This window comes from Xanthomonas sp. NCPPB 2250 (genome assembly GCF_056725265.1).
Map to the genome: position 1 here is coordinate 3,092,101 of NZ_CM161520.1, position 113,491 is coordinate 3,205,591.

103 protein-coding genes, 3 tRNA genes and 4 pseudogenes (2 of these 110 running past the window's edge) are annotated in these 113,491 nt (G+C 65.7%); 44 read left to right on the forward strand and 66 right to left on the reverse strand.

All coding sequences use genetic code 11. From position 1 onward, the window contains the following. The 5 genes from AC1PMG_RS12120 to AC1PMG_RS12140 form a co-directional block, all read left to right on the forward strand. A protein-coding gene (locus AC1PMG_RS12120) for a YoaK family protein (protein ID WP_481109050.1) crosses the window boundary here: on the forward strand, positions 1-577 show its 3' portion. Its footprint begins 92 nt before the window's first position; 577 of the gene's 669 nt are visible here — the last part of the coding sequence; its start codon lies off the left edge, out of view; its stop codon occupies positions 575-577. 47 nt (positions 578-624) lie between these two features. After that, complete coding sequence (gene thiD, locus AC1PMG_RS12125; protein WP_481109051.1) at positions 625-1,434, forward strand: bifunctional hydroxymethylpyrimidine kinase/phosphomethylpyrimidine kinase; 810 nt, start codon at positions 625-627, stop codon at positions 1,432-1,434. Next, positions 1,431-2,300 (forward strand): alpha/beta hydrolase family protein, encoded by an 870-nt coding sequence (locus tag AC1PMG_RS12130; RefSeq protein WP_481109052.1) that lies wholly within the window; start codon positions 1,431-1,433, stop codon positions 2,298-2,300. Before thiD ends, AC1PMG_RS12130 begins: the two co-directional genes overlap by 4 nt. Positions 2,301-2,362: 62 nt before the next feature. After that, positions 2,363-2,439, forward strand: a tRNA-Arg gene (locus AC1PMG_RS12135). Positions 2,440-2,610: 171 nt separating this feature from the next. Continuing rightward, a tRNA-Arg gene (locus tag AC1PMG_RS12140) sits at positions 2,611-2,687 on the forward strand. Positions 2,688-2,924: 237 nt separating this feature from the next. Here the strand turns inward: AC1PMG_RS12140 and AC1PMG_RS12145 are convergent. After that, positions 2,925-3,719, reverse strand: a complete 795-nt coding sequence (locus AC1PMG_RS12145) for an SDR family NAD(P)-dependent oxidoreductase (RefSeq protein WP_481111661.1) — start codon at positions 3,717-3,719, stop codon at positions 2,925-2,927. Between AC1PMG_RS12145 and AC1PMG_RS12150 the strand changes: the two genes are divergently transcribed. After that, positions 3,718-3,966, forward strand: a complete 249-nt coding sequence (locus tag AC1PMG_RS12150; protein WP_481109053.1) for a hypothetical protein — start codon at positions 3,718-3,720, stop codon at positions 3,964-3,966. The genes AC1PMG_RS12145 and AC1PMG_RS12150 overlap by 2 nt on opposite strands. 135 nt (positions 3,967-4,101) lie before the next feature. Here the strand turns inward: AC1PMG_RS12150 and AC1PMG_RS12155 are convergent, their stop codons facing one another. Together AC1PMG_RS12155 and AC1PMG_RS12160 are read right to left on the reverse strand one after the other, a co-directional pair. Then, the gene (locus tag AC1PMG_RS12155; protein WP_481109054.1) at positions 4,102-5,091 is read right to left on the reverse strand and encodes a DedA family protein/thiosulfate sulfurtransferase GlpE; all 990 of its coding nucleotides are present in this window, start codon (positions 5,089-5,091) and stop codon (positions 4,102-4,104) included. Between the two features lie 142 nt (positions 5,092-5,233). Beyond that, complete coding sequence (locus AC1PMG_RS12160) at positions 5,234-6,169, reverse strand: LysR substrate-binding domain-containing protein (protein ID WP_481109055.1); 936 nt, start codon at positions 6,167-6,169, stop codon at positions 5,234-5,236. 149 nt (positions 6,170-6,318) lie between these two features. Between AC1PMG_RS12160 and AC1PMG_RS12165 the strand changes: the two genes are divergently transcribed. The 5 genes from AC1PMG_RS12165 to AC1PMG_RS12185 all read left to right on the forward strand — a co-directional run bounded on the left by AC1PMG_RS12165 (position 6,319) and on the right by AC1PMG_RS12185 (position 11,879). Further along, positions 6,319-7,020, forward strand: a complete 702-nt coding sequence (locus AC1PMG_RS12165) for a pirin family protein (protein WP_342073279.1) — start codon at positions 6,319-6,321, stop codon at positions 7,018-7,020. Positions 7,021-7,248: 228 nt separating this feature from the next. Further along, the gene (gene glgX, locus AC1PMG_RS12170) at positions 7,249-9,384 is read left to right on the forward strand and encodes a glycogen debranching protein GlgX (RefSeq protein ID WP_481109056.1); all 2,136 of its coding nucleotides are present in this window, start codon (positions 7,249-7,251) and stop codon (positions 9,382-9,384) included. A gap of 342 nt (positions 9,385-9,726) precedes the next feature. Then, entirely contained in the window at positions 9,727-10,278 is a 552-nt protein-coding gene (locus tag AC1PMG_RS12175) for a CPBP family intramembrane glutamic endopeptidase (RefSeq protein ID WP_481111662.1), read from the forward strand. 295 nt (positions 10,279-10,573) lie between these two features. Further along, positions 10,574-10,744, forward strand: coding sequence for a CsbD family protein (locus AC1PMG_RS12180; RefSeq protein ID WP_082028942.1), 171 nt, complete (start codon positions 10,574-10,576; stop codon positions 10,742-10,744). A gap of 418 nt (positions 10,745-11,162) precedes the next feature. Next, positions 11,163-11,879 (forward strand): hypothetical protein, encoded by a 717-nt coding sequence (locus AC1PMG_RS12185; protein ID WP_481109057.1) that lies wholly within the window; start codon positions 11,163-11,165, stop codon positions 11,877-11,879. A 191-nt stretch (positions 11,880-12,070) separates the two neighbouring features. Here the strand turns inward: AC1PMG_RS12185 and AC1PMG_RS12190 are convergent, their stop codons facing one another. Continuing rightward, complete coding sequence (locus AC1PMG_RS12190; protein ID WP_481109058.1) at positions 12,071-12,781, reverse strand: hypothetical protein; 711 nt, start codon at positions 12,779-12,781, stop codon at positions 12,071-12,073. A 1,143-nt stretch (positions 12,782-13,924) separates the two neighbouring features. Here AC1PMG_RS12190 and AC1PMG_RS12195 point away from each other — a divergent pair. Continuing rightward, on the forward strand, positions 13,925-14,299 hold the full coding sequence (locus AC1PMG_RS12195; RefSeq protein WP_481109059.1) for a hypothetical protein: 375 nt from the start codon (positions 13,925-13,927) through the stop codon (positions 14,297-14,299). A gap of 52 nt (positions 14,300-14,351) precedes the next feature. On the opposite strand, the gene AC1PMG_RS12200 is transcribed toward AC1PMG_RS12195, so the two are convergent. After that, positions 14,352-15,962, reverse strand: coding sequence for a MobA/MobL family protein (locus AC1PMG_RS12200; protein WP_481109060.1), 1,611 nt, complete (start codon positions 15,960-15,962; stop codon positions 14,352-14,354). Positions 15,963-16,227: 265 nt separating this feature from the next. On the opposite strand from AC1PMG_RS12200, the gene traD reads away from it, so the two are divergent. Together traD and AC1PMG_RS12210 are read left to right on the forward strand one after the other, a co-directional pair. Further along, on the forward strand, positions 16,228-16,554 hold the full coding sequence (traD, locus tag AC1PMG_RS12205) for a conjugal transfer protein TraD (protein WP_481109061.1): 327 nt from the start codon (positions 16,228-16,230) through the stop codon (positions 16,552-16,554). 196 nt (positions 16,555-16,750) lie between these two features. Next, positions 16,751-19,375 (forward strand): AAA family ATPase, encoded by a 2,625-nt coding sequence (locus tag AC1PMG_RS12210; RefSeq protein WP_481109062.1) that lies wholly within the window; start codon positions 16,751-16,753, stop codon positions 19,373-19,375. A 26-nt stretch (positions 19,376-19,401) separates the two neighbouring features. Here AC1PMG_RS12210 and AC1PMG_RS12215 read toward each other — a convergent pair whose 3' ends face one another. The 9 genes and pseudogenes from AC1PMG_RS12215 to AC1PMG_RS12255 all read right to left on the reverse strand — a co-directional run bounded on the left by AC1PMG_RS12215 (position 19,402) and on the right by AC1PMG_RS12255 (position 28,077). Next, positions 19,402-19,995, reverse strand: coding sequence for a hypothetical protein (locus AC1PMG_RS12215; protein WP_481109063.1), 594 nt, complete (start codon positions 19,993-19,995; stop codon positions 19,402-19,404). Positions 19,996-20,313: 318 nt separating this feature from the next. Next, complete coding sequence (locus tag AC1PMG_RS12220) at positions 20,314-20,976, reverse strand: hypothetical protein (protein WP_481109064.1); 663 nt, start codon at positions 20,974-20,976, stop codon at positions 20,314-20,316. Positions 20,977-21,106: 130 nt separating this feature from the next. After that, a pseudogene (locus AC1PMG_RS12225) lies at positions 21,107-23,686 on the reverse strand (XVIPCD domain-containing protein). Positions 23,687-23,721: 35 nt separating this feature from the next. After that, entirely contained in the window at positions 23,722-24,363 is a 642-nt protein-coding gene (locus AC1PMG_RS12230) for a DUF1629 domain-containing protein (protein ID WP_481109065.1), read from the reverse strand. Between the two features lie 134 nt (positions 24,364-24,497). Further along, positions 24,498-25,181 (reverse strand): thermonuclease family protein, encoded by a 684-nt coding sequence (locus AC1PMG_RS12235; RefSeq protein ID WP_481109066.1) that lies wholly within the window; start codon positions 25,179-25,181, stop codon positions 24,498-24,500. 109 nt (positions 25,182-25,290) lie between these two features. Beyond that, a complete protein-coding gene (locus AC1PMG_RS12240) occupies positions 25,291-26,460 on the reverse strand; it encodes a restriction endonuclease (protein ID WP_481109067.1) in 1,170 nt (389 codons plus the stop codon). Then, complete coding sequence (locus AC1PMG_RS12245) at positions 26,450-27,169, reverse strand: DUF6988 family protein (RefSeq protein WP_481109068.1); 720 nt, start codon at positions 27,167-27,169, stop codon at positions 26,450-26,452. Before AC1PMG_RS12245 ends, AC1PMG_RS12240 begins: the two co-directional genes overlap by 11 nt. Positions 27,170-27,325: 156 nt before the next feature. Then, positions 27,326-27,525 (reverse strand): annotated as a pseudogene (locus tag AC1PMG_RS12250) (hypothetical protein). A 69-nt stretch (positions 27,526-27,594) separates the two neighbouring features. Then, positions 27,595-28,077 carry a JAB domain-containing protein gene (locus AC1PMG_RS12255; RefSeq protein WP_481109069.1) on the reverse strand — a complete coding sequence of 161 codons (483 nt, stop codon included), beginning with the start codon at positions 28,075-28,077 and terminating at the stop codon, positions 27,595-27,597. 916 nt (positions 28,078-28,993) lie between these two features. On the opposite strand from AC1PMG_RS12255, the gene AC1PMG_RS12260 reads away from it, so the two are divergent. Further along, entirely contained in the window at positions 28,994-30,121 is a 1,128-nt protein-coding gene (locus tag AC1PMG_RS12260; protein ID WP_481109070.1) for a hypothetical protein, read from the forward strand. Between the two features lie 139 nt (positions 30,122-30,260). Beyond that, positions 30,261-30,659 (forward strand): hypothetical protein, encoded by a 399-nt coding sequence (locus tag AC1PMG_RS12265; RefSeq protein WP_481111663.1) that lies wholly within the window; start codon positions 30,261-30,263, stop codon positions 30,657-30,659. Positions 30,660-31,365: 706 nt separating this feature from the next. Here the strand turns inward: AC1PMG_RS12265 and AC1PMG_RS12270 are convergent. After that, positions 31,366-31,761: a hypothetical protein gene (locus AC1PMG_RS12270; protein WP_481109071.1), complete on the reverse strand. Its 396-nt coding sequence runs from the start codon at positions 31,759-31,761 to the stop codon at positions 31,366-31,368. A 442-nt stretch (positions 31,762-32,203) separates the two neighbouring features. Here AC1PMG_RS12270 and AC1PMG_RS12275 point away from each other — a divergent pair, with 442 nt between their 5' ends. Beyond that, a complete protein-coding gene (locus AC1PMG_RS12275) occupies positions 32,204-33,604 on the forward strand; it encodes a site-specific integrase (protein ID WP_481109072.1) in 1,401 nt (466 codons plus the stop codon). Between the two features lie 377 nt (positions 33,605-33,981). Here the strand turns inward: AC1PMG_RS12275 and AC1PMG_RS12280 are convergent, their stop codons facing one another. Beyond that, positions 33,982-34,320, reverse strand: coding sequence for a helix-turn-helix domain-containing protein (locus AC1PMG_RS12280; RefSeq protein ID WP_481109073.1), 339 nt, complete (start codon positions 34,318-34,320; stop codon positions 33,982-33,984). Positions 34,321-34,431: 111 nt separating this feature from the next. Between AC1PMG_RS12280 and AC1PMG_RS12285 the strand changes: the two genes are divergently transcribed. The 4 genes from AC1PMG_RS12285 to AC1PMG_RS12300 all read left to right on the forward strand — a co-directional run bounded on the left by AC1PMG_RS12285 (position 34,432) and on the right by AC1PMG_RS12300 (position 37,038). Next, positions 34,432-35,196 (forward strand): hypothetical protein, encoded by a 765-nt coding sequence (locus AC1PMG_RS12285; RefSeq protein ID WP_481109074.1) that lies wholly within the window; start codon positions 34,432-34,434, stop codon positions 35,194-35,196. A gap of 53 nt (positions 35,197-35,249) precedes the next feature. After that, positions 35,250-35,564, forward strand: a complete 315-nt coding sequence (locus tag AC1PMG_RS12290; RefSeq protein ID WP_481109075.1) for a hypothetical protein — start codon at positions 35,250-35,252, stop codon at positions 35,562-35,564. 32 nt (positions 35,565-35,596) lie between these two features. Further along, positions 35,597-35,941 (forward strand): hypothetical protein, encoded by a 345-nt coding sequence (locus tag AC1PMG_RS12295; protein WP_481111664.1) that lies wholly within the window; start codon positions 35,597-35,599, stop codon positions 35,939-35,941. Between the two features lie 356 nt (positions 35,942-36,297). Further along, positions 36,298-37,038: a DNA/RNA non-specific endonuclease gene (locus AC1PMG_RS12300; RefSeq protein WP_152180818.1), complete on the forward strand. Its 741-nt coding sequence runs from the start codon at positions 36,298-36,300 to the stop codon at positions 37,036-37,038. Positions 37,039-37,141: 103 nt separating this feature from the next. Here AC1PMG_RS12300 and AC1PMG_RS12305 read toward each other — a convergent pair whose 3' ends face one another. The 4 genes from AC1PMG_RS12305 to AC1PMG_RS12320 all read right to left on the reverse strand — a co-directional run bounded on the left by AC1PMG_RS12305 (position 37,142) and on the right by AC1PMG_RS12320 (position 44,223). Beyond that, on the reverse strand, positions 37,142-37,474 hold the full coding sequence (locus tag AC1PMG_RS12305) for a hypothetical protein (RefSeq protein ID WP_481109076.1): 333 nt from the start codon (positions 37,472-37,474) through the stop codon (positions 37,142-37,144). A 325-nt stretch (positions 37,475-37,799) separates the two neighbouring features. Then, positions 37,800-38,198 carry a hypothetical protein gene (locus AC1PMG_RS12310; RefSeq protein WP_481109077.1) on the reverse strand — a complete coding sequence of 133 codons (399 nt, stop codon included), beginning with the start codon at positions 38,196-38,198 and terminating at the stop codon, positions 37,800-37,802. 786 nt (positions 38,199-38,984) lie between these two features. Beyond that, positions 38,985-43,583, reverse strand: coding sequence for an RHS repeat-associated core domain-containing protein (locus tag AC1PMG_RS12315; protein ID WP_481109078.1), 4,599 nt, complete (start codon positions 43,581-43,583; stop codon positions 38,985-38,987). A gap of 235 nt (positions 43,584-43,818) precedes the next feature. Then, positions 43,819-44,223 (reverse strand): H-NS histone family protein, encoded by a 405-nt coding sequence (locus AC1PMG_RS12320; RefSeq protein ID WP_481109079.1) that lies wholly within the window; start codon positions 44,221-44,223, stop codon positions 43,819-43,821. 170 nt (positions 44,224-44,393) lie between these two features. On the opposite strand from AC1PMG_RS12320, the pseudogene AC1PMG_RS12325 reads away from it, so the two are divergent. The 4 genes and pseudogenes from AC1PMG_RS12325 to AC1PMG_RS12340 form a co-directional block, all read left to right on the forward strand. After that, positions 44,394-44,492: pseudogene (locus AC1PMG_RS12325) on the forward strand (DUF4236 domain-containing protein); the annotation flags it as partial. A gap of 192 nt (positions 44,493-44,684) precedes the next feature. Continuing rightward, positions 44,685-45,545, forward strand: a complete 861-nt coding sequence (locus tag AC1PMG_RS12330) for a hypothetical protein (RefSeq protein WP_481111665.1) — start codon at positions 44,685-44,687, stop codon at positions 45,543-45,545. Between the two features lie 186 nt (positions 45,546-45,731). Beyond that, positions 45,732-46,730 carry a toll/interleukin-1 receptor domain-containing protein gene (locus AC1PMG_RS12335; RefSeq protein ID WP_481109080.1) on the forward strand — a complete coding sequence of 333 codons (999 nt, stop codon included), beginning with the start codon at positions 45,732-45,734 and terminating at the stop codon, positions 46,728-46,730. Between the two features lies 1 nt (position 46,731). After that, positions 46,732-47,220: a hypothetical protein gene (locus tag AC1PMG_RS12340; protein WP_481109081.1), complete on the forward strand. Its 489-nt coding sequence runs from the start codon at positions 46,732-46,734 to the stop codon at positions 47,218-47,220. A gap of 73 nt (positions 47,221-47,293) precedes the next feature. Here the strand turns inward: AC1PMG_RS12340 and AC1PMG_RS12345 are convergent, their stop codons facing one another. Genes AC1PMG_RS12345 through AC1PMG_RS12355 form a run of 3 tightly spaced genes read right to left on the reverse strand, consistent with a single transcriptional unit; the run spans position 47,294 to position 50,712 of the window. Continuing rightward, positions 47,294-49,228: a helix-hairpin-helix domain-containing protein gene (locus AC1PMG_RS12345; RefSeq protein ID WP_481109082.1), complete on the reverse strand. Its 1,935-nt coding sequence runs from the start codon at positions 49,226-49,228 to the stop codon at positions 47,294-47,296. Next, positions 49,229-50,038 (reverse strand): PP2C family serine/threonine-protein phosphatase, encoded by an 810-nt coding sequence (locus AC1PMG_RS12350; RefSeq protein WP_481109083.1) that lies wholly within the window; start codon positions 50,036-50,038, stop codon positions 49,229-49,231. After that, positions 50,038-50,712 carry a vWA domain-containing protein gene (locus tag AC1PMG_RS12355; protein ID WP_184422336.1) on the reverse strand — a complete coding sequence of 225 codons (675 nt, stop codon included), beginning with the start codon at positions 50,710-50,712 and terminating at the stop codon, positions 50,038-50,040. Before AC1PMG_RS12355 ends, AC1PMG_RS12350 begins: the two co-directional genes overlap by 1 nt. 512 nt (positions 50,713-51,224) lie before the next feature. Between AC1PMG_RS12355 and AC1PMG_RS12360 the strand changes: the two genes are divergently transcribed. Continuing rightward, complete coding sequence (locus tag AC1PMG_RS12360) at positions 51,225-51,470, forward strand: hypothetical protein (RefSeq protein WP_481109084.1); 246 nt, start codon at positions 51,225-51,227, stop codon at positions 51,468-51,470. Between the two features lie 598 nt (positions 51,471-52,068). On the opposite strand, the gene AC1PMG_RS12365 is transcribed toward AC1PMG_RS12360, so the two are convergent. The 17 genes and pseudogenes from AC1PMG_RS12365 to rlmE form a co-directional block, all read right to left on the reverse strand. Continuing rightward, positions 52,069-52,809 (reverse strand): hypothetical protein, encoded by a 741-nt coding sequence (locus AC1PMG_RS12365; RefSeq protein WP_481109085.1) that lies wholly within the window; start codon positions 52,807-52,809, stop codon positions 52,069-52,071. Positions 52,810-52,819: 10 nt separating this feature from the next. Beyond that, a pseudogene (locus tag AC1PMG_RS12370) lies at positions 52,820-53,131 on the reverse strand (hypothetical protein); the annotation flags it as partial. Positions 53,132-53,163: 32 nt separating this feature from the next. Beyond that, positions 53,164-54,630, reverse strand: coding sequence for a DUF6538 domain-containing protein (locus tag AC1PMG_RS12375; RefSeq protein ID WP_481109086.1), 1,467 nt, complete (start codon positions 54,628-54,630; stop codon positions 53,164-53,166). 69 nt (positions 54,631-54,699) lie between these two features. Next, positions 54,700-54,792 (reverse strand) — tRNA-Ser (locus AC1PMG_RS12380). An 81-nt stretch (positions 54,793-54,873) separates the two neighbouring features. Continuing rightward, positions 54,874-55,086, reverse strand: coding sequence for a carbon storage regulator CsrA (gene csrA / locus AC1PMG_RS12385; protein ID WP_010341308.1), 213 nt, complete (start codon positions 55,084-55,086; stop codon positions 54,874-54,876). 136 nt (positions 55,087-55,222) lie between these two features. Next, positions 55,223-57,874, reverse strand: a complete 2,652-nt coding sequence (gene alaS, locus AC1PMG_RS12390) for an alanine--tRNA ligase (RefSeq protein ID WP_481109087.1) — start codon at positions 57,872-57,874, stop codon at positions 55,223-55,225. 105 nt (positions 57,875-57,979) lie between these two features. After that, positions 57,980-58,477, reverse strand: a complete 498-nt coding sequence (recX, locus tag AC1PMG_RS12395) for a recombination regulator RecX (RefSeq protein ID WP_481109088.1) — start codon at positions 58,475-58,477, stop codon at positions 57,980-57,982. A gap of 116 nt (positions 58,478-58,593) precedes the next feature. Next, positions 58,594-59,631, reverse strand: a complete 1,038-nt coding sequence (recA, locus tag AC1PMG_RS12400; protein ID WP_481109089.1) for a recombinase RecA — start codon at positions 59,629-59,631, stop codon at positions 58,594-58,596. Positions 59,632-59,827: 196 nt separating this feature from the next. After that, complete coding sequence (lexA, locus tag AC1PMG_RS12405) at positions 59,828-60,463, reverse strand: transcriptional repressor LexA (protein WP_017910626.1); 636 nt, start codon at positions 60,461-60,463, stop codon at positions 59,828-59,830. A gap of 331 nt (positions 60,464-60,794) precedes the next feature. Further along, positions 60,795-62,471, reverse strand: a complete 1,677-nt coding sequence (gene ubiB / locus AC1PMG_RS12410) for a 2-polyprenylphenol 6-hydroxylase (RefSeq protein WP_481109090.1) — start codon at positions 62,469-62,471, stop codon at positions 60,795-60,797. Positions 62,472-62,505: 34 nt separating this feature from the next. Further along, complete coding sequence (locus tag AC1PMG_RS12415; protein WP_150409704.1) at positions 62,506-63,000, reverse strand: CinA family protein; 495 nt, start codon at positions 62,998-63,000, stop codon at positions 62,506-62,508. 166 nt (positions 63,001-63,166) lie between these two features. After that, on the reverse strand, positions 63,167-64,492 hold the full coding sequence (gene hflX, locus AC1PMG_RS12420) for a ribosome rescue GTPase HflX (protein ID WP_026143930.1): 1,326 nt from the start codon (positions 64,490-64,492) through the stop codon (positions 63,167-63,169). 26 nt (positions 64,493-64,518) lie between these two features. After that, positions 64,519-64,794: an RNA chaperone Hfq gene (gene hfq / locus AC1PMG_RS12425; RefSeq protein WP_010341316.1), complete on the reverse strand. Its 276-nt coding sequence runs from the start codon at positions 64,792-64,794 to the stop codon at positions 64,519-64,521. Positions 64,795-64,913: 119 nt separating this feature from the next. Next, complete coding sequence (miaA, locus tag AC1PMG_RS12430; protein ID WP_481109091.1) at positions 64,914-65,864, reverse strand: tRNA (adenosine(37)-N6)-dimethylallyltransferase MiaA; 951 nt, start codon at positions 65,862-65,864, stop codon at positions 64,914-64,916. Then, positions 65,864-66,769 carry a dihydropteroate synthase gene (gene folP / locus AC1PMG_RS12435; protein WP_342073470.1) on the reverse strand — a complete coding sequence of 302 codons (906 nt, stop codon included), beginning with the start codon at positions 66,767-66,769 and terminating at the stop codon, positions 65,864-65,866. The genes miaA and folP overlap by 1 nt, the downstream gene beginning before the upstream one ends. 278 nt (positions 66,770-67,047) lie before the next feature. After that, positions 67,048-68,985 (reverse strand): ATP-dependent zinc metalloprotease FtsH, encoded by a 1,938-nt coding sequence (ftsH, locus tag AC1PMG_RS12440; RefSeq protein ID WP_017910619.1) that lies wholly within the window; start codon positions 68,983-68,985, stop codon positions 67,048-67,050. A 71-nt stretch (positions 68,986-69,056) separates the two neighbouring features. Then, positions 69,057-69,689: a 23S rRNA (uridine(2552)-2'-O)-methyltransferase RlmE gene (rlmE, locus tag AC1PMG_RS12445; RefSeq protein WP_481109092.1), complete on the reverse strand. Its 633-nt coding sequence runs from the start codon at positions 69,687-69,689 to the stop codon at positions 69,057-69,059. Positions 69,690-69,755: 66 nt separating this feature from the next. Between rlmE and yhbY the strand changes: the two genes are divergently transcribed. Both yhbY and AC1PMG_RS12455 read left to right on the forward strand, forming a co-directional pair. Continuing rightward, positions 69,756-70,061, forward strand: a complete 306-nt coding sequence (yhbY, locus tag AC1PMG_RS12450; RefSeq protein WP_010341321.1) for a ribosome assembly RNA-binding protein YhbY — start codon at positions 69,756-69,758, stop codon at positions 70,059-70,061. A 19-nt stretch (positions 70,062-70,080) separates the two neighbouring features. Beyond that, positions 70,081-70,455 carry an Mth938-like domain-containing protein gene (locus AC1PMG_RS12455; protein ID WP_481109093.1) on the forward strand — a complete coding sequence of 125 codons (375 nt, stop codon included), beginning with the start codon at positions 70,081-70,083 and terminating at the stop codon, positions 70,453-70,455. A gap of 341 nt (positions 70,456-70,796) precedes the next feature. On the opposite strand, the gene AC1PMG_RS12460 is transcribed toward AC1PMG_RS12455, so the two are convergent. From AC1PMG_RS12460 to surE, 4 genes are read right to left on the reverse strand one after another with little or no spacing between them, the layout of a single operon-like run. Then, positions 70,797-71,597 (reverse strand): peptidoglycan DD-metalloendopeptidase family protein, encoded by an 801-nt coding sequence (locus AC1PMG_RS12460; protein ID WP_481109094.1) that lies wholly within the window; start codon positions 71,595-71,597, stop codon positions 70,797-70,799. Next, positions 71,594-72,208 (reverse strand): YqaA family protein, encoded by a 615-nt coding sequence (locus AC1PMG_RS12465; RefSeq protein ID WP_342073476.1) that lies wholly within the window; start codon positions 72,206-72,208, stop codon positions 71,594-71,596. The genes AC1PMG_RS12460 and AC1PMG_RS12465 overlap by 4 nt, the downstream gene beginning before the upstream one ends. A gap of 19 nt (positions 72,209-72,227) precedes the next feature. Beyond that, positions 72,228-72,905, reverse strand: a complete 678-nt coding sequence (locus AC1PMG_RS12470) for a protein-L-isoaspartate(D-aspartate) O-methyltransferase (RefSeq protein ID WP_481109095.1) — start codon at positions 72,903-72,905, stop codon at positions 72,228-72,230. After that, complete coding sequence (surE, locus tag AC1PMG_RS12475; protein ID WP_043091456.1) at positions 72,902-73,681, reverse strand: 5'/3'-nucleotidase SurE; 780 nt, start codon at positions 73,679-73,681, stop codon at positions 72,902-72,904. The genes AC1PMG_RS12470 and surE overlap by 4 nt, the downstream gene beginning before the upstream one ends. Positions 73,682-73,898: 217 nt before the next feature. On the opposite strand from surE, the gene AC1PMG_RS12480 reads away from it, so the two are divergent. From AC1PMG_RS12480 to AC1PMG_RS12500, 5 genes are all read left to right on the forward strand, one after another. Continuing rightward, positions 73,899-74,432 (forward strand): Smr/MutS family protein, encoded by a 534-nt coding sequence (locus AC1PMG_RS12480; protein WP_017911056.1) that lies wholly within the window; start codon positions 73,899-73,901, stop codon positions 74,430-74,432. Positions 74,433-74,766: 334 nt separating this feature from the next. After that, entirely contained in the window at positions 74,767-75,834 is a 1,068-nt protein-coding gene (locus AC1PMG_RS12485) for a VirK/YbjX family protein (protein WP_481109096.1), read from the forward strand. A gap of 48 nt (positions 75,835-75,882) precedes the next feature. After that, entirely contained in the window at positions 75,883-76,431 is a 549-nt protein-coding gene (locus tag AC1PMG_RS12490; RefSeq protein WP_017911058.1) for an RNA polymerase sigma factor, read from the forward strand. After that, positions 76,431-77,399: a FecR family protein gene (locus tag AC1PMG_RS12495; RefSeq protein ID WP_481109097.1), complete on the forward strand. Its 969-nt coding sequence runs from the start codon at positions 76,431-76,433 to the stop codon at positions 77,397-77,399. Before AC1PMG_RS12490 ends, AC1PMG_RS12495 begins: the two co-directional genes overlap by 1 nt. A 99-nt stretch (positions 77,400-77,498) precedes the next feature. Further along, entirely contained in the window at positions 77,499-79,886 is a 2,388-nt protein-coding gene (locus tag AC1PMG_RS12500; protein ID WP_481109098.1) for a TonB-dependent siderophore receptor, read from the forward strand. A 40-nt stretch (positions 79,887-79,926) separates the two neighbouring features. Here AC1PMG_RS12500 and truD read toward each other — a convergent pair whose 3' ends face one another. The 10 genes from truD to AC1PMG_RS12550 all read right to left on the reverse strand — a co-directional run bounded on the left by truD (position 79,927) and on the right by AC1PMG_RS12550 (position 88,149). Further along, positions 79,927-80,934 carry a tRNA pseudouridine(13) synthase TruD gene (gene truD / locus AC1PMG_RS12505; protein WP_481111666.1) on the reverse strand — a complete coding sequence of 336 codons (1,008 nt, stop codon included), beginning with the start codon at positions 80,932-80,934 and terminating at the stop codon, positions 79,927-79,929. Between the two features lie 44 nt (positions 80,935-80,978). After that, positions 80,979-81,482 (reverse strand): 2-C-methyl-D-erythritol 2,4-cyclodiphosphate synthase, encoded by a 504-nt coding sequence (ispF, locus tag AC1PMG_RS12510; protein WP_481109099.1) that lies wholly within the window; start codon positions 81,480-81,482, stop codon positions 80,979-80,981. 39 nt (positions 81,483-81,521) lie between these two features. Continuing rightward, a complete protein-coding gene (locus AC1PMG_RS12515; RefSeq protein WP_481109100.1) occupies positions 81,522-81,989 on the reverse strand; it encodes a hypothetical protein in 468 nt (155 codons plus the stop codon). Further along, positions 81,989-82,687, reverse strand: coding sequence for a 2-C-methyl-D-erythritol 4-phosphate cytidylyltransferase (gene ispD / locus AC1PMG_RS12520; RefSeq protein WP_481109101.1), 699 nt, complete (start codon positions 82,685-82,687; stop codon positions 81,989-81,991). The genes AC1PMG_RS12515 and ispD overlap by 1 nt, the downstream gene beginning before the upstream one ends. Continuing rightward, positions 82,687-83,049: a cell division protein FtsB gene (gene ftsB / locus AC1PMG_RS12525; RefSeq protein WP_043095785.1), complete on the reverse strand. Its 363-nt coding sequence runs from the start codon at positions 83,047-83,049 to the stop codon at positions 82,687-82,689. The genes ispD and ftsB overlap by 1 nt, the downstream gene beginning before the upstream one ends. Positions 83,050-83,052: 3 nt before the next feature. Then, the gene (gene eno, locus AC1PMG_RS12530) at positions 83,053-84,345 is read right to left on the reverse strand and encodes a phosphopyruvate hydratase (RefSeq protein ID WP_043095786.1); all 1,293 of its coding nucleotides are present in this window, start codon (positions 84,343-84,345) and stop codon (positions 83,053-83,055) included. 177 nt (positions 84,346-84,522) lie between these two features. Further along, complete coding sequence (locus AC1PMG_RS12535; protein ID WP_481109102.1) at positions 84,523-84,846, reverse strand: hypothetical protein; 324 nt, start codon at positions 84,844-84,846, stop codon at positions 84,523-84,525. 85 nt (positions 84,847-84,931) lie between these two features. After that, positions 84,932-85,762 (reverse strand): 3-deoxy-8-phosphooctulonate synthase, encoded by an 831-nt coding sequence (gene kdsA / locus AC1PMG_RS12540; protein WP_481109103.1) that lies wholly within the window; start codon positions 85,760-85,762, stop codon positions 84,932-84,934. Between the two features lie 330 nt (positions 85,763-86,092). After that, a complete protein-coding gene (locus AC1PMG_RS12545) occupies positions 86,093-87,757 on the reverse strand; it encodes a CTP synthase (protein WP_017912623.1) in 1,665 nt (554 codons plus the stop codon). A gap of 137 nt (positions 87,758-87,894) precedes the next feature. Continuing rightward, on the reverse strand, positions 87,895-88,149 hold the full coding sequence (locus AC1PMG_RS12550; protein WP_010343426.1) for a hypothetical protein: 255 nt from the start codon (positions 88,147-88,149) through the stop codon (positions 87,895-87,897). Between the two features lie 165 nt (positions 88,150-88,314). Between AC1PMG_RS12550 and parE the strand changes: the two genes are divergently transcribed. Further along, positions 88,315-90,204, forward strand: coding sequence for a DNA topoisomerase IV subunit B (gene parE / locus AC1PMG_RS12555; protein WP_481109104.1), 1,890 nt, complete (start codon positions 88,315-88,317; stop codon positions 90,202-90,204). A gap of 186 nt (positions 90,205-90,390) precedes the next feature. Here parE and AC1PMG_RS12560 read toward each other — a convergent pair whose 3' ends face one another. Continuing rightward, the gene (locus AC1PMG_RS12560) at positions 90,391-91,209 is read right to left on the reverse strand and encodes a CDP-diacylglycerol diphosphatase (RefSeq protein ID WP_481109105.1); all 819 of its coding nucleotides are present in this window, start codon (positions 91,207-91,209) and stop codon (positions 90,391-90,393) included. Between the two features lie 202 nt (positions 91,210-91,411). On the opposite strand from AC1PMG_RS12560, the gene AC1PMG_RS12565 reads away from it, so the two are divergent. After that, a complete protein-coding gene (locus AC1PMG_RS12565; protein ID WP_407136985.1) occupies positions 91,412-92,869 on the forward strand; it encodes a S10 family peptidase in 1,458 nt (485 codons plus the stop codon). Positions 92,870-93,102: 233 nt separating this feature from the next. On the opposite strand, the gene AC1PMG_RS12570 is transcribed toward AC1PMG_RS12565, so the two are convergent. Continuing rightward, positions 93,103-94,224, reverse strand: a complete 1,122-nt coding sequence (locus tag AC1PMG_RS12570; RefSeq protein WP_481109106.1) for an inorganic phosphate transporter — start codon at positions 94,222-94,224, stop codon at positions 93,103-93,105. An 85-nt stretch (positions 94,225-94,309) separates the two neighbouring features. Then, entirely contained in the window at positions 94,310-94,936 is a 627-nt protein-coding gene (locus tag AC1PMG_RS12575) for a DUF47 domain-containing protein (protein WP_017911076.1), read from the reverse strand. Positions 94,937-95,195: 259 nt separating this feature from the next. Here AC1PMG_RS12575 and AC1PMG_RS12580 point away from each other — a divergent pair, with 259 nt between their 5' ends. Further along, entirely contained in the window at positions 95,196-96,539 is a 1,344-nt protein-coding gene (locus AC1PMG_RS12580; protein ID WP_267084274.1) for a hemolysin family protein, read from the forward strand. After that, positions 96,523-97,185, forward strand: a complete 663-nt coding sequence (locus AC1PMG_RS12585; RefSeq protein ID WP_342073490.1) for an exopolysaccharide biosynthesis protein — start codon at positions 96,523-96,525, stop codon at positions 97,183-97,185. The genes AC1PMG_RS12580 and AC1PMG_RS12585 overlap by 17 nt, the downstream gene beginning before the upstream one ends. A 32-nt stretch (positions 97,186-97,217) precedes the next feature. Here the strand turns inward: AC1PMG_RS12585 and AC1PMG_RS12590 are convergent, their stop codons facing one another. After that, positions 97,218-97,406, reverse strand: coding sequence for a hypothetical protein (locus AC1PMG_RS12590; protein ID WP_481109107.1), 189 nt, complete (start codon positions 97,404-97,406; stop codon positions 97,218-97,220). Positions 97,407-97,608: 202 nt separating this feature from the next. Further along, positions 97,609-98,607: an LLM class flavin-dependent oxidoreductase gene (locus AC1PMG_RS12595; RefSeq protein ID WP_295862161.1), complete on the reverse strand. Its 999-nt coding sequence runs from the start codon at positions 98,605-98,607 to the stop codon at positions 97,609-97,611. A 390-nt stretch (positions 98,608-98,997) separates the two neighbouring features. Between AC1PMG_RS12595 and AC1PMG_RS12600 the strand changes: the two genes are divergently transcribed. Then, positions 98,998-99,804 (forward strand): glucose 1-dehydrogenase, encoded by an 807-nt coding sequence (locus AC1PMG_RS12600; protein ID WP_481109108.1) that lies wholly within the window; start codon positions 98,998-99,000, stop codon positions 99,802-99,804. Between the two features lie 134 nt (positions 99,805-99,938). On the opposite strand, the gene AC1PMG_RS12605 is transcribed toward AC1PMG_RS12600, so the two are convergent. Both AC1PMG_RS12605 and AC1PMG_RS12610 read right to left on the reverse strand, forming a co-directional pair. Further along, a complete protein-coding gene (locus AC1PMG_RS12605; RefSeq protein WP_481109109.1) occupies positions 99,939-100,676 on the reverse strand; it encodes a sulfurtransferase in 738 nt (245 codons plus the stop codon). A 115-nt stretch (positions 100,677-100,791) separates the two neighbouring features. Continuing rightward, the gene (locus AC1PMG_RS12610; RefSeq protein ID WP_481109110.1) at positions 100,792-101,157 is read right to left on the reverse strand and encodes a DUF6164 family protein; all 366 of its coding nucleotides are present in this window, start codon (positions 101,155-101,157) and stop codon (positions 100,792-100,794) included. A 67-nt stretch (positions 101,158-101,224) separates the two neighbouring features. Between AC1PMG_RS12610 and AC1PMG_RS12615 the strand changes: the two genes are divergently transcribed. Then, a complete protein-coding gene (locus AC1PMG_RS12615) occupies positions 101,225-101,668 on the forward strand; it encodes an FKBP-type peptidyl-prolyl cis-trans isomerase (protein WP_017911084.1) in 444 nt (147 codons plus the stop codon). 13 nt (positions 101,669-101,681) lie between these two features. Continuing rightward, positions 101,682-102,944 (forward strand): TIGR03862 family flavoprotein, encoded by a 1,263-nt coding sequence (locus AC1PMG_RS12620; protein ID WP_481111667.1) that lies wholly within the window; start codon positions 101,682-101,684, stop codon positions 102,942-102,944. Positions 102,945-102,970: 26 nt separating this feature from the next. On the opposite strand, the gene AC1PMG_RS12625 is transcribed toward AC1PMG_RS12620, so the two are convergent. The 4 genes from AC1PMG_RS12625 to AC1PMG_RS12640 all read right to left on the reverse strand — a co-directional run bounded on the left by AC1PMG_RS12625 (position 102,971) and on the right by AC1PMG_RS12640 (position 108,851). Continuing rightward, entirely contained in the window at positions 102,971-105,157 is a 2,187-nt protein-coding gene (locus AC1PMG_RS12625; RefSeq protein WP_481109111.1) for a diguanylate cyclase domain-containing protein, read from the reverse strand. Positions 105,158-105,296: 139 nt separating this feature from the next. Further along, entirely contained in the window at positions 105,297-105,773 is a 477-nt protein-coding gene (locus tag AC1PMG_RS12630) for a GNAT family N-acetyltransferase (RefSeq protein ID WP_481111668.1), read from the reverse strand. 17 nt (positions 105,774-105,790) lie between these two features. Continuing rightward, a complete protein-coding gene (locus AC1PMG_RS12635) occupies positions 105,791-107,413 on the reverse strand; it encodes an FMN-binding glutamate synthase family protein (RefSeq protein WP_481109112.1) in 1,623 nt (540 codons plus the stop codon). 148 nt (positions 107,414-107,561) lie between these two features. After that, positions 107,562-108,851 (reverse strand): nucleotide sugar dehydrogenase, encoded by a 1,290-nt coding sequence (locus tag AC1PMG_RS12640; RefSeq protein ID WP_039729525.1) that lies wholly within the window; start codon positions 108,849-108,851, stop codon positions 107,562-107,564. A 364-nt stretch (positions 108,852-109,215) separates the two neighbouring features. On the opposite strand from AC1PMG_RS12640, the gene AC1PMG_RS12645 reads away from it, so the two are divergent. Together AC1PMG_RS12645 and AC1PMG_RS12650 are read left to right on the forward strand one after the other, a co-directional pair. Next, positions 109,216-109,539, forward strand: a complete 324-nt coding sequence (locus tag AC1PMG_RS12645; protein WP_048488963.1) for a hypothetical protein — start codon at positions 109,216-109,218, stop codon at positions 109,537-109,539. A gap of 15 nt (positions 109,540-109,554) precedes the next feature. Continuing rightward, positions 109,555-109,731, forward strand: coding sequence for a hypothetical protein (locus AC1PMG_RS12650; RefSeq protein ID WP_267094703.1), 177 nt, complete (start codon positions 109,555-109,557; stop codon positions 109,729-109,731). A 78-nt stretch (positions 109,732-109,809) separates the two neighbouring features. Here AC1PMG_RS12650 and AC1PMG_RS12655 read toward each other — a convergent pair whose 3' ends face one another. Then, the gene (locus AC1PMG_RS12655; protein ID WP_267094702.1) at positions 109,810-110,790 is read right to left on the reverse strand and encodes a LacI family DNA-binding transcriptional regulator; all 981 of its coding nucleotides are present in this window, start codon (positions 110,788-110,790) and stop codon (positions 109,810-109,812) included. 161 nt (positions 110,791-110,951) lie between these two features. On the opposite strand from AC1PMG_RS12655, the gene ptsP reads away from it, so the two are divergent. Beyond that, positions 110,952-113,465 (forward strand): phosphoenolpyruvate--protein phosphotransferase, encoded by a 2,514-nt coding sequence (gene ptsP, locus AC1PMG_RS12660; protein WP_481109113.1) that lies wholly within the window; start codon positions 110,952-110,954, stop codon positions 113,463-113,465. Next, positions 113,462-113,491: the start of a 1-phosphofructokinase gene (pfkB, locus tag AC1PMG_RS12665; RefSeq protein WP_481109114.1), read on the forward strand. The gene runs 924 nt beyond the window's last position; only the first 30 of its 954 coding nucleotides appear in the window; it begins with the start codon at positions 113,462-113,464; the stop codon falls past the right edge of the window. Before ptsP ends, pfkB begins: the two co-directional genes overlap by 4 nt.

A 113,491-nucleotide genomic window follows, 5' to 3' on the forward strand; every position in this document is an offset into this window, starting at 1 on the left:
CGAACATCAGGCGGTCACCCACCTCACCGGCACCACCACCCTGCTCGGCGCGGCGCTGGCCGATGGCGACGCCCGCGCGATCGCGCAACTGGTCGGCGTGGTCCTGGCCTTCCTCGGCGGATCGATGCTCGGCGGCTTCATCGTGCAGGACAGCCGCCTGCGCCTGAGTCGCCGCTACGGCGTGGCGCTGGCGCTGGAGGCGCTGCTGCTGCTGACCGCGATGCAGGCGTTCAAGCAGCAGCAACTCGCCGGCGCCGTGCTCGCCGCGATCGCCTGCGGCCTGCAGAACGCCACCACCACCATCTACAGCGGCGCGGTGGTGCGCACCACCCACCTCACCGGCATGTTCACCGATCTGGGCATCGGCCTGGGCCAGGCGCTGCGCGGCCTGCCGCTGCCGCGCCGGCGCATCCGCCTGAGCCTGCTGATCATCGGCGGTTTTCTGTGCGGCGGCGTGCTCGGCGCCTGGGCCTATCGGCAGGTCGGCTTCGACGCACTGCTCGGCCCCGCCCTGCTGACCGGCACGGTCGGCACGCTGTACGCGCTGCAGGCGCACTACCGCAGCCGCGAGCGCTGAAGGCGCGGCCGAGTGCATAACCCGCGCCGGCCCTGCACAATCGGCGCATGAGCGAACCCACCGTCGTCTCCGCACTGAGCATCGCCGGCACCGATTCCGGCGGCGGCGCCGGCATCCAGGCCGATCTCAAGACCTTCGCCGCGCACCGCGTGCACGGGCTGGCGGCGGCCGCCGCGCTGACCGCGCAGCACACCCGCGGCGTCACCGCGGTGCACGTGCCGCCGCTGTCGTTCCTGCGCGCACAGATCGACGCCTGCTTCGCCGACTTCGACATCGCCGCGGTCAAGCTCGGCATGCTCGCCAACGCCGAGGTGATCCACCTGGTCGCAGATGCGCTGCAAGAATATCGCCCACCCTGGGTGGTGCTGGACCCGGTGATGGTGGCCACCAGCGGCGCCAAGCTGCTGCAGGATGACGCGCTCGACGCACTGCGCAGCCGCCTGTTGCCGCTGGCGACGCTGGTGACGCCGAACGTACCGGAAGCGCAGTTGCTGCTCGACCGCCCGATCGACACCGCCGACGACGCCGAGCACGCCACCGCCGCGCTGCTCGAGGCCGGCGCGCAGGCGGTACTGCTCAAGGGCGGCCACCTGCAGGAAGGCCAGCGGGTGATCGACCGCTACGACGACGGCGTCAGCCGCAGCGAGTTCAGCCATGCGCGGCTGCCGCTGGACGCGCACGGCACCGGCTGCACCCTGGCCGCGGCGATCGCCGCACAGCTGTGTCAGGGCCTGGCCTTGCCGGCCGCCTGCGAAGCGGCGATCGACTACGTGGCGCGCGCCCTGCGCGGCAGTTACCGGCCCGGCCGCAGCGACGTAGCGGTGCTGGACCACTTCGGCGCGGCGCGCGGCCCATGAGCGCAGCGCCCATCGCCGCGGCGGCGGTCGCCGAGCACGCCCTGCCCGTCGCCGCAGCCGATGGCCATCGCTGGAGCTTGCTGGCGCGCGTTCCCGCCGCGCCGCGGCAGGCCTTGCTGTGGCTGCCGGCGCTGGGCGTGGCCGCGCGCCACTACCTGCCGTTCGCCGAAGCGCTGGCCGCGCACGGCGTCGCGGTGTTCCTGCACGAATGGCGCGGCAACGGCAGCAGCACGCTGCGGCCGTCGCGGCAGTGCGACTGGGGCTATCGCGCCCTGCTGCAACGGGACCTGCCCGCCAGCCAGGCGGCGATCGCCGGGTGCGGGATCGCGGCGCCGCTGGTCGTCGGCGGCCACAGCCTCGGCGGACAGCTCGCCTGTTGCCATGCCAGCCTGCAGCCGCAGGCCTTCGCCGCGCTGTGGCTGGTCGCCAGCGGCACGCCGTACTGGCGCCGGTTTCCCGCGCCGCGCGGCTATCTGCTGCCGTTGGCGTACCGCCTGCTGCCATGGCTGGCGCAGCGGCAAGGCGTGCTGCATGGACGCCGCCTGGGCTTCGGCGGCACCGAAGCGCGCGGCCTGATCGCCGATTGGGCGCGCGTCGGTCGGAGCGGCCGCTACGCCGCGGCCGGCCTGGCGATCGACCTGGAGGCGCAACTGGCGCACCTGACGCTGCCGGCGCGTGGCGTGGTGCTGCAGGACGACTGGCTGGCGCCGGAGAGCTCGCTGCGGGGCCTGCTGGACAAGCTGGCGTCGCCGGCAGCGCACATCCATCGCCTGGACGCCACGCAGTTGGGCGTGGCCGCCGACCATTTCGCCTGGATGAAGCGGCCTGCGGCCGTGGCCGCGGCGTTGCTGGCCGGGGATCGGTGAAATTTTTCGGAAAGAGCATTGACTGGCCCGATCGACTCCCGCATAATTCCGCTCCTGACGACGCGCCCGTAGCTCAGTTGGATAGAGTACCTGGCTACGAACCAGGCGGTCGGGAGTTCGAATCTCTCCGGGCGCACCAGTCAGATGAAAAACGACAAGCCACCGCTTGTCGTTTTTTTTTGCCCTGCCGGGGCAATGCGATCGCATCAAGACAGGCTCCAGGGGCGCACTCGCTTGCGATTCGTCATGGAGACGACACGCAGGTGTAGACGAATCGCCGCAACTCGTGAATAATCCCGCGCCTGACAACGCGCCCGTAGCTCAGTTGGATAGAGTACCTGGCTACGAACCAGGCGGTCGGGAGTTCGAATCTCTCCGGGCGCACCAGTCAGATCAAAAACGACAAGCCGACGCTTGTCGTTTTTTTTGCCTGCGTGATTCCGATTGCACGACGCGCGCAACGACGAGTGACGCATGCGCACACGGAAGATGTGCCGATCACGGCACCGCCTCCCGCATCGGCACTTCAACTCCAGCGCAGGCGATCCGCCAGACATTACGAGGCGGCGGCGGCGCGGCGCCGCCTCGGCCTCGCGTGCGCGAATGCAGAGGCCCCTGCCCGGCTCAGGCGATGGTATCCACCACGCCCCCATCGACGCGCAGCGCCGCACCGGTGGTCGCGGACGCTTGTGGCGAGGCGACGTAGACGCAGAGATTGGCGACCTCTTCCACCGTCGCGGCGCGGCGGATGATCGAGCTGGCGCGATGCGCCTTGACGAAGTCGGCGGCGACCTCGTCCAGCGGCTTGCCGGACTGTTGCACCTGGTCGGACAGCATGGCGGCGACGCCTTCCGTCAGCGTCGGCCCGGGCAGGATGGCATTCACAGTGACGCCGGTGCCGGCCATGCGCTTGGCCAGCCCGCGCGACAGGGCGAGATCGGCGGTCTTGGTCACGCCGTAGTGAATCATCTCGACCGGGATGTTGAGCCCGGACTCCGACGAGACGAAGAGCACGCGCCCCCACCCCTTGTCCGCCATCGCCGGCAGATACGCACGGGAAAGCCGCACGCCGGACAGCACGTTCACCGCCAGGAAGCGCTCCCATTCCGCGTCGGGCGTCTCGAAGAAGTCCTGCATGCCGAAGATGCCGGCGTTGTTGACCAGGATGTCGACGGCGGGAAGCGCCGCGACGATCGCCTCGCAGCCGGCCGCGGTCGCCACATCGCCCACCACGGCACGCACGCGGGCAGTGGCGACGTCGCGCTTGAGGGCAGCCACCGCGGCCTCGGTGCGGGCCTGGTCGCGACCGTTCAGCGCGACCTCGGCGCCCGCCGCGGCCAGGCCCTTGGCGATGCCGAAACCGATGCCGGCGGTGGAGCCGGTGACGAGGGCGGTTTTACCGGATAGATCGATGTGCATGGCTGTCTCCAAGGATGAGGGTGAGGATGAGGAGTCGCTTCGGCGCACGCTCTGCGAGGTCGTCGCCGCAGACACGGGCTGGCCGCGCCGGTCGCTCTGTCGATTCGTTGTGTCGATTCATCATCTGCGCATCCAACCGCAAGGCAAGGAACGGCAAGTGAACGGCGCGATGTGGACCTCGTCCATTGCAGCGGGTCGCCGCATCAGCGAGGCACAGGCGGTACAGGCAACAGGATCAAGCGCATGACCGCACAACTTGCCTCGCCGCGCACAGCCGCCCGCGCGCGCGCGGACAACGCACCCGCCTGCATCAGCCGGGGCGTACGCAGGGCCTGTGCGTCGCAGGCACCATCGGCACGCATGACGCCTTCGCCGCACCGAGTCACGCCGCGATCGTCTTGCCCGTCGGTGCCGGTGCCACTGCAGCCGCAGCGTCCAGCACGACCACCGGATGGCCCGCCGCACGCCATGCATCCAGGCCACCACGCAGCGGCAGCACGTCCTCGAAGTCATGCTGGCGCAGGCGCTTGGCCAGCACCGCGGCCGAGACTTCGTTGGGGCAGGCGCAGTAGATGACGATCCTGCGGTCGCGCGGCAAGCGTGCGACGAGCGCATCGACCTGGCGATCGTCCACTTCCAGCGCACCGGGGATGGCATACGGCTCCAGCGTGCGGTAGCCCGGCGCACGAATGTCCAGCAACAGCGGCGGCGTCTCGCCCTGCAGCAGCGCATGCAGCTCGTCGACCTCGATGCGCAGGGTCTCCATCGCCTTGCGCAGCGACTGCCGGCGCCAGGCGCGGTAGCCGACGTACAGCGCCAGCAGGCCGACCAGCAGCAGCGCCGCGCGCCTGCCGAGCAAACTCAGCCAATCCAGCAAGTCCTGCACCTGGTCGGCGAAGCACAGGCCCAGCAACAACCCGCCGCCGGCCCACAGCGTCGCGCCCAGCGCGTCGTAGCGCAGGAAGGCCACCGGCCGCACGCGCATTGCGCCGGCCATCGGCACCGACACCATCGACAGGCCGGGCACGAACTTGGCCACCGCCAACACGCGCACGCCCCAGCGCGCATAGAAGCGCTCGGTGCGCTTCATGCAGGTGTCGCGCGACAGCGACAGCCGGCACAGCGACTGCAGCGTGCGGTTGCCGTAGCGGCGGCCGGCGCCGAACCACAGCAGATCGCCGAGCAGGCTGGCCACGATCGACACCGCCAATGCGCCCAGCAACGCACCCCACATCGCCGCCCCGTCGAGCAGCGCATAGGTCGCACCGACCAGGATCAGCGTGGGCAGTGCCGGCACCGGCAGGCCCAGCGACAAGGCCAGGACGTTGACGAACACCAGCCCCAGTCCGTAGCGCGTAATCAGGTCCTGCATGGCTTGCCGGGCGGAGAGAGAAGAGGATGCCGCGCATTATCCTCCCGTCACCCGCGGCGCGCGCGGGCGCCACGGCATCACCGGCGGAACAGACCCATCCATCGCCGCCGTGCAGCACGCGTCGCCGGTGTCCCGCACGCCATCACCCGCCCTCGTCCAGCCGCGCTGCCATCTGCGCCAGCCACGCCGCGAACACGCCCGGCTGGCGCATGCGTGCGCGCCACCAGGCCAGCGCCGCGCCCTCCTCGCCGCTACGCCAGGCCAACTGGAACACCTCGTCCGGTTTCGGCTCCTCCACGACCTTGCGCACCAGCGTGCCGCGCGCCAGCGCCGCGCGCGCATAGGGCTCTGGCAGGAAACCGAAGCCGAGCCCGGCCAGTTGCAGCCGGTACTTGCTGCGCATGTCCGGCACGGTCAGCGCGTCCTGGCCGAACAACAGACCGACCGTGCGCGGCAGCAGCCGCCGTGCCGAGTCCGCCACCGCGATCGCGCGATGCGCGCTCAGCTGGCTGCGGCTGAGCGGTTCCGGCGCCTGCGCCAGCGGATGACTGGGCGCGACCGCGAACACGAACGGCAGCGTGCCGAGCGGCTCGGCCACGTAGCCGCCGCCGCTGGGCCCTTCGCCGGCGGCACCGACCAGCAGATCCACCCGCCGGTCCAGCAGCGCCTCCCAGGTGCCGGACAGCGATTCCTGCACCACCCGCAGCCGGGTTTGGTCGGCGACTGCATAGAACGCCGCCATGTCCTGCGCCAGGCATTCCGGCGCGAACACCGCATCCAGGCCCAGCGCGAATTCGGTCTCCCAGCCCGAGGCCACCCGGCGCACGCGCAGCTCCAAGTCGCCAGCGGCACGCAGCAGGTGACGGCCTTCGCGCAACAGTTCGGCCCCCGCGGCGGTCGGCACCGCTTTCGGCCCGATCCGCTCGAACAGTTGCACGCCCAGATCCTCCTCGAGCTTGGCGACCGTGTAGGAGATGGTCGACGGCACCTTGTGCAAGGCCTTGCCGGCGGCCGAGAACGAGCCGCGACGGTCGATGGCGTCGAGGATCTGCAGGGCATCGAGGCTGAGTTTGAGCATTCGAATTTTTCGATGATGGATACCGAATCTATCCGTTTTTCAAACCCGGCGACAGCGCGGATACTTGTTTCCAAGCCGGAGCGCACGCGAAATCATGCCGACCGGCGCTTTCGATCCACTTGCACATCAACGCCACCAAGGAGCCTCCCATGCTGCAGATCCGCCCCGCCAACACCCGTGGCCGCGCCGAACACGGCTGGCTGTCCTCGCGCCACACCTTCTCCTTCGGCCACTACCACGACCCGCGCCACATGGGCTTCGGGCCGCTGCGGGTGATCAACGAAGACCGCGTGCAGCCGGGCCAGGGCTTCGGCACCCACGCCCATCGCGACATGGAGATCCTGTCGTACGTGGTCGAGGGCGCGCTGGAGCACAAGGACAGCATGGGCAACGGGTCGGTGCTGCGCTACGGCGACGTGCAGCGCATGAGCGCCGGCTCCGGCGTCACCCACAGCGAGTTCAACCACTCCGCCAGTGAGCCGGTGCACTTCCTGCAGATCTGGGTGATGCCCGAGCGCGCCGGGATCGATCCGGGCTACGAGGAGAAGCACTTCGCCCCGGACAGCAAGCGCGGCCAGCTGCGCCTGATCGCGGCCCCGCAGGGCGAGGACGGTGCGGTGCGCATCCACCAGGACGCGCGCATCTACGCCTCGATCCTCGACGGCGACGCGCGCCTGGACTACCCGCTGGCGGCCGGGCGCGGCGCCTACGTGCAGGTGGTGCGCGGCACGCTGAGCGTCAACGGCCAGACCCTGCAGGCCGGCGACGCGATCCAGGCGGTCGACGAGGCGAGCCTGCAGTTCGCCGACGCCCAGGACAGCGAGTTCCTGCTGTTCGATCTGCCGCGCTGAGCAGGTCAGGCCAGGTCGCGCCCGCGCCCACTGGACCGGGCCGCGACGGCCTCGCGAAATCCGCCCACGCAGCGGCGCCATGGCGTCGCTGCGTGGGTCGCTGCATCCGCGGCGATGCCCGCATCCTCACGCCATCCTCGGCACCCCGTAACGCGTCCTGCACGGCCTCCGCGTCAATGCTTCCGCTCTCCCTCCCCTACTGCCGGCGTGCCGGCCGAGAGCCTGCCGATGCGCCACCCGACCAGCGCCGCCTATGCCACCCCCTCGCGCATCCGCGAAGGGCGTCCCTTCCCCCGCGGCGCCGTGTTCGACGGCCAGGGCACCAACTTCGCGCTGTTCTCGGCGCATGCCACGCGCGTGGAGCTTTGTCTGTTCGACGAGGCCGGCACCGAGACGCGCCTGGACCTGCCCGAATACACCAACGAAATCTGGCACGGCTATCTGCCCGACGTGAAGCCCGGCCAGCGCTACGGCTATCGCGTGCACGGTCCCTATGAACCCAGCGAAGGCCACCGCTTCAATCCCAATAAGCTGCTGCTCGACCCGTACGCGCGCGAACTCGAAGGCGACCTGATCTGGGCCGACGAACTGTACGGCTACACGGTCGGCCATCCGGACGGCGACCTCAGTTTCGACGAGCGCGACAGCGCGCCGTTCATGCCCAAGTGCGTGGTGGTCGAGGACACCTACGACTGGGAGGACGACCAGCGCCTGATGACGCCGTGGAGCGAGACCCTGGTCTACGAGACCCACGTGCGCGGCTACACCATGCGCCACCCGCAGGTGCCGGACGAGCTGCGCGGTACCTGCGCCGGGCTGGCCCAGGAGCCGGTGCTGCGCTACATCAAGGAACTGGGCGTCAGCGCGGTGGAACTGCTGCCGGTCCACGCCTACCTCGACGATCAGCACCTGCTCGACAAGGATCTGCGCAACTACTGGGGCTACAACACGCTCGGCTTCTTCGCGATCAAGTCGCGCTACCTGGCCAGCGGCCACCGCGACGAGTTCCGCGACATGGTCAAGGCGCTGCACCGCCAGGGCCTGGAGGTGATCCTCGACGTGGTCTACAACCACACCGCCGAAGGCAGCGAGCTGGGCCCCACCCTCTCCTTCCGCGGCATCGACAACGCCAGCTACTACCGGCTGGCCGAGGACAAGCGCTACTACATCAACGATACCGGCACCGGCAACACGCTCAATCTGAGCAACTCGCGGGTGATCCAGTTCGTCAACGACTCGCTGCGCTACTGGGCCGGCGAGATGCACGTGGACGGCTTCCGCTTCGACCTGGCCACCATCCTCGGTCGCGAGCCCACCGGCTTCGACCAGCGCGGCGGTTTCCTCGACGCCTGCAACCAGGATCCGCTGCTGTCGCAGGTCAAGCTCATCGCCGAGCCCTGGGACTGCGGCCCAGGCGGCTATCAGGTCGGCCACTTCCCGCCGGGCTGGTCGGAGTGGAACGACAAGTTCCGCGACAACGCCCGCGCGTTCTGGAAGGGCGACGAGGGCAAGCTCGCCGAATTCGCCACGCGCTTCACCGGCTCGGCCGACCTGTTCGATCGCCGCGGGCGCCGGCCGTGGGCCTCGGTGAATTTCATCACCGCGCACGACGGCTTCACCCTGCACGACCTGGTCAGCTACAACGAAAAGCACAACGCAGCCAACGGCGAGGACAACCGCGACGGCTCCGACCACGACAGTTCCTGCAACTACGGCGCCGAAGGCGAGACCGATGACGCCGGCATCCTGCAGCTGCGCGAGCGGCAGATGAAGAATCTGCTGGCCACGCTGCTGCTCTCGCAGGGCACGCCGATGCTGCTGGCCGGCGACGAGCGCGCGCAGACCCAGGGCGGCAACAACAACACCTACTGCCAGGACAACGAGATCACCTGGATCGACTGGGAGCGCGACCCCACCGAGGGCCGCCTGACCGAGTTCGTCAAGGCAGTCAGTGCGCTGCGCCGGCGCTATCGCATCCTGACCCGCGGCCGCTTCCTCAACGGCCAGTACAACGAAGATGCGGGCGTGCGCGACCTGACCTGGCTCAACCCCGGCGGCACCGAGATGGACGAGGCGCACTGGACCGACGCCGGCGCGCGCTCGGTCGGCCTGCTGCTGGAAGGCAAGGCGCAAACGTCCGGCGTCAAGGAACTAGCCAACGACGACACCTTGCTGATCGTCATCAACGCCTACCACGAGGGCGTCAGCTTCGTGCTGCCGTCTTCGGAAGAGCAACTGCACTGGAAGTTGGTGCTGTCCACCGACGACGCGTTGCAGGTCGACAGCATGCCGGCCGGCGCCAGCGAGTTCCTGGCACCGCCGCGCAGCATCAGCGTGTTCGAGTGTCAGACGACGGGCGCATAGTCGCCACTCGCCACTTCGGATTGCACGCGGACTGAAGCGTCCGCGCCTGCATTGTGTCGCCAGCGCCTGTCGCTGGCGACGCGCGGAATGTTTGCATCCGCAGGTTCTCCAAGACGCGCCGCATTGCATTGGTCTACATGGCCTTTGGCACAGTGCGCGATGGCGAAGGCTCGCTAGGCTGAGTGCCCGCTTCCCTCCAGGCCAGGCATGCAGCACTCCGCGCAAGGCGACATCCACGCCACGTCCAGCACCTCCTTCATGCGCCACCCGCTGCTGCGTATTGCGCTGAGCGCCGCGGTCCTCGCGCTGGCGTCCTATGCGTGGCTCCCGTTTCCGTGGCGCATGCCAGTGGTCGGCCTGCTCGGTCTTTGCCTGGTCTGGATCGAGACACGTTCCTCCAAGGCCTGCGGCGTCGCACGCCCTCGCCTGGTGTCCGTGATCGGCTGGACAGCGTTACTGGTGGTGTTGACTGTCGGCTTCATCACACCGGTGCTGCAACCGCTGATCGACACCATCACCGGACACAAGACCGACTACAGCGCCTACGGCGCACTGAAGGGCAACGTCGACGCCACCCTTCATCTGATCGGCGCAGCATGGCTGAGCGCGGCGCTTGGCGAAGAACTGGTGTTCCGTGCCTTCCTCATGCATCAGCTCGATGCCCTGCTGGGTCGCCTGCGCGGCGGCCGCTGGATCGCCGCGCTGGCCGGTGGCGTGGTGTTCGGTCTGATGCACGCTGCACAGGGCACCTCCGGCATCCTGCTGACCGGCGTGGTCGGCATGCTGTTCGGGTACGTCTATCTGCGTTCCAGGCGCAATCTGTGGGCCATGATCCTCGCGCACGGCCTGATCGACACCTGGGGCGTGACCACCCTGTATCTGGGCTGGTACTGAGCGCGCAGCGCGGTCGAACTTCGCCATTCGGCGCCCCATGCGGACCACGCCGTCGCCGCCAGCAGACAGATGAAAGGACATGTCGCCGTGCTCGTGTCCCCGCGATAGAAGCACCGAGCACGATAGCCCGAACAGGGCACCGTAACGCGCGCGATCGCCGCTGCAGGCTTCGGCATACAACCCGTCCGCTACCTAAATGGTGGAGCGCACGCCCGCTCAATTTCACCTGCGCGCCACCGGCCTGCGCGCAGTTTGGCGATGCCCACTTGAGGGCATCCCTACTGCGGAGTCAACGATGGACAAGAATCGCACCGAAGGCGCCAAGAACCAGATCAAGGGCACCATCAAGGAAGTCGCCGGCAAGGTCACCGGCAACAAGATGAAGGAAGTCGAAGGCAAGATGCAGAAGAACGCCGGCAAGGTACAGAGCGAAGTCGGCAAGGCGCGCGACCACGCGCGCGGTTGAGTTCCAGGTTCTCGTACTCCCCTGCCGCCAATGGCCGGGGAGTTTTTGCGAGCGACCTGCACCTCGCCGACTCGGTGTCGATTCGCCTGATGCGCCCGATCCACGGGATGCACACAGGCCTCTGCGACGACCAATAGGTGGACTGGAGTAGCGAGACGCAGTGCAGCGTTCAAAACGCTGCTACGAAATCAATCCGCGACAGCAAGGCGATCGAATACGGCACGTCCCGGAGCGGTTTGCCGAGACAGCGCTGGTAGGCGCATCCCAAACGCGATCCAAGTCCACATTGCGCAGCGCATCGGGTCGCGACCCGCAAACAGTCCACCACACGCCTGATCAGATCGACGCCGAACTGTCGCGAAGGCACCACCCTGACGTCGCTTGGTGTATGCCAGTCCGGAAGCGATGGCGCCGCTCCATGCATCCCACCATACTGACGCTTACGTTGCGCCTGCATCGCGACAAACTCGCCATGCGCAATGCACTGTGTGATCTGACAACCTGCGGATGTGTACAGCCTCCCGACCACGAACACACCCGTGATATTTCCGCCCGAATCAAAGCATCGATGCACATGATTACTTCCCCCAGAAGAGCAGCGCTCTTGCTTTTCCTACTGCTTCCTGCCGCCCAGGCGGATATGACCGCTGCGGCAGCAACTCGCGCAGCACCTGCCGAAATGACCGAAAGCGACTTTGCCGTAGTCATCAACAACCACTCCTTCGACCTGGGTGAACGCTGGAGCGAACAAGCCAGGACGCAGGCAGGCGCCCAGATCAGCGAGAGTTTTGTGGGAGACGTGCCCGCCGGGGAGACCAGCTACAAGTACTACCAGCATCGCTATGCCGGGTTTGACATCTATACGGCAAACCTCTCCTGGCAAAAAGAGCGACGCGACATCGACAGCTACGTCATTGCGCAGATCACGATCAACGCACCCGCGATCAGAACGGCCAGAGGTGTCGCAATCGGCGACACGCAGAATGTGCTGATCAACACCTATGGCCAAGGCACCGCGGATGACAGCGATGGCCAGCACTGGCGCTCCTATGAGACCAAGAACAAGCGCCTCTCGTTTCAGCTTGAACATGGAAGAATCATCCACATCATGATGACTCTCGACACGGACAGCTGAAATCAGCGCTGCGCCATGCGCCGCCAACGCCACTTCGGGTGGCAGGCGGCCGCTCCCGGTGCTCGCCCGGAACAGAAACGCGGCGAAACACGCTTCTTGCCGAAGACCGCTGGTCCATCCTGTCTTTCTTGTTCGCAGATCAAGACTCGGCGGCGCGCCGCTGCGACGCCGGGACCGTCAGGGCGGCCTTTCTACGCCTTGCGAGCGCGATGCAGAAAGTATCCCGCTCCAAGCAAGGCGATCAGTCCGATCATGGCACCAAGCCGGCCATTCTTGCGCCGGGCCTGGAGCGCCTGCTCAGGCGTGACGACGACGTCATCGCCCAAGCGCAGTCCCCAGATGGATCGCTTGCTGTCCGCATCGTCGAAGACGACATGAACCTGTGATCCCACCTTGAGACGACCCCACAGCGCATCGATGCCAGGCAGCACACTGGAGTACTCGAATGCATCGCCGGCGGGCGCAAGGATGAAGTTGACGCTTTGAAGCCGTCCCTTTCTCTGCGCTGCGTCGACCTTTTCGATCGTCCCATCGGCCTCAGCCAAATGTGTTGGCACTGCCGCGGGCCTGCTGAAAAAAGTGACGGCACTGGCCAACGCAAGGCCAAGGCAAAGCAACGCGATGACGATGAAGCGGATCTTGTGTGACTGCATCTCGATACCAGAGCAAGAAGGAAGCGCCGCGGTCCAGCGACGACGCACATTTTTTCGTGACAAGGCATGGGAATCAATCGATGGATCGCCACCATCCCCGTCACTCAATGGCACCGCGGGCTTGCGACCTCCATACGCAAGGACTTCGATCGCATTGAAGCGTCGAGTCGACCGTTGCTGAGCGCACCTTGCGGCGACACGCGACCAACGGAAGATGAGCAGCGCCACTGCGTCGCAGAGAAACGACATGAAGCAAGCACTGCAGCCCAAAACACGGCCACCGTCGTCACACGTGTCCCAGCGTGTACGCGAAAAACAAGGGCGGTAGCGCGACTCGATTGACGTCCATCGTCAACAAGGACACACCTCGGAGATACGGTCGATCGAGACCGGCAGGACGGCCTGCGCTTCAGGGCACGCTAGCGGCGCCGCCTGGAACAGGACGCGCCTTGCGCGATTGATCACATTGCGTGGCAAAACGAGTTGCAAGCGTGTGGACACCGCAGCGGGCTGAACGCGACAAGCAGACAGTGCGCGATGCAGCGATTGCCCTGCCTTCACCCTCCACGGCCCTCGGCGAACTCCACCGAAAGCTTGAACGCAGCGGCAGGCTCTGAGCTTCATCATGCAACACGTCAAGGACGCTGCGCTCGTCACAGGATCGTTGAGCACAGACATGAGCGATACCGTCTGCCCGAATTCTTGGAAGGCTTGTCGGCACTCACGCGCCACCATGCTGACGCGCAGCGGTGAGCATGACGTCGCTACGGCAGCACGACGCCATTGCACGTCACGTCAGTGCTGCAATCGCGCCGTGCACTCGAACCGTGTCTACAGGCCGACAGGACGCGCAAACGAACGTCCTAGTGGCTGGTCTGGCCGCGCGTGAGGGAGTGCGCGACTCGCATGGAAGTGTCCAAGCGAGTGTCCAAGGTGGCGAAAAAAAACGCCCACAAATCGTTGATTTGCGGGCGTTTCTTTGACACTGGCGGAGTGAGAGGGACACAATTCAGAGTCCTCTAACCCATTGATGCCAATTGTCTTTTCCCACCTGGACACCCGCAAATACTGCCCAAGGGATGGTCCTGCCCCGGGGATCGTAGCCGAGGCAGCATGCAATGTGGATCCCCTCTGCGGCCCATTCCGTTCGCTGTGCGCGACCGATGCAAGGCCGCCCACGGCACGGGATTAGGAGCGCACTCTCAGCAGCAGGACGCCTGACGATTGCTGATCGTTGGCTGTCCATTGACCCCTTCTAGGTGTCTTCAGACATTGGAAAGCCAACTTTTCAGCGCCTATTTATATTTGTGAAATAGCTCTGAAATTTGCACTTGCGGGTTTGCGACTTGGTGCTTGGATGAAAGCTCCTTCCACAGGCTCCAAGGAGCATCCATGCAGTCCGAACTCACGCTTCAAATCGCCAGCCGCCTCATCAGCGGGCTCCTCTGCCAGGAGCGGCATTGCCGCTTGCATGATCGTGTCGACGACATCCGGCACGCCCTGGAGGTGGCCGCGGAAATGATGCGCCAATACCGCGGCGGCTCCTCTGCGCCTCCGGCGCACGACTACGTCACACCCACGCCGGCTCCGACGCTGCCGCCACCAGCGTCCCCCTCCGCGTCGCAAGCACACCGCCTGCAAGAGATCCGCACCCGGGAGGCGGTCGTGGTGCGGGATATCCCGTCCGTCGAAGAGTGGCGGAAGAACCGCCGGCGCAAGGCGGCTCCCGACCCGGTGGCGAACAAGAAGAAGCCAGTGCTCCACTGATCGCCACCGCCGCCCCAACAACAAAGTGCCCCGCAAGCGGGGCACCGTTGTTTCAGTGGAGGCGTGGGCGCGGTGGTCGGGGGCCACTCGGCTCAAGGTCCAGGGTCGGCAGGTCGTCGAGCGCAGTCGGTTGAGCCTCCTGGACTCCAAAGACCAGCGGTCGGTCGAGCTCGATGGGATAGCGCCCGAGCATCTCCTGGCTCCAGGCCTCTAGGAGGTGGCCACTCTCTGCCGCCTCCTTATCGCAGAAGGCCTTTTGTTCCGGGGTGACCCGGGCCCGCGCTTCCGCCAGCTCGGCCGTCCGCTTTTCCAGCGTGCTCAAGCGCCACGCCCGCCGCTGCTTCCAATCCCGCTCCGTCCATGACGTGCCAGGCTGCGGATTGTTGACGGTGAAGTCCTCCCAAGACCGCTCCGCCAGATGGCGGAGCCTGGAGGCGCGTTGCTCGGCCTGCAGGCGTCGTGCGAACCGCGTCAGACTGGCTTTGAATCCGCGCAACCGCCGAGCCAGCTCCAGCAGGTCCGAGCGGAACCGGGCGTGCTCGGCGAACGCCGCGGCGCGCTCGGCCGCCCAGGCCAAGAGCTGGCGGGTGGCATGGAGCGCCCGCGCGACTGCCTCGTGGCGCAGTGCTCCCCACTCCTGGCTCAACTCGGCAACGAGCGCCGGGATGGACACCGGCTCCGGACGTGGCGCCCCGGCAGCGGTCTCCTCCAGCAATCCCAGGCGTTGGGCGATGGCTCCCATGTTGCGAGAGACCTCGATGTGCCCTGCCCCGCGGCCCAGCGATAGGGGCAGCATGGCAGGAGGACGGCGGGCCTCCCGTTGGGCTTGTTCGTGGCTGTGGCCATCGGGCACTTCCACCGCTCGCCCCTCGTTTTCGAAGACGGCGATGAGCTTTTGGAAGGTCTCCTCATTCGCCTCTTCGATTCGGCGGTTCGCTTCCACGCGCTCAGAGGCCTGGCCCCGTCGTGCCATGGCGGTCGCGTTCTTACCCACGTGTTTGGTCGGCTCCCGCGAGAGCACGGCAGCGGCGACCAGATCGCCGCGGGCCATGGCCTCGCCGGCCTGCGCCTCAAGGCTGCGGTGATCCACCTGGATTCCTAGGTCAGCCGCCCTGAGGTAGGCATTGACGGTCGTGGCGATCAGTTCGCGAACCCAATGCACCTCCGCCCGACCAGAAGGCCCACCGTCCAGTTCCTTGGTTTTGTCCGTGAAACCGTCCGGCCCCATGCGCCGCGTCGTTGCCAAAACGTGGACGTGCCAGTTCAAGCCGTCTTTGCTGCCTGGGCTGTGGATGCTGGCCTGGGCCGCGAACCCGTAGCGACTGACCAGCGCACGGGTGACCTCCATGGCCAGCGCCGATCGCTGCGCCTCGTCGAGTTCGTGGGGCAACGCGAACTCGAACTCGCGCGCAATCGTGGCATCCTTGCGCCGCTCGGCCGCCTCCACCGCCGGCCAGAGCTCGGCCGGGACCAGAGCCCAGTCGGGCGCGTCCTCGGGAGCGATGCAGCGGGTTTCGACCACGCCGTCCCGGCGGCGGTAGTCGTGGCGCTGCCCGGTCTTCTCGTCTTCGAGAAGCAGGCCGGCGCGGTAGGCGGCTGCGGCAATAGACGAATGTCCTTTGGCGCGGCTGAAGGTCTTGACGTTGGCGTGGTAGATGGCCATGAGATGTAGCTCCGAAGCAGTGGGGTTGCTTCGTTTATGCCTCGCCTTTGGATTTGCGCAAGCGCCGGCGGCGCTTGGGGTTCAAGGGGCGGAGCCCTTTGCGCACGTGTCACGCAGTGACACCTAGGTGCGCTCTTGCTTATTTCTTTTAAGCCTTGTTTTTCAGATATTTTCGATTTCGAGGGAGTCCCAATTTTCAAGCCGGCAAGAACTTGACTGGAGCCATTTCTTTGGTTGACTCGTAAGGGCACAGAGGAGAAATCAGATGAGCGCGACTAACCACTACCACGACCGAATCCACCGAGCCACCGAACGACTGGCGCAGCTTCAAGCGCGCGAGCTTTTAGCGAGCCAGCGCCAAGCGGTAAAGGCGAAGGAAACACAACGCCGCGAAGAGGCCAAGCGCCGCACGCGGGTCGCAGAGCTTGTGTTTTTGGCCGGTGCCGAAACGCTGGAGGATGCGGAGTTGATCGGCGCACTTCTAAGACACATGGAAAGCCACAATGACCACGACATCCGCAACCAAGCACGTTTGCGCGGCGCCTCTCGGCTGACAATGGCAGATGCAGAAGACAGCCAGATGAGGCACTGAACTGGCTCTTCAGAGTTGTCATGTGCGTGCATCGCGGCAATTGTCTTGGAGTTGAGCCGGAACATACTCGCCGGCCACTGAGCGGCTGTGCTTCGTCTACGACCACCGACTTGCGCCATAACGCGACTAACGTCACCATTTGACAAGAGGACGGGGTCACCTTGGCTCACGGCCATATACACAGGGGATGTGATAGATGGCGAACAAAGACGGAGCCACTGTATCCACGACGCTGGAAGACTGGTTGAACGGACGCGCCAGTTGGTTGCGCATGGCTGCGGCCATGGTCATTGAGCACCGTCGTATGCCGACGGAAGAAGAGATGGGGACGCTGGCCTCGCACTGCTTGGCGGAAGCGGCCAAAACCCTAGATACTCCACACCCACCGTTGGCACCGGGAACCATCTTAGGCACGCCAACGGCCGCTGAGCTTTGCATCGACTCGGTCTCATCCATCCGCGGCGTCAATGCCCTTGGAGAAGACGCGGTCCTAGATCTGAGCCAGGGAAGGATGACAGTCGTCTACGGGCCCAACGGTGCCGGCAAATCGGGCTACGCCCGCCTAATGAAGCACGTCTGCGGAGCACGAGCCAAGGGAAACATTCACCGCAACGTGTTCAAACAGAGCCTCGCTGCTGCTTCCGCCCTCATCAAGGTCACCGAGGCAGGGGTCGATGGCACCACCGCGCATTTCGACCTCGCATGGGAGGAGACCAAAGGCCCTCACCCGACGTTGAAAGCCGTCCCCGTTTTCGACGCGGCCACGGCGCTGGAGTTCGGAGATACCGCCACTACCGCCACCCACCTTCCCCAGGCCATGCGGTTTGTGGGAATGCTCATCAACATATCCGATGGCCTTGCCGCTCGATTGAAGGCACGAGCAGCAAAGCTATCCAGCAACCTGCCCCACATTCCAGAAGATTACGCTCAAAGCAGCGCTGCCACGGTGCTCCGCAAGTTGACAGCAAAACTGACCGAGGACGATGTCAACAAGAGTTGCGCCTTCTCATCTGCCCTGAACGAAGAGCGATTGGGGTTGGAGACAGCGCTGGCCAAGGCTAGCCCCGAAGTGGCTCATGCCAAGGCCGCTGGAGAACTTGAGCGCTTGTCCCATATAGCAGCAAGCTTTTCGGCGTTAAAGGAGAGCTTGATTGACGAGAAGGCTCAAGCGCTCTTAGATGCCCGCAGCAACGCGGAGGTCAAACGCCAAGCCGCTACCGCCTACGCCTCGGCCTTCCTCAATGGGTTGCCGCTCAAGGGCGTTGGAGACCCCGTGTGGCGAACGCTTTGGGACGCTGCAAAGGCATATTCAACTGTCCACGCCTACCCCGGTCACCTATTCCCCCATGTCGGTGACGAGGCCCGCTGTGTTCTTTGCCAGCAACCGCTGGAAGACGAGGGCAAGGCCCGGCTGATCAGCTTCGAGAACTATCTCAACGACACGCTGCAGATGGAAGCAAAATCAGCAGAAGACGCGCTGACGACGTTGAAGAAGGCATTGCCCAGTGCTCCGACCGACCTCGGCTGGCAAGCCCAGTGCGCCGCTATTGGCCTGGAAGCCGAACAAGCCACTCAACTGCTCAAGGCCATTCATACAAGGCTGAAAGCGATGATGGAGGCCACCGCAGCACCTTCTGTGGAATGGGAGCTGTGGACTAATGCCTACGACCAGAAGATCAAGTCGACTACCGCAGAGAGAGATGCGTTGGCGGGGTTGCTGGACCCGAAAGGACGGAGAGATAAGGAAATACGTCTGGCTGAACTTAAGGCCCAGCAGTGGTTGGCAGAACAGCGTGACGCGGTTTGGGCTGATGTGGTTCGCCTCAAGCGTGTGGCCACGGTGGAAACGGCCGTCAAATCGACCTTCACAGGACCGCTCACCACCAAAAGCAATGAAATTGGTCAGTTGGAGCTGGCCAAGGGCTATTGCGATCGCTTCAACGCCGAGCTTCAGGCTTTGGGAGGAAACATGCTTCCCGTCCGCATGGCCTACCGAGCGCAGGGCAAAGGAGCGTTCACCTTCTACATCGAACTAAAAGACGCGCAGGGCAGCGCAAAGAGCCGCGATATCTTGAGCGAAGGGGAGCAACGCATCGTGGCCTTGGCGGCCTTCCTCGCCGACGCGACGGGTCTTAAGCAAGGAATGCCGGTGATCTTCGACGATCCTATCTCTTCGCTGGATCAACGCTACGAAGAGATGGTTGCGAAACGCTTGGTGGACTTAGCCGAGAACCGCCAAGTTATCGTGCTTACACATCGGCTGTCGCTGATGGTCCTCCTTCAAAACGCTGCCGACCAGCGGGCTAAGCTCGATCAATCCGCGGTCAAAGTCGCGGTTGAATCGATCGCCCGCGACGGCAGCAACACTGGTATGCCTGCGCAGATCAACACTTTCTCAATGAAGCCTAAGGATGGATTAAACAACATGGTCAAGGAGATTGCGGAACTCAAGAAGTTCGATGCACCCTTGAAAGAACTCGCGCTGAAGGCGGCTTGCAGCAACTTCCGAATCTTGGTCGAGCGCTCCGTGGAAGACGACCTCTGTTCCGGCATCGTCGTCCGCTATCGCCGCGAAATCAAAACACTAAACAAGCTCAAGCGGCTCCATGCCATCACCCCAGCGGACTGTGCTCTGATCGACGGAATGATGACGAAGTATTCTGCGTTCGAGCACTCGCAGTCGATGGATACCCCCAGTTGGCTGCCAGAAGCAGACGTTTTGCTGGCAGACGTGCAAACCATGCTGGACTGGACAAAGGAGTTCAACAAGCGCGCCGAAGCGGCGGCAAAGCCCAACGCATATCCCAGTCCATCCACTTGAATCCTCCGCTGGGCTCGTATGACAGCCTAGAGGCGACGCTGCGGCAAGAACACGGTTACCTCCTTGCACACGATTTCTTCGTTGGCGTCCACCCCGTCTTGGAAGGGAACACCCGCCGCTCGCAGCTGATTCACTACGTCCAACACATCGGCCGACGATATCGTACGCTCCAGCAACGTAGTCATTCTTCCCGCAACCGCCACCGGGGTGCAAGTCCCGCCCTCTTGTTCCAGTTGTTTGAGGGCGACGAGTAGCGCTGCTTCGTTTCGGTTAATTGTTGCGCTAAATGCTGCTACGAGCGCCAGTAACAGCGACACGTACGAAGTTACTGACGTCGAGTCTGACGCTGCCGCAATCACCGCACCCGCTAAGGCCACCAAATTGATTGCATTTTTCGATACCCGCGTTCCCCCGGCGTTCGCAGGGTTAACAATGATCCACTCCACAACGTCTCGGGGCGGGTAGCCTGCGCGACCACCAACGCTGTCAGACCTAAGATCCACGGCCCCACTGGTCAGGACATGCATCGTTAGGCCTGGAAAGTCACGGTGATCGAGGCCAGCTTCTTCAATCGCGGCTGCAACCGCGCGTGTTAAGTCCTGCTTCGTGAGTTCGTTCATGTAAGCCCCCTTTAGTTGCCCGCGAGATTCGTCAAATTGCGAACGCAGCCTTAAAATGTATCATCTCCTTCATACGCAACCAGCTCCATGATGAGCACAATGAAGATATCCTTTGCAAACCTGATTGCCACCGCAAGATCAAGCGGCAACTCACCACCGTGTACCAGACGCTTCCCGTGATCGATCTGAGAGCGCCCTCTTTTTTGACACGGCGATTACTGGCGGGAAAAGCGTCGGAATTTACCCAGCCGATGAGTTCACCCACGATTCCGGCCTTCATATGACCCAGCCTCGACTTAAGCCCCATCCCGACTTTTATCAGTCGTCCTCCCCACCACTTTCCGCCCGATCATTTTTCCACTGCGCATAAGTTTGCGTAGTTTCCCACGCCGCTTCCGAGGAGCGAGGGATGGGCGGCTGCATACCTTCGATCATCTCATGAAAAGCTAGAAGCATTCGACTGTCGTCAGTCAGGCCCTTCCGAACTTTGTCCGGCGCTTTTTCAAAATCGAGCTTGTCAGGAACGAATACCGTGGTCTCTTCGCCAGAAACCACAAATGAAACGTCCCTAATGGCTTCACCGTCGGTCCAAACCATGTGGCGCTCACCTTCGATGTAATCAGGCTCGGAATACCAGATACGATAGCCACACAGGGCTGATCCGCCGTGAGCCTCAATGTATTTCGCGACATTGAGGTCGCAACAGTCTTTTCGACTCCAAAGCTCCGGCTGCCCATCGACAAAAATAGGTGGCGATTCGCTTAACTCAGACGCAAAAGCAACGACATTTGCGTCAATCTCACGCGGAGTAGTTAGGCGTCGAAATAGCGCAGCGAGCCGTTGATGCCATTCAATCGCCTCGGCAGGAGATTTCGGCAAACGAAGCTTGGTGCTGGTCTGAGAATTTTTCTTATCACCCCCACTCGCAACCGCCTGCGCAATGCGCTCTTCTCTTGATCCGCGATTCTTTGCCTGCCCCATTGCTTCCTCCATAGATAAAATGTTGACCCTACGTCACTCAATTGTGGCGGCATTGTCATTTTTTGAAGATTTTGCATTACTTTCGTCACGCCATAAATTTACATTTTCAATACGTAATACCCCTCCTAGTTCACATGCCCCGAATCGGCCCCACCTGCTCCTGAGCTTGCTTCTGGCTCATCTCCAAATGCTGTTGCTGCACTTGGTCCTGCTTGATAACCTCGGCCTGCTGCAGGCTCTGCTCCGCTGGCTGCTTGGCCGCCTCCCTCCCATCCACCCGAGCGTGGAAGATCGGCAGCTTGTCGCCAAACGGCGCGTAGACCGCCAGCACGTTCTCGGCCCCGTCCTTGCCCAGCGCACCGGTCACCCGATCCACCCGCTTCACCAGCGGGTCCTCGGCCTGCTGCTTGTAGAGCGCCGCGGTGACGTTGCGGCTCTCCTCCTCGTTCCAGTTCCCGGTCCCTTTCACCCAGGAATGGATCGTCTAGTAGGTGGAGTGGTCCGGGTGCGCGGGGTTGTCGGCCAGCATCGGCACCTGCGCCCCCTTCTCCTGGGCCGGTTCGGCCTCCTGCTCCTTGCTGCGCCCAGGCGCAGTCACCGAGACCGTCGCCAGCGTCGGCACCTGCGCCATGGCGGGCTGGCCCAACTCGGCCTTGGCCTGGCGCAGTTCCTCGGAGGTGGTCACCGCGACTTGGTGGGCCACCCCGTCTTGGCCAACCTGGTAGTGAACGATCTGGCTGTCGTAGCCATATTGCCCCTGCTCGTTCGGCTTCAGCTGCTGCATCGTCGGACCGGTGAGGCCTTCGGCCTCCTTTGTCCGCTGGGTGGCCAACTTCACCGCCTGCAGGTTGTTCTCCTGGGCGTTGAGGTCGACGCCGGCAGCCCGGTAGCGGTGCAAGAGCTCGTTGTGCTCCATCTGCGCCGGCGTGGGCGCAGGGCGAGCCTCAATGGCAGCCAAGGTCTCCTGGGCGCGTTCCAGCGAGGGCTGGCGCATCTGTTTTGTGAGCTCAAGCTCCGCCGCCAGGTTGCCGGTCGCCACACCGTCCTTGCCGAGCCACTGCCCGGCCTCGTTGCGCTGGTAGATCTGGCCATCATGGCCTTGCACCCGGTCCTGCTGAGCACGAGCACTTTCCACGGCGGCAGGAACGGCCACCCCGTAGTCCTGCCCACGCTGGGCGGCATGGCTCTCCAGGTAGGCCTGGGCGATGGCCTCGCGGCCGTTGGCGATGTTGCCCTCGATCCGTGCCAAGGCCTCCTGGTTCAATCGCTGGGTCTGCTCTGCGTTCGCGATCTGGGGCTCGTAGACACCTCGGTCGTTGGCGCCGTCCACCCCGGTCTTGACCTGGCGCTCCCACTTCTCCGTGTCTGGATTGCGGTGCCAATTTTGGTTGTCCAGCCCAATCCGATCGCCGGGCTGGGCCGGCAGGTTGAACGGGTCCTGCGGCGGCGGGGCTTTGCCCAGCGCGAACTCGGCGGCCTTGGCATTCGCCATGGCACCCAATTCCTGAGACTTGACGTAGCTGGCGCCGACGGATATTTGGGCAGGGGCTGCGCGCCCCTCAGCCGCGCGATCAAACGCGCCTTGGCGCTCCCAATCTCGTCCGTTGAACTGCCAGTCCACGCCGGCCCGATCGGTCTGGTGGAAAATGTCGCGGTTCTCTTTGAGGTCCACGGCCTTGTCGAAGGCCTTGCTCATCAACACAGCGTCGCCGACCACCAGGGCCGCAGGCACAAAGCCGCCGCTGCTGCCCAGCGCGGCCGCCGTGGATGCGCCGCCGGCCCAGCCACCCACGTTGCGCGCAATGGCGTGCTGAACCTCCGATTGCGCAGCCGTGGTGTTGCCCTGCTCCATCAGCGTCGCCGCCGTGCGAGCGGTCATCACCGCATCCGCCCCCGTCGCCAAGAGTCCGCCGGCACGGGTCAGGCCGCGCGCGGACGCCTCGCCCATCAACAGTTCCATGGCGACTTCGCCACGCTGTCCATGCGGCATGCGAATGTTCTGTGCGGCTTCCGGACCCAGCACCTGCTCGACCTTGAGGATGCCCTGCTCGGACAACACCACGCGCCCGTCGTGATGAGCGTTGGCGATTGCGAGCGACAACCCGCTGCGCTGAAGCTGGATATCCCCGCCTCGAACGATCGCGGCGTTGCTGACCTGGATTTGGTTGAGCGTGGTGACGATGCGCGACTCGGAATGCGCGACGGCACCCCAGCCGTGGTCCACCCCCGTGAAGCCCTTCAAGGCCTCGACCTGCTGAGAGTGGGTTTGATAGTAGGCGGGGATGTCTTTGAAGAACTGACGAACTCTCTGGCTCGTCTGCGCCGGAAGTTCGCCTACTGGCGTGTTGGTGTTCAAGTCGCCATTGATCAGCCCGACCTTGACCGTATCGCGCAGCTGCTCCACACGTTTGGCGACCCGATCCATCGCATCAGGGTCACCCATCAAAGCAGCTTGACCATCCCGCGTCGATTGGATGCGGTTCAACCGTTCAAGCATGCCCCTCTGGTATTCCGCCAAGGGACCGCCACTGTGTGGGGTCACCCCAAGCGCATCAGCCAGTTGAGGACTGGCAGGCAGGAACAAACGGTTCTCAGGGGCATGGATATGAAACTTCCCGACCTCTTGCAACTTCGCCAACAGCTCGCTGTTCTTCAGCGTCTGCTGTTCGATGTTGTGATGGTCCTGGAAAAGCGTCCGATAGTTCGCCATGGATCAGGCTCCTTCCTTGCCGCCCGTGTTCGAAATCAGCAGTTCACGACGTCGTAAAACCAAAGCCCATTGGACTTGCTGGGCGTGACAATGCCCGCCGCTTCAACGGCTTCCTTGAACGCTCTATCGCAGAAGACACCACCATGGAAAGCCAACCTAAAAACATGCGCCGAACCCAACACATCCCGCCTGAAGGCCAGACGGATGTCGCCGGTGAGGTCGTAGTATTTCCCGGCCTCAAATTCGTCGCTGATTTCAATGTTGAGCTGGGAAGCCTCTTCGTCCAAGGCATCCAAGGTGCGGACGACGTCGCAGAGGAATACAGTCGGTCCCTTGGAACCATCGTCCAAACGATAGTCGACCTCAGCAAAAGCGAAGGCCTCCGCGTCCACTGACTCCATCACGCGACGCAGCCGGTCGGAAACCAACCAATAGCCGCTGAAGCCGCCCTCTAGATCTTCAGGCAGCGCGCCCTCGCCGGGGTGGTAAACCAGGCGCGGAGTTTCGCGCAATGGCGGGAACCCACCCTCCGTTGGCTTCACGATGAGGCGCGGCGGCGTTCGCAGAACACTCTCATTTTCAAAGACCACTCCGTGGCCTTTGCCTCCACGCCGAGCATCCGGCTGCAGCTGGAAGAACTCGCCCTTTTTAGGCTGATTTGCCATCTTGGTTTCCATGCGTTGCACCCCGTCCTTAGGCTCACGTCTATCGATTACTGTGACCGGAGTCTAGCGCTATCGCCCGCAACTTGGGCAGACAAATGGGAAGGGCCACGCCCTGCTGCGGCCACCCGGCTGCGTCCAAGGACGCATCAGCGTTGTGCCGGCTGCCACCCTGCCCGAGCGGCCTCTCCGGGGCTGCAGAACATACGCTCGCCGCGTGCTTGGTCGATGCTGGTTCGCTCGTAGTCCCGCTGTCCGGGCACGTGGTAGATCTTCTTGCCCTGACGGGAGATGTTGCCCTTGATCCGGCATCCACTGGACACGGGCGGCGTGGCCACCTGGGCCTGGCGGGCCGTCTGGTCGCGCTTGCTTCGGCGGAAGTCCGCGGGCATCTGGAAGGGCCCTTGCCAGAGGTTCCGCTGGCGCTGCCGTGCGTCGGCTTCGTCCGCGATGAACGCCGTGGCGTATTGGCGATAGGCCACTGCCCAACCGGAGCTCACCATCCAGCGGTTGACCGACTGACCTTGAACGAAGCACTCCGCGACCACCCGGCCGTAGCGGTCCGTGTCCTTGGGCTGGCAGTGAACGCTCTTGTCCAGCACATAGCCGTCCAGCGCGGCGGCGGACCGCCGACCACAGGGCCAGGAGCGTCCGTCCCTGGTGGTGCATTGCTGGGTGCTTTCCGGGGCATCGATGCCCCACAGGCGGATGCGCTGCTTCGCCACCGTGAGGGTGTCCCCGTCTGTAACGGTCGCGCGGCCGACCAACTCTGCTGCCACGCCAGGAACCGAAGCAAAAACCAAAGACAGAACCAACAGACCCTTCAACGCCATCAACAACGACTTCCTCTACGCGCACGCCCGGGTGGCGAGCGCCAGTTCAAACACGGTCCGACACTTTAGCGGAATCCGCTGAGGGAGCTTAAGGGCAAACTACCCGACTTCAATCCCAAGTGTCATACCAAAGCGGCTGACCATCCCACGGGGTGTAATAGCGGCGCTTTCCCCAGTAGTGAACCCTACTATCAGTCACCGTTCGGATCGCCCGAAAAACTGCGCCCCCTGGCATTTCCTCGACCACCTGCCCGTCAAGCACCGGCATCTTGGCACCCTGATGCAAGTCGCCAGCGACCAAGACAGAAGGAACATGCACCAGCAAAGCCCCGGTAGCAGTCTCTTTCAGCACAACGCAAAACGACGCGCTTCTGCTACACGTCACCAGGCGGTCGTATGCCTCCCCTTCCCGTATCCGGTGAAGTAGCGGCAAGAAGGATTCCAATGCCAACGCATGGGCGCGTTCCTTCACTGCAAGATGCGACGCTTCGCGGCACCACTCCCGAAGATCAGACATGTCTGCCAGCTGGAGCACGCTTTCACGGCCTGCCCACTCACGAACGCCCGGCAGATACCGGGACGTGGTGATGAACAAGCCGTTCGCCTGCTCACGCTTGGAATGTGCTTCAAGTGCTGCCACGGCTTCAAGCCGAATGGGTTGGTGCTTGGCATACCGCTTGGCCTGGATCAGCGTGAGATTGTCACCCAATGGTGATTCTTGCCAGATCCGAACGTCCACGCCCTTGTCTCCGCTCCCAGGACCCACGCGTGTTTTCCATCCTCGCGCAGCGAAAATGCTGCTGATGAGCTCTTCGAATGCCCGGTGTGGGAGTCGATGAAAGTCCTCAGGGTTTTTTGCGAAGTAAGAGTAGATGTCACCGGATACGTCCGCAGTATCGGCTTCAATCAAGCGACAAGTCCACCTCCATTGCGCTAGAGCATCGAACTGTCGCTGGAGCTCGGTCTCCTGATTGATCAGGTAGTAGTTGGCTGTGACCGAGTCGTCCCACTCCAGAAAGACACCGAGCTTCTCAAGCTCTTCTAGAAGTTCGTCGGCCTCTTGATATCCCTCGTAGAGCACCCTGCGCGCGTCGCCTTCAGACCAAAAAGTCAGCAAGGGCTCACCTTCACCCGGCTCAGAGTCGTAGCGCTTCAGCGGATCTTTGTGCCCCGAGTCGTGAAGGAGGTCATGCTTGTTTCCCCATGCCTCCGTCACCACCCGAATCTGGGAGACGAAACTCTCTAAGTGAGCATCAGGCTTGTTTGGATTAGCTTTCACTCGACCGCCCCTCGCAATCGGTTGACAACAAAGGAGCAACCGGCAGTTCTGGAGGCTGCTGCGGCACCTCAGGCGCTCCGAACTCTCTATGCAACTCACCTCCCAACTGATCTCGCCGGGTAAACCCATAGCTCGATAAGGGAGGATTTGAGGCGAGAACAGTCTCCAGGCAACCGGCCAACACACTGAAGAGATCAGCGCGGATCAGCATCAGCATCACGTCGCCTTCGGTCCAGCCGGGCCCGATTCTGCGATTGAGCTGAGGTGTCCCGCCATGCGCATACTTGTGGAGCCACTTCGCAGCGCCCCCCTTCTTCAACCCATCTACCAAGCCTTGAATGAGCGGAAACGTGGTGGCCAACTGAGCGGCCATGGCTCCCAGCATCGGGACATCATCAATGGGGTTGTCAGCCCCATCCAGTTGGAGACCCTGAATCTCCTCGCATGACGCCACGTAGACGAACCAAAAGCCAATTGTTGAGGCTTCCAGGATAGGACGCAGCAAGGCAGCGGCGGCGCCGTATTCGCTTGCTTCAACCAAACGAATCAACGCGGAGTGATGCTCAAGCGCTAAATCGATGGCGCATCGGGCGAAGTCCACTCGCAACGAGGTCGAGGCTACTTCGGGAAGTAGGGACCTGAAGCGCTCGTTCTGTTGTCGTGACTCGGCACAGCGGTCGAGGATGATATTGAGAGATTCGGCTTCCATGGGTTCTCGTAGCTTGGTCAAACTCTGTCGGTAGGTTCCAGACCAAACGTTGCCCCCTGCGTAGATTAATTAACTAACTAACTATCCCTTAAAGCACTTTGCATCGCCTGCTGTAGCGCCCCATCTTCACTCCCACATTCGGAACGCTGATTGCCGTCATCTCCGCCCCGATTCATTGGAATCGCCGGTCTCAAGCTCTTCCACGACGACGAAGTCACTGGCCAGCCAGCCGCATGCATCGCTGAGCGCATCGGCGATGCCCTCTTCGCTCTCGCATTCGACCCTGGCTTCATCCGGCAACGCAGGACGCTTGCCATCGGTCTCCCAGACAACCCTCGCACGTGAAACGCTTTCATTCCTGCTCCATGGATGTGCATCTGCCTTGGCAGTCTAGCTTCGGCAGACCGCATAGGTGAAGGGGCGGGCTATGCCCACCCCCTGCTTGCCAGGCTGGTGTGCTGGTGGCCGCCGATGATCAGGTGGTCCAGCACCCGGATGTCGAAGAGGCGAAGCGCTTGCTTCAGGCGCTCGGTGACCTGGCGGTCAGCGTCGCTGGGCTCAGGGTTTCCGCTCGGATGGTTGTGGAAGAGGATGACGGCGGCAGCGTTGAGGTCCAGGGCACGCTTGGCGACCACCCGGTTGTGGACTTCGCATCCGTCGACGGTTCCAGTGAACAGGTGCTCGACGGCCAAGATGTGATGCTTGGTGTCGAGGAAGATGACGCCGAACACTTCGTGCGGCAGGTGGGCGCAACGGGCGACCAGGTAGTTCCCTGCGTGGATGGGGTTGTGGATCCGGCCTTGCCGCTGGAGGCGCTGCTCCAGGATGTTGGCGGCGGCGAGCAAGATGCCTTCTTCGTCCATCGGGAGCTGGTATTGGGCCGTGCGGTCCTGGGTGGTGCGCTTCATCGGTTCTTCTCCACCAGCGCGACATGCGCCTCGTGGGAACCGGCAGGCGAAGCGTTAGGCTCGACCGCACCCGGGAGTGAGCACCGCTTGCGGCGCGCAGCGGAGGGCCGGAACAACGTGGAGGAGGCCTGCCCTTGCGGTCGGGACAGCGAAGCTAAGGTCCCTTTAAGAGGCCCAGCGCTGGTGGAGATGAAATGCATTGAAGCCCTACCCGGGGGGCCAAATACGGACCTGAGTGGTAGGAGGACAGCAGGCATTCTCGGCCAATGGATTGATGGGTCAGCGCCCTGAGGATTTGGCATTTGCGCATTGCCTTTGCAGGGTGCTTGCGTGTCTGAGGCAAACTGGCGGCATGGATACGATTCGAAACTAAAGCGCTAAGGACTTCGGTGCCTGCCTGCGACTGTTCGACGGCAACGTGTCAGCGTTCTTCAGCGCTGAGGAACGCCCTGACTTCGTGCGATGTCTAAAGCACTATGCCGTCGCCTGGCGACTAATGAGTCGTTGAACGTGCAGGTGAAGTGATTGCATGTGTTGGCTACTGCATCAGCGCGGATAGCACCACGGAAAGCCTCTGCTAGGCGCATGGTCGATCAGAAGCTGCATTGACAAGCACTGGGGACCGTGCTGCTCTTGACTCTGCTGAAAATCTTTGCGCCTGAGTCCGGACATCAAGCAAGTCATACTGGACACCAGCCAACACATTGAGGCCATCTACGCTCGGTTTGGCTTTGTGGTAAAGAAAGTTGTGCCAAATGGCTATCGTGTGGGTTTGGGCCGGTGGGATATGGCTGCCGACCTGAAGGTCGCCGACATGATACTGCTCAAACGCACCGCGGATGAGTGGTCCTCACCACACCCGGAATATCCAACTGGTGGCCAGAATGCCTTTACAACCATGCATCGGGAATTATGAATGCCCTACTCATCTGACGATCTAATATTTAAAATAATGTCACCAAGTCTGAAGCCAAAATCACTTAATTATGCCTATACATTAGAAGAAGTAAGGGTTACATTTCATGGACTTATTGCCGAACTGGATGGCATAACAACCAACTTACTTCTCTCATCAGAAACAAATGCAAACATAACTTTTGCCATAGTCGCATCCCAGAGCCCCTTTCAAGTCGTGCATGTGGCCGAGAATGAATTCGTGATACTTATCGAGTTCCGCACTTTTAATACATTGATAAACCTTTGCCTACGAGTCCAATCTTTAGATGGGATCAATGACATGGTTGGGGCACCAAGCATTGAAGAGCCCAGACCATTTTCCGGAAAATACTTAATTGACATCGCAAAGGAAATCGTATTTCACACCAAAGACGCCACATATCTACTGCAATCTACACAACCAAAATATGTTTATAGAGCAGCGTTGTGTTTTATTATAAGCCACGAATTCGCACACGTTTCGCATGGGCACTTGGAATTCATGAAATCCAAAAATTTTCCACGATATGCCCAAACAGAGGATGACCACGCAACAACCTTAAAGACGCTTGAGATGGATGCAGACGCATCTGCAACCTCGTCAGTTTTTTCGATATTTGAAAATATTATTGCGCAGATGAAGCAAGAAGAAGGAATCCCACTCAATGCAGAGAAATCAATCAGAGCCGGATATATTTTAGGAATATATGCAGCCCACATCTATCATGACGCAATAACTCTAAACTACGCCCCTAAAAAATATCCGATCGGGTATTCACGCTTTATGACATCGGTATCCGTCATAAAACAGCTTTACAGCAAAAATTTCCCGGAACAGTTAGACCTACCTGAGGAAGTTCGTAGATCACTAACTCAAGCATTTGTAAATCTAAGCGGCCACCTAAACAACCTCTGGCACCCCATTGCGGCAAATTTAGGAGTATACGCCATAAAAAACAATAGCATTGCTCATGAATATGGTCTTTTAGGTGAATTAATGGCACTAAATTATCTCGAGCCGCTACATGATAGATGGGCGCTCATCCGGCCCGAATTGGAGAAGTTCCGACGTGGAGGCTCCCTTGCACCAGCAATAACCCGAATGTAACGTATTTACATTCGGCGACCGAAGTTTCAAAGTGTTCGTTGGTATGTTCGAGATCCCTCCCCTCTTAAGCAGATCCGAAGCCATTTGGCAGAACCTCTATACCCCTCTATCTCCACAATCCGCGATTTTGAGCATAACCATGGAACGTAACCATCCTATCCGAAGTATGATGCTTGCCTCGCTTTGGTCCGTGGCGCTTGATGGATGCGCAGCAGTTGGTCCCGTAGCGAACCAGCCAATCGAAGGCCCTGTGCGCCTGGGAGAGATTGCGGCGGTCGATGGGCCCAAGGTGCGCCCCGATCGCGTCATCGAAGACAGCCGCTGCCCTGCAGACGTTCAATGCATTCAGGCCGGCCGGCTGGTCGTTAGGGCGACCGTGCTTGGCGGTGGCTGGTCCAAGGAGCTGGACCTCACGCTCGGCGTCCCGGTCCCTGTTGCCGATGGCATGTTGACACTAGTGGACGCTACACCCGTGCCGATTGCCAGCGAGACCGCCGCATCCTCTCGCTTCACCTTCCAGTTTCAGGGCGGCCGTTAGGCGATGCCCTTCACTGCACCTAGAACAAGGTCATCCTACGACGCAGGCACTGGGGCCACTGCGTCAACGGGCTGGCTTCTCGAGCACGTGGCAACAAACCAAGGCGCTCCGTTCTCGGGAATCCACTGAAAGAACAGCCACCACGTTCTAGGTGGAGGTGTTGGCGTTGCTTGCGCTCGCTGGACATCGACCACCTGCTCGCCACAGGCGGCCGGAGAAATCGTTGTCCGCGTCTCGAATTCCTGGCCTGTGACCAATGGGCCACGCATGGACTCCCCAACACGCCAACGGACCACCTCTTGCTCCGAGTAAGGCGCGTCACCGTGCTGAACGATCTTTCTCTGCACGGAGACCATCGTCGCCTGGACAGCCACGGTAGCCCTGGCTTTAGCGTCGTCCAAGCTTTCATACATCACGCAGCTGCAGGCCATGGCTGCTGATGCTGGCAGCAAAAGAACCAAGCCGAGTAGCGTTTGGCGGATTAAAGTTGTCCTCATATCGGCTTCCCTCCCCTGTGCGGGAATCATAGCCGGCGATGGAAATGGCGGGTCAGCTGCCTATGCCACTGGACTTCATAGGCCTGGAGCATCCTCATAGGAACCGTGGTTCCAGGATCGGTAGCGCCAGGGCACCACGTCCTCAAAAAAAAGCGTGATGCGGGACCTTGGTGCGTCGCCACCCAGCTTATCTTCACTCAGAACGGAGCTTAAAAACGAGATCTAACAGTGACTGGCTCAGCCTTTGGTAATGCTTGATCCAGCAAAGCCGCGCGGAGAGTATTCTCAGCCCCGTCGCTCATTGCTTCAATTCCAAATTTTTTGAGCTCACGCTTCAGCCTGAGGACCACTTCATGGTCCGCGTTTTCGTAACGCTCGCAATGAGCCAGGCTACGACAAGCCACGTTGTATGAGTTGGGATAGCTGCGGGTTGGCGGCCGCCCTCCGATCATGACTTCTTCATCACGCCCTTTGGGATACCAACGTTTTGCTTTATCAAAGCTACCGGCTGGGTGCTCTTTGCGAGATTGACGACGCTCATAGCGAATCAGTGCCGCCCAGGCCTTCGATAAATCTTCCGGTTCAACATTAATCTTTTTAGCCATGGCACAATCAGATTAGCCGAGCGAACTGCAGGCTTTCACTGACCGAACCTACGACAGATTATGAATTTCGCAACACCACTCGGTAGCCTATGCGTAACTGACATTGGCAACAGCGCAGCCAGGAAAAAGCAACATAAGCGTACAAAAACTACCTAACATTTAACTTATATTCATCGAGAGACAATGAAAAATATCGAAGTAAGTTAGCTTATTTAATGCAAACAGTACGTAATTGACTGCGATAAATCGACACAAATTCCCTCGAAACCCTTGGTTTACAAGGCTTCTCGCCGGATAACGAATTGACGGATTCGGGAAGCACCCCATCGGGGCGACCCTAACAACTGAGGTATTCGTCTACACCGCAAATTTTTGTATCGCCCCCGTTGACGAATTTTCGTCCTGTCATATCCCTACTTCCATCTTTCGATGGAAGTGACCCATGACCAGCAACCCCTCCGCAGCACTCAACGATTACATCGATTTGCCCTTCGGCCTCCTGCATTTGGAAGGCATCCACATTGGCCGCTACCGTATCGACCTCGCCATCATTCAAGGCCGGGAAGCGGCCATCAATCTTCAAGAATGCATCCTCGCTGCGCTCGACGAAACCGGACGAAAAAGCGGCCTGAGGAACAGCACGCGCTACCCCGCGCAGCTGCCCATGGGCACGCCGGCGCGCCCTCTGGCCAAGGAGATCGAGGATCATCTGGCCGACATGCGTCGCCGGCAACTGGAGCCCAAAACCATCCAGTCCACTGAGCGCACGTTGAAGCTACTGCTTCTCACCTGCGGCAACATCTCGGCGGCTCGAGTGGACTATTACCACATCCAGGCGCTCTGGAAACTGCTGCGCTGGGCCCCAAGGAACCTGGTGTCGGATCCACTGCTGAAGGACCTCTCCTTCGACGAAGCGATAGCGCTGGGGAAAGAGCAAGACGTGCCGCCGCTCTCGCCTGCCACGGAAGAGCGTCACCGCCGATTCCTTGTTGCCTTCTTCAACCACTTGGTCAACGGACAAGCCATCGACTTGTCGCCGATGAAGGCGTTTCGGAAGCCCAAGAAAGATCACACCATCGACCCGGACAAGGCGATCCGCTTGTTCGAGGATGCAGACCTAAAAGCCATTTTTGACCCCGCAACCTTCATCCCTTGGGCCAAGAAGCCGCAGTATTGGTGGGCACCGATGCTAGGCTTGTATACCGGTGCCAGGGTCAACGAAGTCTGCCAGCTGAAGTTGACCGACATCATCGAGGAGCGCGGCGTTTGGTGCATCGCCTTCCAAAAGACACTCGACCCAGACCTGGCCGCAGACCCAAAGCGACGGCGGCGTAGCCGGCAAAGCATGAAAGGCGCGGGCTGCATGCGCATCATCCCCATCGCCAAGCCGCTATTGGAGGCAGGCTTCTTGGAGTTCGTGGAGGACATGAAAGCGATCGGCCATCATCGGCTGTTCCCGCTGCTCTCCGCGGGCGTAAACCGCACGACAGGCGAGACCAATGCGCGTTACAGCCAACAGTTCGTGGTGGACTTTGGGCGCTACCTGAAGAGCTTGGGCTTCGCGAAAGGAATTGGGTTCCATGCTTTCCGCCACACCCTAGCCACCGAGCTCGATGTCAACGACGTGCCGGAGAAGGAGATTGCGTTGGTCACCGGCCACAGCACCGACCCACGGGACCGGGTCCAGGTGCTGCGCAGGCACTACCTCCACAAGAAGCCCCAAGTGACACGAGGAAAGCAGATCAGCGCTTTGGAGCTGTATCAGCCCAACGTGGAGTTGCCGCGCTACCAGCGGGGGCAGTTCGATTCGTGCTTGGCCGATCCGAGCAAGTTCTATCCGTAACGTATTGTTGCTCGCCGAAGCACCACTCGGGCGGCGTAAATTTCGAATGAGCAGTAATACTCTTTTAAAGGGAGGAGGAACACGCCCTCCTCCCCTTTTTCCATTACTTCTCGTGGAAGTGATGGTTGTTCAAGCTGGGTGGAAACCGCTCCCCCTTTTGAACATGGCGGTCGTAGGAAGCACCAGCGTATTTATTGTCTACATCGCTGTATTGCCCGTAGGTTCCGGTCTTGGGGCATTCCTGCCCGGACCAATAGTTTCCACCAGCCATAACAAACTCCTTCTGCTAGATGTTGGCAAAACAATCCGTCGGAGACCCTCTCCGACCAAGATAGGATAAGTGACGCCAGTCTCGTTTTGTGAGACAAAACGTCAGCCTAGCTCGTTGCCTTCCCAACCAGTTCCTGCAGGCGCTCTAGCGCCTCCCTTTGCTTGGCCGGCGGTAGTCGCGATACCAGCAGAATGATCTCCGCAATCAGGTCTGAAGTGGCATGAAAATAGGCCACCGGCAAGTCCAGCGCCTTGGCCAACGCCTCCGCGGTCGCAGGATCAGGGTCATGTTGCCCCGTCTCGTAACGGCTCACCCGCGTGGCTCCTGAGACGCTGTCCACCATCCCAATGCGCTCGGCGAGTTCTGCCTGGGTCCAGCCCATGGCCATCCGCGCACTCCGCAGGCGCGTGCCATAGACCGTGGCCGGTGTCTTGGGTTTGGGCATCGAGAAGATTGCACGAAAGCTGAATTCCCTCAGTGTGCCGCTTGGATGCCGGCTTCTCATCTGCGATTATCGTAAATGCCGCCAGGCCGGCGGTCTACAGGGGCTTTTCCTATGAAGCACGCAGGACAAGGAGCGTTCGCTGCGCTCCTGGCATTGATGCTGGTCGCTCCCGGCTCCGCCCACGCTCAGGACCGCTCAGACCCCAAGCCCGGCTTCTTCCGCCAGCTCGGCGGCAGCCTCAAGGACGCGGGCAAGCAGATCGTGGGCATCAGGCCGAACGCAGACGGTAAGTCGACCGTCCAAGCCAGCAACGGCCCCCTCTACACGCCCCTCAGCGGCGCCAGGACGCTGCCCGGGCTCTTCAAGGGCGACAACCACCAAGCGGCGCAGGCCGGCCGACTGGAGTGGCCTCGGGTCGCACTGACGTTCACCGAGTGGGGCGTCTCTCTGCCCTGCTGGACCGTGGAAGCGCGTATCTGGTCCGACCCCGCGACCTCGAGCACGGAGACCTTCCGCGCCTGCGCCGACGCTCCGCTGACCGACACCGACGACTTGGGCGAGACGGCCGAGCTCAACACGTCCGCTTTGTGGAAAGGCCGCGACACGCTGACCGGTATCCGAGTGCCGGCCAGCAAGCCGAACACGGGCTCTCAGCGCTCCACGGGCCCCACCCCACCGGCGCAGCCCTTTGTGGTCAACGTCAGCCGGCCGGGCGTCGCCGATCGCGCCGTCGACGTCGCCCTGCGCGTCGCCTGGGTCTCGGGCTTCCTCCAGACCGCGGATCTCCATCCGGGAGCCAGCGGCCTGCTGACGCCCTTCAAAGACACCCGGCTTTGGACTGCTGGCTTCAAGCCCGACGGCAACCGAGACAAGTAGCAAGCCCCTGCCTCGCCACCTCCCCCATCACCATCCCTCAGCAAAGGAACGACATGAAAAACGCATGGATCGGCCTGGTCGCGTTGACCATGGCCCTGGGTCTGACCGCCTGCAGCGGCAAGCCCTCGAACGACAACGCCAAGCAGGCCCTGGTGACCCTGCTTGAGCAGAGCGGCGCCGGCCGAGTGAGCGACATTCGGGACTTCGAGCTGAGCGGCTGCACCAAGGCCGAGGACGCCGACGGCTACCGCTGCGACACGCGCGGCCAGGTCGTCCTCGAGATTGCCGGTCGGCAGGTCCCCGTCCCCGTCAACAAGAACCTGAGGTATGCCAAAGCCGACGGCACGTGGAGGGCCTACGCCAAATGACTACCCATCCTGATCCGATCGCCCCCGCGTCGATGGGCGTGGTCCACCCGCTTCCCGGCACCGGAGCGCCGCGTGCTGCGCCCAAGAAAGTGCTGACGCCCCACAACCGCTTCTTCTGGTGGTTCTCGCTGAGCCTGCTCTTCCTGGGCCCGCTGGGCTTCATCGTCGGGCCTTTGATGGCCCGGCGGGGTCTGCGCAAAGCAGAGCGACTCTGCCCGGGCGCCGCCTACGCAGCTCGGCAGCGCGACAAGGGGTTCACTGCTGGGCAGTGGTGGGTCATGACGCCGCTGGCTCTGATGGGAGCCTTCTGGATCTTTTCGCTGCTGAGCGGGCTGCCGATGGTGTTGCTGGTGCTGTGGGTGCAGCTGACCAGTTGATTCCGATAGAGCATCCGCATCAAAAAGCCCGGGCAATCCGGGCTTTCTTTTTGCTCCATACCTCGCCCGTATTGCATGGCCATGGAAGCCGTTTTACAGCGACGAAGTCTTCCGACCAAGTCACACCTTGGCCAATCCGCGGTTGACCCGCTCAGCTCGCTGTTAGATACATGTCGCAACCGCGTGCCACTCCGTGGCAAAGGGGCGCGGTTGTCGTCTCTCCCACCACACCGGCATTGCGCCGGTCTCGGCTGTCTGCTCCACCTCTGTCAACTCGCGCGTCTCTCAACAGGCACGGCCCTTGTCCGTGCGTGCTGGGTTCGTGCGGCCTGCCTAAACACATGGAGAAGTGCACTATGCGATTCCGGATCTTCCTCGCCGTCTTCCTGTTCACCACCGCCAGCGCAGCAGCGCAGGCCCAGGTCGTCACGCTCAACAAGGGCGGCTTTATCCTGACCTACGACTGCACCGAGCACACCGCCACGCGCTACGAATACTCGCTCAACGCGGACACCGGCTCCGCAGCTCGTCCGTCCGATTTCAAGCTCGACACCACCCTGCCGAGCGGCTGTGGCGGTCAGACCTCGACAAAGTCCTACGCCAGCGTTCGCTCGGGCTACGACCGCGGCCATCTGGTCACGTCCAATCACATGGACTACAACTCGACCTACATCGTCCGCGCGAACCTGATGTCGAACATCGTGCCGCAGGTTTCGGGCTTCAATCAGGGCATCTGGGTGAGCGCGGAAAATGTCGCCGAGTGCTACCGCGATATCCGGCCGGTGAAGGTCTACGGCGGCGTGGTCTTCGGCGACACGTCGAACGACTACTTCCTCTCGAGCCACGGCATCCGAACGCCCGAGTATTTCTGGAAGACGATCATCACCACGGACCCGAGCACCGGCGCCGAGAAGGCTATCAGCTGGATCATTCCGAACCAAACCGGCCTGGGCAGCCTGGACGACTACATCGTGTCGATCGCCGACCTGGAAGAGCTCATCGGTGCCAGCAATGTCGGCATCACCGCATCGTCTGCGGTCAAGAACATGCTGCCGGCGACGACGTGGAAGCTGCCGAGCAACTGCGACCTGAGCTGAGCACGCGACGGCCTTGCAACGCGTTTCCTCGAAAGCCCTGGGTCACCACCTGGGGCTTTCTCTTTGTGCTACGAGGAGAGTTCCGCTCTCCGGAAGCATCCGCTCAACTGGTCGCGTCGCCCTTGAGCACGAGCAACGGCTGGCCCGCGGCGGAGCCGATCGGCAGCCGGGACTCGGCGCCAGGCGTGACGACGACGACGGTGATGACCTCGTCCTTCAGCGAGTTGATTTGCACGAATTTCAGACCCGCCTTCTCGAAGACATAGGCCTTGAACAGCGGCGACAGGCTGACGTTTTGTTTGCCGGGGGGAATGCGCTCTCCCATGCCCTCGATGACGTCGGCCGGGTTCAAGGCAGGCTCCGCTGCCTTGGCGAGCGGGCACAACCCGGCGGCCATCATGGCCACGCCGATCACTATTCCGGAGAAGGATTTCATCGGTCGATCCTTGAGGTATGCGGCCACATAGACGCTACTGCTGGGCTGAAGGGGCCGCAAGCGCCGCCCATAGGCTGGGAAAAACCGTCTACGGGATTGGACAAATTTACCCATGAAGTCGAGCCGCGACCCTACCCGCCTGGCCGATATCAGACCCCACCCCAGCCTGGCGAAAAGCAAAGGCCCCGCATACGGGGCCTTTGATCGTCGGCGCTCAGCTGAAGGTTCTGGCCTCCTTCCCACGGCCATGATGGAGGGCAAAGCAAGGCAACCGGCTGGCTGAAGCGTGAGCAGCTACTGGACAGAAGCGCTATTACCCGCCAGGTTAATTAACCGGTCCAATCGGATAATCAACACCAGGCACGATTTCGGGTTCGGTAAAATCGCAGGCATTGGCAGCCAACTGGCATGCCTCCTGTTTGCTGAAGGGCGGATTTCCCGAGAGGGAGACCTGAATACTGTAATCCGGCGGAAGCTCCTGACAGCCGCCTTTTCCGTTGCAAACCACACTGATGTCCCCACAGCCACCCGTGATGCTGAGCTGAATGGCGGAACTAAGATCCCCACCCTGCCAATGCTTATTGTTGCAAAAGTAAGCGTTCTGTCCGATCACCTTTCCTGAGGCGTCGAAATAGATCCGATTAATTGATTTTTGCCGTGCAGCGTCAGCATTAAACGCGAGTGCCAAGCCACCAACGATGATAAAACACGCAATGAATCGCATAACCATCTCCTTGTTCGCGATTGGATTTCACTCCTAATGGATTATCCATTAGTGGACGAATAACCTATCCGCCGTCGCTGGTGTAGCACGCCCGCTCAGGTTCCGGCACAAGTTAAAACAGTCCTTAGAGAATTTTTTTCGCTTTATGGGATAGACATCTAAGTTAGAACAATAGCGCTACCAGCAGATAAGGAAAGCCTGTGGCTCGGAGGGGCGCCGTCCACGGGGTTGGACGAATGCATCCGCAAAGTCGCGAGCCGCGGCCCTACCCGCTTGGCCGATCTTAGGCCCCAGCCCAGCCGGGCGAAAAGCAAAGGCCCCGCGTGCGGGGCCTTTGATCGTCGGCGCTTAGGTGGAGGTTCTGGCCTCCGTCCCCCAGCCATGGTGGGTGAAGTGGCCTGGACGATGGAGAGAGCTTGCCTTGGCAAGCAACGAAGACCAATCAGACACTTCCCCGCCGTAATGTCAGAAAAAACCGCATGCGCCGGACTGGGGGTGTGTTGCACAGGAGCGAGCAACCTCTACCCAAGGCTATCTCTAAGTCTTAATCGCCATCAATCTTCAGCGCTCTTCTTATTGATGGACTATCAATACAAATAGTCTTCCCAAGAGTTTCTCCGAGCTTATCAAAAACGTCCCATTGGTCCACAGACTCCACGGACGGAATTTCTATCTCCGTGTAAAAGTCGACCCGATCGCCTAAAACCCTATCCACGCGAACATACCATCGCCCATCACGAGCGTGGGTAGAAACCAAATGGCGATAATCTTCAAACATGGCGTTCCTCATTGTGGCCAGCCGTGGAAAGGAGGCTCAGGCCTATTATTGAGACAAGCATTCAATCTTTCTTCAGCCGAACCATAGCACCTCGCTGCGCTTCCCTTCTTGACTCGGCCAGCCCTTTCCGCACGCCCCAGTCCTCTGCATGTCGCAAGCTCTGCTTCGTATCGTTGATGACAGAACTCAGATTCATCAGGATCATCTGGGCACATTGCATTGCCGATAGCATGCCCAGTGACACCACCAACGATGGAGCCAAGTGCTCCTCCAGCAGGACTAACGGCCATTGCTCCACCCGCTGCACATGCCGCGGCACCAGGACCTGCTGGGGCACATACAAATCCACCGCCAATCGCCCCAGCAACACCACTGCCGTAGTAACCAACAACCCCTCCGCAGATAGCACCAGTAGTCGTATAGCTAGCCACGCACGCTTGGTCCTTCTCAAGCCCCATATGATCAGAAAAAATCAATGGGCTGGATTCAACGTATGCCCAAGTGCTGGCGCCGCCACTCAGTCCGATCGGATCACTCTGCCCATATCGCCCAGTGCTCGCGTCGTAGTCCCGGAAATAGTTTTGGTTGAGTCCCGTGGAGCTGTCGTAACGCTGCCCGGGGAAGCGCAGGTTGAACACGAACGCGGTGCCGTCGTTGTCCGGATCCTGGTTCGGCGACGTGTTGCCGAAGGCCTCGCCCTTGATGTCCCAGGCCCAGATGGCAACGTCGCGCACCGAGTCGATCACTGCCCGTGGCGCTCCCAGATGGTCTGGCTGCACATAGTTCAGCCCGGTCCCCGCCAGCACGCCCACCGGCAAGTCATCGAGCCAGATCGCCTGCTGGAGGGCCTTGCCGTTGGTGTCGTAGTCGCCCATCCAATGGCCGGCTTCGTCGTAGACGGTGTAGGTGTTGGTGGCGCCGAGGAACCGGCGCACCTGCTCGCCCCGCTCGTTGTAGCGATACTCCATCGCCAACGTGCCGTTGCGCGTGGCTTGGCTCATGCGCCCCGTCGCGTCGTAGGCGAACGAGCGGGCCGTGCCATCGATGGCTGTGGTGTTGCCCACAGCGTCATAGCTGCGCGTGGCGCCCCCCACGCTGGCCAGACGGTGGCTGTCGGTTGGATAGGTGTAGGTCTGGCTGGTGCCGTTGACCTGGGCGCTGAGGCGATTGCCGGTGGCGTCGTAGCTGTAGCCGTCGATCACCGTGCCGGTCGGGCCGTCCTTGAAGGCGGTCAGCCGATTCAGATTGTCGTAGCCCAACTTCACCACGGGTGCGGTATTGCCCGGCGCGGTCAGCGCAGTGAGGTTGCCCGCCGGGTCGAAGCCGAACCCGATGTTGAGGCCATCCTTGCGGCCGTCTTGGATCGCCAGCGGGCGGTAGTTCTTGTCCAGCACGCGCTGTAATGGCCGGCCGTTGCCATAGGCCCAGCCAGCGCTGGGGCCGAACGGGTAATAGGTCGCGCCGCTCAGCAGTTTTTGACGCGCGCCGCCGGCGGGCGTGACCCCCACTTCCGTTGTTTGTCCCAGCGCATTGCGCACGTAGTCCACCACCGCGCCGTCTGGATAGGTGACTTGGCTGAGGCGGCCACCCTTGGTGTAGGCATAACGCAGCGCGAACGCCTTGCCGTTGGTGGTCTGCACCTTGCGCACCACGCGCCCGAACCGGTCATAGCAATACTGGGTCGTGCCACTGCCGTCCTGCAGCCTGCTCAAGCGGCCCAGCGCGAACGTTTCCCCAGCCGCGCACACGTTCTGGCTGGCATCGTAGGTGTAGGTGGCGATCAGCGCCTTGTCGGCATAGGTGGTCTTGGTCAGGCGCCCCAGCGCATCGTAGAGGTAGCTGGTCTTGGTCCCGCGCGCATCGGTCTGCGTGACCATGTCGCCGGCACTGTTGTAGGTATAGCTGGTCACACCCGTGTCGGGACTGGTCAGCTTCAGCAGGTCGCCCAGGCCGTTGTATTGGTAGACCGTGGCCAGGCCCTTGGGATCGGTGACCTTCGCGATGTGGTCCAACGTGTCGTAGTCGAACTGGGTCTTGGCCGCGATGCCGCCGACGTCTTGTGTGGTCTGCTTGACCCGGTTGAGCGGATCGTAGTCCGTCTGGGTCTTGTGCTTGAGCGCGTCGGTGACCAACTGCACGTTGCCGTTGTCGTCGTAGCTGAAGTCGGTCGGATCGGCTTCGGCCGTGGCCTGCGTCGCCAACTGGCCAATTCGGTTGTAGATCCGCGACAGCGTGTGCGTGAGGGTGCCCGACGCGTCCTTGGTGTCTTCCTTGGCCCGGTTGCCCGACGGATCCAGCGTGTAGTGGATGTTGTTGCCGGCGCCATCGGTCACGTCGGTCAAGCGATGCGCGGCGTCGTAACCGTAGGTGACGAACGTGCCGTTGGGATCGGTGACCTTTTTGACATTCCCTACCTCATCGTAGGCCACGACCGTGGTCTGGTCCTGGTCGGACGGTGTGCCATCCGCGTTCGCGCGCAGCGTGCTTGAGTCCGTCCAGCCGCGTGGCGTGTAGGTGAGGTCCCGGATCAGGCCATTGGCGTCCTGGGTGCGCGTCGGGCGCCCATTGCGGTCGTAGGCCACATAGGTGGCGGCCCGGCCCAGCGCATCGATGACCTGATACAGATCCCCAGCGCGATGGCAGGCGCCACCGACAGTGGCGCAGCCGGATTCGTCGGCGGCCAGGTAGTAGCGGTAGCTGATGGTGTCCGCCACGTCCGTGCGCGGGCCGTCCTGACTCAGTACCAGGCCGACCTGCGGGCACTGCGTGCCGTCGACGCTATCGCAGTAGCTGGTCAGCCACTGGCGCACGCCAGTCGGTGCGTTGGCAGTGCTGCCGCAGTTGTAGCTCATGGCGGCGGATACGGCCGGATCAACCTCGCAACGTGCCGTCTGCTGACCGCGTGCGTTGTAGGCCCACATCGTCTTGGCGGTCGTGGCGCCGGCCGCATCGAGCACCGTGCGCGTCAGCGGCACGCGCAGGATGGTGTTCCAGGTGGTGTTCGTCGTGCGCTGCTGCGCAGTCCCCGACGCATCGATCTGCTGGGTCAGCAGGCCACCGGCCGTGTAGGTGGTCTTGGTCACCGTGCCCTTGAAGTCGGTCCTCGACGCCGGATACCCGTTGTCGTCGTAAGTCAGCGCCTTCCAGGGCTGATTGCATTGTTGACCGCACGGCACGCTGGCCCCGGTCGGCTTGAGCGAGCCGTAGCCGGTGTCCGTGTAGGTCAGAAAGGTTCTGAATCCAAGGGGCGAGGTGACTGCGGCCGGGGTGGCCCAGTTGGAGGTGGAGGCCGAATACTCGACCGAGATGGCATCGACGTTGCCGGCGAAGCTCGACGCAATCGCATCGCCACTGCTGGCATAGCGCGTGGTTTCGAAGCGCACGCCCTTCTCGTCGATGACGCCGGTCAGCGCGGTCGGCTGACTCTTGTTGGACGTGAGCGAGGCCTCGTTGTAGACGTATTGGCGCGTCTTGCCGTCCGGATACTGCACCGAGGTCAGGTTGCCGATGCTGTCGTAGCCGTAGGTCAGCGCGCCGCCGTCGGGCAAGGTGACGGTGGCCAAGCGGTTGTTGCTGTCGTAGGCGAAGCCGAGCGAGCGACCGCCCGCATCGGTGACCCGCTGCAGCAGGTTCGGCGGCGGTTTGCTGCCGGCGACCGGCGGCAGGTCGCTGTAGTCCAGGGTCAGCACGGTCTGGCCCATGCGATCGAACACCGAGCGCAGCAGGCCGGCGGTGTCGTAGAGCTCGGTCTGCTGGGTCGCCGCCACCGCCAGGGAGTAGCCCAGCAACACGCCGGCGCTGTCGCGGCGCTCGGTCAAGGTATCAGCGATGTCCGGATCGGGCGCCCACGCGCCGTTGCTGAGACGAAACCGTTCCACCACACCGTCAGGCCGTTGGACATCGATGAAGCTGCCGCCATTGGCGACACCCGACAGCATCAGATCCAGTCGACGCTCGAAGGAGTGGCGCCACTGCTTGCCCAGCGTCACCGCGGTCACGAAGGTCTTGCTGTTGTAGAAGCGGCGCAGCGTCAGCCAGGTTGGCGAATCGTAGTCGGTGTCCTGGCGGAACATGTTGCCCGTGGACGTGTTGATCGGGTCGCCTTCGAAGGCAGTTCCCCGATGCACCCCGCCTTGCTTCAGCGCGGCGTTGCCGCTGCTGCCATGCGGGCCGGTGCTGTCGCCAGCCTGGCCGAGCCCACCAGTGCACCCGGTGTTGCAACTGCCCGTGTTCTTGACCGGCTGGCCTTCGCCCACAATCTTGTCGTTGGCGTAGACATAGCCCCACCAATGGCCGTTTTGATACACGGTCGCAGCCGCAAAGCCGTCGCTGTAGGACACGGTAAAGACGGGCGGTTTTTCGCAGCCATTGGATTGACACACCCGCATGGCGCCATCGATGACGAACTGCACCGCCTCGTTCACGGTCGCAAACGATTGCGAACCATTGCTGGAATCCCCGACATACGGCGGTCCATATTGCCGCTTCGGGGTGACCGCCACACTGGGGAAGGCCGCCAGCGCGCCAGTAAGCAGCAACAGGCAGGCACCGCCGAAACGGCGGGCGGCACGAACGTGGGGGTTCGGCATAGCTTCGTCCTTGAGCATCGATTGAGTTGTGGGCCCGCAGCCGCAACGTGCGGCTCCTTGGCGGCGCCAATCTTACCGAGCTTTGTTGCAAATTCTGAGACAGGCGTTGGATTTTTTCGCCTCAGAGATTCCCGCCTGACGACCAGGCGCCAAGCGGTCGTCCCTTGACCTACTCGGCGCTCTTTGGCCCATCGCTGGGGGGCTCAGGACAAGTCCTAGGCTCCCCACTTCCTCCCCGCATCCCCGTCGCCGCTCAGCCCGGATACTTCGGGAACTTCTCGTCCGGGTGACTAGCCTTCCACTGCTTGTAGGCCGCCGTGCCTTCCCACGCCTTGAACGCCAGCGGAGTGCGTCCGCGACCCGACCAGGTTTCCTGAGTGTGCGGAAGCCAGTATTTGGGAGCGACTTCCTTCTTGGCCTGGGCTGACGCAGCCTTGCGGCCACGGCCCGGGCTGCTGGCCCCAATGGCGACGGACAGCTCGGCCTTCTGTTTCGGGGTGAAGTGCTCGCCGTATTGGCTCAGCAGGCTCGTGATCTCCGCAAAAGCGGCAGCGGCCTGTTCTTGGCGGAGCGCTGCTTCCTGCTCTTCAAGCTTGCGGAGTTCTTCTTCGATCTTGGCCTTGGCAGAAGTAATCGATTCCAACGTTTTCTTACTCATTCAGCATATCGCCTGTTAGGAACATGGGTCTTCCCGGAAGCAAAGAGTCTAATTGAAGTGGCCATCAACTCGCTTGCGCATTGCCCTATCCAGCGACAAGCAACAGCAGCTTACGGCTACGCTGACCATGCTATAAAACTGCTCGGCATGGAGCCTAAGGGGGGCTTAGCATGGGGCTGTATTTACGCAAGAGCATTCGGGTGGGGCCGCTGCGCTTCAACCTATCCAAGGGCGGTGTCGGCGTGTCCGCCGGCTTCAAGGGATTCCGGGTAGGCACCGGCCCTCGGGGCAACTACGTGCATATGGGAGCCGGCGGCATCTATTACCGCACCACCATCCCTTCCGGATCCCCGCGCTTGAGTCCAGCTTCACCACGTGGTCCCGCGCGCCCGTCTTCTGGAGCCTCGCCCTATCAGCCGCCCAGCCGGCAACCACCCGACTTTTCAAATACGCATGGACCGATGGTCGAAATCGACTCAGCCAGCGCGACCACGATTGTGGACTCGTCCTCTAAAGCATTGCTGGAAGAGCTAAACGCAAAGAAGAAGAAATGGCGCATCTGGCCCGGCGTCGCCGTGGCTTCAGTGCTGACGCTTTTGATCGCGGCCGGCAACCAAGCCCCGAACTGGGCACTGGTCGCGCTGGCCATTTTAGCAACGGGAGCCATCATCGCGGCGCACCAGAAGGATCAGCTTCGGAAGACCGTGGTTTTGATGTATGAGCTAGACGAGCAGATGGAGAAGGCCTTAGAGGCACTTCATGCAGGAGCCAATGCTCTAGCGTCAACGAGCGCTACTTGGCACGTGTCCTCCCATGCCGCGGTATTTAACCGCAAATATCACGCTGGGGCTGGAACTGTGGTTCAACGCAAACCCACGCGCTTTGTTCCAGCCCCACCGCCGTTTGTTAAGACCAACGTCCAGACCATCTCCGTCAGCGTCGGGACGCAGACTCTCCACTTCTTCCCAGACCGTGTCTTGATCTACGACACGAATGGCGTGGGTGCGGTGAGCTACAGGAGTTTGCAAGTCTTAGTTTCATCGACTCGTTTTATCGAGGACGGCGGCGTTCCGCGTGACGCGATGGTCGTTGATCGCACGTGGCGTTATGTCAACAAGAAAGGAGGCCCGGACCGTCGTTTCAAGGACAACCGGGAGATCCCAGTCTGCCAATACGAGGAAGTGGCCTTGCGCAGTAACACCGGTCTGAATGAGCTAATACAAGTATCCAGGCTCGGGGCAGCCGCCGGGTTCGCTTCGGCCATCACGCGGCTGTCTAGGGTTATGCCCTCGGAAGTAGGCACAGAAAAGGCCACTAGCTAACTGGACCAAGCCCCGCAGGTTGCGCCCTAGTCCCAAGCGCTCCCAACGCCTGAATCCAGCATCAGCCTCACCTGACGTCAGGTGGACCGCTGACACTTGGCAACATGAGCGCTTTCACCCTCAGCCCCCTTTTGCTGCTTTAGTTACACTCAAGTTCACCGCACCAATACTTCAAGGAACTTCTTCGTGCCCAGCGTCTTTTTTTCTTATTGCCACGTAGATGAGGATCTGCGAGACCAGCTTGAGAAGCAGCTGGCGATGCTCAAGCGCCAAGGAGTCATCGAGACTTGGCACGACCGCCGCATCATAGCCGGCCAAGAGCTCGACAAGACCATCAACGAGCACATCAATAACGACGACATCATCCTCCTCTTGGTCAGCCCTGACTTTATCGCTTCAGCGTATTGCTACGAAAAGGAAATGCTCCGGGCACTTGAACGGCACGATGCAGGCGAAGCCACGGTCATCCCAGTTATTCTGAGGGCTTGCGAATGGCAATACGCGCCCTTCGGCAAGTTGATGGCAACGCCGCGGGACGGCAAGCCCGTAAGACAGTGGCCCGACTCGGACGAAGCATTTCTTCAAGTCGCGCAAGCTGTTCGAGCTGCTGCCAACCAGCGCGCCCTAACGCAAGCCAGCCCGTCGGTCAGAGACCAGTCCAGCTCTTCGGCTCCGACCTCTGCCGACCGCTCTGATGGCAGCTCCCAAGTAGGTTCAGGCCCTCGCTCCAGCAACCTCCGGCTGGCGAAGACATTCACCCAACGAGACAAGGATCTCTTCAAGACCGAGACCTTTGAATACATCGCCAAACATTTTGAAAACTCACTCAGCGAGCTCCAGACGCGCAACCCGGGCTATGAAACGTCGTTTCGGCGAGTGGATTCTCTCCGCTTCTTCGCCACGATTTACCAAGATGGGGACTACGTGGCTCGGGCGACCATCTACATGGGCGGGATGCTCGGAGGTATCAACTACGTCCAAGGCGAGACGCTGGACAGCAACTCGCTGAACGAGTCGCTCTCGGTTAGTTATGACGAACAATCGCTTTTCCTCACGAGCATGGGGATGTCCGGGTTTGGAACAACTCGTGGACAGAAATTGACCCAGGAAGGTGCCGCTGAGCTTTTCTGGGAACAACTTATCGGCCCTCTGCAGAGCGGCAGTAGCCATTCAAGGAGACGCTGAAGTGATCTCGACCAATGAGTTCCATATAGCAGTTGCAAGCGCCTGCTCGCCGCTTTCGCTGATTCTTCCTGCCAGTTCAGAAGACGGAGCCATGCTGGTAGGCAAGTCGACAGAAGGAAAGACGGCCATCCTCTTCCTGACAGGACCTTATAAGTTTAGTTGGCACTTCTCCGAGGGGGCGCACTACTGGTCCGGACTTGTGTTCTTCCCTGTGCGCATTGAAATGGACGAGACCAGCACGTTCAGTCCGCAATCCGTCCAAGCCCCTATGGGCAGTCTAATCCGGGAGGGGACGTCCTTGATCGCTCGCGCGAAGCCACCAGAGGCTAGAGGACGAAACATAGTCATTCTGGAGGAAGCCCTCCCCCCTACGGAAGAGCTTTCAGTCGGTTTCACCCGATGGCAGGTCGTGCTGGGGCATGGAACAGACAAGCGGGTGCTCATCAAGGTTGGGCAACCTGCTGACTCAGCACCCCTTGACTCCGATTAGACATCGGAGCTCATCGGCGTTCTTAAATGAGGTCGCGCTAGCAAAAAGCGCGACAGGAGCACCTGCGACCTAGCTAGAGGAGCCCTGCTGCCTTGGCATCCGCGGCATGCTGCGAGAGCGTGTCGACTGCGGCTCGCATGGCTTCCTCCAACGATCTGCGGCGTGCCATCGCTGCCTGTCTCATCTGAAGGATAGCGGCTCGGCCAGCCATCAGGTCTGCTTCGATCTGAGCCCTTCGTGCTTGAATGGTCCGGTCCAAATCTGCGACCTGCCTGGGATCGATCGCAGAATTAGGGTCGAAACGGAATCGCGCCTCCTTGTCCTGTCGCCACTTCAGCAAGCGGTCGGTCAGTGCCGGGCCAAAGCCTGGAACATTCAGAACTGCGTTCCGATTGACATCCGCTGCGGTCTCAATGTTGAAAGACTCAAGCATCGCCTTCTTCGCTGCGCCGATCCCAGGAATAGTCGCTCGCTCAATCTCGAACTGATCCAAGAACTTTTTGCGTGCGATCTGTTCGCGATTGTTGGACAGCGCTCGATAGCGCCTTTCTCGTTCCGCCTGCAGACCGGCATGCTCATCCCGCAGCGGGCGAAGCTGATTTTGCTTCGACTGAAGCTGAGGGTCCGCTTGCTCTTGCTTCCATCGAGCGACGAGGCCGTCGTATTGGGCTCTCGCTTGCTTGTAGCCGGACGACAGTGGCCCCAGGTCCGAACGACCACGACTGTTGATCCACGCGCCCATCAACCATCCCAGGCACGCCCACACTGGGGCTAACACTGCAGAAAGTGCTATGCCAAGCACCGCGATAAGCAGCCCCACCAGCCACCCTATTGTCTTCCAGAAGGTGCGCCGGCTGCCCAATGCTTGAATTTGGGGATTGGCAGGCACTACCTTTAGCTGAGGCAGCGCATGCATAGGTGGCAACACCGCCGCCGTGATATCTCGCCAAACCGAATCTAGGTTGAAGGGACCAGAGGGCAGCTTGGAGATGACGACCGCTGCACCGCCAAAGAGCGCAATGCCTGCGCGTTCAATCGGACACCACGGGCACTCAGCAAGCCCACTGAAATAGAAATGCGACGGCCTGGAAGAACACCGTTTGAAATGCTGCTCCAGCTTCGTCAGGGCCTGGACCCAGTCTTCTGCCTTGGGGCGCTCGCCTGGCTTGGCTCCTTCGATGCCAAAAGCCTTTTCCCAGAGATCTGCAACCCAAGGCGAGGCCGCGGCCGGCGAGGCGCTCAATGGCGGCGGGCTCATGCGGGTCCGCGCAGTTTCTCTGCTGTAGGCGTAGCGAAACTCTGGGATTGCCCTCTCGATTGTCATGTCTCCCGGCCCGCTGTATACACCAGCAAACGGATGCCGACCGTTCATGAGCATCTGAAAAATCAGAACAGCCAACCCGAAGTTATCGTGGTTAGCGGTTCTTGTGACTTTTTTGAAGGCCTTTCCGTGGAGCTCGGGGGGAGTGAAGTCTTGGACACCGACCTCACAGAGGAAGGTGCGACCTTGGTGCGAAATCTGGAAGCTGTCTGTGTCGATCAGCTTCACGGTCGCATCGGGCGACACCCGCACGCCGCCGTGGTTGACATCCCCCACCAAGTGGCCCGCTTGGTGGAGGACCGAGAACGCACGGGCCGTGTTCAAAGCGGCGCGAACGACCAATCTCCAGTCGGCCTGGGGGAACTCCGCTAGTCGGCTTTTCGGACTGTAGAGCTTGTGAATATCTTTCGACGCGCGAAGGTTGGCCATGACGAAGCCACAAACCTTGCCATCGGATTGCCGTAGCACGTCGGTAGGCCACGCCGTGAGCTGGTCCAGAGCGGTGGTCCGGAGGGCAGCCATGGCCACCAGCTTGTCCGCTCTCTCACTGCTTACCGCAGCCAAGTAGATCTTAGCGGCTGAGTCCGGCCTTCCGTCGACTTCGAAGACCGCGCCCTCGCCTCCCTTGCCCAGCTGCTTCCCCAGACGGACCGGTCCGGACTTGCCAACCAGAACGGGTGAGGCCACTTAGGACTCCTCGGCTAGCACCGTTGCGTCGGGCAGCTTCGCCAGCCGACTAGCAAGCAGCAGCGTCTTGTCGTCGTCCGTGCGTTCGCAGATCACCGGCGAGGAAAGATAGGCCCCAAGCTTGGAGGACAACTCTTCGTTGTAGCCCGCCCCCTCCAGCGCGCGAACGGGCGCAAATATTTTGTCGAAGAAAGGCGAATGAACGCTCTGCGTGGCTTGGTGAAGCACCAAGGCTTCGATGCCGTCGGTGAACACCGCGACTTCGTCCACGGCGCCCGCATTGCACGAGAACTCCGCGTTCAAAACAGCAGCTGGATCGGTGACAAAGACCGTGGTGTTGATGTATTCCCCGTGCTGAGGCCAGAACACATAGGCCCAGTCATCTCCGCGGGGACGGATAACAATGGCGCCATCACCGACTTGGAAGAAGCATGCGTGGGTTGGCGAGACGATGGCCGCCACCAACGTGCACGCATACTCCCTGATCTCCAACCCGTCTGCCGCAGCCCTGTGCGCAATGCGAGCCGCAACGCCGGCGAGCCAGTTCAACACCACGCCCCTGGTTAGGTCCGCAACACCATGGCCGTCTTCGAAGTGATTGCGCACGCAGTCCAGAATCTCCGCCGTTGCCAGCTTCGCCCCGGTTTCAGACTGCGAGGCACTGCCCGCGCCGTCCGAAGCCACCAAGAGCACGGCTTCGTGCTCTTGGAAGAACTGCTGTTCATAGGCATCCTGGCAGTCCGTCCCGAACTTGATGTGGGACGTGCCAATGGAGGACGCCGCAACGACGCGCCAGTCCTGCAGTTCCATTACACGCTGGCCCAGCCGTCCGGGGCAGCGGGGTTGTCCAAAGGCACAGCATCGCCCGGGGTTGAACGGGACACAGCACTCATGGAGTTGGACAACCACCTGAAGAGTTCCTTGAACTGGAGCCCCTTTAGATGCAGCGGTGCACGCGTGGATATCTGGCCGAGGGTGTGCATGTCTGCGTCTTGCACGCCAACCGCGAAGAACTGGAAGTTCTTCGTCGCCTCTCCTTCGCGGACCAAGGCTGCGGCTCGTTGCCATGCGTCGGTCGGCGAGCCGTCGGTGATGAGAAACACCCAAGGCCGGTAGTAGGAGACGCCGTTTGCCTTGTAGAGCTCCTTGCGCTTCCGAACCATCTCCAGGCCCTGTTCGATCGCAGCGCCCATCGGGGTGTCGCCAGTGCACGACAGCACGGGGGGGTAGAAGCTGTCCGCCGTGACGAAGTCGGTCACGGTCTGGACCGGGCCGAACGTGACAATGGCGACTTCCACCCGCTTAGCGGCGAGCGAGTCCGAGTTCAACTCTTCTTGAAACTGTAGAAGACCCGCGTTGAGCTGCTCGATCGGCTTGCCGGCCATGGATCCAGAGGTGTCCAACAACAGAAGGCAGGGACAGCGGTTCTCAGGGTTCTCGGCAAAATCGCTGGCCGCAAAAGGAATCTGTTCAAAATCACTCATGACGCTGGATCTCCCTGTCCATTGGCTTGAAGCGCCATCATAGCTCCGCCGTCCAACCCAATCTATGATGGGCCATGGCCACCCACGCTAACTCTGTCTCATTGCCAGCATGGGCCCCGAAGGGAGCCGCAGATTGGGCTCCTTTGGCTGTCTCTGTGGCCATAATTCTTAGTCTGGTTACAGCGTTGATCTTGCGCCCGGCAAGCCCGGCAAGCCCGGCAAGCACTATGCCAAATGGGAGAGTGAGAGAAGCCGCCGCGGCGACAGCATCAGCACTGCCGCCGTTGAAAGCAGGAACGCCCTCACTGTCAACCGAGCGGGTAGGAACTCTCCGCCTGGTCCCCACCGCTCAACTGCCGTCGGCAAAGCAGCGTGTGCAGGCCGACTCACGATGCCCTCGCCCGGCCCCGTCTAACCTTTCGCCCCAGGCCAAGGAGGCAATGACGGCTGGCTGGCACGTCAGTGCCGACACTACGGTCAGCGGTTTTCGAATCGTCATGGTGGACTCGGGCATGAAGAAGATCTCCGCTGGCTGCGCGGCCATTGGAGCAAGCGCACTGGTGTTCAATGCCGGTGGGCTCATTGCCATCGCTTACGATCGCAACGCCAAACAGTCATCAAGGCTCGGCTCAATGACCATCCTTCAAACCGGTGTTTTGCAGCTTAGAGCCATGAAAGGACCTCTCGCCGAGCTCAATGTCAATGAGCAACAAATCGCTCTCAGACCTTTGCCCAAAAGCAAGCGCAAACGTTTCTAAGCACATCCAAGACCTGACCGAGAATCGGCCAGACGCCGCGGATTTTTACAACGCCTTTCATGGCGAAATTAGCTGCCACCTCAGTCACCGCACTCACTAAAAACCTTTTTAGCATGATTCGAACATCGTTTCGACGTTTGAATTTTCTCCTATAACCTCGTCCTCGTCGATGCCCATCGACAGCTCAGCCGGCAAGCCGGAAGGCGGTTCTTTCTGACCGACACGCTGCTCGGCGCATTCGACCTTAGTCCAGCTGAGTGGGCTTCAAAATTTTTTCGTAATGCATGCCAAGCTGATTAGCTGATCTTGGATGCTTTTACCCTAAAGTGGTCCGATCCTCCAAGCCTTCGCGCTTTGACCCTTCCCGATCACGCGCTAACGAATATCAAATAGAGCGGGAGACATTTTTAAGACCAATGCAACACCAAAACCGCGACATTGACAGATCGAAATAAAGTGGGAGCATGATCCAACAAGAGCAGAGCTGAGCATGAAATTATGAGAAATTTTGATTCCAGACGAGTAGTAAAATTCCTAACCGCAGCCACCGAGCCTCGCGTTCTAATCCCACTGTTCGCTTTCAGCCCCTTCCTGGCTCTTATTTGGGTTTGGCTTCGTTTTTCGTAGCCGCAGCTGCGGATGCCGCTGCATCGCTAACAGCCATTTGCCCGCCTATCACGAATTCCAACCAGCAATAGGCTAGACCTGCGCAGATGACCAGCAGCATGAAACTAGGGAACAACCAACTGCGACCACCCAATTTTTTCACACCATCCTTGCGAAGCCTTATCAAAAAAATGAAAAAGGAAAGCATGAATGCGAATGGAACCACCATTGCCACAGCCAAATCACCAACAACTCCTTTGTATGCAAAAAATGCAACCAAACCCAAGCCACCAATCCCAATTGAAGAAAAATAGCAAACAATTTCGATACTAAAAACCTTTCCGACCTTACTCACTCCTTTCACTCCTGCACGCCTCTCCGAGAAGTAAGCACCAGCACCGCCAATTATTGCCGCTATTAGGGGCGAAATATAAGACAAATACTCCGCCACACCACCCTTCACAAAGAGCACAGCTGTTCCTACAGCCATTATCCCCGAAAGAACCAAAAGGTAAGAAATAAAAATTGAAGGCCAGAAAGCATCCTGCTTACCACTTGGCGAAGCGTTAATTTCCTCAAGCTTTTTTATACGCCTTTCCATCTCACTCAACCTGCCCTGGACATTACTTACATCCCTGCAAGAGCCACCTCTAACGAGACCCACCCTGCTCGGCACCATTATTTTTATCAACTCACAAAAAAAAATTACAGCGCTTTTTCTCAGCTTCGACATAGTGGGAACCTTACGGATAAGAACTTACAGCGCGGATTCCATGATGGAACTCGAGTCCAACGATCGCGCTTAATCCGGGCAAATGCGCTTCTATACCGCTCACTTTTTCTCGAACGGTGAAACAGCGACTGTTCGTGGAGTGATGCTCACCTTCGAGCTCATGCCCCACGATTTGGGCACGGAGCTCTGAAACGACATCAGCGCCCTGCAACTCTTGGATGGACGTCTTCCGGAGCGAGTGAAAGCCTCGCTTTCCCGGCGCCCGGTCGTTTACGACTTCCGCTAGGTGCCGACTTAATGCCTTGGTGATCCAGCTCCTTTGCCTCTTTCCAACCCCTTTAATGACCATCTCCGTCAACTCTTCTTCAGCGCCACATCGATAGTCCAAGCCAGTGCAGGGTGACAAGCCTCAGCCAGCGCCCTCGGACTGAACTCCGTCTCATACGCATGGGCATGCTCCTGCCGGTCCGACAGCTCGTGCCCCGTGTATTCCTCCCGCATCTCCCGGTGGACCCCAGTGGCCTTCAGCGCGCCGATGACCGTGTCTCGGAAACTGTGGTGCCCCACCCTGCCGCCGCCGCGTGCCTTGATGCCCAGCTTCACCAGATAGCGTGAGAAGGCGTGCTGGGTCCGGCCGGCCGGGCCGTTCTTGGCGTCGAAGCTCAGCTCCGGGAAAAGCTTCGTCTCGCCGGCGGCCTTGAGCCGCTCCACGCGCTCCCACAGGCCCAGCTTGATGAGGTCCGGGTGCACCGGGGTCTTCCGATCGCTGGCATCGGTCTTGAGGCTCTTGTCCTCGCCCATCCAAGTGAAGTGGAAGATGGGGATGCCGTCTTCCTCTCGGCAATCTTCCAGTTCCAACCGGGCCACTTCGTTGGAGCGTGCGCCGGTGTAGAGCAGGATGAGCGGGAGCCACCGCGCCGCATCGCCCTTCAACTGCTTGAAGTTCTCCGGGTCGAAGATGCGCTTGACCTGGTCGGGGGTGAACGCCTGCGAGCCATGGCTCTTCGCTCGCTGCTTCTTCAACTGCTTGGGCACAGAGGCGTGCCCAGAGGCCGGGTTGTCGCCTTGCGGGTAGTGCCCGGCCGTCTGCGCCCACTTGATGAAATCCGCGCAAGCCGAGAACCGGTTGGTGATGTAGGTGATGACGCGCTTCTGTGCGGTCTCGTGCAGGAACCACTCTGAGAAATCGGTCCGCGTCAGCTCCTTCAACACCACCGACTGTTTGTCTTTGCCTTTGCCCTTGCGCTGGCTTGCCACGAAGGCCTCGAGGTCTTTGAGGGCGCGGGCCTTCTGGACGATGGTCTTGGCGGTGTTCTTGCCCTGGATGCTGACCAGATACTTGTCGAGCGCAGCCGCGAGGGTCAGCCCCACCGGACGCGGTTCGCTGATGGGCTTGACGACTCGGCGCGGAGGAAACGGCGTCGACGACGGCACGGGCACCGCGTGCTGCGCCGCCAGCTTCTGGAACAACGACAAGTCGTTCTGGTCGTTGATCTCCACCTGGCCGAACGAAGCGCCGCCCGGCAGCTTCACGTCCTTGAGGATCAGCTCAAGCGACGGCTTGCCCTCCAGGCTCTTCAAGAGCTCTTCCAGCTCCTTCCCCATGCTGCCGTTCCTGATGGCTGCGAAGGCTTGAGCATAGCGTTGCTGCAACAGCAACGCGTAGCCAAGCGCGGCGCGATCGCACGTCGTGCCGGCACTGCGCTTGATGACCTTGCGCCCGAAGCGTGCCTGCAGGTCAGCAGGAACGCGCAAACGAACGTAGTAGCGGCCCGTCTCGCCGCGCGTGAGGTAGTGCGCTACTCGCATGGAAGTGTCCAAGCGAGTGTCCAAGGTCGGGAAAAAGAAAAACGCCCGCAAATACTTGATTTGCGGGCGTTTCTTTGACACTGGCGGAGTGAGAGGGATTCGAACCCTCGATAGAGCTTTTGACCCTATACTCCCTTAGCAGGGGAGCCCCTTCAGCCACTCGGGCATCACTCCGGATTTCTGCGCTGCGGATATTCCGCGACCGGGCGCGAAGAATACCGGGTTGTGGGGTCTCAGGTAAACCCTTTCGACGCATCAATCGGCAGATTGATCGCCGTGACCGCCGCCGTGGGAGTTCGGCTCGTCGCCGCGCTGGATGCGCTGGTAGATCTCTTCGCGATGCACCGCCACATCCTTCGGCGCGGTGATGCCGATACGCACTTGATTGCCCTTGACCCCAAGCACCGTCACGGTGACCGAATCGCCGATCATCAAGGTTTCGCCTACCCGGCGAGTCAGGATCAACATTTTTAGAATTCTCCAGGGAACCGGTGGGTCTCACCGGCACGGCGCCCGCGCTGCGGCACGCCCCATAATGAAAGTGAAAAGAGGGGTGATGTTACGGGAAGCCGCGCCCTGCCAGCAAGGCGCGGCGTTCGGATGTTCAGGGGAGATGTTGCTTGACCCAGGCGGGGACGCCGGCGAGTGCAGGGGCAAGGGCGGGCCCGTCCTCGCCACCACCCTGGGCGAGGTCCGGGCGGCCGCCGCCCTTGCCCGAGATCTGACCGGCGATATGGCTCAACAGTTCCCCGGCCTTGACCCGCCCCATTGGGCTGCCGTTCACGCCGGCGACCAGGGCGACCTTGCCCTCGCTGGCGCCGGCCAGGACGATCACGCTATCGCCCAGCTGCTGCTTCAGGCGATCCATGGCCTCGCGCAGGGCCTTGGCATCGAAGCCTTCCAGCCGCACCGCCAGGACCTTCACGCCGTCGACGTCGACCGCCGATCCGGCCAGATCGGCCGTGGCGCCGGACGCCAGCTTGGCCTTCAGCGCCTCCAGCTCGCGCTCCAGGCGCTTGTAGCGGTCGCCGAGCTGACGGATCTTGTCGACCACGTCGTGGCTGTTGCCGCCGACCAGGTCGGCCGCCTCGCGCAGCCGGGCCTCCTCGGCCGCCACATAGTCCAGCGCGCCCTGCCCGGTCACCGCTTCGATGCGGCGGACGCCGGCAGAGACGCCGCCTTCGCTGGTGATCTTGAACAGACCGATATCACCGGTCCGGCCGACATGCGTGCCGCCGCACAGTTCGGTGGAGTAGTTGCCCATCTTGAGCACGCGCACGCGCTCACCGTACTTCTCGCCGAACAGCGCCATCGCGCCGAAATCCAGCGCTTCCTGCATGCCCATCTGATGCACTTCGGCGGCGTTGTTGGCGCGGACCTGCTGGTTGACCTTGCGCTCGATCAGCGCCAGCTCCTCGGCCCCGATCGGCTGGAAGTGCGAGAAGTCGAAGCGCAGCCGATCCGGCGCCACCAGCGAGCCCTTCTGCTGGACATGGGTACCCAGCACTTCGCGCAGGGCCGCATGCAGCAGGTGCGTCGCCGAGTGGTTGAGGATGGTGGCGCCGCGGCGCTCGGCATCGACCTCACCGGCTAGCACGTCGCCGAGCTTCAGGCTGCCTTCTTCCAGGGTGCCGACGTGGCCATGGAACTGGCCGGCGAACTTCTGCGTGTCGGTGACCGTCAGCCGGGTGCCGGCGGCAGTCAGTGTGCCGAGATCGCCGACCTGGCCGCCGGATTCGGCATAGAACGGCGTCTTGTCGGTCAGCACGATCACCGCATCGCCGGCCTGGGCCGACTGCACCGGACGACCGTCCTTAAGCAGGGCGACCACGCGCAGGCCGTCGGCCTGCAGACTGTCGTACCCCAGGAACACGGTCGGCGCCAGCGTCGCCACCAGGTCGGCCGGCAGCTGCACGCCGCCGCCGAACTTGCCGGCTTCGCGCGCGCGCCGGCGCTGCTCGTCCATGGCCGTCTCGAAGCCCTGCTCGTCCACGCGCAGATCGCGCTCGCGGGCGATGTCCTGGGTCAGGTCCAGCGGGAAGCCGTAGGTGTCGTACAGGCGGAAGGCGTCCTCGCCGGCGATCACCCCGCCCTGCGCCTTGGCGGCGACGTCCTCGAAGATCTTCATGCCGGCATCGAGGGTTTCGGCGAAGCGCTCTTCCTCGGCCTGCAGGGCGCGCAGCACGGTGTCCTGGGCGGCGGACAGCTCCGGATAGGCCTCGCCCATCAGCTCCACCAGGGTCGGCACCAGCTTGCTGAAGAACGGCTGGCGCACGCCGAGCATCCAGCCGTGGCGCAGGGCGCGGCGAATGATCCGGCGCAGCACGTAGCCGCGGCCCTCGTTGGACGGCAGCACGCCGTCGACGATCAGGAACGCGCAGGCGCGGATGTGGTCGGCGATCACGCGCAGCGACTTGTTCTCCAGATCGGCGGTGCCGGTCAGCTCGGAGGCCTTGCGGATCAGCGTCTGGAACAGGTCGATCTCGTAGTTGGTGTGCACGTGCTGCAGGATCGCCGCCAGGCGCTCCAGGCCCATGCCGGTGTCCACGCAGGGGGCCGGCAGCGGCACCAGGGTGCCGTCGGGCTGGCGGTCGAACTGCATGAACACCAGGTTCCAGATCTCGATGAAGCGGTCGCCATCCTCGTCGGGCGACCCCGGCGGGCCACCGGCGATGTGCGCGCCGTGGTCGTAGAAGATCTCGGTGCACGGGCCGCAGGGACCGGTGTCGGCCATCTGCCAGAAATTGTCCGACGCGTAGGGCGCGCCCTTGTTGTCGCCGATGCGCACGATGCGCTCGGCGGGCACGCCGATCATGTCGCGCCACAGGCCGTAAGCCTCGTCGTCGGTATGGTAGACGGTGACCAGCAGGCGCTCGGCCGGCAGCTTCCAGACCTGGGTCAGCAGCTCCCAGGCCCAGGCGATGGCGTCCTTCTTGAAGTAGTCGCCGAACGACCAGTTGCCCAGCATTTCGAAGAAGGTGTGATGGCGGGCGGTGTAGCCGACCGAATCCAGGTCGTTGTGCTTGCCGCCGGCGCGCAGGCAGCGCTGCACGTCCGCTGCGCGCACGTAGCTGCGCTTCTCGGCGCCCAGGAACACGTCCTTGAACTGCACCATGCCGGAATTGGTGAACAGCAGCGTCGGATCGTTGCCGGGCACCAACGGCGCGGACGGCACGATGGTGTGACCCTTGCCCTTGAAGAAGTCGAGGAAGTCGCTGCGGATCTGGGAGGTGGAGAATTTGGCGGGTGCGTTCATGGGCTGGCTGTAGACGAGCGGACGGGCGTCCTGGCGCTCCCCGTAGATGAGGGCGCCACGGAAACCGGACAAGACAACTCGCCAAGGGTAGCAGGCCCGGCCCGCTCAGTCCTCCGCAGCGTCGCGCACCGCGGCGCGGATGCTGTCCCCATCGAAACCGCGCCGCGCCAGCAGATCGGCGGCCTTGCGCTGCTGCGGCAGGTCCATCGCCCCGGCAGTACCGAAGCGGCGCCGGACCAGATCGCGGGCGTTTTCGGTCCAGTCGCCCTCGAAGGCACTCATCGCGGTGGCGATGGCCTCACTGTCCAGGCCGTGGGTCCCAAGCTCGGCACGGATATGCAGCGGGCCATACCCTGCCCCGGCGCGACTGCGTACCAGCAGTTCGGCAAAGCGCCCGTCGTCCTGCCAGCCCTCGCCGCTCAGGCGTTCCACCGCTTCTGCAGCGGCGTCGGCTTCCACGCCACGCGCGCGCAGCTTGCGGGTCAGCTCCTTGCGCGAATGCTCGCGCCGCACCAGCAGACCCAGCGCCTTTTGCAGCGGGGTCTGTTCCGGTTGCCGACGACGCCGACGTGGTGGTTCTTCGTGTGCCTGTTCGTCGCTCATGGGCCATGCCACCCCATTCAAAATGCGCCGTCCCTGGCGCGCGCCCTCCTGGCTTGCTCAAGACTGCCGAGGGAGACGAGCGGCACTGACTCCACCGCTCCCCCGGCAGAAAACCATTACGCCTCGTCGTCTTCCGCCTCGGCATCGCTCGGGGCGATCTCCGTGGGCTGGAACTTCTCGCGCAGCTCGCCTTCCAGCTTGGCCGCAACCTGCGGGTTGTCGCGCAGGTAACCGCGGGCATTGTCCTTGCCCTGGCCGATACGCTCGCTGCCGTAGCTGTACCAGGCACCGGCCTTCTCGACCAGCTTGGCTTCCACGCCCATGTCGATCAGTTCGCCCTCGCGGCTGATGCCTTCGCCGTAGAGGATTTCGGTGATGACCTGCTTGAACGGAGGCGCCAGCTTGTTCTTGACGACCTTGATCTTGGTCTGGTTGCCGATGATCTCGTCGCCCTTCTTGATCGCGCCGATGCGGCGGATGTCCAGGCGCACCGAGGCGTAGAACTTCAGCGCGTTGCCGCCGGTGGTGGTTTCCGGGCTCTGGCCCGGCATCATCACGCCGATCTTCATGCGCAACTGGTTGATGAACACCACCAGGGTGTTGGAGCGCTTGATGTTGCCGGTGAGCTTGCGCAGCGCCTGGCTCATCAGGCGCGCCTGCAGGCCCGGCAACTGGTCGCCCATCTCGCCTTCGATTTCGGCCTTGGGGGTCAGCGCGGCGACCGAGTCGACCACCACGATGTCCACCGAGCCCGAGCGCACCAGCATGTCGGCGATTTCCAGCGCCTGCTCGCCGGTGTCCGGCTGCGACAGCAGCAGCTCGTCGACGTTGACGCCCAGCTTGGCGGCGTAGATCGGGTCCAGCGCGTGCTCGGCGTCGATGAACGCGGCGGTACCGCCGTTCTTCTGGCACTGCGCGATGGCCTGCAGGGTCAGGGTGGTCTTGCCCGAGGATTCCGGACCGTAGATCTCGACCACGCGGCCCTTCGGCAGGCCGCCGATGCCCAGCGCGATGTCCAGCATCAGCGAGCCGGTCGGAATCACTTCCACCGCTTCGATGACGCGATCGCCCATCCGCATCACCGAGCCCTTGCCGAACTGCTTCTCGATCTGGCTCAGGGCGGCAGCAAGCGCGCGCTTCTTGTTCTCGTCCATTGTGGTGTCCTTGGAAGGTGAGGAGGATTTGCGGAGTGAGGTCAATGTAAGGGCCTGGTATCGCACGGACTGAGACAGTGCGTGGCGAGATGAAAATAATTCGTCCGGACCGGGCAACGGCAGGGGCGAATGGCGATGTCTGGGGTCGGAAAACGCCGGCCGGCGCTGTAGTGCATGTCCTGCTCCACGCGCGGCATCAGCGGTTGGGGCGCAGCAGGCCGCAGTAGAGGCCTTCGATGGCGAACTCCTGGTCCGGCAACACCTCGATCGGTGCGTAGTCCGGGTTGCGCGGCAGCAGGCGGATGCGGTCCTTGCCGATCTTCAGCAGCTTGACCGTGATCTCCTCGTCGATGCGTGCCACCACGATCTGCCCGGAGCGGGCATCGCGGGTGCGGTGCACGCCGATCAGGTCGCCGTCGAAGATGCCTTCGTCGCGCATGGAGTCGCCCTGCACTTTCAGCAGGTAGTCCGGTGCCGGCGAAAAGAACACCCGGTCCAGCACCACGAAGTCGTCGGAGCCGATGTCCGCGCCGATCGGCAGGCCGGCGGCGACACGCCCGAGTACTGGCAGGCGCAGCACGTCGGCGCTGTCCACCTGCGGCGCGGGGGCCGGAGCGGCCGCCCCACCCAGCAGGCGGATGCCGCGCGCCTGCCCGGGCACGCGGCGGATCGCACCGGCCTGTTCCAGCGCTTCCAGGTGGTACTGGGCCGCGCGCACGCCTTTGAAGCCGAAGGCGCGGGCAATCTCGGTCTGCGACGGCGGCACGCCGTCGTGTTCGATGCGCTCGGCGATCAGGTCGAGGATCGCCTGCTGGGTTTCGGTCAGGTCCATGGTTAGTAGTAATACTACTAAATCGACTGGCGAGCAACTGGCGTGTGGCTCCGGGGTGCCGGCGCGCTTCGCTGCCACCAGTGATGGATGCTCCGCGCGACCGCCCGCAATGCCGTCATCGGCAGGCGCGCGGCTTCTGATCCGCGCGGCCTTTTTGGACCCTGCATAGCGTCAGCGCGATGTGTAACGGGGATTCGAGTGCATCGCGTCGGGGCTGAAGCCCTCCCACAAGGGATCGCGTGCGCGCCGACACTCCTGTGAAGCGGGGCGATTGAAGCAGGGCGATGTCTGCGGACCAGCCGCCCCACCTTCCGGCGGACATGCGCCGCGCTCAGCGCCCGCTGCGCCAGATCGAGAACAGGATCCACACCCCCGACAGCGCCGCGCCGACGAAGCCGCAGACGCCGATCGCCAGCAGCCAACGGCTGGAAATGCCGCCGACGCTGTTCATCACGATCGACGAGCCGATGATCAGCGCGGCGGTGACGATGCCCATGGTCAGACGATTGGCGGCGCGGTTGACCTGGTCGCCGAAGCCTTTCAGTGAGCCGGTCTCCACGTTCAACTGCAGGCGCCCGCGCCGCGCCGCCTGCAGCAGCCGACGCGTGTCGCGCGGCAGGTCGCCGAGCAGTTCCAGCGCGCCCAGCACGGTGCGCCGGCCGCGCCTGGCCATCGCCCGCGGCGCGAACCGCTGCAGCATCACCCGCTCCAGGTACGGCGCGGCGGCGCCAGCCATGTCGAAGTCCGGATCGAGCTGGCGCCCGACCCCTTCCAGGGTCAGGAAGGTCTTGATCATCAACGCCAGGTCGGCCGGCAGCGCCAGCGCGTGCTGGCGCAGCAGCGCGGTGACGTCGCCGAGCATCGCGCCGACCCGCAGGTCCTTCAGCGGCACGCCGCGGTACTGGTCGACGAAGGCGGCGATCTCCAGTTGCAGGCGCGCCTCGTCGACCTCGACCTCGCCGTCGGTCCACTCCAGCAGGATGTCGGCGACCGCCTCGGCGTCCTGGGTGACCAACCCGTGCAGCAGTTGCACCACCTGGTAGCGGCGCTGCTCGGAAATGCGCCCGACCATGCCGAAGTCGATCACCGCGATACGCTCGCCGGGCAGGTAGAAGATGTTGCCCGGATGCGGATCGGCGTGAAAACAGCCGTCCTCCAGCACCATCTTCAGCACGATGTCGGCGCCGGTCCGCGCCAGTTGCCGCCGGTCCAGGCCAGCGGCGTCGACGCCGGCCAGATCGCGGCCACCGATGCCGTCGACGAAGTCCTGCACGTTGAGCGTTTCGCAAGTCCACTGCCAGTGCACCCGCGGGATCACGATCTCGTCGTGTCCCTGGAAGTTGGCGGCGATGCGCTCGGCGTTGCGGCACTCACCGGCGAAATCCAGCTCGCGGCGCAGCGACAGGGTGAACTGGTGCACCACCGCCGCCGGGTGGTAGCGCTTCAGGTCCGGCGCGCGCGCTTCGACGATCTCCGCCAGCCGCGCCAGCAATCGCAGGTCGGCCTCGATCACCTCGCGGATGCCGGGGCGGCGCACCTTGATCACCACGGCGGTGCCGTCGTGCAGCCAGGCGCGATGGGTCTGCGCCAGCGAGGCGGCGGCCAGCGGGGTTTCCTCGAGCCTGGCGAAGATCGCCGTCGGCTCTTCGCCGAGCGCCTCGATTAGCTGCGGCAGGATCTGCGGGTAGTCCAGCGCCGGCGCGGCGTTCTGCAGTTCGCCCAGTTCGTCGATCCACTCCGGCGGCAGCAGGTCCACGCGCGTGGCCAGTACCTGGCCCAGCTTGACGAAGGTCGGGCCGAGATCCTGCAGGGCGCGCCGCACCCGCTGCGGGGCCGACATGCGCAGCATCTCCTCGGCGTTGTGCCAGTGCAGCAGGCGCCCGGCGCGCTCCAGCACGTCGGCCATGCCGATGCGCCAGACCACGTCGCCGAACCCGTAGCGGATCAGCACCGAGGCGATTTCCTGCAGGCGTCCCAGGTCGCGGACGGTGCTCAACGCCTCCCACATCGCGCTCATCCTCGGGGAAGGCGCGCGGCCACGATCACAGCAACGCGTCCAGGCCGCGCAGGGCCGCGGCCACGGTCTGCCGGCGCACCGCGTCGCGGTCGCCCGGGAACTGGAACAACTGCGCGCTGGCATAGCCGCCACGGCGCTTCCAGCCCAGCCAGACGCTGCCGACCGGCTTGTCCGGGGAGCCGCCGCCGGGGCCGGCGATGCCGGTCACCGCGACCGCGACGCTGGCGCCGGAATTGACCAGCGCCCCGGACACCATCTCGATCACCGTCTCGCGGCTGACCGCGCCGTGATGCTCCAGCGTCTGCGGGCGCACGCCCAGCAACGCCTGCTTGGCTTCGTAGCTGTAGGCGACGATGCCGCAGTCGAACCAGGCCGAGGAGCCGGCGACGTCGGTCATCACCTTGGCGATCCAGCCGCCGCTGCAGCTTTCGGCGGTGACCAGGCGCTCGCGCGCGGTGCGCAAGCGATCGCTGAGCGCGGTGGCCTGTTGCAGCAGATCCGAATCGGTGGGAAGCGTCATGGCACAGCTCGGGAAACCAGTGCGCTTTGTAGCCCAATTCGCCGTGGCTGTCGCGCCTGCGCGTGTCGGCGGATGGCCGGCCGTCAGCCAACGCGACGCATGGGCCACGACCGCGCCGGCCCGCCGATCGGCGTCGACCGCAGCGACGCCGGCGCAGACGCGGCACTCAGCGCTGCTGCCACTCCTCCTGCTCGCGCGGCGGCAGCAGCGCGCGGATCGGCGCGCCGTCGGCCGCGGCGGCCAGGCGCTCGGCCTCGGTGATCGGGATGTCCACCTGCAGCAGCCAGCCGTCCTCGTCGGCCTGCTCGCTGCGGATCACCTGCAACTGATGCAGCTGCGAACGCAGGCGTCCGGCGCTCGGCGGCAGGCGCAGGCTGCCCTGCACGTGGCGCAGGCCCAGTCGCTGGCCGAGCACGTGCTGCAGCAGGTCCAGGCCGCGCCCGTCGCGCGCGGAGATCCACACCCGCTCGCGCCGCGCGGTGTCCGGCACGCCGTCCTGCGCATCGTGACGCACCTCGGCGCCCTCGATGCGGTCGATCTTGTTGAACACCAGCAACTGCGGCAGTTCGCCGGCGCCGACCGCGTGCAGCACCTCGTCGACCTGGGCGATGCGCTCCTCGCGCAGCGGATCGGCGGCATCGACCACATGCAGCAGCAGATCGGCCTCGCGCGCCTCGGACAGGGTCGAGCGGAACGCTGCCACCAGCTCGTGCGGCAGATTGCGCACGAAGCCGACGGTATCGGCGAGCATGGCGTTACCGCCGGGCAGCGCGATGCGCCGCACGGTCGGGTCCAGGGTCGCGAACAACTGGTCGGCGGCGTAGGCTTCGGCGCCGGTCAGCGCGTTGAACAGGGTCGACTTGCCGGCGTTGGTGTAGCCCACCACCGCGATCCGCGGCAGTTCGCTGCGCACCCGCGCACGGCGCATCTGGGTGTGCTGCACCTCGACCTTCTCCAGCCGCTTCTGCAGCTGCTCCACCCGCTTCTGCAGCAGGCGGCGGTCGGTTTCCAGCTGGGTTTCGCCGGGGCCGCGCAGGCCGATCGAACCGCCGCGCTGGCGCTCCAGGTGGGTCCAGCCGCGCACCAGCCGGGTGGCCATGTGCCGCAACTGGGCCAGTTCGACCTGCAGCTTGCCTTCGTGGCTGCGCGCGCGCTGGGCGAAGATGTCCAGGATCAGCCCGGTGCGGTCGATCACGCGCCGCTCCAGGTACTTCTCCAGGTTGCGCTCCTGGCCCGGGCTGAGCGCGTGGTTGACCAGGACCAGGTCGGCGCCGCTGGCGTCGGCGGCGGCCTTGACCTCCTCCAGCTTGCCGCTGCCGATCAGCGTCGCCGGACTCGGCTTGTCGATGCGCGCAGTCACGGTGGCGGCGATGCTGGCACCGGCCGAGCGCGCCAGGTCGGCGAACTCCTCCAGCACATCGTCTTCCAACGGACCGCCCGCGTAGGGCTGGATCAGCAGTGCATGTTCGCCGCGGCGGGACCGATCAAACACCCGCGGCTCCGCACTTCGCTACCGTACTACTCGACTTCATCATCACCCGCACTGCCACCTTCGTTCTGCTGCACATAGCCGCCGCCCGGTCCCACGCGCACGTTGCGCGCCGGCACCACGGTGGAAATGGCGTGTTTGTAGACCATCTGGCTGACGGTATTGCGCAGCAGGACCACGAACTGATCGAACGACTCGATCGTGCCCTGCAGCTTGATGCCGTTGACCAGATACACCGAGACAGGGACCCGTTCGCGACGCAACGCGTTGAGGAAAGGATCCTGCAAGGATTGCCCCTTGGACATGCTTCACTCCCAAATTATTGTTTTTATTGTCCGGGACGGCACTGCAGCTCCCCTGCCGTGGTCCGGAACGTCGATGTTACACAACCGCGGGCGCCAGCACAGCGCGGCGGCGCGCCCGATCAGCCGAGGAAGGCATCCAGGGCCGCCTGCAGGCGCCCGGCGTCGCACGCCGGGTCGAACCAGCGGGCATCCTGCTCGCCGCGCAGCCAGGTGAGCTGGCGCTTGGCCAGCTGCCGGGTGGCGGCGATGGCGCGGGCGCGGAAGTCCGCCGCATCGCCGACGCCGTCCAGGTACTCCCAGGCCTGCCGGTAGCCGACCGCGCGCACCGCCGGCAGCGCCAGCGGCTGCGCCACCGCCTGCATCCCGGGCAGCGCGCGCAAGGCGCGCACTTCGTCGAGGAAGCCCTGCCCCAGCATCGCGTCGAAGCGGGCCTCGATGCGCCCGTGCAGCACGCTGCGCTCGGCCGGCGCCAGCACCAGCTTCAGCACCCGCAGCGGCAGCCGCGGCGGACCCGGGTCCGCCTGCCAGGCACTGATCGGCCGGCCGCTGAGCCGGTACACCTCCAGCGCACGCTGGATGCGCTGCGCGTCGCCGGGGCGGATGCGCTGCGCGGCCAACGGATCGATCCGCTGCAGTTCCGCGTGCAGCGCCGCCCAACCCTCGGCCTGCGCCTGCGCGGTCAGCGCCGCGCGCAACTGCGGGTCGGCCGCCGGCATCGGCGCCAGCCCTTCCAGCAGCGCCTGGAAATACAGGCCGGTGCCGCCGGCCAGGATCGGCAGGCGGCCGCGGGCGACGATCGCCTGCAGCGCGGCGCGCGCGTCGGCGGCGAACTCGGCCGCCGAATAGGCCTGCCAGGGATCGCGCAGGTCCAGCAGATGGTGCGGCACCCGCGCGCGCTCGGCGGCATCGGGCTTGGCCGCGCCGATGTCCAGGCCACGGTAGACCAGCGCCGAATCGACGCTGACGATCTCGCCGCCGCAGCGTTCGGCCAGGGCAATCGCCGCGGCGGTCTTGCCCGAGGCGGTCGGGCCCATCAGCGCGATCGCGCGCGGGCGCCGGTCGGCCGCCATCAGTCCTCGTCCGGCCAGCGGATCGTCGCCGCGGCCGACGCTGTGGCGGCGCGCGGCAACGGCACGGCCTGCAGCGCCTGCCAGACCTTCAGCGCGTCGACGGTGGCAGCGACGTCGTGCACGCGAAGCAGCGCGGCACCGCGCTGTGCAGCCAGCAGATGCGCCGCGACCGAGCCGGCCACCCGCTGCTCCGGCGCCTCGCGCCCGGTCAGCTCGCCGATGCTGCGCTTGCGCGACAGGCCGGCCAACACCGGCACGCCGAGCTCGACCAGCCGCGCCAACTGGGCCAGCAACTGCAGGTTGTCGGCGGTGCTCTTGCCGAAGCCGAAGCCCGGGTCGACCAGGATGCGGCGCTTGTCGATGCCGGCCATCTCCGCGGCGAAGATGCGCTCGGCCAGGAACCGGTGCACCTCGCCGACCACGTCGTCGTAGCCGGGCGTCGTGCCGGCGGCATAGGCGTCGGCGGGCATGTGCATCAGCACCACCGGCACCCCCAGTTCCGCGGCAGCGTCCAGCGCGCCGGGCTGGCGCAGGGCCTGCACGTCGTTGATCATGCCGGCGCCCGCGGCGACCGCGGCGCGCATCACCTCCGGCTTGAAGGTGTCCACGCTCAGCGGCAGCGCGGTCTGCGCGGCCAGCCGCTCGATCACCGGAATCACCCGACGCAGCTCCTCTTCCACCGGCACCGGCGCCGCGCCCGGACGGGTCGACTCGCCGCCGATGTCCAGCACGTCGGCGCCCTCCCCGGCCAGGCGCAGGCCATGCGCCACCGCCGCGTCCACGCTGGCGTGCGCGCCCCCGTCGGAGAACGAATCCGGGGTGACATTGACGATGCCCATCACCCGCGGGCGATCGAGCAGCAGCCGGTGGGCGCCGCACTGCAGGCTGGGCGAGGTGTCGAACATCGGTGAGTCTCCTGGTAGTGGCCGTGACAGGCGGCGGGACGGCGCTGCGCAGCGCCATGCGGCATCCGCCACACACGCATGGCGGCAGCGGCGTGCGCGACGTTTCAGCGGCACATCGCATCGACGCGGCAACCTGCGGCCAGCGCATTGCCATTGTCGCCCAGGCGCGCGCAGGCGGCGAGTCGGCATTGGACGATGCGACCGGCCCCGCACCGCCGCCAACAAAAAAGCCAGGGATCGCTCCCTGGCTTTTCGGCGCTTGAAGGGCGCTCCTGCGCTTACACCTGCTCGGCAGGCCCGGCGATCGGCGGCAGCGGACGCGAATTGCCCTTGTCGTTGTTGCCGCCGTCCTTGCCGGACTTGTTCCAACCCATCGGCGGCGGCGGATCGCGGCCTTCCATGATTGCCTCGATCTGCGGCGCGTCGATGGTCTCGTACTGCAGCAGCAGCTGCGACATGGTGTGCAGCTTGTCCAGATTCTCGGTGAGGATCTGCGTGGTCTTCGCATACGCCTTGTCGAGGATCGACCGCACCACTTCGTCGATGCGCCGCGCGGTGTCGTCGGAGACGCTCTTGTGCTGGGTCACCGAACGGCCCAGGAACACCTCGTCGTCCTCCTCGCCGTAGGCGATCGGCCCCAGCTCGTCGGACAGGCCCCACTTGGTGACCATGTTGCGCGCCATCTTGGTCGCGCGCTCGATGTCGTTGGACGCGCCGGTGGTGACCTTGTCGGTACCGAAGATCAGTTCCTCGGCCACGCGGCCGCCGTACAGCGAGCACAGCTGCGACTCGATCGCCACGCGGTTCATCGAGTACTTGTCGCCTTCCGGCAGGTACATGGTCACGCCCAGCGCGCGGCCGCGCGGGATGATGGTGACCTTGTAGACCGGGTCGTGCTCGGGCACCAGGCGGCCGACGATGGCGTGGCCGGCCTCGTGGTACGCGGTGAGCGTCTTTTCGTCCTCGCTCATGGCCATCGAGCGGCGCTCGGCACCCATCAGGATCTTGTCGCGGGCACGGTCGAAGTGGTCCATGCGCACTTCCTTGACCGACTCGCGCGCGGCGAACAGGGCCGCCTCGTTGCACAGGTTGGCCAGGTCGGCACCGGAGAAGCCCGGCGTGCCGCGCGCGATCACCATCGGCTCGATGTCGTCGGCCAGCGGCAGCTTGCGCATGTGCACCTTGAGGATCTGCTCGCGGCCGCGCACGTCCGGCAGGCCCACCACGACCTGACGGTCGAAGCGGCCCGGGCGCAGCAGCGCCGGATCCAGCACGTCCGGACGGTTGGTCGCGGCGATCACGATCACGCCCTCGCCGCCCTCGAAGCCGTCCATCTCCACCAGCAACTGGTTGAGGGTCTGCTCACGCTCGTCGTGACCGCCGCCCAGGCCGGCACCGCGATGGCGGCCGACCGCATCGATTTCGTCGATGAAGATGATGCACGGCGCATGCTTCTTGGCCTGCTCGAACATGTCGCGCACGCGGCTGGCGCCGACGCCGACGAACATTTCCACGAAGTCCGAACCGGAGATGCTGAAGAACGGCACCTTGGCCTCGCCGGCGATGGCCTTGGCCAGCAGGGTCTTGCCGGTGCCCGGCGGGCCGACCATCAGCACGCCGCGCGGGATCTTGCCGCCGAGCTTGGTGAACTTGGTCGGATCTCGCAGGAAGTCGACCAGCTCGCCGACCTCTTCCTTGGCCTCGTCGCAGCCGGCGACGTCGGCGAAGGTGATCTTGATCTGGTCCTCGCCCTGTAGCTTGGCGCGCGACTTGCCGAAGGACATCGCCCCCTTGGCACCACCGCCGCCACCCTGCATCTGGCGCATGATGAACAGCCAGAAGCCGATGATCAGGATGACCGGCAGGAAGTTCAGCACCAGCGACCAGAAGCCCGGACCGTTGTCGGGCTTCTGCCGGGTGATGTCCACGTTCTTGCTGTACAGCACGTCGATCAGCTTGCCGTCGCTCGGGCCGTACACCGAGCCCTCGCTGCCGTCGGCGCGCTTGAAGCGGATCGCGTTGACCGACAGGTTGGTGGCGTCGGTGAAATCGACCGACTTCACCCGCCCGGCGTCCACGTCCTTCAGGAACTGGGAGTAGGTCACGTTGTCGGTGCCCGCGCCGCCGGCGAGCCGCGGCGAGAAGCTCTGGAACACCACCATCAGCACGACGGCAACGACTACCCACAGCAGCAGATTCTTGGTCAAGTCGTTCATCCTCATTGGCTCCGGTGTCCCTTCAACTCTGTCTCGATGCGTGGCATTGCGGATTCAGCCTTGCGTTCAGCTTACTTGATCTGGGCGCGCTTGCCCTGTCCGAGGGCGTAGACCTCCGGCGAGCGCTTGCGCGACGCGGCCGGCTTGCGGATGGTCACCTTCTCATAGCGGCGGCGCATGTCGCGGATGTAGTCGTCGAACCCCACGCCCTGGAACAGCTTGATCAGGAACGCGCCGTTCGGCTTCAGGTGGCTGTCGGCGAACGCCATCGCCAATTCCGCCAGATGCATCATCCGCGGCTGGTCGACCGCATCCATTCCGCTCTTATTGGGGGCCATATCCGACAGCACAAGGTCCACCGGGGTATCCCCCAGCATGGCCTCGAATTGCGATAGCACCGCGTCCTCCCTGAAGTCACCGTGAAGGAACTCCACGCCGGCCAGCGGCGGCATCCCCAGGATGTCCAGGGCCAGCACGCGACCGCGGTCGCCCATCGACTTGCGCACCTGCTGCGACCAGCCGCCCGGCGCGGCGCCGAGATCGACCACCACCATGTCCGGCTTGAGCAGCCTGTCGCGCTGCAGCAGTTCCTCAAGCTTATAGGCGGCGCGCGAGCGCATGCCTTCTGCCTGGGCCTTCTTCACGAAGGGATCGGCGAAATGTTCGCGGAGCCAGCGTTGGCTGCTTTTGCTGCGGGTGGCCATGGACGCACGGTCGGGAGGGGCGGCCATGATACCCTGATCGCCCTTGCCAACCCTGCTCCCACCTGCATGTCGATCAGCCTGACCTCGGCCCAGAACCGCTTCCTGCGCGGCCTGGCCCACGACCTCAAACCCCTGTTGCAGATCGGCAGCAAGGGCGTCACCCCGGCCTTCCTGGCCGAACTGGACGAGGTGCTGGAGCGCCACGAACTGGTCAAGGTGAAGGTCGGCGGCGACGACCGCGAGGCCCGCGACGCCGCCATCGGCAGCCTGGTGGAGCAGTCGCACAGCGTGCTGGTGCAGCGCATCGGCCATACCGCGATCCTGTATCGCCCGGCCAAGGAAGACCGGCAGATCGTGCTGCCGCGCGCCTGAGCGCGCCCTCGGTGACCCCGTGCAACTGACCCAGGACCTGCCCGACTACGCCTACGCCCTGCGCATGGCCGACGGCCGCCAGGCCAAGGTGAACGACCGGCTGCTGACCCGCAGCTTTGTCCTCGCGCCGGACACCCTGGTCGAGGACTGGCAGGCCCGGCCGGCCGGCGACCTGCAGCCGCAACATCTGCAGCCGCTGCTGGAGCTCAACCCGGCCCTGGTGATCCTCGGCACCGGCGAACGCCAGGTGTTTCCCGCCGCGGCGGTGATGGCGCTGTTCCTGACCCGCGGCATCGGCATTGAGGTGATGAACAATGCCGCTGCGGCGCGCACCTACAACGTGCTGGCCGCCGAAGGCCGGCGCGTGGCGGTGGGGTTTCTGCTCGAAGGCTGAGCCGGGGCGGCGTCTCCACGGACACGTTCCACGCACTCCGCAGACATTGACTCTCGTAGGAGCGGCTTCACAGCCGCGACCTAGATATTCCCTAGAACCCCGGTCGCGGCTGAAGCCGCTCCTACGAAAGCCGTAGATGGAGGCCGGCGACACCCCGCGTCAGAGCGGCGGCCCATTGGTCGCGCCGGCTTTACTTCGGCGGCAGATACAGCAATGGGTCGACCAGCTTGCCGTTGTAGTGGGTGAGTCGGCGGCGCTTGCGGCCCACTGGGCCGCGCCGATGGCGAACGCCCGGCGCGCTGCGCCGGGCCGGGGATCCGTCCACGCGTTGACGCGACCGGTTACTTCGGCGGCAGATACAGCAGTGGGTCGACCGGCTTGCCGTTGTAGCGGATCTCGAAGTGCAGCATGTCGCGCGCCGCGCCGCTGTGGCCCATTTCGGCGATCTGCTGGCCGGCCTTGACGTTCTGACCTTCGTTGACCAGGCGCTTGCGGTTGTGGCCGTAGGCCGACAGCCACTGTTCGTTGTGCTTGACGATGATCAGCTCGCCATAGCCGACCAGGCCGGCGCCGGAATAGACCACCACGCCGTCGGCCGCGGCGCGCACCGCTTCGCCATTGCTGCCGCCGATGTCGACGCCCTGCTTGGTCGCCTCGCCGCCGACGAAGCGGCTGACCACCACGCCATCGGCCGGCCAGCGCCAGGGAAAACCGCTGCTGACTGGCGCCGGCGCCGGAACGGACGGCGGCCGCGCGGCGGCGCCGGCACCGGAGGCCGGCGGCGGCGTCACCGGGCCGCTACCGGGCCGCGCGGCGACTGCCCCACCCGGCGGATACAGCTTCAGCGACTGCCCCGGATAGATGGTGTACGGCGGCTGCAGGCCGTTCCAGCCGGCCAGGTCCTGCGGGGTGATGTTGTTGGCGCGGGCGATCGCATACAGCGTGTCGCCACGGCGCACGGTGGCGCTGACCCCGGGCTTGGGCACGGAAATCCGCGGCGCCGAGGCGGCGGCGGTGCCGCGCACGGGCGCACCGCCGGGCGTGCGCACCACCGTGGCGCTGCTGCAGGCGCCGAGCGCCACCGCCACCAGCACCCCCAGGCCGCAACGCAGGCCGTTCCGCACCACCCGATCCACGCTCATCCGACCTTCGCTCTCCATATGACCCACACCACCAGCAGCGCCAGGATCGCCGAGGCGACCCAGCCGAGCGGCTCGATCCAGCGGCGCAATGCGGCTTCCGCGCGCGGCCCGCCGAGGCGAATCGCCCCGGCCACCAGGTACACGCGCTTGCCTCGCCCCACCAGCATGCTCGCCAGGAACGGTAGCAGCGGTACCCCGACGATGCCTGAGGCCCAGGTGAATATCTTCAGCGGGATCGGGGTGAAGCCGGCCAGTACCAGCAGCCAGAACGCACGCCACGGCGACTCGGCGATGACCTCGCGCAGCTGGTTCACCTGCGCGTCGATCTTCTGCGTCCAACCGAGCCATTCGATCAGCGGCTGCACCGCGGCGAAGGCGAAATGGCCGAGCAGATAGCCGATCACCGCGCCGGCCAACGAGCCGAGCAGGCTCAGCGTGGCGAACCACAGCGCGCGTCGCGGCTGCGCCAGCGACATCGGTGCCAGCATCACCTCCGGCGGCACCGGGAACACGATGGCCTCGGCGAAACTGAGCCCGGTCAGCAGGGCCGGCGCGCGGCGATGCCGCGACCAGCCGATGGCGCGTTCGTACAACGGCCCGAAAATCTTCATCCAGTGCGGCTCCGAGAGGTCAATCCAGCATGCCCGACAGCAACGGGACGAAGGTCACCGGCGCCAGGACGTCTTGTTCGATCTGGCCGTCGGCGTCGCGGCGCAGGCGGATCAGCGATTGCGCGGACGGGCCGCCGACCGGCGCCACCAGGCAGCCGCCCGGGGCCAGTTGTTCGATCAGCGCATCGACCAGCGCCGGCGCCGCCGCCGTGACCACGATCGCGTCGAAGGGGCCGTGCTCGGGCCAGCCGATGCGGCCGTCGTCGTGCTTGCTGCGCACGTTCATGCCGAGCTGGCGGAAGCGCTTGCGCGCCTGCCGCAGCAGGTCGCCGATGCGCTCGACGGTATGCACTTCCAGCCCCAGCGCGGCCAGGATCGCCGCCTGGTAGCCGGAGCCGGTGCCGACTTCCAGCACCTTCTTCGGCGCCGCTTCCAGCACCGTCTCGGTCATGCGCGCCACCACCCACGGTTGCGAGATGGTCTGGCCGTGGCCGATCGGCAGCGCGGTGTCCTCGTAGGCGCGCGAGGCGAGCGCCTCGTCGATGAACAGATGCCGCGGCACGGTGCGCACCGCGTTGAGCACGCTCTCGTCGCGGATGCCGGCCTCGCGCAGGCGCTCGACCAGGCGGTCGCGCACGCGCTGCGAGGTCATGCCGATGCCGATGGCTTCCGGCTGCAGGCGCAACCGCGGGGTCATGCCGGGCGGCCCAGCGCGGCGGTCAGGCCGCCGACCCAGCTGGCGACCTTTTCCAATGCCTGGTAGCGGGTCAGATCGACCTGGATCGGAGTGATCGAGATGAAGCCGGTGCGTACCGCATGGAAGTCGGTACCGGGACCGGCATCCTGCTCGCGCCCGGCCGGGCCGATCCAGTACACGGTGCCGCCGCGCGGGTCGGTCTGCGGCAGGCACGGTTCGGAACGGTGGCGGTTGCCGAGCCGGGTGACCTCGAAGCCCTTGATCTCCTGCCACGGCAGGTCGGGCACGTTGACATTGAGGATGGTGTCGGCCGGCAGCGGATCGGCCTTGAGCTGGGCGACGATCTCCACCGCGGCGCGCGCCGCGGTCTGGAAATGCCTGGGGTCGTGGTTGTGGCTGACCAGCGACACCGCCACCGCGGGCAGGCCGAGAAAGCGGCCTTCCATCGCCGCCGAGACGGTACCGGAATAGATCACGTCGTCGCCGAGATTGGCGGAATTGTTGATGCCGGAAACCACGATGTCCGGATCGAACTCCAGCATGCCGGTGAGCGCCAGATGCACGCAATCGGTGGGCGTGCCGGCGACGCTGCAGGTGTAGTGGTCGATGCGCTTGAGCCGGATCGGAAGATCCAGGGTCAGCGAATTGCTGGCGCCGGACCGGTCGCGGTCGGGTGCGACCACCGTCACCTCGTGGCCGGCGCCGCGCAACTGCTCGGCCAGCATGCGGATGCCGGGGGCGTCGACGCCGTCGTCGTTGCTCACTAATACGCGCATGGTGCTCCTCGAAAACCGGGGGCATGATACCGGATGCGCCCTGCCAGGTCGCTGACAGCGCGACGACGACCGCGGTGACGGCCGAACACGTGCGCTAGCGGCGCCGTGCGACCGCAGCGTGACCACTGCGCGCCGGTAGCGCGGCAGTCCGCGCACCAGACGCCGCCGGCAACGCCGCGCTCACCTCAAACCGCGCCGCACGCTCTAAGCTGTGCGCATGGCGCATTCCGACGACGAAGATCCCGCCGCGCTGTTCCGCGCGGCCATCGGCAAGGTGGCCCCGCTCAACGCGACGCCGCCGGCCAATGCCAAGCCGCGCCCCAAGCCGCGCGCGCGCATGGCCGAACGCGACGACGCCGAGGCGCAGGGCGAGTTCCAGCAATTGCTGCGCCAGAGCACCCCACTGGAAGCCGGCGACGTGGCCAGCTACCGCCGCGAGCATCTGCCGGCGCGGGTGTTCCAGCGCCTGCGCAAGGGCCAGTTCTCGGCCCAGGACGAACTGGACCTGCACGGCGCCACCGCGGCGCAGGCCGAGACGCTGCTGCGCCAGTTCCTGGCCGAGGCGCACGCGCACGAGTTCGGCTGCGTGCGGATCGTGCACGGCAAGGGCCTGCAATCGGGCGGCGTGCCGCTGCTGAAGAACCTGGTGGACCGCTTGCTGCGCCAGCGCAACGACGTGCTGGCCTTCCATTCGGCGCCGACCGCGCAAGGCGGCACCGGCGCGATGCTGGTGCTGCTGGCGCGGCGCTGAGCGGCAGCGCAGCCGCGGGCATCGCGGCTCGCGGACCCCATCGGCAACCTGCGCACTGGCTGAGGTAAAGGGCGCCGGGTCGTGGCGCCGCCACATCCGGCATCGCGCACTGATCTGTCATTCGCGTGTCAGAGCGGCTTCACCAGGACCGGCGTGAACGGGAATACCCGTCGCGGCGATGGGATGCCGTCGCACTCACCCGCTGCCTGCATGACGCGTATCCGGCCAGGCCGGGACGCCGCGGACGCGGCCGAGCAGCGCATGTGCGGACCCATTTCAATTTTCGCCCCTTGAACCGTCTTGTCAGAGAGCACCGTCCCTCTGCGAGCCGAACGTGACCGAAGCGACCACCGAATTTTTCCTGCAACCCACTGATCTGGTGGACGTTTCCGCGAGCGCCGCAGCGTTCGAAACGGCGCCGACCCGCCTGGCCCGGCCGGTGCCGCCACCCCGGCCGAGCGCCGGCGCCGCACCGTCACGGTGGTGGCCGCTGTTCCTGGCCTCGTTCCAGGGGCGCACGGACTGGCACGGCAACCGCCTGCAGCGCGGGATCAAGGCGACCAAGTACCTGCTGCGTGCGTTGAGCATGCCGACCGAGCACGGGCGTTTCCTCGACGCACTGCGCCGCGATCCGCGGATGCGTGGTTATGCCGAGCGCGACCCGCGCCTGCTCGAGCGCCACCTGCACCGCTTCGTCAACACCCGCTGGAGCAGCGCGGCGCGGTTGCGCCACCTCCGGCAGCACTACCGGCTGATGCTCGATCGCCTGCCCACGGCCTTGTTCGACGCCATCTACCGGCAAGGCCAGGCGGACCTGGGAACCCTGCCACTGCACGATGGCAGCACGCTGACCTTGTCCCTGCTGCCGCCGGCGCCGATGAGTTGCGAAGGCGAACTGTGGCTGCAGCTCAGCGACGCGGGTGGACGCCAGCTGTATCGCCTGGTGCTGACCGTGACCGGCGACGACGCCCATCCGACGGTGCTGATCGGCTGCCTGCAGGGCCCCAGCGGCGGCGATGCGCGGGACGTGGTGCGGACGCTGACCAAGCAGATGCACGGGCTGCGCCCCAAGCAACTGATGCTGGCGCTGGCCTACGCCTTCGCCGAGCGCATCGGCGCGCGCGACATCCGCGCCATCGGCAACGCCGCGCATCCGCTGCAGCGCAAGCGCCAGGTGTTCCTGGCCGACTACGACGCGTTCTGGACCGAACAGGGCGCCACGGCCGGCGCAGACGGCTGGTTCGACCTGCCGCCGACGCAGCCGCGTAAGAGCGTGGCGGACGTACCCAGTCAGCACCGCTCGGCGTTTCGCCGCCGCGAGGCGTTGCGGACGCATGCGGAAGGCTTGCTGGCCGCGGCGCTGACGCTCGCTTGCGGTGCTGCGTCGCGTGGCGGCCAGTGAGCCTGGCTATACTGCCGCGGCCGCTTCCCTCCAGGAGCATCAGCAGTCGTGAGCCGGGCCGAGCACACCGAGGGCGCGCCGTCGCCGGAGCAGGCGCCTGCGCACCAGGTCGACGCGCTGTTCAAGGAACATCACCGCGCCCTGCTCGCGTTCCTGCACTGCAAGCTCGGCTCGATGGCGGACGCGCAGGACGTGGCGCAGGAGGCGTACATGCGCATCGTGACGCTTGAGCGTCCCGACGCGCTGGCATCGCCGCGCGCCTACCTGTTCCATGTCGCCTCGAACCTGGCGGTGGACCGGCTGCGCATGCGCAAGGTCCGCGAAAACGCCGCAGTGGAGCTGCCGGAACACGATCTGCCGCTACCGCCGGTTCCGGAGCGGCACGCCACGGCCAGCGAGCAACTGCGCGCGCTGACCCGGGCGTTGAAGGAACTTCCCGCAAAGACCAGCCGCGCCTTCGTGCTGCACGTGATCGAAGGCAAGGACTTCGGCATGATCGCCAAGGCGATGAACGTGAGCGAACGCATGGTCCGCTACCATGTGGCCAACGCGCTCGCGCATTGCCGCAAACGCTTCGACGAAGCGGAGATCCCGTAATGGACAGCGGCATCGACCAACACATCCTCGACGACGCCGCGCGCTGGTGGGCCCTGCTGCGCGAACCCGACAGCAACGAGGACACCGTGGCGCGCTGGCTGGACTGGACGGAGGCCGACCCGCGGCATCTGCAGGCGTTCGAACGCATCAATGCGCTCGGCGGCGAGCTGGCAACGCTCGATGCGGCCGCCCGCAACGAGGTGGTGCGCAGGTTCGCGCCGCCGCGTTCGCGCTGGCGGCCGCTGCGGGTCGCGGCCTGCGTGGGCGTGCTGGCGCTCGGCGGCGCCCTGGCCTGGCGGCAGCTGCACCCGCCGCCGCTCACCCAGGTCTACAGCAGCGCGACCAGCCGCCACCAGGACATCGTGCTGGCGGACGGGTCCAAGATCGCGCTCGGCGGCGCATCGAAGCTGAGCACCCGCTTCAGTGCCGCGCAGCGCCACGTGGACCTGATCGCCGGCGAGGCCTTCTTCGACGTGGCGCATCACGCCGGGCGTCCGTTCGTGGTCGACGCCGGCGGCGTGTCGATCCTGGACGTGGGCACCGCCTTCGATGTCAGCCGTGACGGCGAACGCGTCGAGGTCGCGGTCACCGAAGGCCGGGTCCGCATCTACGGCGCCGGCCAGGTGCCGGCCGACGGCAGCGGCGGGCTGGAAGCGGTGGCCGGGCAGCGCGTGTCCTACGACCCGGCCAAGCCCGCGCTGCAGGTCAGCCAGATCGACGTGGCGCAGGCCACCGCCTGGCGCGATCACCGGCTGGAGTTCGTCGATACGCCGCTGGACACGGTGATCGCCCGGGTCAACCGCTACAGCGACCGGCCGCTGCGCCTGGACGACCCGGAGCTTGCACGACTGAGCTTCACCGGCACCGTCGACACCCAGGCGACCGCGCAGTGGATCGAGGCCTTGCCGCAGGTGTTCCCGCTGCGGGTGCACCAGGGCAAGGACGAGATCGTGCTGAGCCGCCGTTAGGCGATACCGCGCGCCACCCCGGCTTACGGGGCAGCGGCCGCCCGCGTCGGCAATGCCGCGCATGGCATAATTCGCGCTTCCGCTGGGGGGCGACGGGCAGTGCGTGGGCTGAGGCGACTGATCATCTGCGGCAGCCTGGCACTGCAGCTCGCACCCTGCCCCCCTGCCCTCGCCGCGCCACTCGCGCCCGACGCACGGCAGATCGCGTTCTCGATCCCGCCACAGGCACTGTCCACGGCGCTGATCGCGTACGGCAAGCAGGCCAACGTGCAGGTGCTGACCGCCAGCCCGACCCTGGCCGGGATGCGCAGCGACGGGCTGCAAGGCATGTTCACCCCGGACGCGGCGCTGCAGCGCCTGCTGCAATCCAGTGGCCTCGCGTACCGCATGCTCGATGCGAACACGGTGGCGGTCACCCCCGCCGCCACGGCGCAAGTCGATCCTGCGGATGCCGCCGATGCGCACCGCACAGGCACCCCACCCAAGCTGCTGGAACAGGTCGACGCCGCGGCGCTGACCGAGCACGCCATGGGCGACGTGCCTGCCTATGCCAGCGACGCGCTGCGTTACGCCGCCGATTCCATCGCCGTGCCGCAGTCGGTGAACGTGGTCGCTCCGCATCTGCTGGCCTCGCAACAGGTGCGCACCGTCGCCGACGCCCTGCGCAACGTGGCCAGCGTGCAGCAGATCGAAAATCCGCTGCGCGCGCCGCTGTTCAAGATCCGCGGCATCTACACCGGCAACGGCATGACCGACGGGATGCCGAACAGCTTCGTCGGCCTCGGCGGCTACCCGCCGATGATCGGCGTGGAGCGGGTCGAAGTGCTCAAGGGTCCGGAATCGATCCTCGGCGACAGCAACGGCGGCGACATGAGCGGACTGATCAACGTCGTCACCAAGCAACCGCTGCGCACACCGAAGCGCGAACTGAGCTACGTCCTCGGCGAACGCGGCGACATGCAGGCCGGGCTCGATGCGACCGGACCGATCGGCGCCACGCCGCTGAGCTATCGGCTCGTCGTCTCCGGCCAGCATGCAGATTCCACCGCGCAAGGCTACGGCCCGCGCAATGCCGCCTACCTGGCGCCGTCCATCGCCTGGCAGGGCGAGGACAACCGCCTGGTGCTCGGCGTGCAGCGCGTGATCGATCGGCAGCCCGCCGCCGACCATGCCCTGCTGCTGCGCAACCGCGTGTCGGCGATGACGCCCAGGAGCTTGCGGCTGGGCAACGCACAGGACCACACCGCCTACCGCACCCAGCGCGCCTATTACCTGTTCGATCAGCGGCTCAGCGACCGCTGGCAACTGCGCAGCCGCGGCCAGTACGTGACCCAGGCGGTCGACGCGCGCAACTGGGGCATGCTGTCGCCTTCGCCGAAGGGCGCCGTGCGCGCCTATGCCGAGGCATACCGCAATACGACGGCGTACTACACCATCCAGAACGACCTGATCGGCAGCTTCGGCGACGGGCCGCTGCGGCAGACCGTGACCCTGGGCCTGGATTACACTCGCGCGCTGCTGGGCAGCAGCGATTACTTCATCCGCATGCACCGCAACCGCTACGACGTGTTCGGCGACGAGCGGCTGGGCCCGGTGCACTGGCCGCGTTCGCGGCGCGGGATCCTGCATTACCCCGGCAGCCCGTGGTCGAGCCGGAGCGGCATCCTGCTGCAGGACCAGATCAGCATGGGCGAACGCTGGGACGTGCTGCTGGCGCTACGCCGCTCGGCGTACGAGATTTCCAGCTACGACGCCAAGGGCAAACTGCGCCAGTTGCGCCGGCGCCGCTGGGTGCCCAACGTCGGCGTGGTCTACAAGCTGACCCCGGAGGCGTCGCTGTACGCCAGCACCATGAACGGCTTTGCGCCGAGTGCCGTGCTCGGCAAGAACGGCCGGCCGTTGCCGCCCGCGTTGTCGCGGCAGGTGGAGGTGGGGGCGAAGATCGATCTGTTCGAGCACCGGGCGCGGCTCAGCGCCGCGTACTACCAGATCACCGTCGACCGCAGCTTCGATCTGGTGCTGGCGCATCCGTCGTACTTCGCCAGGCCGATCGACAGCCAGAGCAACCGCGGGCTGGATCTCGACTTCGTCGGCGCGCTCGCCCCCGGCCTGGAACTGAGCAGCAGCCTGGCGCTGGCCCGCATCGGCCGGCGCGACGGCACGCCAACCCTCGGCGTGCCGCGCACCCGTTTCACCCTGTGGAGCAGCTACCAGTTCCAGGACAGCCGCTGGAGCGGCTGGGGCGTGGCCGGCGGCATCCTGGCGCGCGATCACACCCTCGGCCGCCGCCTGGCCGGCGGCTACTTCAAGATCCCCGGGCAGGCCAGCGTGGACGCGAACGTGTCCTATCGCACCGAGACCTGGGGCGTGACCGTGGGCATGCGCAACGTCTTCGATCGGCGACTGTATGCCGACGAGTTCGACGAGACCTTCGTGCCGCTGCCGGATGGCCGCAGCCTGCTGCTGACCGGCACCTATCGGTTCTAGCGCGCGTTGTCGCGACCGACGCGGCAGGCGCCGGCCGCGCTCAGGCCTCGGTGGAGGCCTGCGGCTGCGGCGCCTCTTCGACCTGGCCGAGTTCGTGCAGCAGTGCCGTGGCGTAGCTGCCCGGCGGCAAGGCGAAGCGCAGTTCCAGCGCATCGTCCTGCCCGTCCAGCCAGCGCCATTGCAGGTCGGCCACGCGCAGGCGGGTCGCCCGCCGCTCCTGCTTCAGGCCCTCGCGCTCCAGGCCGTCGCGCAGACGCTGCGCGACCGCCTCGTCCAGCGCCGCCAGTTCCAGCGCACGCGCCGCCTCGGCGCTGCGCAACTCGCCGGCGCCCCACAGCGGCGCGGACGGATGGATGTCGAAGCGCTGCAGGCGCTCGGCCAGCGCCTCCGACCACGGCTCCGGACCGAACACGCTGCGGCTGCCGTCGAGCATCCACACTTCGCCGTCCAGCGCGCTGTCCCAGTTGCCGGCGGCCACGCGGGCGGCCAGCACCCGGTTGAACAGTTCCGAACGGGCCGCAGACAGCAGCAGCGAGCGCTGCTCGCGGCGCACGCGGCGGCCGCCGAACATCGCCAGCGCGGCGCCGACGTTGCCGCCATCGCGGCCGAACCGTTGCTCGCCGAACCAGTTGGGAATGCCGCGCGCGGCGATCTGCGCCAGCCGCGCCTCGATCGCGCTGCGCTCGCCGCGCACCTCGCGCAGCACCAGCACGAAGCCGTTGCCGGCCAGCGCGCCGCGCGGCAGCTTGCGGTTGTGCCAATGCGACTCCAGCACCTGCAGGTCCGCGTCCTGCAGATTGTCCAGCGCCGGCGCCACGCGCTTGGGCAGATGCACCGAGAAGCGCTGGGTGGTGACCGCATGGCGGTCCTTCATGCCGGCGTAGCCGATCGCCAGTTCCGCCACCCCGGCCCACTGCGCCAGGCGGCGCGCGGCAAAGGCGGTGTTCATGCCGCGCTTGCGCACCGTCAGCAGCAGGTGCTCGCCCTCGCCGCTGGGCGCGAATGCGGGCAGTTCGTCGACCTGGAAATCTTCGGCGCTGCTGCGCATGCGCGCCTGCAACGGCGCGGCGCCGAACGCACGCGGCAACTCGCTCACAGCGCCACCAGCAGGGCCACGGCCTGCGCCGCGATGCCTTCGCCGCGGCCGGTGAAGCCGAGCTTCTCGCTGGTGGTGGCCTTGACGCTCACGCAGTCCAGTTCGACCTGCAGCAGCGCCGCCAGGCGCTCGCGCATCGCCTGCGCATGCGGACCGACCTTGGGCCGTTCGCAGATCACGGTGATGTCGGCATTGCCCAGCCGCCAGCCGCGCGCGTGCAGCAGGCCGACGCAGTGATCGAGAAACTGCGCACTGTCGGCGCCCTTCCAGCGCGGATCGGACGGCGGGAAATGCTGGCCGATGTCGCCCAGCGCCAGCGCGCCGAGCAAGGCATCGCACAGGGCGTGGATCGCCACGTCGCCGTCGCTGTGGGCGAGTACGCCGCACTCGTGCGCCACGCGCACGCCGCCGAGCATGATGTGGTCGCCCTCGCCGAAGGCGTGGACGTCGTAGCCCTGGCCGATGCGGAAGGGAGGAGCGGAAAGGGAATCGTGTGACATGGGAATCCTGTTCGTAGAAGCGTCGACGCCGTCCGGCGGTCAGACGCCGGGGTGCAGCATGCGCAGGTAAACCGGGAGCGGCTCGGACGCCGGCATGGCCTCTTCTTCGTCCGCTGCGCCCCACTGCGGGTTGAGCCAGTCGTCATGGACGATGCGTTCGACCAGCGCCGGCAGCGGCGTGTGCCGTGTCGGCACGCGGAACGGCAGACCGCCGTGCGCCGACGACACCAGGCTGAAGCGCAACTGCCGCGCCTGGCCATCGTGCCAGCAGTAGAAGATCATCGCCGGCGCCGCCTGCGCGCGCAGCGTGACCTGGCGATCGTCGGCGGCCGCCTCCACGAACCGCGCCACGCTCGCCACGTCGATGCCCGCGGCGCGGTCCTCGCGTGGCGAGAACGCCCACAGGTTGGCATTGGCCTCGTGCTGGATGTCGTCGCCATCGACCACGATCGCAGCGTTCGCGGCCTGCTGCAGCCAGGCGTGCGCCACCGCGTCCTCGAACCGCATCAGCCGCCCTGCCGCTGGAACAGTTCGAACTCGAAACGCGCCAGGTCGGCCGGCGTGGTGACCTTGAAATTGTCTTCGGCGCCCTCGACCAGCAGCGGCCGCAGCCCCAGCAACTCCATCGCCATCGCGTCGTCGGTGACCTCGACGCCGGCCGCGGCCGCCTGCTCCAGGGCCCGGCTCAGCTGCATGCGCCGGAACAGTTGCGGGGTCAGCGCGCGCCACAGGCGCTCGCGCGGTTCGGTGCCGTCGATGCCGCCGTCGTCGCCGGCGCGCTTGAGCGTGTCGCGCACCGGCGCGGCCAGGATCGCGCCGACCGGATCGCCGCGCCCCGCCTCCAGCAGCCGGTCCAGGTCGGCCAGCGCCAGGTTCGGCCGCGCCGCATCGTGCACCAGCACGAAGTCGTCCGCCTTCACCGACTCCGGCAAGGCGTGCAACGCGGCCAGCACCGAGCCGGCACGGCTGCCGGCTCCCAGGCAGGTCAGGACCGGCTTGCCGGCCAGTTCGGTCCAGCCCGGCCACTGCGCATCGTCCGCGCCCAGCGCGACCATCGCCCCGGCCACCGCCGGATGCGCCAGCAGCGCTTCCAAGGCATGCGCCAGCAACGGACGCCCGCCCGCCTGCAGGTACTGCTTGGGCATGGTGCCGCCGAAACGGGTGCCGCGGCCAGCCGCCGGGACCACGGCCCAGACGGTGGCCATCAGGGCTGCTCGCCCGGCGCCGGCGTCACAGGCGCCGGCTGCGCGCCGGCTGCCGTACCGGCCGGCGCGGTCGACACCGGCGCGTTCTCGACCACGCGGTAGAACTTCTCGCCCGGTTTGATCATGCCCAGTTCGCTACGCGCGCGCTCCTCGATCGCCGCCTCGCCGTCCTTGAGGTCCTTGACCTCGGCGGCGAGCGCGGCGTTGCGTTGCTGCAGTCCTTCGTTGTCGCGCTTCTGGTGCTCGACCTGGCTTTCGAGCACCAGCACTTCGCCGGAATTGCCCGGGCCGAGCCAGAAACGGTACTGCAGCCACGCCAGCAGTCCCGCCAGCACCAGCAGCAGCCAGCGCCAGTTGCGCACGGCTTATCGCTTGAGCGAGACGAACGCGTCGCGCCCGGCGTAGCGCGCGGCGCTGCCGAGCGCTTCCTCGATGCGCAGCAGCTGGTTGTACTTGGCCACGCGATCGCTGCGGCACAGCGAACCGGTCTTGATCTGGGTGGCGGTGGTGGCCACGGCGATGTCGGCGATGGTGGTGTCCTCGGTCTCGCCGGAACGGTGCGAGACGATCGCCGCGTAGCCGGCCTTGTCGGCCATGGCGATGGCTTCCAGGGTCTCGGTCAGGGTGCCGATCTGGTTGACCTTGATCAGGATCGCGTTGGCGGTGCCGGACTCGATGCCCTGCTTGAAGATCTTCGGGTTGGTCACGAACAGGTCGTCGCCGACCAGCTGCACCTTGCTGCCGATGCGGTCGGTGAGCAGCTTCCAGCCGGCCCAGTCGTCCTCGGCCAGGCCGTCCTCGATGCTGACGATCGGATACTGCGCGGCCCAGTCGGCGAGGAAGTCGACGAACTGCTCGCTGGTCAGGCGCTTGCCCTCGCCCACCAGGTGGTACTTGCCGTTGTCGTAGAACTCGCTGGAGGCCACGTCCAGGCCCAGCAGCACGTCCTCGCCTGCGGTGTAGCCGGCCTTGCCGATCGCTTCCAGGATGGTGTCCAGCGCTTCCACGTTGCTGCGGAAGTCCGGGGCGAAGCCGCCCTCGTCGCCGACCGCGGTGGACAGGCCGTGGCCTTTCAGCACCGACTTCAGCGCGTGGAAGATCTCGGTGCCGGCGCGCAGCGCCTCGGAGAACGAGGCGGCGCCGACCGGCAGCACCATGAACTCCTGGAAATCGACGTTGTTGTCGGCATGCGCGCCGCCGTTGATGATGTTCATCATCGGCACCGGCAGCGCCAGGTTCGCGGTGTTGCCCGCGGCCAGCGACTGCCACAGCGGCTGCTTGCGCGAGGCGGCAATGGCATGCGCATTGGCCAGCGAGACGCCGAGCAGCGCGTTGGCGCCCAGGCGGCCCTTGTTCTCCGTGCCATCCAGGTCGATCAGGCGGCGGTCCAGGCCCTGCTGGTCGGCGGCGTCGAAGCCTTTCAGCGCGCTGGCGATGGTGGTGTTGACGTTCTCCACCGCCTTGCGCACGCCCTTGCCCAGGTAGCGGGTCTTGTCGCCGTCGCGCAGCTCGACCGCTTCCTTGGTGCCGGTGGACGCGCCCGAGGGCACCGCGGCACGACCGAACGAACCGTCCTCCAGGATGACATCGGCTTCCAGCGTGGGATTGCCGCGGCTGTCGAGGATTTCACGGGCGTGGATGCTGCGGATCGTACTCATGGGCGGGCCGGTTACCTGTAGGAAGAGGGGGCGGAAACGAATGCCGGCTGATTATCCCTGGCCGCCCGTTCCTTGCCAAATCCCGCCTCGGGCGAGGCACCGCATGGCAAGGGCATCCAGTGTCGAATCCAGCGTCCTGCCAGGGAGATCGGGGATCGGGGCCAAGGCCCGAATCCATTACATTCCGAAGAGAAACCGCACGATCAGGACCAGCAGCACCAGCACCAGGCCAGCGGCGATGCCCGCGGGGAGGCGGTCGCGGCGCGCCCCCCAACCCTGCACAGCCGCGATCAGCGCGCCCAGCGCAGACACCGCCAGCACCAGCAAACCGCCCAAGATCCAGGGCTGCATCGCCAGGATGCCGTGATTGCCATCGCCGGGCGCACCATTGGCGCGCGCGAAAGCAAGCAACACCACGCCCAGCGCCGCCCAGGCCAGCAGCGCCAGCAGCAGCGCGCACCGCCCCCAGGAACGGACGCGAACCTGGTCAGGCGGGTTCATCGCCCTTGCCCAGGAGCGCAGGCAGACGCCCGGCAGGACGCGACCCGCCAGCAAGCGAACGGATACCGCGACTGCAGCCCGCGCCTCATGCGAAGCGCGAGAAGCCGTGCTTCTTGGTCACCGCGTCCAGTTCCATCAGCGTTTCCAGCAACGCTTCCATCTGCTCCAGCGGCCACGCATTGGGGCCGTCGGACAGTGCCTTGGACGGGTCCGGATGGGTCTCGGCGAACACGCCGGCCACGCCCACGGCCACCGCCGCGCGCGCCAGCACCGGCACGAACTCGCGCTGGCCGCCGGAACTGCCGCCCTGCCCGCCCGGCAGCTGCACCGAATGGGTGGCATCGAACACCACCGGGCAGCCGGTCTCGCGCATCACGCTCAGCGAGCGCATGTCGCTGACCAGGTTGTTGTAGCCGAAGCTCGCGCCGCGCTCGCAGACCATGATCTGCTCGTTGCCGGTGGACTTGGCCTTCTCCACCACCGGCTTCATGTCCCACGGCGACAGGAACTGGCCCTTCTTGATGTTGACCGGCTTGCCGGCGGCGCACACGTTCTTGATGAAATCGGTCTGCCGCACCAGGAACGCCGGGGTCTGCAGCACGTCCACCACCGCCGCCACCTCGTGCATCGGCGTGTACTCGTGCACGTCGGTCAGCACCGGCACGCCGATCTGGGTCTTCACCGCCTCCAGCACCTTCAGCCCTTCCTCCAGGCCGGGGCCGCGGAAGCTGGTGCCGGAGGTGCGGTTGGCCTTGTCGAAGCTGGACTTGAAGATGAAGTTGATGCCCAGCCGGCCGGTGATCTCCTTGAGCCTGCCGGCGACGTCGAGCTGCAGCTGCATCGACTCGATCACGCACGGGCCGGCGATCAGGAACAGCGGCTGGTCCAGGCCGACGTCGAAGCCACACAGTTTCATTGAATCACCTATCGGTTGAGCCCCGCACCGTTCGGGCACGAGATTTTTGGCGAGGTTACTCCCCTCTCCCACCGGGAGAGGGGTCGGGGGTGAGGGTCCGGGCGAAGCCTCATGGAATCAATCCCCTCTCCCGCCGGGAGAGGGGTTGGGGTGAGGGTCCGGCGAAGCCTCATGGATCAAGCCCCTCTCCCGCCGGGAGAGGGGTTGGGGTGAGGGTCCGGGCGAAGCCTAGGGAATTCAAGTTCGCAAGGCTTCGCCCCGTACCCTCATCCGGCGCTTCGCGCCACCTTCCCCCAAAAAGGGGGCCATGGTCCCGAAGGGAGAAGGAACTTACGCGCGCGCTTCCTTCAGCAGCTTGCCGCCCGCCTTGCGCTCGCGCGCGGCGCGTACGAAGCCGATGAACAACGGATGGCCGTCGCGCGGCGTGGACAGGAATTCCGGGTGCGCCTGGCAGGCCAGGAACCACGGATGCGTCTCGCGCGGCAACTCCACCATCTCCACCAGGGTGTCGTCCATCGACTTGGCGGCAATCACCAGGCCGGCGTCCTCAAGCTGGGTGCGGTAGCGGTTGTTGAACTCGTAGCGGTGGCGATGGCGCTCGGCGACCACGTCCTTGCCGTACAGCTCGCGCGCCAGCGTGCCCGGCTTGAGCCGCTGCTCCTGCAGGCCCAGGCGCATGGTGCCGCCGAGATCGGACTTCTCGTCGCGCTTCTCGACATCGCCAGTGGCGGTGCGCCATTCGGTGATCAGGCCGATCACCGGGTACGGCGACTGCCGGTCGTTCTCGGTGCTGTTGGCCGCGTCCAGCCCGGCGACATGCCGCGCATAGTCGACCACCGCAGCCTGCATGCCATAGCAGATGCCGAAGTACGGCACGCCGTGCTGGCGTGCGTAGCGCGAGGTCAGCACCTTGCCTTCGAAACCGCGGTCGCCGAAGCCGCCCGGCACCAGGATGCCGTCCACGTCGGCCAGGGCCGCCATGTCGCTGCCTTCCAGGTCTTGCGCTTCCAGCCACTTCAGGTTGACCTTGGTGCGCTGGCGCAGGCCGCCGTGCTTGAGCGCCTCGCCGACCGACTTGTACGCGTCCTGGTGGTCGACGTACTTGCCGACCACGGCGATGGTGACCTCGTCGAGCGGATGCTTGATCGCGTCGACCACCGCCTCCCACTCCGACAGGTTGGCCGCGCCGACCTTGTCGCGCAGCTTGAACTGGTCGATGACGATCTCGTCCAGGCCCTGCCGGTGCAATTCCAGCGGCATGCCGTAGAGCACGTCGATGTCGGCGGCGCTGATCACCGCGCGCTCGGAGACGTTGGTGAACAGCGCGATCTTGCGCCGCTCCGAATCCGGGATCGCCTGCTCCGAGCGGCACAGCAGCACGTCCGGCTGGATGCCGATCGAGCGCAGTTCCTTGACCGAATGCTGGGTCGGCTTGGTCTTCAGCTCGCCGGCCGCGGCGATGTACGGCACCAGGGTCAGGTGCATGAACATGGCTTTCTCGGCGCCGCGCTCGGTGCGCACCTGGCGGATCGCCTCCAGGAACGGCAGCGACTCGATGTCGCCGACGGTGCCGCCGATCTCGACCAGGGCCACGTCGTAGCCGGCGGTGGCTTCATCCACGCAGCGACGGATCTCGTCGGTGATGTGCGGAATCACCTGCACGGTGGCGCCGAGGTAGTCGCCGCGGCGCTCCTTGCGGATCACGTTCTCGTAGATGCGCCCGGTGGTGACCGAATTCTTGCGCGACAGGCGCGTGCGCACGAAGCGCTCGTAATGCCCCAGGTCAAGGTCGGTCTCGGCGCCGTCGTCGGTGACGTACACCTCGCCGTGCTGGAACGGGCTCATCGTGCCCGGGTCGACGTTGATGTAGGGGTCCAGCTTCATCATCGTGACCGACAGGCCACGTGCTTCGAGAATGGACGCAAGCGAAGCGGCCGCGATGCCCTTGCCAAGCGAGGACACTACGCCGCCGGTAACGAAGATCAGGGGGGTCATGGCTCAAAGGCCTCCCGGAAAGCCATAGTTTAACGGGTGAAGCGGATTTGCCCAAGCGCTTTCGCGCAACAGCCGCCCCACAAAAAAGCGACGCCCCGGGCGACCGGGGCGTCGTGTGCAGGAAACCGCGCGAAAGCTTAAGGCTTGCGCGCTTCCTCTTCCTCTTCCTTCTTCGGCGCGGCCGCATCCTTGCCGGCCTTGTGCTCGGCGGCCGCGGCGGCGCGGCGCTTGGCCTTGGCATCGGCCTCGGCCTTTTCCTTGGCGACCTGCGCCTCATAGGCGGCGGCACCGGAGGCGGCCGGATCGGCGCTCTGCGCCTGGGCCATCGCGACCGGCACGGCCACCGCGGCGGCGACCAGGGCGGCCAGGGTCAACAGCTTGCGAACGTTCATGGCGGACTCCTTTGGGACGTGCGACGAAGATGTGGGCGACGTCGCGGTTTTTCCAGGGTCAGCGTAGCGCGACGCCGCCGCACCTGCCCTGAACACCGGCGACGTGCAAAAAACCGCCGCAGACCGCACACTTCCGGATCTGCTTCGCGCCACCTGCTGAGACGCATGAATACCCGCTACAACGCTGCCGACATCGAAGTTCTCTCTGGCCTGGACCCGGTCAAGCGCCGGCCCGGCATGTACACCGACACCGCTCGGCCAAACCATCTGGCCCAGGAAGTCATCGACAACGCCGTGGACGAGGCGCTGGCCGGCCATGCCCGGCACATCGAGGTGACGCTGTACAAGGACGGCAGTTGCGAGGTGTCCGACGACGGCCGCGGCATGCCGGTGGACATCCACCCGGAAGAGAAGATCTCCGGCGTCGAACTGATCCTGACCCGGCTGCATGCCGGCGGCAAGTTCAGCGACCGCAACTACACCTTCAGCGGCGGCCTGCACGGCGTCGGCGTCAGCGTGGTCAATGCGCTGTCCAATCGGGTGGAACTGTTCATCAAGCGCGAAGGCAACGAGTACCGCATGGCCTTCGCCGACGGCCACGCCGCCTCCAAGCTGGAAGTCGTCGGCAGCGTCGGCAAGAAGAACACCGGCACGCGTCTGCGCTTCTGGCCGGACCCGAAGTATTTCGACACGCCGAAGTTCGCGGTGCGCGCGCTGCGCCACCTGCTGCGCGCCAAGGCGGTGCTGTGCCCCGGCCTGACCGTCAAGCTGCACGACGAGGCCACCGGCGAGCAGGACACCTGGTACTTCGAGGACGGCCTGCGCGACTACCTGCGCGGCGAGCTGGCCGAGCGCGAGCTGCTGCCGGCCGAGCTGTTCGTCGGCAGCCTGAAGAAGGACCGCGAGATCGTCGACTGGGCGGTGGCCTGGGTGGTGGAAGGCGAGCTGGTGCAGGAGAGCTACGTCAACCTGATCCCCACCGCGCAGCACGGCACCCACGTCAACGGCCTGCGCAGCGGCCTCACCGACGCGCTGCGCGAGTTCTGCGATTTCCGCAACCTGCTGCCGCGCGGCGTGAAGCTGGCGCCGGAAGACGTGTGGGACCGCGTGGCGTTCGTGCTGTCGCTGAAGATGACCGACCCGCAGTTCAGCGGCCAGACCAAGGAACGCCTGTCCTCGCGCCAGGCCGCCGGCTTCATCGAAGGCGCCGCGCACGATGCCTTCAGCCTGTGGCTGAACCAGAACGTGGAGACCGGCACGCGCATCGCGCAGATCGCCATCGACCGCGCCAGCGCGCGGCTGAAGACCGAGAAGCAGATCGTCCGCAAGAAGGTCACCCAGGGTCCGGCGCTGCCGGGCAAACTGGCCGACTGCATCAGCCAGGATCTGTCGCGCACCGAACTTTTCCTGGTCGAGGGCGACTCGGCGGGCGGCAGCGCCAAGCAGGCCCGCGACAAGGATTTCCAGGCGATCCTGCCGCTGCGCGGCAAGATCCTCAACACCTGGGAAGTGGCCTCCGGCAGCGTGCTGGCCTCGGAGGAAGTGCACAACCTGGCGATCGCGATCGGCTGCGACCCGGGCAAGGAGGAGATCGACGGCCTGCGCTACGGCAAGGTGGTGATCCTGGCCGACGCCGACTCCGACGGCCTGCACATCGCGACCCTGCTGACCGCGCTGTTCCTGCGCCACTTCCCCGCCCTGGTGCGCGCCGGCCACGTGTTCGTGGCGATGCCGCCGCTGTTCCGCGTGGACGTGGGCAAGCAGGTGTTCTACGCGCTGGACGAGGAAGAGAAGCGCTCGCTGCTGGACAAGATCGAACGCGAGAAGATCAAGGGCCAGGTCAGCGTCACCCGCTTCAAGGGCCTGGGCGAGATGAATCCGCAGCAGTTGCGCGAATCCACCATCCACCCGGACACCCGGCGCCTGGTGCAGCTGACCGTGGACGACGGCGACCAGACCCGCTCGCTGATGGACATGCTGCTGGCCAAGAAGCGCGCCGGCGACCGCAAGCAGTGGCTGGAGACCAAGGGCGACCTGGCGTCGCTGGAGGTCTGAGGCGATACACGCGCGGCTGTTTGCTGCCGTCGTAGGGGCGGCTTCTGCCGCGACCCGGCGTTGTCGGGAAAGCCCTGTCGCGGCTGAAGCCGCTCCTACGACAGATGACGACAGCATGCCGGGCTTACGCACCGGCATCCTCGTGCGTCACGCTGGCCGTCTGGCGATCGACTGCCTTCCGGGCCGTCAGCCGTGCGCAGGCGCCGCCGGCATCACGCCCGTGCAGTCGTGATCCTGCAGTTCCTCCGCGCCAACGCCATCGCCAGGAAGCGCGGTGGCCGCCAGCAGCACGAAGCCGGGGCGGCCCTTGAACTCCGCGCCGACCACCGCCAGGGTCTGGTGCGCCATGCTCTGCTGCGGCGGCAAGCTGCGCGCCAGCAGGGTCAGCGGATTCGCATCCAGTTCTTCGCCCTCCACGCGCATCGCCCGATAGGCGTGGCCGTGCAATGGCTGCGGCAGCGGCGCCCAGGTCGGGCCGATCAAGGCCTGCATCGCCTGCAGTTGGTCGCGCACCTGCGGGGCCAGGCAATCGATATGGACATGCAACTGGTCCTGCGACCGCGCCGAGGGCGGGTTGATCGTCAGGCTGGTCAGCTCGCGCGGCAGCGGCCGGTTCAGCAACCGCTCGACCCGGCTGCGTGCCTGCCAGGCCAGGTCCAGCCAGTTCGGCGCGCCGGCGGCGCGGGCGCGCGGATCTTCGATCCCGCTCACCGGCACCGTCGGAATCAGCAGGTACTGGTAGTCGCCGCGCAAGTCCTTCATCAAGGCATAGCGTTGGCCGGGCTCGGCATGCACTTCGCTGCAAGGGGCCGGATCGGCGCCGGCGCGCGCCTGCGGCAGGCAGCGCGTGCTCAGCAGCCGCCACAGGCGCTGGCGATCGTGGGCATGCGGATCGTGCGCCGCCGGCGACTCGGCCACGGGCGGCGGCAATGGCACGCTGGCGCAGCCGGCCAGCAACGCCGCCAGGAACAGGCTTAGCGGCAGGCGGAAACGAAGGACAAGCATGCGCAGCGGACCGGACACGGGACGGACCGGCGATTGTAGCCAGCGCCGATGAACCGGCATGGCGCGGCCGCGGGACTGCGGACCATGGCTTTGTGCACATCCGCCGCGCCGACGCCGCGGCCTAGCATGCCGGCTCCCTCCCTGCGAGCGACCGCCCGTGCCGACCTTCCCTTCCGTGCTGCTGGCCGTGCTGCTGGCGGCGATGCCGATGACCGCGGCGCTGGCCGCCGATGCCGATGCGGGCAATGCCGACAAGGGCGACAAGCCCGCCGCCGCCGAACCGGCGCCGCTGCCGGCCGACGCACAGACCAGCCAATCCACCCAGCTCGACGGCCGTACCCTGCGCTACACGGTCAAGGTCGGCACGCTGCCGGTGAAGGACAAGCAGGGCAAGGTCGTCGCCGACGTGGTCTATACCGCCTACACCATGGACGGCAAGGACCGTCCGGTCACCTTCGCGCTCAACGGCGGCCCCGGCGCGGCCTCGGTGTACCTCAACCTGGGCGCGATCGGGCCGAAGGTGGTGGCGTTCGGCAGCGAAGGCGACAGCGCCTCGGCGCCGGCGCAGCTGCGCGACAACCCCGGCACCTGGCTGGACTTCACCGACCTGGTGTTCATCGACCCGGTCGGCACCGGCTTCAGCCGCTCGCGCGTGCCCGACGAGCAGGCCAAGAAGCAGTTCTACAACCCACAGGCCGACATCGAGTACCTCTCGCGCACCATCTACGACTGGCTGCTGAAGAACCAGCGCCTGCAGTCGCGCAAATACCTCGTCGGCGAAAGCTACGGCGGCTTCCGCGGCCCGCGCATCACCCACTACCTGCAGACCAAGCTCGGCGTGGCGATGAACGGCGTGGTCCTGGTCTCGCCGTATCTGAACCCGACCCTGGACGACAACGGCGACGTCTCGCCGCTGCCGTGGATGCTGACCCTGCCGTCGATCACCGCCGCACGCCTGGAACGCGAGGGCAAGCTGACCCCGGAAGCGATGCGCCAGGTAATCGACTACACCCGCGGCGACTACGTCACCGCGCTGCTGCGCGGGCGCTCCGACCCGGCCGGCACCACCCGCATGATCCAGCAGGTGACCGCGATGACCGGCCTGGACCCGGCCTTCGTGCGCCGCGCCGGCGGCCGCCTGGAGACCCAGGCCTACTTGCGCGAGGTGTTCCGCGACAAGGGCGAACTGGGCAGCCGCTACGACTCCAACGTCACCGCCTTCGACCCGTTCCCCAACGCCCCCGAGCAGCGCGCCAACGACCCGCTGCTGGACAGCATCATCGCTCCCACCACCACCGCGATGGTCGATTTCGTGACCCGCGTGGTCGGCTGGAAGATCGACGCCCGCTATCAGGCGCTGAACTACGACGTGAACCGGCTGTGGGACTGGGACGACGAACTGCGCAAGGGCTCGGTGACCGAGCTGCGCCAGTCGGTGGCGATCGACCCGAAGCTGCGCGTGCTGATCGTGCACGGCTGGAACGACCTGTCGTGCCCGTTCATGGGCTCGGTGCTGACCGTGGACCAGATGCCGGTGATGGGCAACGACCCCACGCGCGTGCAGGTCAAGAACTACCCCGGCGGCCACATGTTCTACAACCGCGCCGACAGCCAACGTGCGCTGCGTCAGGACGTGATGGCGATGTATCGGGCCAACTAGCGGGGATTGGGCATTCGGGAGTGGGGATTCGCAGAAGCGGATCCCCAGTGCTGAAGCCGGGATTGGAGATTGGTGGGATTGGGGATTCGTAAACGTCGCACCTTGGCAGCGCGAGCCAGTAAGAATGGGCTTCGTCTACACCGCTAGAGTGCGGCGGCGAACGCGGGACATCAGGCTAGCCGGGAACCCGCCTTAGCGAATCCCCACTCCCGACTCCCCAATCCCCGCCCCACTCACACCCACCCAGCCAGCGCAAACCCGCGGAAAATCAGATACGCCACGCCGGCAGCGGCCGGGATCGTCAGGATCCAGGCCCAGACGATGCGTTCGATGACGCCGAAGCGCAGCGAGCGCGGGTTCTTGGCGAAGCCCACGCCCATGATCGCGGTGGAGATGCTGTGGGTGGTGGACACCGGCATGCCGAAGTGCGCGGCCAGGGTCAGGATCGTGGCCGAGCTGGTCTCCGCGGCGAAGCCGTGGATCGGATGCAGCTTGACCATCTTGTGGCCCAGGGTCTTGATGATCTTCCAGCCGCCGGAGGCGGTGCCGGCGGCCATCACCACCGCGCAGGTCAGCACGATCCAGGTGGCGATGCCCTGCCCCTGGCTGGCGTCGGGATGCAGGAACGCCAGCCACGACGGCAGGTCGTCCAGGGCGCCGGTGCTCTGCGCGCCGAGCAGGGTCATGGCGATGATGCCCATGGTCTTCTGCGCGTCGTTGTGGCCGTGCGCATAGCCCATGTACGCGGCCGAGGCGATCTGCGCCTTGCCGAAGAAGGCATTGACCCAGCGCGGCCGCGCCAGCCGCCCGAGCGGGCCGCCCAGCTTGGCCAGGCCGGCGATCGCCGCCCACAGCAGCAGCATCACCGCGATGCCGAGCAGGAAGCCGGCGATCGGCGAGGTGACCATCGGCACGAACACCTTCCACAGCAGGCCCTTGTTCTTGGCCCAGTCGCCGAGGTTCTGCGACCAGATCAGCGCGCCCCAGTTGTTGTGCGCGGCGGCCAGGCCGGCGCCGCACAGGCCGCCGATCAACGCGTGCGAGGACGAGGACGGCAGGCCCTTCCACCAGGTGATCAGGTTCCAGACGATGCCGCCGAGCAGCGCGCACAGCACCACCTGCGGGGTCACCGCGACCACGTCGGTGTTGAGCAGGCCGGAGGCGATGGTCATCGCCACGGCGGTGCCGGTCAGCGCGCCGACCAGGTTCATCGCCGCGGCCAGCATCACCGCCCAGCCGGGGCTGAGCACCTTGGTGGCGACCACCGTGGCGATCGAGTTGGCGGTGTCGTGGAAGCCGTTGATGAATTCGAACACCAGCGCCGCCAGGATCACGATCAGGACCAGGGTCAGCATCGGCGCGCCTCCACGCACGCGGCGGCGGCGGCCGGCGCGCGCAGGGCGCCACGGCCGCGCAGGCAGCAACTCCGCAGCGCGTCCATCAGGAGTTCTTCAGCACGATCTGGTAGACCACCACGCCGGCCTCGCGGCAACGGTCGATGGCCTTCTCCAGGATTTCGAAGAACTCCTTGAGCAGGAACATCTGCAGGTTGTCCAGGCGCCCGGAGTAGATGTCGCGGTACAGCTCCAGCATCAGCCGGTCGGCCTCGTTCTCCAGCGAGCGCAGCTTGTCGTTGAGCGCGCTCATCCGGTCCAGGTTCATGTGGCGCAGGTCGTGGACCATCTCCACCACCACCGCCGCGGCCTGCTCCAGCATCGCCGAGCGCGGCGCGAAATCGATGTGCTCCAGGTGCTGGATCGCCAGCGAATAGCGATCGGCGAACTTCTCCACCTGCTTGGGGATCTTGTACAGGGCCGAGCCCAGCGCCTCGATGTCCTCGCGCTCGATCGGGGTCATGAAGCTGTCCACCAGCGCCTGGCCGATCTTGTCGGAGGCCGCGCGCTCGCGCAGGCGCGCCAGCTTGAAGCCGTCCAGCGCCGGCTGCCGGTCGGACTCGCGCATCATCGCGTGCAGGGCCTTGGTGCTGTCGTAGGCGGCCTGCGCCGCCTCGTCGAGCAGGGTGTAGAACTGCTTGCCGGAACCGAAGATGGTCTGCAACGAAAACATGCAACGCGCTTCCCGCCGTCGCGGGAAGGACGGCACTGGGGCGGAATTATGACTGTTTGCTGACACCTGCGGGTAGTCGCGGCTCCCGGGCCGGCCCTGGCGACGTCGGCGCGGCGTGGACGCGGCCCCCGCCCGGGTTTGTTACCATCGCCGCCGCGCCCTTCGCGGGCGCACCCTATGGACGACCACCCCACACCCCCTCCCCCGCGCCGCAACGGCGCCCATGTCCCCGCTTTCCTTGGCGCCAAGGAGCGCGCGCATGCTTGAACTGTTGATCGTTGCAGCCCTCATCCTGCTCAACGGTTTCTTCGCGATGTCCGAGATGTCGCTGATGACCTCGCGCAAGAGCCGGCTGAAGCAGATGGCCCAGTCCAGCACGCGCGCGGCCAAGGCCCTGGCGCTGGCCGAGAACCCCGAGCACTTCCTGTCCACCGTGCAGATCGGCATCACCGCCATCGGCATCCTGACCGGTACCTTCGGCGGCGAGGCCATGGGTGTGGCGATCGCGGCCAAGCTGCAGGCGCTGTTCCCGGCGCTGGCGGCCAACTTCACCCTGTTCGGCGATCCGCAGCCGTGGTCGGCGCTGATCGGCAAGACCCTGGCGATCGTGCTGATCACCTTCCTGACGCTGATCTTCGGCGAACTGGTGCCCAAGCGCCTGGCCCTGACCCGTTCGGAGGTCATCGCCGGCGTCGTCGCCATCCCCATGGGCTGGCTGGCCAAGGCCGCCGCGCCGTTCGTCTGGGTGCTGTCGCGCTCGACCCGGCTGGTGCTGCGTCTGCTCGGCCTGGGCAAGGAGGAATCGGCCTCGGTGACCGAAGAGGAGATCCGCATGCTGGTGGCCGAGAGCCACGAGGCGGGCGTGATCGACGCGCACGAGCGCGACATGATGAACCGGGTCATGCGCCTGGGCGACCGCACCGCCGACAGCCTGATGACCCCGCGCAACCGCATCGCCTGGCTCGACGCCAACGCCGAGCCGCAGCGCAACCTGCAGGTGATGCGCGAACACGAGTTCTCGCGCTATCCGGTGTACCGCGGCAGCGACCAGGACATCGCCGGCGTGCTGGAGGTGAAATCGCTGGTCACGCGCATGGACGGCGATGCCACTCAACTCTTCCAGAGCCTGCGCGACACCTTGTTCGTGTCCGAGTCCACCCACGCGATGAAGCTGCTGGAGATCTTCCGTGAGGAGCAGCAATCGATGGCGCTGGTGGTGGACGAGTACGGCGAGATCCAGGGCCTGGTGACGATCAGCGACTTGATGGGCGCGGTGGTCGGGCGCCTGCAGTCGGCCGACAACGCCGACGAGGACGCGCTGGTGGTGACCCGCGCCGACGGCTCGCTGCTGATCGACGGTTCGCTGGCGATCGAGGACCTGCGCGAGCTGCTGGGCGGCGCCGAGCTGCCCAGCGCCGAGGAAGGCGACTACAACACCCTGGCCGGCCTGTGCATCTACTACTTCGGCCGCATCCCGCACGCGGGCGAGTTCTTCGACTGGGCCGGCTGGCGCATCGAGATCGTGGACCTGGACGGCGCGCGCGTGGACAAGCTGCTGCTGCGCAAGCTGCAGGACGAGAATAGCGATGACATCACCGGGTGACGCACCCGGCGGCGCGCCGCACGAGCGCGACCACGGCTACAGCGCCGAGGGCATCCGCACCCTGCTCGACACCTTCGTCCTCGGCGACCCGGACGAACACCTGCGGCTGCGGCTGATCCTCGCCGACCTGCAGCAGAGCGCGTTCGGCGTGTTCCTGTTCGTGGCGATCCTGCCGGCGTTCCTGCCGGTGCCGGGCCTGGCCGGCGGCATCAGCGGGCCGCTGGTGACGCTGATCGGCGTACAGATGCTGATCGGCCTGCGCAAGCCGTGGCTGCCGCGCTTCATCGGCGAGCGCGGGCCGCGCCGCCGCACCATGCAGCGCTTCGTCGGCCGCATCGCGCCGTGGCTGCGACGCCTGGACCGGCTGCTCAAGCCGCGCCTGCCGATGCTGGTCGATACCCTGCCGGCACGCGCTTTCAGTGGGCTGCTGCTGATCGTGCTGGGGATCCTGCTGTCGCTGCCGATCCCGTTCACCAACTACGCCTTCGGCGCGATGCTGTTGCTGTTCGCGCTGGCATTGCTGGAACGGGACGGCGGGCTGATGCTGCTGTCATGGCTGGGCAGCATCGCCGTGGCGCTGAGCCTGGGGTTGGCCTCGGACCAGGTGGTCGACCTGGGCCGGGAGTGGATGCAGAAGCTGCGCTGACCGCACGCGGCAGTGGAGCGCCCGCTGCCCGCTTACTTCACCAGATACAGTTCCGTCTCGCTGGCGAATACGTTGCGCATGTGCGACGGCCGCACGGACGCACCCTTGGCCGGGCGCTCCGCCGTCTGGACGCGCAGGCGCTCCAGGCATTTGTTCATCTGTTGCAAGGCCGCCTCCAGTCCACATTCGTGCACCGGCGCCATCGGATGCTGTGCGTTCATTGCCGATCCCCCTGTTCGCGTCAGTTGTACGGCCGTGTCCTCAGGCCGAGCGCCACGCTGATGCGCGACGCGAAACGATGACATACCCGGGAAAATCAAGACATCGTGAAAGCGGTGCACGGTGTGATGCACATCAACACAAATGGAGCTGATGAGCGCCCGCGCGCGTCTGCGCGTGTAGACACGCGCGCAGATGTGCGCATCAGGCGGCCGCGGCGACCTGTGTCCAGGCGTCCGACGCCAGTTGGAACGAGCGCAAACGCGCCGCATGATCGTGGATGTTGGCGGTCAGCAGCAACTCGTCCGGGCGATGCCGCGCGACGAAGTCGGACAGGCCCTGTGCGACCGCGTCGGCATCGCCCAGCACCGTGCAGGCCAGGGCGCGTTCCACACCCAGCTTCTCGTGCGGCGCCCAGAACGCCTCGATGTCGTCGATCGGCGGCGGAATCAGTCCGGGGCGGCCGCGGCGCAGGTTGACGAAGCTCTGCTGCTGGGTGGTGAACAGACGCCGCGCCTCGGCCGTGGACGCGGCGGCCACCACGTTGAGGGCGAGCACCGCGTATGGCGCCTGCAGGCGCGTGGAAGCGCGGAACTCGCGGCGATACACCGCCAGCGCCTCGTCCATCGCGTCCGGGGCGAAATGCGAGGCGAAGGCGAACGGCAGGCCCATCGCCGCGGCCAGTCGCGCGCTGAACAGGCTGGAGCCGAGCAGCCACACCGGCACCTCGATGCCGGCGCCGGGCACGGCGCGCACCAGTTGTCCGTCGACTGCCGGCTCGAAATAGCGCAGCAGTTCGGCCACGTCGTGCGGGAACTGGTCGGCACTGTCGAAATAACGGCGCAACGCGCGTGCCGTGGCCTGGTCGGTGCCGGGTGCGCGGCCCAGGCCCAGGTCGATGCGACCGGGATACAGCGAGGCCAGCGTGCCGAACTGTTCGGCCACCTGCAGCGGCGCGTGGTTGGGCAGCATGATGCCGCCGGCGCCGACGCGGATGCGCCTGGTGCCGCCGGCCACGTGCCCGATCAACACCGCGGTGGCGGCGCTGGCGATGCCGGGCATGTTGTGGTGCTCGGCCAGCCAGTAGCGGTGGTAGCCCCAGCGTTCGGCGTGCTGGGCCAGGTCCAGCATGTTGGCGAAGGCGGCGCTGGTGTCGCTGCCTTCGCAGACCGGGGCGAGGTCGAGGATGGAGATCGGCATCATGGTGCGGCAGGTTCCTGCAGGTGATGCCGACGAGATGGGGGCGCGCGGCGTCGCTTGCAGGGGGCGCGACCGGAACGCTGATTTGCGCTGGGTGTGGATGTGGATGTGGATGTGGATGTGGCTGTGGATGTGGCTGTGGATGTGGGTGTGGGTGTGGGTGTGGGTGTGGACAGGATGCTTGGCTGGCGGTCGTACCCTCACCCCAACCCCTCTCCCGGCGGGAGAGGGGCTTTGGCTTCTCCCTTCTCCCGCCGGGAGAAGGTGCCCCGCAGGGGCGGATGAGGGTACGGGCGCAGCCTCGCATCGTCAGATCAACGCAAGCGCCGTTACCACATGGGTTGCACAGCGCGCTGGCTAGGCTGACACAATCTCCCTCGCCCGGTCGCCCCAATGTCGCTGATCCCATCGCCCGCCCCTGTCCCCGCCCTGCCCTTACGCGACCGTGTGGTGCTGGTCACCGGCGGCGCGCAGGGCATCGGCCGCGGTGTGGTGCAGGCAGTGCTGGGGGCTGGCGGCAACGTCGTGTTCGGCGATCTCGATGCCGATGCCGGGCGTGCCTGCGTCGCCGAGCTGGACGTCGGAGAACGCCTGCTGTTCCGTCGCGTCGACGTGGCCGCCGAAGCGAGCGTGCGCCGCTTCGTCGATGCCGCGCTGGCGCGGTTCGGCCGCATCGATGGTCTGGTCAACAACGCCGGCATCGCCGATCCGCATACCGGCCCACTGGAGCAACTGTCGCTGCGCGAATGGAACCGGCGGCTCGGGGCGAGCCTGGGCGGTGCGTTCCTGTGCAGCAAACATGCCCTGCCGGCGTTGCGCGACAGCCGCGGCGGCGGCGCCATCGTCAACATCGCCTCCACCCGCGCGCAGCAGTCCGAACCGGACACCGAGGCCTACGCCGCGTCCAAGGGCGGACTGGTGGCCTTCACCCATGCGCTGGCGATCAGCGCCGGGCCGGCGGTGCGGGTCAACTGCATCAGCCCCGGCTGGATCGCCACCGACGCCTGGCGCAAGCCGAACGCACGACGCACGCCCAGACTGTCGCGCCAGGACCATGCGCAGCACCCGGCCGGACGGGTCGGTGAGCCGCCGGACATCGGCACGCTGGCGGTCTACCTGCTGTCGGCGCAGGCCGGCTTCATCACCGGCCAGGAGTTCGTGGTCGACGGCGGGATGACGCGCAAGATGCGGTACGCCTGACGGCGTGGGGATTGGGGAGTCGGGATTGGGGATTCGTTAAAGCCGCTGCTGCTTCGCCTGACGGGCCACGTGCATCAGCTGGCAGCAACCCGCCTTTGCCAATCCCCAATCCCGACTCCCCAATCCCGCGGCGATCAGCCGCCCACCAGCGGCCGCAACTGCGGATCCAGCGCCACGCGCTCATCGAAGACGAAGCAGCGGCCGTCGTAGCCTTCGCCGCCCACCTCCTCGAAGTAGCCGAGGATGCCGCCGTCCAGTTGCAGCACGTTGTCCATGCCGTCGGCGCGCATCCACAGCGCGGCCTTCTCGCAGCGGATGCCGCCGGTGCAGAAGCTGACCACGGTGGCGTCGGCCAGCGCCGCGCGATGCGGGGCCAGCGCTTCCGGCAGCTCGGTGAACTTGACGATCGGCAGGGTCAGCGCGCCCGCGAAAGTGCCGTAGACCACTTCCTGCGCATTGCGCGTGTCCAGCAGCACCACGCGCCGGCCGGCGTCGTCGTGGCCCTGGTGCAACCAGCGCTGCAGGGTGGCCGGCGCCACCGCCGGCGCGCGCGCCGCCTCCAGCGGCGAGGCGGCGTCGCGGCGGAAGCTGATGATCTCCGGCTTGACCTTGACCTTCAGCCGCGCGAACGGCTGCTGCGCGCTGGGGCTGGTCTTGACGCGCAGATCGGCGAAGCGCGGGTCGGCGCGCAGCTGCGCGTAGAAGCCGTCGATCGCCGCCGGCGCGCCGGCGAGGAACAGGTTGATGCCCTCGCCCGCCACCAGCACCGTGCCGCGCAGGTCGCCGTCCTGCGCCCAGGCATGCAATTGCGCGGCGAGCGCGTCGGGATCGGCGATGGCGACGAAGTGGTAGGCGGCGGTGTTGGCGATCATCGGCGCATTTTAGAGCCTGCGCCACCCGACCGCTGCAGCAACACGGCCCGCGCCTCCCGCGCACGGCGCTTCGGCGAAGCGCGTCGAGGCATGCCCCCAATCGCCAGCGTCGCCGCTAGCCGCGCAGCAGCAGGAACGGCAGCAGCACCAGCGAGGCGACCAGCAGCATGCCCAGCAGCGTCGCCAGCACGAACAGCGGGCGCTGCCGCAGCAGACTGGCGAAGGTCTCCGCGCTGCCGTCGCGCAGCGCCGCGGCACGGTCGGCGCGGGCGCGTTCGCCACGCTGGGCCTGGTACTCGGCCAGCAGCGCCTTGGCCCGCGCCTGCTCGGCGTCCTCGCGCAACCAGATGCCACCGGCGGAGATGCCGAAGGTGCCGGCGCGGGTTTCGTAGTAGCCGATGCCGGCGGCGTCGAGCAGCGCGCAGACCTCGGCGCGTTCGTCGTCGGGCACGTGACGCAGGTTGAGCAGCAGTTTGGCCATGCGCCGCATGATAGCCGCTGCGGCGATGCGCTACCCTTGCACGCCCTGCCCGCCGTGGACGTCCCGCATGCGCCGAATCCTGCTGCTGTTGAGCCTGTCGTTGCCGGCGTGGCTGCTGATTGGCTGCACCCCGCCGGGTCCGCCGCCCGGCGGCAGCATCGCTGCGTTCCAGGCCACCGACGAGCGCGTCGGCGACGGCGCCGAGGCCCGCCCCGGCAGCCGGGTCACCGTGCACTACACCGGCTGGCTGTACGACGAGCACGCCAAGGACAAGCGCGGCGAGAAGTTCGATGCCTCCGCCGACCACGGCCAGCCTTTCAGCTTCGTGCTCGGCGCCGGCCAGGTGATCCGCGGCTGGGACGAGGGCGTGGCCGGCATGCGCGTGGGCGGCAAGCGCCTGCTGATGCTGCCGTCGGACTACGGCTACGGCGACAGCGGCGCCGGCGGGGTGATCCCGCCGGGCGCCTCGCTGGTGTTCGAGGTCGAACTGCTCGATGTCCAGCCGCGTTGAGCCGACTGCGCCGATGCCCGCCGCCAAACAGGCCGCACCGGTGCGCGGCCGTCTCGCCATCGTCGGCGGCGGCCCGGCCGGGCTGATCGCCGCCGAGACCGCACGCGCCGCCGGTGCCGAGGTCGATGTATACGAGGCCAAGGGCTCGGTGGGACGCAAGTTCCTGATCGCCGGCAAGGGCGGCCTCAACCTGACCCACTCCGATCCGTTCGAGCGCTTCGTCGCGCGCTATCGCGAGCGCGCGACGGCGGTCGGCGAGTGGCTGGCCGACTTCGATGCCGACGCGCTGCGCGCCTGGGCGCAGGCGCAGGGCGTGGAGACCTATGTGGGCAGCTCCGGCCGGGTGTTCCCGCTGGACCGCAAGGCCGCACCGCTGCTGCGCGGCTGGGTGCGGCGGCTGAAGGACGCCGGCGTGCGCTTCCACGTGCAGCAGCGCTGGCTGGGCTGGGACGCGGACGGCGCGCTGCGTTTCGCCGGCGCCGACGGCGAGCAGCGCGTGCAGGCCGATGCCTGCGTGCTGGCGCTCGGTGGCGGCAGCTGGCCGCAACTCGGCTCCGACGGCGCCTGGCAGGACACGCTGCGCGCGCGCGGCGTGGAGGTGGCGCCGCTGCAGCCGGCCAACTGCGGCTTCGACGTGGACTGGAGCGCGCATTTCCGCGAACGCCACGCGGGTGCTCCGCTGAAGCCGGTGGTCGCGCACTGGCACGATGTGCAGGGCCAGGCACAGTCGCTGCAGGGCGAGTGCGTGGTCGGCGAGCACGGCATCGAGGGCAGCCTGATCTATGCGCTGGCCGCGGATCTGCGCGATTCCATCGCCGCACACGGCCCGGCCACGTTGTGGCTGGACCTGGCACCGGGCCGCGACCTGTCGCGGCTGCAGGCCGAACTGGGCAAGCCGCGCGGCGGCCGCAGCTTCGGCGAGCACCTGCGCCGCCAGGCCGGCATCGACGGGGTCAAGGCGGCGCTGCTGTTCGAGATCCTGGGCAAGCAGGCCGGCCAGGATCCGGCGCTGGCCGCGGCCACGCTCAAGCGCCTGCCGCTGACCCTGCTGCGCCCGCGCCCGCTGGCCGAGGCGATCAGCAGCGCCGGCGGCGTGCGCCTGGAAGCACTGGATGCGCAGCTGATGCTACGGGCGCTGCCCGGCACCTTCTGCGCCGGCGAAATGCTCGACTGGGAAGCGCCGACCGGTGGCTACCTGCTCACCGCGTGCTTCGCCAGCGGCGTGCGTGCGGGGCGCGGCGCGGTGGCCTGGCTACAGCGTCAAGCCGCGCACTGACCTTCGGCGCACGCGCCACGCGGCGCTCAGAGCACCGCGATCTGTACCCGCGCCTGCGGATCGCGCTTGGCCACGTACATGGCCTCGTCGGCGCGCTGGGTGAGCAGCACCGGATCGAAACCGGGCCCGGCCTGCACGGCGATGCCGATGCTCGGCTGCAAGGGCAGATGCCGGCCGCTGACCACGCAGCCTTCCGCGCACGCCTGCATGATCCGCGCCGCGGCCGCCAGCACTTCGCGCCTGGCGTCGGCCAGGCCTTCCAGCAGCACCACGAACTCGTCGCCGCCCAGCCGGGCGATGCTGTCCTGCCCGCGCAGGCATCCCTGCAGCAGTCGCGCGAAGTGCACCAGCAGCGCATCGCCGACGTGGTGGCCGAAACGGTCGTTGACGCTCTTGAAGTCGTTCAGATCCAGGAACATCACCGCCACCTGGCCCTGGCCGCGGCGCTCGTTCATGCGCCGCCGCAGGGTCTGGTTCCAGGCCATGCGGTTCGGCAGCCCGGTCAGTTCGTCGCGCAGCGCGCGTTCTTCCAGCAGCCGCGCCAACCGGGTCTGCCCGGTGATGTCGCTGATCATCAGATGCAGGCCGATCCGTTGCGGCGCCAGCGCCACGTCCGGAATCAGGCTGAAGTGCATGATCCGCAATGCATCGGTGGCATCGCACAGCTCGGCGTCGAACTGCGCCGGCACGCCCTGCAGCGCCGCCGCCAGGTGGGGTTGCAGCAGCGCCAGTTGCTGCGGATCCAGCACCTCGTGCAGGCGGCGGCCGACGATGCGCTCCGGCGCCAGCGCGAACCACTCCGCATACGGCCGATTGACGAACTGGTAGCGCAGGTCGCGGTCGAGATAGGCGATCAGCGCCGGCGCGTTGTCGGCGATGGTGCGCAGCTGCGCCTCGTTGTCGCGCAGGCGGTGTTCGGCCAGGTGCTGCTCGGTGATGTCCTGGATGTGGGTGACGAAATGCAGCGGGCGCCGCTGTTCGTCGCGCACCAGCGACACCGCCAGACGCGCACGCACGGTATGGCCGTCGCGATGGCGGTAACGCTTTTCGCTGCGGTAGTCGCTGCGGCGCCCGGCGATCAACGCGGCCACCTGCTCCATGTCCTCGGCCAGGTCCTCGGGATGGGTCAAATCCTGGAAACGCAGTTCCAGCAGCTCCGCGCGGCTGTAGCCGAGCATCGTGCACAAGGCATCGTTGACGTCCAGCCAGTGCCCTTCCAGCGACACCAGCGCCATGCCGTGCGCGGCCGCCGAGAAGGCGCCGGAGAAACGCTGCCCGGCCAGCAGCGCCGCATGCGACGCCGCGCGTTCGACGCTGACGTCGCGCATCACGCACACCGCGCCCAGGCTGCGCCCATTGCGGCCTTCCAGCCGTTCCGCATTGCACAGCACGCTGCGCGGCGGTTGTCCCTTGGCGGCGATCACCATTTCCGCATCGCGCACCGATTCGCCGCGCCAGGCACGGACCAGCGGCACCTCGTCGCTGGTCAGCAGCCGCTGGCCGCTGGCGTCGAACAGGTCGAAGTACTCCGCCCACTGTTCGGGCGGCAAGGCACGCGGATCGGCGCCGTGCCACTGGCGCGCCACCTGGTTGAACTCGCCCAGCGTGCCGTCGGCCTGGCACGACACCACGCCGTCGGGCATGGTTTCCAGCAGCAGGCTCAAGGTCTTGGCCTGGTCGTGGGCGATGCGCGCGTCGCGGCGCGCCTCCAGATGCGCGGTGACCTGCCTGGCCAGCCGCTGCAGGCCCTCGCGCTGGCGCGCGTCCAGTTGCCGCGGACGGATGTCGACCACGCACAGCGTGCCGTAGCTATGGCCCTGGTCGCCGAGCAACGGCATGCCGGCGTAGAAACGCAGATGCGGCGCACCGCACACCAGCGGGTTGCCAGCGAAGCGCGGGTCCAATGTGGTGTCCGGCACCTCCAGCAACTGCGGCGACAGCAAGGCGTGCGCGCAGAACGCCAGTTCGCGGGGGTAATCGGTGGTGCCGGCAGGCAGGCCGCAACTGGCCTTGAGCCATTGCCGGCGCTCGTCGATCAGCGAAATCAGCGCGATCGGCGCCTCGCACAACTGGCTGGTCAGCCAGATCAGGTCGTCGAACGCCGGTTCCGGTGCGGTGTCCAGCATCCCCAGCTCGGCCAGCGCGCGCAGGCGCTCGGCTTCGTCGACGGGCAGCGGCGCGGGAACGACGTCGGGGACCGAGGGCTGATTCATGCGCGGCACGCTGGGAAGGAACCGGCACGATAACGGGCGGCGGCAGCGATGGCGAGCCTGCGCGACCGATGCGGCAATGCAAAAAAAGCGAATGCCCCGCCCCGCTGCCGTCACAACGCACCGTTGTGGGATGCCTACCTCATGGCGCCGCCGGCGCGGCGCGCTTCTCCATGAACACGCAATCGAGGACGATCCCGCTGGGATGCGGGTAGCTTCCCTCGCGCAGCACGGCATAACCCTGAGCACGGTAGAACGCCACCGCATTCAGCGCCGCGGCGAGATGGATGCGCGGACACGGCGCCAGGCGCTGCTCCAGCGCCTGCAGCAGGCGCCGGCCGAGGCCGCTGCCACGCAGCGCCGGGTCCACGAACAGTCCGTCGATTTCTGCGCCGGCCACGTCGACGACGCCGAAGCCGAGCACGCGACCGTCACGGTCCTCGGCGACGATCGCGCCGCCCGCAGCCACCAGACCGCAATACGATGCCGGCGGCGGCGCTGAGGACCAGCGCGCGATCACCTTCGGCGGGTAATGGCTGCTGCACACCTCGCGTACGCAACGGGTGCGCAACGCCCACAGCGTCGGGATGTCCTCGGGCACCCCGGGCCGCAACCGTATCGGCGGCGGCACCGCGCTCATTGCGACTTGCTGTCGCGCAGGCGGCGGATGCGTTCCGGCGGCTGGAACGAATCGCTGCGCGCGTCGCCCCAGTAATCGTGGAAGACCGCATGGTCGGGCACCGTGCGCAGCAGTTCGCCCGGCTCCAGGTAGCGGTACAGCGAGGCCAGCGAGCGGATCTCCACCTGCGAGATGCGGCGCAGGATGTGCTCCGGCCCCAGTTGCGACGGATGCGTCAGCCCGGCGGCGCTGAGCAGTTCGCGCAACGCCTTGAGCGTATTGGCGTGGTAGTGCGCGACCCGGGTGGCCTTGTCGGTGGGATCCAGATGCTGCCAGCGGCGCCGGTCCTGGGTGGCGATGCCGGTCGGGCAGCGGTCGCTGTGACAGCTCAGCGACTGGATGCAGCCCAGCGCGAACATGAAGCCGCGCCCGGCGTTGCACCAGTCCGCGCCCAACGCCAGGGTGCGCGCGATGTCGAAGGCGCTGGTGATCTTGCCGGCGGCGCCGAGCTTGATGCGCTCGCGGATGTCCAGCCCGACCAGGGTGTTGTGCACCAGCAGCAGGGCCTCGTGCATCGGCACGCCGACGTGGTCGATGAACTCCGCCGGCGCCGCGCCGGTGCCGCCCTCGGCGCCGTCGACGACGATGAAATCCGGGTACAGCTCGCTTTCCTGCATCGCCTTGGCGATGGCGAACCACTCCCAGGGGTGGCCGATCGCCAGCTTGAAACCGGTGGGCTTGCCGCCGGACAGTTCGCGCAGCTGGGCCACGAACTGCAGCAGCTCCAGCGGCGTGGTGAACGCCGAATGCCGCGACGGCGAGACGCAGTCCTGGCCCATGGCGACGCCGCGGGTGGCGGCGATCTCGGCACTGACCTTGGCCGCCGGCAGCACGCCGCCGTGGCCCGGCTTGGCGCCTTGCGAGAGCTTGACCTCGATCATCTTGACCTGCTCCAGCGTCGCGTTGGCGACGAAGCGCTGCGGGTCGAAGCGCCCCTGCTCGTCGCGGCAGCCGAAGTAACCCGAACCGATCTCCCACACCAGGTCGCCGCCGCACTCGCGGTGGTAGGGCGAGATCGAGCCCTCGCCGGTGTCGTGGTAGAAGCCGCCCTGGCGCGCGCCGGCGTTGAGCGCGCGGATGGCGTTGGCCGACAGTGCGCCGAAGCTCATCGCCGAGATGTTGAACACGCTGGCCGCATACGGCTGCGCGCAGTCGGCGCCGATGGTGACGCGGAAGTCGTGGTCGGCGATCTCGCTGGTGGCCAGCGAATGGTTGATCCATTCGTAGTCCGGCGCGTAGGTGCTGCGCTGGGTGCCGAACGGCACCACGTCCATGACGTTCTTGGCGCGCTGGTAGACCAGGGCGCGCTGCTGCCGCGAGAACGGCGCCTCCTCGATGTCGCTCTGCAGGAAGTACTGGCGCATCTCCGGGCCGACCGATTCCAGGCCGTAGCGGAAATGCGCCAGGATCGGGTAGTTGCGGCGCAGGGTGCTGCGGGTCTGCAGCAGATCCACGGTGCCCAGCACCGCCAGCACCGCGAAGGCCGCCACGCCCCAGCCCCACAGCGGCCAGATCGCGCACAGGGCGATGGACAGCGCCAGCAGCACACAGCTGGCGATATAGGCTAGGTAGCGGTGCATCGCGGTCCTCGCAGGCGTCGGAAGCCGGCGAGTGTAGAGGGTGTCGCGGTCATGGCGTTGCAACCGCCGCCGGGGCCGCTTGGCGCAGGTACAGCCAGCGCATGCCAACCCGCCGGCAACGCCGGACGGCGCGCGCCCGGGAACTGCGTTACAGCCGGTCGTCCACCGCCGCGCGCGGCCACACCGACTTGACGTCGTAGACCACCAGGTCGGGCGTGCCGAGGGCACGGATCTGCGCCGCGTCCAGGTCGCGGTAGGCCGCGTGCGCCACCGCCAGCACCACCGCGTCGTAGCGGCCGGGCACCGGCTCGGGCAGCAGGTCGACGCCATGCGCCTGCGCCGCCTGCGGGTCGGCCCAGGGATCGCAGGCGTCGACACGGGCGCCGGCCGCGGCCAGCGCCTGCACCAGCTCCAGCGCGCGGCTGTTGCGCAGGTCCGGGCAGTTCTCCTTGAAGGTGACGCCGAGCACCAGCACGGACGCATCGGCCATCGCCACGCCCTTGCCGGCCAGCAGCGCCTGCACCCGCGCGGCGACGTGCGCACCGACCCGGTTGTTGACCTGGCGCGCGGTGTGGATCAGGTCCGGGTGGTAGCCCACGCTCTCGGACTTGTGCAGCAGGTAGTACGGATCCACACCGATGCAGTGGCCGCCGACCAGGCCCGGCCGGAACGGCAGAAAGTTCCACTTGGTGCCGGCCGCGTCCAGCACGTCCTGGGTGTCGATGCCGAGCCGGTCGAAGATGAGGGCGAGTTCGTTGACCAGGGCGATGTTGACGTCGCGCTGGATGTTCTCCACCACCTTGGCCGCCTCGGCCACGCGGATCGACGGCGCGCGCCAGGTGCCGGCGGCGATGATGCCGGCATACAGCGCGTCCACCGCGTCGGCGGCGGCCGGGTTCGAGCCGGAGGTGATCTTGCGGATGTCGGCCAGGCGCCGCTGGCGGTCGCCGGGATTGACCCGCTCCGGGCTGTAGCCGCAATGGAAGTCGACGTCGCAGCGCAATCCCGAGCCCTGCTCCAGCAGCGGCACGCACACCTCTTCGGTGGTGCCCGGATAGACGGTGGACTCGTAGATCACCAGGTCGCCGCGCTTGAGCACGCCGGCCAGCAGCTCGCTGGCCTGGCGCAGCGGCTGCAGGTCGGGCTGTTCGTGCGCATCGATCGGGGTCGGCACGGTCACGATGTAGACGTTGCGGTCGCGCAGCGCCGCCGCGTCGTCGCTGTAGCGCAGGTGTACGCCGGCGCGCAGTTCCTCGGCCTCCAGTTCCAGGGTCTGGTCGTGCCCGTCGCGCAGTTGCGCCACGCGCTGCGCATCGATGTCGTAGCCGAGCGTGTCGTGGCGGGCGCCGAACGCCACCGCCAGCGGCAGGCCCACATAACCGAGGCCGATCACGGCGATGCGCGGCGGCGCGGAATCGAGCACGGGAGCAACGGGCATGCCAGTCCTTTGCGGGCACCGGCGGCGGCGGCCGTCGGCGCGTGAGGGGGAAACGGGATGCCCGCGGACGCGGGCACCATCCATGGTAAGCCGCTCGAGCGGCGCGGACCAAGTCGATCCGCGGAACGCCGGGGTTGCGCATGCGTGCCGCGTCTTCACATGCCACGCGGGCCGCCTTCACAACGCCGTGTGTGAAAGTCGCCGCCCGAGATCACGCTTTGTCGCCGCGCAAGCGCGCGTCTTGTCATGCACACCACATGAGCACCACCTCACCTTTACGCGGCACGGCCTAGGGTGATGGAGCGGTTGCTGCCAGGGGGGCACCATCCGCCTCCCTCTTCCCTCTTACTCAAGGAGAACTCGCGTGAGTCACGCTCCGAGCCTGCTCGTGGATGTCGAAGCCGAATTGGCGCATTGGAAAGCGCTGCACGCGGCGGGCAAATTGGGGTCGCAGTCGTTCAGCGAGCATGCGCGCCTGATCAAGATGGCCTGCGACGTGTTCCTGCAGTTGCCGCGCGAATCCAACGACGTGCGGCTGCAGCGCCTGCGTCAGCGCTACGACGCCGAGCACCCCTGGCCGCGCATCGCCTGGAGCGATGCCGAAACCCTGGTCGTCGCCTGCTGGGCACGTCTCGATGGATCCGAGCAGCGCGACCGCAGTCCCGATCCGGCGCATACCCCCGCCTGATCCACGAGGTCCGCCATGTCCCCGCCCGCCAACCGCGACAACGCCCACGATTCCCAGCAACGCAGCCACACACCGGACAAGATCCACAACGACGACGCACTGTGGAAAGATCGCGACCAACCCGACAGCGACCCCAAGCGCGACCACGCCGATCCCGAGCACGACTACCCGCGACCGGACGGCAGCGAATAAGCAGGCCACCACTCCCGCTGCGGCAGAGCACCGTCGCCGCAGCGGCACCCCTCTTACACCCTCACGCCCCCGCAGCGGTCAGCGTAGGCTCGACCCGCGCACGATGCAGCGGCCACTGAGCACCACCTTGCGGGTCGGCTGCGTCGGCGCGTTCATCCGCTCCAGCAGCAACGACATCGCGGTGCGGCCCATCTCCTCCACCGGCTGTTCGATCACGGTGATGCCGGGTTCGACCAGATCGGTCCAGCTCTCGTTGTCGAAGCCGGCCAGCGCCAGGTCCTGCGGAACGCGCAGGCCGGCCGCGCGCGCGGCCTTCAGCGCGCCCATCAGCAGCAGGCTGTTGCTGGCCACCAGCGCATCCGGTCGCGGCGTCTGCGCCAGCCAGGCCTGGACCTCGGCGATCGCCGCCTCCGCACTCGGCGCCACCTCGCGGTAGTCCGGCGTCAGCCCGTGCCCGCGCATCGCCTCCAGATAGCCGTCGCGGCGCTCGGCGGCGGTACTGCTGGTCTTGCCGAACAGACCGCCGATGCGGCGCACACCTTGGCCGACCAGATGATCGACCAGCGCCGCCATCGCCGCGGCGTTGTCCAGCACCACGCTGTCGTGCGTACCGCTCTTGCCGGCACGGTCCAGCAGCACCACCGGATGGTCGAAGGTCAACTTGCCCAGTTGGCTCTGGGTGGTGCGGGTGGGGGCGAAGATCAGCCCGCTGACCCGCTCTTCCTGCATCAGTTGCAGATACAGCGCCTCGCGCTGCGGATCCTCGTCGGTATTGCACAGGATCACGCGCATGCCGGCGCGGTAGGCCACGTCCTCGACTGCGCGAATGGCCGCGGTGAAGAACGGATTGCGGATGTCGGCGACGATCAGGCCGACCACCCCGGAGTGCTGCGAGCGTAGCCGCCGCGCCATCAGGTTCGGGCGGTAGCCGGTCTCGCGCACCGCCGCTTCCACCCGCGCCCGCACCTCCTCGCTGACCGGGCCGTGGCCCAGTGCCCGCGACACGGTCGAGGTCGAGACGCCGGCGACGCGCGCCACGTCGTGGATGCTGACGCTCACTGGCAACGTTCCCGCTTCTTTTCCATGTCGACCCCCTGTCGTGTGGCGCCACCGGATAGTAGCACCAGGCTTTTCCGAAAGAATTGTGCACTGCACATTGACGATTGACTGGGAACGTTCCCACACTGCGCCCACTCGCCGCCCACCCTCAAGGATTCCGCGTGTCCCAGACGCCCGCCTCTCCCCTGGTTTCCAGCGACCTGGTCCGGGTCGATGTCCAGGCCCGCGACAAGGCCGACGCGATCGCCCAGGCGGCGCAGTTGCTGGTCGCCGCCGGCTGCGTGCCGCCGGCCTACGAGGCCAGCATGCTGCGCCGCGAAGCGCTGGCCAACACCTTCCTGGGGCATGGCGTGGCGATCCCGCACTGCACCGGCGAGGACCGCCACCTGGTGCGCCGCGACGGCATCGCGGTGCTGCAGCTGCGCGACGGCGTGGAGTGGAACCCGGGCCAGACCACGCACCTGGTGGTCGCCATCGCCGCCCAGTCCGACACCCACATCACCGTGCTGCGGCGCCTGACCCGGCTGATCCAGGATCCGCCGAAGCTGGAGGCGCTGTTCGCCAGCGACGACCCGCAGGCGATCGTCGCCGCCCTGAGCGAGGACGCGGCCGCCACTGCGTCCACCGCCCCGGCCAGCGACCTGGCCGAGCGCTTCGACTGGACCGTGCGCTACCCCACCGGGCTGCACGCGCGCCCGGCCACGCGCTGGGTGGAAACCGCACGCGGCTTCGCTGCCCGCATCCAGGTGCGCGCCGGCGACCAGGTCGGCGATGCCAAGAACCTGGTGTCGCTGCTGCAACTGGGCCTGCACGCCGGCGACACCGTGACCATTTCGGCCGAAGGCCAGGACGCCGCCGCGGCGCTGGCACGGCTGCGCAGCGTGATCGACGGCCTGACCGCACAGGAGCAGGCCGACGCCGACGCTGCCGCGCAACGTCGCGCCGCGCCGGTCGCCGGCTGGACTCCGCCGCAGGCGCAGCCGGCCATCGTCGGCATCGGCGCCAGCCCCGGCCTGGCGATCGGCGTGGTGCACAAGCTGGCCGGCCACGACGTCGCGGTGGCGGACACACCCGTGCCGCTGAGCGACGGCGGCGCCCTGCTGCACGACGCGCTGCAGCGCACCCGCACGCAACTGCAGGCCATCGAAGAGGACACCCGGCGCCGCCTCGGCGCCGGCGATGCGGCGATCTTCCGCGCCCAGGCCGAACTGCTCAACGACACCGACCTGATCACCCTGGCCTGCCAGCTGATGGTCGAGGGCCATGGCGTCGCCTGGTCCTGGCAGCAGTCGGTGGAGCGCCTGGCCAACAAGCTCTCGGCGCTGGGCAACGCGGTGCTGGCCGGACGTGCCAGCGACCTGCGCGACGTCGGCCGCCGGGTGCTGGCGCAGCTGGATCCAGGCCTGGCCGGCGGCAGCCTGACGCAGTTGCCGGCCGCGCCGTGCATCCTGCTCGCCCACGACCTGTCGCCGTCGGACACCGCCAACCTCGACACCAGCCGCGTGCTCGGCCTGGCCACCGCGGTGGGCGGCCCGACCTCGCACACCGCGATCCTCTCGCGCACCCTCGGCCTGCCGGCGCTGGTCGCCGGCGGCGCCGATCTGCTGGACCTGGAGGACGGCGCCACCGTCATCGTCGATGGCAGCAGCGGCCGCCTGTACCTGGCGCCGTCGGAGGCCGACCTGGCCTCCGCCCGCGCCTACATCGACGAACAGCAGCAACTGCGTGCGCGCGAAGCCGAACAGCGCAACCAGCCGGCGCAGACCGAGGACGGCCATCGCCTGGAGATCGGCGCCAACGTCAACCTGCCCGAGCAGGTCGCCGCCGCACTGGCGCAGGGCGCCGAGAGCGTGGGCCTGATGCGCACCGAATTCCTGTTCCTGGAGCGCGGCAGCACGCCCAGCGAGGACGAGCAGTACGCCACCTACACCGCGATGGCGCAGGCGCTGGACGGCCGCGCGCTGATCGTGCGCGCGCTGGACATCGGCGGCGACAAGCAGGTCGCGCACCTGAACCTGCCGCGCGAGGACAACCCGTTCCTGGGCGTGCGCGGCGCGCGCCTGCTGCTGCGCCGCGCCGACCTGCTGCAACCGCAACTGCGTGCGCTGTACCGCGCGGCCAAGGACGGCGCGCGCCTGGCGATCATGTTCCCGATGATCACCTCGGCGGCGGAACTGCTGACGCTGCGCGCCGAGTGCGAGCGCCTGCGCGCGGAACTGCAGGCGCCGGAGGTGCCGCTGGGCATCATGATCGAAGTGCCGGCCGCGGCGATCCAGGCCGATGCGCTGGCGAAACACGCGGATTTCTTCTCGATCGGCACCAACGACCTGACCCAGTACACCCTGGCCATCGACCGGCAGAACCCGGACCTGGCGGCCGAGGCCGACAGCCTGCACCCGGCGGTGCTGCGCCTGATCCGCACCACCGTCGAGGGCGCGGCGCGCCACGGGCGCTGGGTCGGCGTGTGCGGCGGCCTGGCCGGCGATGCGTTCGGCGCGGCCCTGCTTGCCGGCCTCGGCGTGCACGAGCTGTCGATGACCCCCAACGACATCCCCGCGGTGAAGGCGCGCCTGCGCGGCAGCCGCCTGGACGCGTTGCAGGCGCTGGCGCAGCGCGCGCTGGACTGCGAAAGCGCGGCCGAGGTGCGGGCGCTCGACGGCGGAGCCGGCGCATGAGCGTCGATGCCGTCACCGTCACCCTG

Bases quoted from the DNA above. Each gene is read 5' to 3' on its own strand.
- thiD (WP_481109051.1), top strand. From the start codon at position 625: ATGAGCGAACCCACCGTCGTCTCCGCACTGAGCATCGCCGGCACCGAT.
- AC1PMG_RS12130 (WP_481109052.1), top strand. From the start codon at position 1,431: ATGAGCGCAGCGCCCATCGCCGCGGCGGCGGTCGCCGAGCACGCCCTG.
- AC1PMG_RS12150 (WP_481109053.1), top strand. From the start codon at position 3,718: ATGGCTGTCTCCAAGGATGAGGGTGAGGATGAGGAGTCGCTTCGGCGC.
- AC1PMG_RS12145 (WP_481111661.1), bottom strand. From the start codon at position 3,719: ATGCACATCGATCTATCCGGTAAAACCGCCCTCGTCACCGGCTCCACC.
- AC1PMG_RS12155 (WP_481109054.1), bottom strand. From the start codon at position 5,091: ATGCAGGACCTGATTACGCGCTACGGACTGGGGCTGGTGTTCGTCAAC.
- AC1PMG_RS12160 (WP_481109055.1), bottom strand. From the start codon at position 6,169: ATGCTCAAACTCAGCCTCGATGCCCTGCAGATCCTCGACGCCATCGAC.
- AC1PMG_RS12165 (WP_342073279.1), top strand. From the start codon at position 6,319: ATGCTGCAGATCCGCCCCGCCAACACCCGTGGCCGCGCCGAACACGGC.
- glgX (WP_481109056.1), top strand. From the start codon at position 7,249: ATGCGCCACCCGACCAGCGCCGCCTATGCCACCCCCTCGCGCATCCGC.
- AC1PMG_RS12175 (WP_481111662.1), top strand. From the start codon at position 9,727: ATGCCAGTGGTCGGCCTGCTCGGTCTTTGCCTGGTCTGGATCGAGACA.
- AC1PMG_RS12180 (WP_082028942.1), top strand. From the start codon at position 10,574: ATGGACAAGAATCGCACCGAAGGCGCCAAGAACCAGATCAAGGGCACC.
- AC1PMG_RS12185 (WP_481109057.1), top strand. From the start codon at position 11,163: ATGCATCCCACCATACTGACGCTTACGTTGCGCCTGCATCGCGACAAA.
- AC1PMG_RS12190 (WP_481109058.1), bottom strand. From the start codon at position 12,781: ATGTCGTTTCTCTGCGACGCAGTGGCGCTGCTCATCTTCCGTTGGTCG.
- AC1PMG_RS12195 (WP_481109059.1), top strand. From the start codon at position 13,925: ATGCAGTCCGAACTCACGCTTCAAATCGCCAGCCGCCTCATCAGCGGG.
- AC1PMG_RS12200 (WP_481109060.1), bottom strand. From the start codon at position 15,962: ATGGCCATCTACCACGCCAACGTCAAGACCTTCAGCCGCGCCAAAGGA.
- traD (WP_481109061.1), top strand. From the start codon at position 16,228: ATGAGCGCGACTAACCACTACCACGACCGAATCCACCGAGCCACCGAA.
- AC1PMG_RS12210 (WP_481109062.1), top strand. From the start codon at position 16,751: ATGGCGAACAAAGACGGAGCCACTGTATCCACGACGCTGGAAGACTGG.
- AC1PMG_RS12215 (WP_481109063.1), bottom strand. From the start codon at position 19,995: ATGAACGAACTCACGAAGCAGGACTTAACACGCGCGGTTGCAGCCGCG.
- AC1PMG_RS12220 (WP_481109064.1), bottom strand. From the start codon at position 20,976: ATGGGGCAGGCAAAGAATCGCGGATCAAGAGAAGAGCGCATTGCGCAG.
- AC1PMG_RS12230 (WP_481109065.1), bottom strand. From the start codon at position 24,363: ATGGAAACCAAGATGGCAAATCAGCCTAAAAAGGGCGAGTTCTTCCAG.
- AC1PMG_RS12235 (WP_481109066.1), bottom strand. From the start codon at position 25,181: ATGGCGTTGAAGGGTCTGTTGGTTCTGTCTTTGGTTTTTGCTTCGGTT.
- AC1PMG_RS12245 (WP_481109068.1), bottom strand. From the start codon at position 27,169: ATGGAAGCCGAATCTCTCAATATCATCCTCGACCGCTGTGCCGAGTCA.
- AC1PMG_RS12255 (WP_481109069.1), bottom strand. From the start codon at position 28,077: ATGAAGCGCACCACCCAGGACCGCACGGCCCAATACCAGCTCCCGATG.
- AC1PMG_RS12260 (WP_481109070.1), top strand. From the start codon at position 28,994: ATGCCCTACTCATCTGACGATCTAATATTTAAAATAATGTCACCAAGT.
- AC1PMG_RS12265 (WP_481111663.1), top strand. From the start codon at position 30,261: ATGGAACGTAACCATCCTATCCGAAGTATGATGCTTGCCTCGCTTTGG.
- AC1PMG_RS12270 (WP_481109071.1), bottom strand. From the start codon at position 31,761: ATGGCTAAAAAGATTAATGTTGAACCGGAAGATTTATCGAAGGCCTGG.
- AC1PMG_RS12275 (WP_481109072.1), top strand. From the start codon at position 32,204: ATGACCAGCAACCCCTCCGCAGCACTCAACGATTACATCGATTTGCCC.
- AC1PMG_RS12280 (WP_481109073.1), bottom strand. From the start codon at position 34,320: ATGCCCAAACCCAAGACACCGGCCACGGTCTATGGCACGCGCCTGCGG.
- AC1PMG_RS12285 (WP_481109074.1), top strand. From the start codon at position 34,432: ATGAAGCACGCAGGACAAGGAGCGTTCGCTGCGCTCCTGGCATTGATG.
- AC1PMG_RS12290 (WP_481109075.1), top strand. From the start codon at position 35,250: ATGAAAAACGCATGGATCGGCCTGGTCGCGTTGACCATGGCCCTGGGT.
- AC1PMG_RS12295 (WP_481111664.1), top strand. From the start codon at position 35,597: ATGGGCGTGGTCCACCCGCTTCCCGGCACCGGAGCGCCGCGTGCTGCG.
- AC1PMG_RS12300 (WP_152180818.1), top strand. From the start codon at position 36,298: ATGCGATTCCGGATCTTCCTCGCCGTCTTCCTGTTCACCACCGCCAGC.
- AC1PMG_RS12305 (WP_481109076.1), bottom strand. From the start codon at position 37,474: ATGAAATCCTTCTCCGGAATAGTGATCGGCGTGGCCATGATGGCCGCC.
- AC1PMG_RS12310 (WP_481109077.1), bottom strand. From the start codon at position 38,198: ATGCGATTCATTGCGTGTTTTATCATCGTTGGTGGCTTGGCACTCGCG.
- AC1PMG_RS12315 (WP_481109078.1), bottom strand. From the start codon at position 43,583: ATGCTCAAGGACGAAGCTATGCCGAACCCCCACGTTCGTGCCGCCCGC.
- AC1PMG_RS12320 (WP_481109079.1), bottom strand. From the start codon at position 44,223: ATGAGTAAGAAAACGTTGGAATCGATTACTTCTGCCAAGGCCAAGATC.
- AC1PMG_RS12330 (WP_481111665.1), top strand. From the start codon at position 44,685: ATGGTCGAAATCGACTCAGCCAGCGCGACCACGATTGTGGACTCGTCC.
- AC1PMG_RS12350 (WP_481109083.1), bottom strand. From the start codon at position 50,038: ATGGAACTGCAGGACTGGCGCGTCGTTGCGGCGTCCTCCATTGGCACG.
- AC1PMG_RS12355 (WP_184422336.1), bottom strand. From the start codon at position 50,712: ATGAGTGATTTTGAACAGATTCCTTTTGCGGCCAGCGATTTTGCCGAG.
- AC1PMG_RS12360 (WP_481109084.1), top strand. From the start codon at position 51,225: ATGAAGAAGATCTCCGCTGGCTGCGCGGCCATTGGAGCAAGCGCACTG.
- AC1PMG_RS12365 (WP_481109085.1), bottom strand. From the start codon at position 52,809: ATGTCGAAGCTGAGAAAAAGCGCTGTAATTTTTTTTTGTGAGTTGATA.
- csrA (WP_010341308.1), bottom strand. From the start codon at position 55,086: ATGTTGATCCTGACTCGCCGGGTAGGCGAAACCTTGATGATCGGCGAT.
- alaS (WP_481109087.1), bottom strand. From the start codon at position 57,874: ATGAACGCACCCGCCAAATTCTCCACCTCCCAGATCCGCAGCGACTTC.
- recX (WP_481109088.1), bottom strand. From the start codon at position 58,477: ATGAGCGACGAACAGGCACACGAAGAACCACCACGTCGGCGTCGTCGG.
- recA (WP_481109089.1), bottom strand. From the start codon at position 59,631: ATGGACGAGAACAAGAAGCGCGCGCTTGCTGCCGCCCTGAGCCAGATC.
- lexA (WP_017910626.1), bottom strand. From the start codon at position 60,463: ATGGACCTGACCGAAACCCAGCAGGCGATCCTCGACCTGATCGCCGAG.
- ubiB (WP_481109090.1), bottom strand. From the start codon at position 62,471: ATGTGGGAGGCGTTGAGCACCGTCCGCGACCTGGGACGCCTGCAGGAA.
- AC1PMG_RS12415 (WP_150409704.1), bottom strand. From the start codon at position 63,000: ATGACGCTTCCCACCGATTCGGATCTGCTGCAACAGGCCACCGCGCTC.
- hfq (WP_010341316.1), bottom strand. From the start codon at position 64,794: ATGTCCAAGGGGCAATCCTTGCAGGATCCTTTCCTCAACGCGTTGCGT.
- miaA (WP_481109091.1), bottom strand. From the start codon at position 65,864: ATGGCGGCCGACCGGCGCCCGCGCGCGATCGCGCTGATGGGCCCGACC.
- folP (WP_342073470.1), bottom strand. From the start codon at position 66,769: ATGTTCGACACCTCGCCCAGCCTGCAGTGCGGCGCCCACCGGCTGCTG.
- ftsH (WP_017910619.1), bottom strand. From the start codon at position 68,985: ATGAACGACTTGACCAAGAATCTGCTGCTGTGGGTAGTCGTTGCCGTC.
- rlmE (WP_481109092.1), bottom strand. From the start codon at position 69,689: ATGGCCACCCGCAGCAAAAGCAGCCAACGCTGGCTCCGCGAACATTTC.
- yhbY (WP_010341321.1), top strand. From the start codon at position 69,756: ATGTCGATCAGCCTGACCTCGGCCCAGAACCGCTTCCTGCGCGGCCTG.
- AC1PMG_RS12460 (WP_481109094.1), bottom strand. From the start codon at position 71,597: ATGAGCGTGGATCGGGTGGTGCGGAACGGCCTGCGTTGCGGCCTGGGG.
- AC1PMG_RS12465 (WP_342073476.1), bottom strand. From the start codon at position 72,208: ATGAAGATTTTCGGGCCGTTGTACGAACGCGCCATCGGCTGGTCGCGG.
- AC1PMG_RS12470 (WP_481109095.1), bottom strand. From the start codon at position 72,905: ATGACCCCGCGGTTGCGCCTGCAGCCGGAAGCCATCGGCATCGGCATG.
- surE (WP_043091456.1), bottom strand. From the start codon at position 73,681: ATGCGCGTATTAGTGAGCAACGACGACGGCGTCGACGCCCCCGGCATC.
- AC1PMG_RS12480 (WP_017911056.1), top strand. From the start codon at position 73,899: ATGGCGCATTCCGACGACGAAGATCCCGCCGCGCTGTTCCGCGCGGCC.
- AC1PMG_RS12495 (WP_481109097.1), top strand. From the start codon at position 76,431: ATGGACAGCGGCATCGACCAACACATCCTCGACGACGCCGCGCGCTGG.
- truD (WP_481111666.1), bottom strand. From the start codon at position 80,934: ATGCGCAGCAGCGCCGAAGATTTCCAGGTCGACGAACTGCCCGCATTC.
- ispF (WP_481109099.1), bottom strand. From the start codon at position 81,482: ATGTCACACGATTCCCTTTCCGCTCCTCCCTTCCGCATCGGCCAGGGC.
- AC1PMG_RS12515 (WP_481109100.1), bottom strand. From the start codon at position 81,989: ATGCGGTTCGAGGACGCGGTGGCGCACGCCTGGCTGCAGCAGGCCGCG.
- ispD (WP_481109101.1), bottom strand. From the start codon at position 82,687: ATGGCCACCGTCTGGGCCGTGGTCCCGGCGGCTGGCCGCGGCACCCGT.
- eno (WP_043095786.1), bottom strand. From the start codon at position 84,345: ATGAGTACGATCCGCAGCATCCACGCCCGTGAAATCCTCGACAGCCGC.
- AC1PMG_RS12535 (WP_481109102.1), bottom strand. From the start codon at position 84,846: ATGAACCCGCCTGACCAGGTTCGCGTCCGTTCCTGGGGGCGGTGCGCG.
- kdsA (WP_481109103.1), bottom strand. From the start codon at position 85,762: ATGAAACTGTGTGGCTTCGACGTCGGCCTGGACCAGCCGCTGTTCCTG.
- AC1PMG_RS12545 (WP_017912623.1), bottom strand. From the start codon at position 87,757: ATGACCCCCCTGATCTTCGTTACCGGCGGCGTAGTGTCCTCGCTTGGC.
- AC1PMG_RS12550 (WP_010343426.1), bottom strand. From the start codon at position 88,149: ATGAACGTTCGCAAGCTGTTGACCCTGGCCGCCCTGGTCGCCGCCGCG.
- parE (WP_481109104.1), top strand. From the start codon at position 88,315: ATGAATACCCGCTACAACGCTGCCGACATCGAAGTTCTCTCTGGCCTG.
- AC1PMG_RS12560 (WP_481109105.1), bottom strand. From the start codon at position 91,209: ATGCTTGTCCTTCGTTTCCGCCTGCCGCTAAGCCTGTTCCTGGCGGCG.
- AC1PMG_RS12565 (WP_407136985.1), top strand. From the start codon at position 91,412: ATGCCGATGACCGCGGCGCTGGCCGCCGATGCCGATGCGGGCAATGCC.
- AC1PMG_RS12570 (WP_481109106.1), bottom strand. From the start codon at position 94,224: ATGCTGACCCTGGTCCTGATCGTGATCCTGGCGGCGCTGGTGTTCGAA.
- AC1PMG_RS12575 (WP_017911076.1), bottom strand. From the start codon at position 94,936: ATGTTTTCGTTGCAGACCATCTTCGGTTCCGGCAAGCAGTTCTACACC.
- AC1PMG_RS12580 (WP_267084274.1), top strand. From the start codon at position 95,196: ATGCTTGAACTGTTGATCGTTGCAGCCCTCATCCTGCTCAACGGTTTC.
- AC1PMG_RS12585 (WP_342073490.1), top strand. From the start codon at position 96,523: ATGACATCACCGGGTGACGCACCCGGCGGCGCGCCGCACGAGCGCGAC.
- AC1PMG_RS12590 (WP_481109107.1), bottom strand. From the start codon at position 97,406: ATGAACGCACAGCATCCGATGGCGCCGGTGCACGAATGTGGACTGGAG.
- AC1PMG_RS12595 (WP_295862161.1), bottom strand. From the start codon at position 98,607: ATGATGCCGATCTCCATCCTCGACCTCGCCCCGGTCTGCGAAGGCAGC.
- AC1PMG_RS12600 (WP_481109108.1), top strand. From the start codon at position 98,998: ATGTCGCTGATCCCATCGCCCGCCCCTGTCCCCGCCCTGCCCTTACGC.
- AC1PMG_RS12605 (WP_481109109.1), bottom strand. From the start codon at position 100,676: ATGATCGCCAACACCGCCGCCTACCACTTCGTCGCCATCGCCGATCCC.
- AC1PMG_RS12610 (WP_481109110.1), bottom strand. From the start codon at position 101,157: ATGGCCAAACTGCTGCTCAACCTGCGTCACGTGCCCGACGACGAACGC.
- AC1PMG_RS12615 (WP_017911084.1), top strand. From the start codon at position 101,225: ATGCGCCGAATCCTGCTGCTGTTGAGCCTGTCGTTGCCGGCGTGGCTG.
- AC1PMG_RS12620 (WP_481111667.1), top strand. From the start codon at position 101,682: ATGCCCGCCGCCAAACAGGCCGCACCGGTGCGCGGCCGTCTCGCCATC.
- AC1PMG_RS12625 (WP_481109111.1), bottom strand. From the start codon at position 105,157: ATGAATCAGCCCTCGGTCCCCGACGTCGTTCCCGCGCCGCTGCCCGTC.
- AC1PMG_RS12635 (WP_481109112.1), bottom strand. From the start codon at position 107,413: ATGCACCGCTACCTAGCCTATATCGCCAGCTGTGTGCTGCTGGCGCTG.
- AC1PMG_RS12640 (WP_039729525.1), bottom strand. From the start codon at position 108,851: ATGCCCGTTGCTCCCGTGCTCGATTCCGCGCCGCCGCGCATCGCCGTG.
- AC1PMG_RS12650 (WP_267094703.1), top strand. From the start codon at position 109,555: ATGTCCCCGCCCGCCAACCGCGACAACGCCCACGATTCCCAGCAACGC.